Source organism: Chryseobacterium lactis, assembly GCF_003815875.1.
In the GTDB taxonomy this organism is placed as follows: domain Bacteria; phylum Bacteroidota; class Bacteroidia; order Flavobacteriales; family Weeksellaceae; genus Chryseobacterium; species Chryseobacterium lactis.
Genome location: NZ_CP033924.1, coordinates 5,305,543 through 5,420,885, shown reverse-complemented (window position 1 = coordinate 5,420,885; position 115,343 = coordinate 5,305,543). Strand labels below are relative to the sequence as shown.

98 protein-coding genes and 2 tRNA genes (2 of these 100 only partly in view) are annotated in these 115,343 nt (G+C 35.9%); 44 read left to right on the top strand and 56 right to left on the bottom strand.

Features of this window, described 5'->3' with window-relative positions:
• The 5 genes from hemL to EG342_RS24125 all read left to right on the top strand — a co-directional run.
• Nucleotides 1–321 carry the final stretch of a glutamate-1-semialdehyde 2,1-aminomutase gene (hemL, locus tag EG342_RS24145; RefSeq protein ID WP_103293210.1) on the top strand. The gene continues 969 nt to the left of window position 1, outside the view, so only the last 321 of its 1,290 coding nucleotides appear in the window; the start codon falls outside the window, past its left edge; it ends in the stop codon at nucleotides 319–321.
• A gap of 293 nt (nucleotides 322–614) precedes the next feature.
• Entirely contained in the window at nucleotides 615–1,949 is a 1,335-nt protein-coding gene (locus EG342_RS24140) for an amidohydrolase (protein WP_103293209.1), read from the top strand.
• Nucleotides 1,950–1,970: 21 nt separating this feature from the next.
• Nucleotides 1,971–2,639: an ankyrin repeat domain-containing protein gene (locus EG342_RS24135; protein WP_103293208.1), complete on the top strand. Its 669-nt coding sequence runs from the start codon at nucleotides 1,971–1,973 to the stop codon at nucleotides 2,637–2,639.
• A gap of 267 nt (nucleotides 2,640–2,906) precedes the next feature.
• A complete protein-coding gene (locus tag EG342_RS24130; RefSeq protein WP_103293207.1) occupies nucleotides 2,907–3,752 on the top strand; it encodes a helix-turn-helix domain-containing protein in 846 nt (281 codons plus the stop codon).
• An 80-nt stretch (nucleotides 3,753–3,832) separates the two neighbouring features.
• Complete coding sequence (locus tag EG342_RS24125) at nucleotides 3,833–5,071, top strand: amidohydrolase (protein ID WP_103293206.1); 1,239 nt, start codon at nucleotides 3,833–3,835, stop codon at nucleotides 5,069–5,071.
• A 419-nt stretch (nucleotides 5,072–5,490) separates the two neighbouring features.
• Here EG342_RS24125 and EG342_RS24120 read toward each other — a convergent pair whose 3' ends face one another.
• On the bottom strand, nucleotides 5,491–6,900 hold the full coding sequence (locus EG342_RS24120) for a hypothetical protein (protein WP_103293205.1): 1,410 nt from the start codon (nucleotides 6,898–6,900) through the stop codon (nucleotides 5,491–5,493).
• A 38-nt stretch (nucleotides 6,901–6,938) separates the two neighbouring features.
• A complete protein-coding gene (locus EG342_RS24115; protein WP_103293204.1) occupies nucleotides 6,939–9,728 on the bottom strand; it encodes a TonB-dependent receptor domain-containing protein in 2,790 nt (929 codons plus the stop codon).
• A 325-nt stretch (nucleotides 9,729–10,053) separates the two neighbouring features.
• On the opposite strand from EG342_RS24115, the gene EG342_RS24110 reads away from it, so the two are divergent.
• The 15 genes from EG342_RS24110 to EG342_RS24040 all read left to right on the top strand — a co-directional run bounded on the left by EG342_RS24110 (nucleotide 10,054) and on the right by EG342_RS24040 (nucleotide 31,726).
• On the top strand, nucleotides 10,054–10,728 hold the full coding sequence (locus EG342_RS24110; RefSeq protein ID WP_103293203.1) for a response regulator: 675 nt from the start codon (nucleotides 10,054–10,056) through the stop codon (nucleotides 10,726–10,728).
• A 48-nt stretch (nucleotides 10,729–10,776) separates the two neighbouring features.
• Nucleotides 10,777–11,808 (top strand): sensor histidine kinase, encoded by a 1,032-nt coding sequence (locus EG342_RS24105; protein ID WP_103293202.1) that lies wholly within the window; start codon nucleotides 10,777–10,779, stop codon nucleotides 11,806–11,808.
• A 134-nt stretch (nucleotides 11,809–11,942) separates the two neighbouring features.
• A complete protein-coding gene (locus EG342_RS24100) occupies nucleotides 11,943–12,539 on the top strand; it encodes an IS1096 element passenger TnpR family protein (RefSeq protein WP_103293201.1) in 597 nt (198 codons plus the stop codon).
• Nucleotides 12,540–12,633: 94 nt separating this feature from the next.
• Nucleotides 12,634–13,983 carry an alpha-amylase family glycosyl hydrolase gene (locus tag EG342_RS24095; protein ID WP_103293200.1) on the top strand — a complete coding sequence of 450 codons (1,350 nt, stop codon included), beginning with the start codon at nucleotides 12,634–12,636 and terminating at the stop codon, nucleotides 13,981–13,983.
• A 154-nt stretch (nucleotides 13,984–14,137) separates the two neighbouring features.
• Nucleotides 14,138–14,578 (top strand): hypothetical protein, encoded by a 441-nt coding sequence (locus EG342_RS24090; protein ID WP_103293199.1) that lies wholly within the window; start codon nucleotides 14,138–14,140, stop codon nucleotides 14,576–14,578.
• 18 nt (nucleotides 14,579–14,596) lie between these two features.
• Nucleotides 14,597–15,250 carry a hypothetical protein gene (locus EG342_RS24085; RefSeq protein ID WP_103293198.1) on the top strand — a complete coding sequence of 218 codons (654 nt, stop codon included), beginning with the start codon at nucleotides 14,597–14,599 and terminating at the stop codon, nucleotides 15,248–15,250.
• Nucleotides 15,251–15,400: 150 nt separating this feature from the next.
• Complete coding sequence (locus EG342_RS24080; RefSeq protein ID WP_103293197.1) at nucleotides 15,401–16,195, top strand: thymidylate synthase; 795 nt, start codon at nucleotides 15,401–15,403, stop codon at nucleotides 16,193–16,195.
• 94 nt (nucleotides 16,196–16,289) lie between these two features.
• Nucleotides 16,290–17,729 (top strand): hypothetical protein, encoded by a 1,440-nt coding sequence (locus tag EG342_RS24075; protein ID WP_103293196.1) that lies wholly within the window; start codon nucleotides 16,290–16,292, stop codon nucleotides 17,727–17,729.
• Between the two features lie 213 nt (nucleotides 17,730–17,942).
• Nucleotides 17,943–18,173, top strand: coding sequence for a hypothetical protein (locus EG342_RS24070; RefSeq protein WP_103293195.1), 231 nt, complete (start codon nucleotides 17,943–17,945; stop codon nucleotides 18,171–18,173).
• Between the two features lie 12 nt (nucleotides 18,174–18,185).
• A complete protein-coding gene (locus tag EG342_RS24065; RefSeq protein WP_103293194.1) occupies nucleotides 18,186–20,696 on the top strand; it encodes a M1 family metallopeptidase in 2,511 nt (836 codons plus the stop codon).
• Nucleotides 20,697–20,851: 155 nt separating this feature from the next.
• Nucleotides 20,852–22,180: a hydroxymethylglutaryl-CoA synthase family protein gene (locus tag EG342_RS24060; RefSeq protein ID WP_103293193.1), complete on the top strand. Its 1,329-nt coding sequence runs from the start codon at nucleotides 20,852–20,854 to the stop codon at nucleotides 22,178–22,180.
• 420 nt (nucleotides 22,181–22,600) lie between these two features.
• A complete protein-coding gene (locus tag EG342_RS24055; RefSeq protein ID WP_103293192.1) occupies nucleotides 22,601–25,444 on the top strand; it encodes a SusC/RagA family TonB-linked outer membrane protein in 2,844 nt (947 codons plus the stop codon).
• A gap of 25 nt (nucleotides 25,445–25,469) precedes the next feature.
• Nucleotides 25,470–27,017, top strand: coding sequence for a RagB/SusD family nutrient uptake outer membrane protein (locus EG342_RS24050; protein WP_103293191.1), 1,548 nt, complete (start codon nucleotides 25,470–25,472; stop codon nucleotides 27,015–27,017).
• Nucleotides 27,018–27,449: 432 nt separating this feature from the next.
• Complete coding sequence (locus tag EG342_RS24045) at nucleotides 27,450–30,245, top strand: SusC/RagA family TonB-linked outer membrane protein (protein ID WP_103293190.1); 2,796 nt, start codon at nucleotides 27,450–27,452, stop codon at nucleotides 30,243–30,245.
• A 14-nt stretch (nucleotides 30,246–30,259) separates the two neighbouring features.
• A complete protein-coding gene (locus EG342_RS24040) occupies nucleotides 30,260–31,726 on the top strand; it encodes a RagB/SusD family nutrient uptake outer membrane protein (protein WP_103293189.1) in 1,467 nt (488 codons plus the stop codon).
• Between the two features lie 128 nt (nucleotides 31,727–31,854).
• Here EG342_RS24040 and EG342_RS24035 read toward each other — a convergent pair whose 3' ends face one another.
• Nucleotides 31,855–32,781, bottom strand: coding sequence for an AraC family transcriptional regulator (locus tag EG342_RS24035; protein WP_103293188.1), 927 nt, complete (start codon nucleotides 32,779–32,781; stop codon nucleotides 31,855–31,857).
• Nucleotides 32,782–32,960: 179 nt separating this feature from the next.
• Between EG342_RS24035 and EG342_RS24030 the strand changes: the two genes are divergently transcribed.
• Nucleotides 32,961–34,490, top strand: coding sequence for an aldehyde dehydrogenase family protein (locus tag EG342_RS24030; RefSeq protein ID WP_103293187.1), 1,530 nt, complete (start codon nucleotides 32,961–32,963; stop codon nucleotides 34,488–34,490).
• Nucleotides 34,491–34,814: 324 nt separating this feature from the next.
• The gene (locus EG342_RS24025) at nucleotides 34,815–35,198 is read left to right on the top strand and encodes a DUF779 domain-containing protein (RefSeq protein ID WP_103293186.1); all 384 of its coding nucleotides are present in this window, start codon (nucleotides 34,815–34,817) and stop codon (nucleotides 35,196–35,198) included.
• Nucleotides 35,199–35,236: 38 nt separating this feature from the next.
• Here EG342_RS24025 and EG342_RS24020 read toward each other — a convergent pair whose 3' ends face one another.
• A complete protein-coding gene (locus EG342_RS24020) occupies nucleotides 35,237–36,439 on the bottom strand; it encodes a dicarboxylate/amino acid:cation symporter (RefSeq protein ID WP_103293185.1) in 1,203 nt (400 codons plus the stop codon).
• Between the two features lie 91 nt (nucleotides 36,440–36,530).
• Here EG342_RS24020 and EG342_RS24015 point away from each other — a divergent pair, with 91 nt between their 5' ends.
• The 3 genes from EG342_RS24015 to EG342_RS24005 are packed head-to-tail and all read left to right on the top strand — an operon-like array spanning nucleotide 36,531 to nucleotide 38,315.
• Nucleotides 36,531–37,442, top strand: a complete 912-nt coding sequence (locus EG342_RS24015; RefSeq protein ID WP_103293184.1) for a DnaJ C-terminal domain-containing protein — start codon at nucleotides 36,531–36,533, stop codon at nucleotides 37,440–37,442.
• 3 nt (nucleotides 37,443–37,445) lie between these two features.
• Nucleotides 37,446–37,748 (top strand): chaperone modulator CbpM, encoded by a 303-nt coding sequence (locus tag EG342_RS24010; protein WP_103293183.1) that lies wholly within the window; start codon nucleotides 37,446–37,448, stop codon nucleotides 37,746–37,748.
• A 36-nt stretch (nucleotides 37,749–37,784) separates the two neighbouring features.
• Complete coding sequence (locus tag EG342_RS24005) at nucleotides 37,785–38,315, top strand: YcxB family protein (RefSeq protein WP_103293182.1); 531 nt, start codon at nucleotides 37,785–37,787, stop codon at nucleotides 38,313–38,315.
• Nucleotides 38,316–38,390: 75 nt separating this feature from the next.
• Here EG342_RS24005 and EG342_RS24000 read toward each other — a convergent pair whose 3' ends face one another.
• The gene (locus EG342_RS24000) at nucleotides 38,391–39,374 is read right to left on the bottom strand and encodes a PLP-dependent cysteine synthase family protein (RefSeq protein ID WP_103293181.1); all 984 of its coding nucleotides are present in this window, start codon (nucleotides 39,372–39,374) and stop codon (nucleotides 38,391–38,393) included.
• 122 nt (nucleotides 39,375–39,496) lie between these two features.
• Nucleotides 39,497–40,726 (bottom strand): ABC transporter permease, encoded by a 1,230-nt coding sequence (locus EG342_RS23995; protein ID WP_103293180.1) that lies wholly within the window; start codon nucleotides 40,724–40,726, stop codon nucleotides 39,497–39,499.
• A gap of 4 nt (nucleotides 40,727–40,730) precedes the next feature.
• On the opposite strand from EG342_RS23995, the gene EG342_RS23990 reads away from it, so the two are divergent.
• Complete coding sequence (locus tag EG342_RS23990; RefSeq protein WP_103293279.1) at nucleotides 40,731–41,927, top strand: exo-beta-N-acetylmuramidase NamZ family protein; 1,197 nt, start codon at nucleotides 40,731–40,733, stop codon at nucleotides 41,925–41,927.
• Here the strand turns inward: EG342_RS23990 and EG342_RS23985 are convergent, their stop codons facing one another.
• The 3 genes from EG342_RS23985 to EG342_RS23975 are packed head-to-tail and all read right to left on the bottom strand — an operon-like array spanning nucleotide 41,928 to nucleotide 43,951.
• Nucleotides 41,928–42,134: a hypothetical protein gene (locus EG342_RS23985; RefSeq protein ID WP_103293179.1), complete on the bottom strand. Its 207-nt coding sequence runs from the start codon at nucleotides 42,132–42,134 to the stop codon at nucleotides 41,928–41,930.
• 4 nt (nucleotides 42,135–42,138) lie between these two features.
• Nucleotides 42,139–42,768 carry a DUF3575 domain-containing protein gene (locus EG342_RS23980; protein ID WP_103293178.1) on the bottom strand — a complete coding sequence of 210 codons (630 nt, stop codon included), beginning with the start codon at nucleotides 42,766–42,768 and terminating at the stop codon, nucleotides 42,139–42,141.
• Between the two features lie 7 nt (nucleotides 42,769–42,775).
• Nucleotides 42,776–43,951 carry a thioredoxin family protein gene (locus EG342_RS23975; protein WP_103293177.1) on the bottom strand — a complete coding sequence of 392 codons (1,176 nt, stop codon included), beginning with the start codon at nucleotides 43,949–43,951 and terminating at the stop codon, nucleotides 42,776–42,778.
• A 336-nt stretch (nucleotides 43,952–44,287) separates the two neighbouring features.
• Here EG342_RS23975 and EG342_RS23970 point away from each other — a divergent pair, with 336 nt between their 5' ends.
• The 5 genes from EG342_RS23970 to EG342_RS23950 all read left to right on the top strand — a co-directional run bounded on the left by EG342_RS23970 (nucleotide 44,288) and on the right by EG342_RS23950 (nucleotide 54,025).
• Complete coding sequence (locus tag EG342_RS23970; RefSeq protein WP_246008693.1) at nucleotides 44,288–45,817, top strand: histidine kinase; 1,530 nt, start codon at nucleotides 44,288–44,290, stop codon at nucleotides 45,815–45,817.
• A 112-nt stretch (nucleotides 45,818–45,929) separates the two neighbouring features.
• Nucleotides 45,930–48,515, top strand: coding sequence for a zinc-dependent metalloprotease (locus tag EG342_RS23965; protein WP_103293175.1), 2,586 nt, complete (start codon nucleotides 45,930–45,932; stop codon nucleotides 48,513–48,515).
• Between the two features lie 6 nt (nucleotides 48,516–48,521).
• Complete coding sequence (locus tag EG342_RS23960) at nucleotides 48,522–51,854, top strand: SusC/RagA family TonB-linked outer membrane protein (protein ID WP_103293174.1); 3,333 nt, start codon at nucleotides 48,522–48,524, stop codon at nucleotides 51,852–51,854.
• Nucleotides 51,855–51,866: 12 nt separating this feature from the next.
• The gene (locus EG342_RS23955) at nucleotides 51,867–53,186 is read left to right on the top strand and encodes a RagB/SusD family nutrient uptake outer membrane protein (protein WP_103293173.1); all 1,320 of its coding nucleotides are present in this window, start codon (nucleotides 51,867–51,869) and stop codon (nucleotides 53,184–53,186) included.
• 74 nt (nucleotides 53,187–53,260) lie between these two features.
• Entirely contained in the window at nucleotides 53,261–54,025 is a 765-nt protein-coding gene (locus EG342_RS23950) for a LytR/AlgR family response regulator transcription factor (protein ID WP_103293172.1), read from the top strand.
• A gap of 7 nt (nucleotides 54,026–54,032) precedes the next feature.
• On the opposite strand, the gene EG342_RS23945 is transcribed toward EG342_RS23950, so the two are convergent.
• Nucleotides 54,033–55,649 carry a helix-turn-helix domain-containing protein gene (locus EG342_RS23945; RefSeq protein ID WP_164465229.1) on the bottom strand — a complete coding sequence of 539 codons (1,617 nt, stop codon included), beginning with the start codon at nucleotides 55,647–55,649 and terminating at the stop codon, nucleotides 54,033–54,035.
• A gap of 345 nt (nucleotides 55,650–55,994) precedes the next feature.
• Here EG342_RS23945 and EG342_RS23940 point away from each other — a divergent pair, with 345 nt between their 5' ends.
• The 5 genes from EG342_RS23940 to EG342_RS23925 all read left to right on the top strand — a co-directional run bounded on the left by EG342_RS23940 (nucleotide 55,995) and on the right by EG342_RS23925 (nucleotide 61,151).
• Nucleotides 55,995–56,210, top strand: a complete 216-nt coding sequence (locus EG342_RS23940) for a hypothetical protein (RefSeq protein ID WP_123868172.1) — start codon at nucleotides 55,995–55,997, stop codon at nucleotides 56,208–56,210.
• Between the two features lie 228 nt (nucleotides 56,211–56,438).
• On the top strand, nucleotides 56,439–56,582 hold the full coding sequence (locus EG342_RS25310; protein WP_164465228.1) for a hypothetical protein: 144 nt from the start codon (nucleotides 56,439–56,441) through the stop codon (nucleotides 56,580–56,582).
• 89 nt (nucleotides 56,583–56,671) lie between these two features.
• Nucleotides 56,672–58,021: a radical SAM/SPASM domain-containing protein gene (locus EG342_RS23935; RefSeq protein ID WP_164465227.1), complete on the top strand. Its 1,350-nt coding sequence runs from the start codon at nucleotides 56,672–56,674 to the stop codon at nucleotides 58,019–58,021.
• Nucleotides 58,022–58,025: 4 nt separating this feature from the next.
• The gene (locus EG342_RS23930; RefSeq protein WP_103293168.1) at nucleotides 58,026–58,928 is read left to right on the top strand and encodes a hypothetical protein; all 903 of its coding nucleotides are present in this window, start codon (nucleotides 58,026–58,028) and stop codon (nucleotides 58,926–58,928) included.
• 21 nt (nucleotides 58,929–58,949) lie between these two features.
• Entirely contained in the window at nucleotides 58,950–61,151 is a 2,202-nt protein-coding gene (locus EG342_RS23925) for a peptidase domain-containing ABC transporter (protein ID WP_103293167.1), read from the top strand.
• 75 nt (nucleotides 61,152–61,226) lie between these two features.
• Here EG342_RS23925 and EG342_RS23920 read toward each other — a convergent pair.
• The 20 genes from EG342_RS23920 to EG342_RS23820 form a co-directional block, all read right to left on the bottom strand.
• Nucleotides 61,227–61,299 (bottom strand) — tRNA-Phe (locus EG342_RS23920).
• A 359-nt stretch (nucleotides 61,300–61,658) separates the two neighbouring features.
• The gene (locus tag EG342_RS23915; RefSeq protein WP_103293166.1) at nucleotides 61,659–62,000 is read right to left on the bottom strand and encodes a cell wall anchor protein; all 342 of its coding nucleotides are present in this window, start codon (nucleotides 61,998–62,000) and stop codon (nucleotides 61,659–61,661) included.
• A gap of 30 nt (nucleotides 62,001–62,030) precedes the next feature.
• On the bottom strand, nucleotides 62,031–64,289 hold the full coding sequence (locus EG342_RS23910) for a hypothetical protein (RefSeq protein ID WP_103293165.1): 2,259 nt from the start codon (nucleotides 64,287–64,289) through the stop codon (nucleotides 62,031–62,033).
• Between the two features lie 22 nt (nucleotides 64,290–64,311).
• Nucleotides 64,312–66,246, bottom strand: coding sequence for a hypothetical protein (locus EG342_RS23905; protein ID WP_103293164.1), 1,935 nt, complete (start codon nucleotides 66,244–66,246; stop codon nucleotides 64,312–64,314).
• A gap of 27 nt (nucleotides 66,247–66,273) precedes the next feature.
• Nucleotides 66,274–68,256 (bottom strand): hypothetical protein, encoded by a 1,983-nt coding sequence (locus tag EG342_RS23900; RefSeq protein WP_103293163.1) that lies wholly within the window; start codon nucleotides 68,254–68,256, stop codon nucleotides 66,274–66,276.
• 9 nt (nucleotides 68,257–68,265) lie between these two features.
• Nucleotides 68,266–69,102: a hypothetical protein gene (locus EG342_RS23895; protein ID WP_123868171.1), complete on the bottom strand. Its 837-nt coding sequence runs from the start codon at nucleotides 69,100–69,102 to the stop codon at nucleotides 68,266–68,268.
• A 1-nt stretch (nucleotide 69,103) separates the two neighbouring features.
• Nucleotides 69,104–69,652, bottom strand: coding sequence for a hypothetical protein (locus EG342_RS23890; protein WP_103293161.1), 549 nt, complete (start codon nucleotides 69,650–69,652; stop codon nucleotides 69,104–69,106).
• Between the two features lie 2 nt (nucleotides 69,653–69,654).
• On the bottom strand, nucleotides 69,655–70,572 hold the full coding sequence (locus EG342_RS23885) for a hypothetical protein (protein WP_103293160.1): 918 nt from the start codon (nucleotides 70,570–70,572) through the stop codon (nucleotides 69,655–69,657).
• Between the two features lies 1 nt (nucleotide 70,573).
• Entirely contained in the window at nucleotides 70,574–70,873 is a 300-nt protein-coding gene (locus EG342_RS23880) for a hypothetical protein (protein ID WP_103293159.1), read from the bottom strand.
• Nucleotides 70,863–71,156 (bottom strand): hypothetical protein, encoded by a 294-nt coding sequence (locus EG342_RS23875; RefSeq protein ID WP_123868170.1) that lies wholly within the window; start codon nucleotides 71,154–71,156, stop codon nucleotides 70,863–70,865. Before EG342_RS23875 ends, EG342_RS23880 begins: the two co-directional genes overlap by 11 nt.
• Nucleotide 71,157: 1 nt before the next feature.
• Entirely contained in the window at nucleotides 71,158–71,382 is a 225-nt protein-coding gene (locus EG342_RS23870) for a hypothetical protein (RefSeq protein WP_103293157.1), read from the bottom strand.
• Complete coding sequence (locus EG342_RS23865; RefSeq protein WP_103293156.1) at nucleotides 71,379–71,870, bottom strand: hypothetical protein; 492 nt, start codon at nucleotides 71,868–71,870, stop codon at nucleotides 71,379–71,381. Before EG342_RS23865 ends, EG342_RS23870 begins: the two co-directional genes overlap by 4 nt.
• Nucleotides 71,870–72,871, bottom strand: a complete 1,002-nt coding sequence (locus tag EG342_RS23860) for a hypothetical protein (protein WP_103293155.1) — start codon at nucleotides 72,869–72,871, stop codon at nucleotides 71,870–71,872. Before EG342_RS23860 ends, EG342_RS23865 begins: the two co-directional genes overlap by 1 nt.
• Complete coding sequence (locus tag EG342_RS23855; protein ID WP_103293154.1) at nucleotides 72,855–73,490, bottom strand: DUF6046 domain-containing protein; 636 nt, start codon at nucleotides 73,488–73,490, stop codon at nucleotides 72,855–72,857. The genes EG342_RS23860 and EG342_RS23855 overlap by 17 nt, the downstream gene beginning before the upstream one ends.
• Nucleotide 73,491: 1 nt before the next feature.
• A complete protein-coding gene (locus EG342_RS23850; protein ID WP_103293153.1) occupies nucleotides 73,492–75,135 on the bottom strand; it encodes a tape measure protein in 1,644 nt (547 codons plus the stop codon).
• A gap of 181 nt (nucleotides 75,136–75,316) precedes the next feature.
• On the bottom strand, nucleotides 75,317–75,724 hold the full coding sequence (locus EG342_RS23840) for a hypothetical protein (RefSeq protein WP_103293152.1): 408 nt from the start codon (nucleotides 75,722–75,724) through the stop codon (nucleotides 75,317–75,319).
• A 30-nt stretch (nucleotides 75,725–75,754) separates the two neighbouring features.
• The gene (locus EG342_RS23835; RefSeq protein WP_103293151.1) at nucleotides 75,755–76,192 is read right to left on the bottom strand and encodes a hypothetical protein; all 438 of its coding nucleotides are present in this window, start codon (nucleotides 76,190–76,192) and stop codon (nucleotides 75,755–75,757) included.
• 8 nt (nucleotides 76,193–76,200) lie between these two features.
• Nucleotides 76,201–77,361 carry a DUF2586 family protein gene (locus EG342_RS23830; RefSeq protein ID WP_103293150.1) on the bottom strand — a complete coding sequence of 387 codons (1,161 nt, stop codon included), beginning with the start codon at nucleotides 77,359–77,361 and terminating at the stop codon, nucleotides 76,201–76,203.
• Between the two features lie 84 nt (nucleotides 77,362–77,445).
• On the bottom strand, nucleotides 77,446–77,967 hold the full coding sequence (locus tag EG342_RS23825) for a hypothetical protein (RefSeq protein ID WP_103293149.1): 522 nt from the start codon (nucleotides 77,965–77,967) through the stop codon (nucleotides 77,446–77,448).
• A 1-nt stretch (nucleotide 77,968) separates the two neighbouring features.
• The gene (locus EG342_RS23820; RefSeq protein WP_103293148.1) at nucleotides 77,969–78,427 is read right to left on the bottom strand and encodes a CHAP domain-containing protein; all 459 of its coding nucleotides are present in this window, start codon (nucleotides 78,425–78,427) and stop codon (nucleotides 77,969–77,971) included.
• Between the two features lie 221 nt (nucleotides 78,428–78,648).
• Between EG342_RS23820 and EG342_RS23815 the strand changes: the two genes are divergently transcribed.
• Complete coding sequence (locus tag EG342_RS23815; protein WP_103293147.1) at nucleotides 78,649–79,194, top strand: hypothetical protein; 546 nt, start codon at nucleotides 78,649–78,651, stop codon at nucleotides 79,192–79,194.
• Here EG342_RS23815 and EG342_RS23810 read toward each other — a convergent pair.
• Nucleotides 79,191–79,415 (bottom strand): hypothetical protein, encoded by a 225-nt coding sequence (locus EG342_RS23810; RefSeq protein WP_123868169.1) that lies wholly within the window; start codon nucleotides 79,413–79,415, stop codon nucleotides 79,191–79,193. The two genes, EG342_RS23815 and EG342_RS23810, sit on opposite strands and share 4 nt — an antisense overlap.
• Nucleotides 79,416–79,569: 154 nt before the next feature.
• Between EG342_RS23810 and EG342_RS23805 the strand changes: the two genes are divergently transcribed.
• Nucleotides 79,570–79,776 carry a hypothetical protein gene (locus EG342_RS23805; RefSeq protein WP_123868168.1) on the top strand — a complete coding sequence of 69 codons (207 nt, stop codon included), beginning with the start codon at nucleotides 79,570–79,572 and terminating at the stop codon, nucleotides 79,774–79,776.
• A 35-nt stretch (nucleotides 79,777–79,811) separates the two neighbouring features.
• Here EG342_RS23805 and EG342_RS23800 read toward each other — a convergent pair whose 3' ends face one another.
• The 8 genes from EG342_RS23800 to EG342_RS25655 form a co-directional block, all read right to left on the bottom strand.
• On the bottom strand, nucleotides 79,812–80,030 hold the full coding sequence (locus EG342_RS23800) for a hypothetical protein (RefSeq protein ID WP_103293144.1): 219 nt from the start codon (nucleotides 80,028–80,030) through the stop codon (nucleotides 79,812–79,814).
• A 22-nt stretch (nucleotides 80,031–80,052) separates the two neighbouring features.
• Complete coding sequence (locus EG342_RS23795; RefSeq protein ID WP_103293143.1) at nucleotides 80,053–80,382, bottom strand: hypothetical protein; 330 nt, start codon at nucleotides 80,380–80,382, stop codon at nucleotides 80,053–80,055.
• 24 nt (nucleotides 80,383–80,406) lie between these two features.
• Nucleotides 80,407–81,036, bottom strand: coding sequence for a DUF3164 family protein (locus EG342_RS23790; RefSeq protein WP_103293142.1), 630 nt, complete (start codon nucleotides 81,034–81,036; stop codon nucleotides 80,407–80,409).
• A 62-nt stretch (nucleotides 81,037–81,098) separates the two neighbouring features.
• A complete protein-coding gene (locus tag EG342_RS23785; RefSeq protein WP_103293141.1) occupies nucleotides 81,099–81,308 on the bottom strand; it encodes a hypothetical protein in 210 nt (69 codons plus the stop codon).
• Nucleotides 81,309–81,310: 2 nt separating this feature from the next.
• Nucleotides 81,311–81,940 (bottom strand): ATP-binding protein, encoded by a 630-nt coding sequence (locus EG342_RS23780; RefSeq protein ID WP_103293140.1) that lies wholly within the window; start codon nucleotides 81,938–81,940, stop codon nucleotides 81,311–81,313.
• Nucleotides 81,937–82,863 carry an AAA family ATPase gene (locus tag EG342_RS23775; RefSeq protein WP_103293139.1) on the bottom strand — a complete coding sequence of 309 codons (927 nt, stop codon included), beginning with the start codon at nucleotides 82,861–82,863 and terminating at the stop codon, nucleotides 81,937–81,939. Before EG342_RS23775 ends, EG342_RS23780 begins: the two co-directional genes overlap by 4 nt.
• A 14-nt stretch (nucleotides 82,864–82,877) precedes the next feature.
• Nucleotides 82,878–84,932 carry a hypothetical protein gene (locus EG342_RS23770; protein ID WP_123868167.1) on the bottom strand — a complete coding sequence of 685 codons (2,055 nt, stop codon included), beginning with the start codon at nucleotides 84,930–84,932 and terminating at the stop codon, nucleotides 82,878–82,880.
• 37 nt (nucleotides 84,933–84,969) lie between these two features.
• Nucleotides 84,970–85,104 carry a hypothetical protein gene (locus EG342_RS25655; protein WP_260232375.1) on the bottom strand — a complete coding sequence of 45 codons (135 nt, stop codon included), beginning with the start codon at nucleotides 85,102–85,104 and terminating at the stop codon, nucleotides 84,970–84,972.
• Between the two features lie 319 nt (nucleotides 85,105–85,423).
• On the opposite strand from EG342_RS25655, the gene EG342_RS23765 reads away from it, so the two are divergent.
• A complete protein-coding gene (locus EG342_RS23765) occupies nucleotides 85,424–86,218 on the top strand; it encodes a S24 family peptidase (protein WP_103293136.1) in 795 nt (264 codons plus the stop codon).
• Nucleotides 86,219–86,703: 485 nt separating this feature from the next.
• Here the strand turns inward: EG342_RS23765 and EG342_RS23760 are convergent, their stop codons facing one another.
• The 4 genes from EG342_RS23760 to EG342_RS23745 all read right to left on the bottom strand — a co-directional run bounded on the left by EG342_RS23760 (nucleotide 86,704) and on the right by EG342_RS23745 (nucleotide 91,749).
• The gene (locus EG342_RS23760; protein ID WP_103293134.1) at nucleotides 86,704–88,050 is read right to left on the bottom strand and encodes a DUF3472 domain-containing protein; all 1,347 of its coding nucleotides are present in this window, start codon (nucleotides 88,048–88,050) and stop codon (nucleotides 86,704–86,706) included.
• Nucleotides 88,051–88,464: 414 nt separating this feature from the next.
• Nucleotides 88,465–88,537 (bottom strand) — tRNA-Phe (locus tag EG342_RS23755).
• Nucleotides 88,538–88,646: 109 nt separating this feature from the next.
• Nucleotides 88,647–90,488, bottom strand: a complete 1,842-nt coding sequence (locus tag EG342_RS23750; protein WP_103293133.1) for a lysophospholipid acyltransferase family protein — start codon at nucleotides 90,486–90,488, stop codon at nucleotides 88,647–88,649.
• A 22-nt stretch (nucleotides 90,489–90,510) separates the two neighbouring features.
• Entirely contained in the window at nucleotides 90,511–91,749 is a 1,239-nt protein-coding gene (locus tag EG342_RS23745; RefSeq protein ID WP_103293132.1) for an aspartate kinase, read from the bottom strand.
• Between the two features lie 324 nt (nucleotides 91,750–92,073).
• Between EG342_RS23745 and fbp the strand changes: the two genes are divergently transcribed.
• The gene (gene fbp / locus EG342_RS23740) at nucleotides 92,074–93,090 is read left to right on the top strand and encodes a class 1 fructose-bisphosphatase (RefSeq protein WP_103293131.1); all 1,017 of its coding nucleotides are present in this window, start codon (nucleotides 92,074–92,076) and stop codon (nucleotides 93,088–93,090) included.
• Entirely contained in the window at nucleotides 93,091–94,095 is a 1,005-nt protein-coding gene (menC, locus tag EG342_RS23735; RefSeq protein WP_103293130.1) for an o-succinylbenzoate synthase, read from the top strand.
• 12 nt (nucleotides 94,096–94,107) lie between these two features.
• Here the strand turns inward: menC and EG342_RS25305 are convergent, their stop codons facing one another.
• The 4 genes from EG342_RS25305 to EG342_RS23720 form a co-directional block, all read right to left on the bottom strand.
• Nucleotides 94,108–94,260 carry a bacteriocin-like protein gene (locus EG342_RS25305; protein WP_164465226.1) on the bottom strand — a complete coding sequence of 51 codons (153 nt, stop codon included), beginning with the start codon at nucleotides 94,258–94,260 and terminating at the stop codon, nucleotides 94,108–94,110.
• 232 nt (nucleotides 94,261–94,492) lie between these two features.
• Nucleotides 94,493–96,013 (bottom strand): phosphoethanolamine--lipid A transferase EptA, encoded by a 1,521-nt coding sequence (gene eptA, locus EG342_RS23730; RefSeq protein WP_103293129.1) that lies wholly within the window; start codon nucleotides 96,011–96,013, stop codon nucleotides 94,493–94,495.
• The gene (locus EG342_RS23725; RefSeq protein WP_103293128.1) at nucleotides 96,000–96,827 is read right to left on the bottom strand and encodes a phosphatase PAP2 family protein; all 828 of its coding nucleotides are present in this window, start codon (nucleotides 96,825–96,827) and stop codon (nucleotides 96,000–96,002) included. The genes eptA and EG342_RS23725 overlap by 14 nt, the downstream gene beginning before the upstream one ends.
• An 850-nt stretch (nucleotides 96,828–97,677) precedes the next feature.
• Nucleotides 97,678–98,808, bottom strand: coding sequence for an alpha/beta hydrolase (locus EG342_RS23720; RefSeq protein ID WP_103293127.1), 1,131 nt, complete (start codon nucleotides 98,806–98,808; stop codon nucleotides 97,678–97,680).
• 150 nt (nucleotides 98,809–98,958) lie between these two features.
• Here EG342_RS23720 and EG342_RS23715 point away from each other — a divergent pair, with 150 nt between their 5' ends.
• Nucleotides 98,959–100,632 (top strand): glutamine--tRNA ligase/YqeY domain fusion protein, encoded by a 1,674-nt coding sequence (locus EG342_RS23715; protein WP_103293126.1) that lies wholly within the window; start codon nucleotides 98,959–98,961, stop codon nucleotides 100,630–100,632.
• A 153-nt stretch (nucleotides 100,633–100,785) separates the two neighbouring features.
• Here EG342_RS23715 and EG342_RS23710 read toward each other — a convergent pair whose 3' ends face one another.
• Both EG342_RS23710 and EG342_RS23705 read right to left on the bottom strand, forming a co-directional pair.
• Nucleotides 100,786–102,726, bottom strand: coding sequence for an oleate hydratase (locus tag EG342_RS23710; protein WP_103293125.1), 1,941 nt, complete (start codon nucleotides 102,724–102,726; stop codon nucleotides 100,786–100,788).
• Nucleotides 102,727–102,815: 89 nt separating this feature from the next.
• Nucleotides 102,816–103,694, bottom strand: coding sequence for an AraC family transcriptional regulator (locus EG342_RS23705; RefSeq protein WP_103293124.1), 879 nt, complete (start codon nucleotides 103,692–103,694; stop codon nucleotides 102,816–102,818).
• A gap of 305 nt (nucleotides 103,695–103,999) precedes the next feature.
• Here EG342_RS23705 and EG342_RS23700 point away from each other — a divergent pair, with 305 nt between their 5' ends.
• On the top strand, nucleotides 104,000–105,169 hold the full coding sequence (locus tag EG342_RS23700) for an MFS transporter (RefSeq protein WP_103293123.1): 1,170 nt from the start codon (nucleotides 104,000–104,002) through the stop codon (nucleotides 105,167–105,169).
• A 91-nt stretch (nucleotides 105,170–105,260) separates the two neighbouring features.
• Here EG342_RS23700 and EG342_RS23695 read toward each other — a convergent pair whose 3' ends face one another.
• Together EG342_RS23695 and EG342_RS23690 are read right to left on the bottom strand one after the other, a co-directional pair.
• On the bottom strand, nucleotides 105,261–108,068 hold the full coding sequence (locus tag EG342_RS23695; RefSeq protein WP_103293122.1) for a reprolysin-like metallopeptidase: 2,808 nt from the start codon (nucleotides 108,066–108,068) through the stop codon (nucleotides 105,261–105,263).
• 276 nt (nucleotides 108,069–108,344) lie between these two features.
• Nucleotides 108,345–109,331 carry a YpdA family putative bacillithiol disulfide reductase gene (locus EG342_RS23690; protein ID WP_103293121.1) on the bottom strand — a complete coding sequence of 329 codons (987 nt, stop codon included), beginning with the start codon at nucleotides 109,329–109,331 and terminating at the stop codon, nucleotides 108,345–108,347.
• 312 nt (nucleotides 109,332–109,643) lie between these two features.
• Here EG342_RS23690 and EG342_RS23680 point away from each other — a divergent pair, with 312 nt between their 5' ends.
• A complete protein-coding gene (locus EG342_RS23680) occupies nucleotides 109,644–110,285 on the top strand; it encodes a hypothetical protein (RefSeq protein ID WP_103293119.1) in 642 nt (213 codons plus the stop codon).
• 77 nt (nucleotides 110,286–110,362) lie between these two features.
• Here EG342_RS23680 and EG342_RS23675 read toward each other — a convergent pair whose 3' ends face one another.
• The 5 genes from EG342_RS23675 to EG342_RS23655 form a co-directional block, all read right to left on the bottom strand.
• Entirely contained in the window at nucleotides 110,363–111,655 is a 1,293-nt protein-coding gene (locus EG342_RS23675) for a glycosyltransferase family 4 protein (RefSeq protein ID WP_103293278.1), read from the bottom strand.
• A gap of 48 nt (nucleotides 111,656–111,703) precedes the next feature.
• Nucleotides 111,704–112,012: a GIY-YIG nuclease family protein gene (locus EG342_RS23670; RefSeq protein ID WP_103293118.1), complete on the bottom strand. Its 309-nt coding sequence runs from the start codon at nucleotides 112,010–112,012 to the stop codon at nucleotides 111,704–111,706.
• Nucleotides 112,013–112,078: 66 nt separating this feature from the next.
• Nucleotides 112,079–114,619 (bottom strand): YfhO family protein, encoded by a 2,541-nt coding sequence (locus EG342_RS23665; RefSeq protein WP_103293117.1) that lies wholly within the window; start codon nucleotides 114,617–114,619, stop codon nucleotides 112,079–112,081.
• Nucleotides 114,620–114,648: 29 nt separating this feature from the next.
• Nucleotides 114,649–114,879: a hypothetical protein gene (locus tag EG342_RS23660; RefSeq protein ID WP_103293116.1), complete on the bottom strand. Its 231-nt coding sequence runs from the start codon at nucleotides 114,877–114,879 to the stop codon at nucleotides 114,649–114,651.
• Between the two features lie 77 nt (nucleotides 114,880–114,956).
• Nucleotides 114,957–115,343 carry the 3' portion of a DUF6263 family protein gene (locus tag EG342_RS23655; RefSeq protein ID WP_103293115.1) on the bottom strand. 663 nt of this gene lie beyond the right edge of the window, so only the last 387 of its 1,050 coding nucleotides appear in the window; its start codon lies off the right edge, out of view — the gene reads right to left on this strand; its stop codon occupies nucleotides 114,957–114,959.

Below are 115,343 nucleotides of genomic sequence, written 5' to 3'. Positions count from 1 at the left end.
TTCAACAGATTAGCCAAAACAACTGAAACTTTAGATTTTGGAATTGGAAAAATCTTAAACGAAAAAGGAATTGCCCACAGAATCAACAGAAAAGGTTCAATGATGTCTGTATTCTTTCACATCAACAGAGTGTCTAACTTTGATGAAGCACAGGAAGCCAATCATTCATTGTTCAACAACTTCTTTCACCAAATGTTACAAAACGGAGTTTATCTTCCACCAAGTGGCTATGAAACGTATTTCATCAGTGATGCAATCAAGGATAAAGAAATTGATATGACACTGGAAGCAGTAAGAAAATTTGAATATTCTAATAAATAATAAATGAGACCGGATTTTAGATCCAGTCTTTTTTTTGATGTTGCTTAGCTTGATAAATAACAATATCGGTGAAAGAATATTCAATAGAAATGGGCTTTAGCCCATTGGCAAAGAAATAAGGATTCCATTGGCTTTAGCCCAAACGTATAAAAATATTTGCCGGTAAAATAGTTGATCAAATAATAAATCATATAATTTAGACTATAAACAAGCATAAATCATACAGATTTTGTAATAAACCATACACTTTTGTCATAACACTTCTTTTTAATTTTGTCATAAATAGATTGGAAATGAAGACTTCAGACAATAATATATCCCGCAAAAGCTTTATAAGAAATTCAGCATTGGCAATGGCAGGATTAACTTTACTCCCTAATATCATGACAGCATCTCCATTTTTTGATGAAAAAAATATTTCGGCAAAAGGAAAATTAAGCCTTAAAAACGTTCGTCTTGAAACAGGATTTGAATACCAGGATGGGGAAGTTGCTTCAACGAAAACCGATCTCTTTTATATTGAAATTGAAAACGGAAAAATTACCAGGATAGCTCCTAATCAACCTAATTCCAAAGCTATAGATGCTAAAGGTCTGTTGATGCTTCCCGCATTTAAAGACATGCACATCCATTTAGACAAAACTTTTTATGGTGATAAATGGCAGGCGGTGAGAAAAAGAACGGGCGGCATTAAGGGAATGATTGAGCTGGAACAGAAAATGCTTCCTGAGATGCTCAAAAATTCAACTTTCAAGGCCGAGAAAATGATTGAATTATTGCAGTCAAAAGGAACCTCATTTGCCAGGAGTCATGTGAATATTGAACCTACTTCCAAGCTTCAGTCTTTAAAAAATCTTCAGAAAGCTTTAGACAATAAAAAGAAAGGATTTGGTGCTGAATTGGTTGCTTTTCCTCAGCATGGAGTATTTTACACAGATTCTGCACCTTATTTGAAAGAGGCAGCAGCAATGGATATTGATTTTATCGGTGGCGTTGATCCTTTCAACGTTGACGGTAATATTGAAAAAGTAGTAGATTTCACGGTTCAATTGGCATTGGATCACAAAAAAGGAATTGATATCCATTTGCATGAAACCGGTGATTCTGGATTGAAAACAGTAGAATATCTTATCAATAAAGTGAATGAAAATCCTTCCTTAAAAGGAAAAACATATTTAAGTCACTGTTTTATTTTAGCCAAATTAGAAGCAGCAAAACAGGAAGAAGTAGCTGAAAAGTTGGCTGAAGCACAGATAGGAATTGTTTCCACGATCCCATTCGGAAGACTGGTGATGCCGATTCCAACCCTATATAAGCATAATGTAACTGTGCTTACAGGAAATGACAGTATTGTCGACCACTGGAATACTTTCGGAACGGGAAGTGTACTTCAGAAAGCCAATCTAATGGCACAGTTGTACGGCTATTCAACAGAGTTTTTATTATCGAGAAGCTTAAAACTGGCAACTGTCAATGTTCTTCCGCTGGATGATAAAGGAACTCAACAATGGCCGAAGACAGGAGATCAGGCAGATTTTGTATTGTTAAACGCAAGCTGTTCTGCAGAAGCTGTATCAAGGATTTCGGAGGTAGAATCGTTGGTATACCAGGGAAATGTGGTTTTTTAAAATAACCAAATACGCTCAGCTATGAAAACCTTAATATTTCTATTGGTATTTGGCAGTTTGAGTGCCTGTGAAATGAAACATAATGACCATTCAAAAGAAAATGTTATGGCTCAGAAAAGTATTGTAGATTTTGTGAAAGCTAATGATATTACAGCCGTAAAATCGGCTTTAAATAATGGGGCAGATGTTAATACCACTGACAAAAGAGGACGTTCTCTATTGCTGCTGGCAACCATAGAAAAGCAGATGGAGATGGCAAAACTTCTGGTTTCCTATAAAGCAGATGTTAACCTTCAGGATAATCAATTAGACAGTCCGTTTTTGTATGCCGGAGCAACCGGGCAAACCGAATTGGTTGCATTGTTTCTCGAAAACGGAGCTCGTTTTGATGTGTTCAACAGATATAACGGCACAGCTTTGATTCCCGCCTGTGAGCGCGGGCATGTAGAAACAGTGAAAGTTTTGGTTAAAACAAAAGGTTTCCCAATCAACCATGTGAATCGATTGGGTTGGACGGCTTTAATGGAAGCGGTTATTCTGGGAAATGGAAGCGGGAAATATCAGGAGATTGTTCAGATTTTAAAAGATCATGGAGCAGATCTCAATATTCCGGATCATTCCGGGAAAACTCCTTTGCAACACGCAGAGTCGTTAGGATTTAAAGAAATTATAAGGATATTAAAGCCTTAGAATAAAGTATTGGTAAGCCAAAATATTCGTAGCCTTGTCAAGGTTTTAAACCTTGACAAGGCTGTGAAATCTACGAATCAAATATTTTTTATTGCTTTTTTAATCTCAAAAATAATTTTTAACAGATTATTCTCTGTTATTGATATACGCTTAGATATATAATTGAGTTGGTGCTTAACCACAAAAGATCCATCATTTGTTTCTTTTGTGGTTATTTTAATTTTTTCTCCCGGGAATTTTATTAATTTTAAAAGAAATTAAGGTAGCGTGAGTTATCATACAGATCATTTTCCCATTTTAGGAATTCAGGAGTTCAGTGAGAATCAGCTCAAGGGCTGTAATCTTCTGTTTAATGAACTCTACGGGGCACGTTCCATCGATGAGCCTCATAAACACGATTTTTTTATCATCAACCTTTTTGAACACGGTGTAGGATCCCACACGATTGATTTTACAGAATATCAGGTACAAGATTATCAGATTCATCTCGTTTTTCCGGATCAGGTGCATCAATGGGTGATTGAAAAAGAAACCATAGGTTATCAGCTGATGATCAGCAGAGATTGGTTTGAAAGCTTTTTGCCTTCGTTGAGATTTTCGGCTTCCTATTATCACAATCATCCCGTTATTAACCTTTCTAAAGAGGCTTTTGAAACATTCAGGTATGAATTTAAAGCCATTCAGAAAGTATTGAATGAAGAAAAAATCTTCTGGGAACTTATTCAGAAAAGAAGTGAATTGATTGGCCTGTTAGTGAGCAAGTGTATGGAAGGTGCTTTTAAAGACTTTGAAATGTACCATTCAAATCCGATTATTTCCAAATTTCTACACTTGATTGATGAGCATTTCAAAACGGAAAGATCAGTTTCTTTCTATGCAGATAAGCTTAATATTTCGGCAAACTATCTCAATATTGTTTGTAAAAAAAATCTTAATTCTTCAGCTTCATCGTTGATTCAGGATCGTATTTTATTAGAAGCCAAGCGTCTTTTAAAAGTCTCGGAAATGTCAGTGAAAGATATTGTTTATGATCTCGGATTTTATGATCACGCCAGTTTTTCCAAATTTTTTAAGGCACAAACCGGTATGACGCCTTCTCAGTTTAAAGAATAATTCATACAAAACAAGACATAATTGATACACCTGTTTTACCTTGAAACAGATGTAATTTTGTATTGTTAAAATTTTAAAACATGCAATTTCCATATCAGTTAAAAGCAAAAGGAAAATATTCTCTGAAAAATGTACGCCTGGAAACAGGTTTTGAATATGACAATGAAGAAGTAATCGGAACAAAAACTGCCCTTTTCAGCATTGATATTGAAGATGGAAAAATAAAATCAGTGCTGGCAAATAATCCTGCTTCTGATGCCATTGATGCTAAAGGTTATCTGATGCTTCCAGCCTTCAGGGATATGCACATTCACCTTGATAAAACATTGTATGGACTTCCCTGGCAAGCCCTTTCGCCAAAAAGGAAAACGGTGAAAGATATGATCACTTATGAGCAGAAGATTATTCCCGAGTTGCTGAAAACGTCGGTGGATAGGGCAGAACAGCTGATCAGTCTCCAACAACATTACGGAACTCATTTTGCAAGAACTCACTTTAATATTGACCCCACTTCCGGATTAAAATCTCTTGAACATCTTGAACAAGCTCTTGAAAACAAAAGAGATTCTTTTAAAGCCGAGTTGGTAGCTTTTCCGCAGCATGGAGTGTATTATACCGAGTCAGCGCCGTTGATGAAAGAGGCTGCACAATTGAAAAGTGTAGGCTTTATTGGTGGCCTTGATCCGTTCAGTATTGACGGAAGTATTGAAAAAGTAATGGATTTTACCGTACAACTTGCTTTGGATCATGGTAAAGGAATAGATATTCACTTACATGAAGTAGGAGATTCCGGAATGAAAACCATCAATTACCTCATCGATAAAACCATTGAAAATCCAACACTTCAAGGCAAAACATTTGTAAGTCATGCTTTTGCTTTAGGTCATCTTTCGTCAAAAGAAACAGAACAAATTGCTGAAAGACTAGCAGAAGGTAAAGTAGGAATTGCCTCTTCTGTTCCTTTCAAAGGAACCATAATGCCTATTCCGACATTGAAAAAATACGGAGTAGAGGTATTGATAGGAAATGATAATGTTCAGGATTACTGGAGTACATTCGGATCAGGAAATATGTTGCAGAAAGCTAATCTCATTGCTGAATTGTATGGATATGCTACAGAACTTGCTTTGTCAAGAGCACTGCAGTTTGCAACGCAAAGCATTCTTCCATTGGATGAAAAAGGAAAACAGCAGTGGCCGAAAGCCGGTGATGAAGCAGCAATCATCCTTACAGATGCTTCATGCTCTGCAGAAGCCGTTTCAAGAATCTCGAAAATAGAAGCCCTGATGAATGACGGGAACCTGTTTTGGAGAAGTTAAATAAAAGTATATATATTTTTTATACACTTGTTTTTTGTAATCGGCCATTGGAGTTTTCTGGTGGCCTTTTTTATGAGTAATGAGTAATGAATGATGAATGATGAATGATGAATGATGAATGATGAATGATGAATGATGAATGATATAGTGGTTAAGCATCAAAGTCTGCACTACAATATCAATAGGAGTGGGCTTTAGCCCGCTCAAATATAAAAAATCAGATACCATTGGATTTAGCCGAAACTTACAGAAAAAATAGCCTTTTTTGTTCTTAACATTGATCCGCGGGATTTCCCAATATTAACATCTCTTAACTTTATACTTCCCCGAAATCTGCAAGATGACATAAATGCATTAAAAAAGCCTCTGGAAAATATCTCCAAAGGCTTTCTATTTAAAATTAATCTAACTACTGTATTTTATAAATTATAGTTTGTCCAACCTGCATACCAAGTATCATTAGCATCAGCTACTGCACCTCTGTATGTTACCGGTTTGAACCAAGAAGTTAATTTAGCATTTGTAAATGTTCCTCCTGTTAATAATGGTGAGCCTGCTGCTGGAGCGAAGTTTGGAGTAGTTCCTGCCGGAGCCCAAGCACCTGCAAGTTTTACATCAGCTGTAGAAGCAAGAATCGTATTTCCTTTAGCATTAAACCATGTGGTAAGATCGGCTAATGTATAACTTGTTGGAGACGATGTAGAAGCTCCGAATTTTAAAGGAGTTGTGTTTCCAGCAAGGATATTGTTTTCAAAGAATAATTTATTACCAACAATATTATTGTCTGTTGGAGTTCCTTTAGTGGCATCAATGAATAAACCAACCGGGAATCCTGTGAATGCAGAGTTGAATACAGAGATTGAAGAATTTCTTCTGATCTGTAAAGCATTCTGGAATAGTGAGTTGATTGAACCCGGAGCAGAAGAATTGATTGGCCCGATGATCGTCATGTTAGAGAATGTTGCTGATGTCTGAGGCGTTAAAGAAGAACCGTTAGCATCATTATCAGATTCAAATGCGTTAGAACCGGAAACGTCAGCTACCTGAGAATCTCTTACCGCGATACCAAACTGGATATTTCCTGAGAAACCGTTGTCTGTATCGAAATCATCATCAAGACCTTTGTATGAAATAAGGTGAGAACAGTTTACCGTTCCTCCGAACCACTCAAAACTATCATCATTAGCGTAAGCAACTTCTACGTAATCTACCGTTGTACCGTTACCAACACCTCCGAACGTTAATCCGTTGATCTCTTTATCCGGTAAGAAAGCATATCCTGCGTATTCAATTCTTACATATTTTAGGATACCGCTGTTGTCAGCTGCATTAGTACCTCCGTAAAGACCAAGTCCCTCAGAGTTGTTGATACCTCCTTCAATTTCTCCAACTCCGTTTTGTCCACCAAAAGATGCGTTGGTAGGTGCATTACCTAAAATTACAACACCCGCCCAGTCTCCTCTTTTCGGACTTGGTTTTTCTGAAGTGAAGATAATTGGGTTCGCAGCAGTACCTTCTGCCATGATTTTACTTCCCTTGGTAATGATCAAAGCACCATTTTTATCAGCCTCACCTACAATTTTTGTACCTGGCTCTATCGTTAAGGTTGCTCCGTTTGTTACATATACTAGTCCTCTCAGCTTATATATTTTATTAGCTTTAAGGGTAAGATTAGATGTGATTTTTCCTGAAAGAATAAGGTTTTCAGTCTCTCCGTTTCCGTTACCTCCACCTTGAACGATGGTTGGCCCATCTTCCTCTATATTTCTACATGCGGTAGTGGATACTAGAGCGCCAAGCATTAAAGAATATAAAACGAACTTTTTCATGTTATAAAGAATTAAATTATTTTTATTAGATTATATTGTTAAAAATTGTATCCCAGTGTTAAACTGATATTGGTTCCTGTTACTCTTTCTATAGCAAGAGCATCTTTGTTGTCGTATTTACCGTTGTCATTAAGATCATGATAGAATTTTGCACGACGGTTCAGGATGTCAGAAATATTAAGTTTGATTTCTCCTTTTTTGTTCCAGATTTTTTTAGCTACCTGGAAATCTAAAAGAGGTCTTGGAGCTTCCCAGATTGGTGGAACCTGATCATTTCCTACATAAAGAATTCTTCTTCCAATCATGTTGAAAAGAACAGTAGAAGACCATCCTGATTTTTCAGCATCATACTGAAGACTTAGGTTGATCGTGTAAGGAGACTGCCCCTGCATCGGTCTGTCGATTTTGGTAGCCTCATCCGTTACTCTGTTCTTGATGTAAGCGAAGTTTCCACCCAATGTAAAGTTTCTAAGTGCACTTACAAAATCAAGTTTTTTTCTGAATTCAGCTTCAATTCCGTAAGCATCAGCCTTATCTACGTTAAGGTAGTTGAAGGTATTACTCGTTCCTACCCCTGATTGATTGAAATATAACTCGATTGGTTTTTTGAAGTTTTTATAGAAACCTGCTACGGAAATGATCTCTCCGTTTCTTGGATAAAATTCCCAACGAAGGTCAGCACTTGTAATTTTAGTTCTTTCAATAGACTTGTTACCGATGACAGTAGCTCCCAAATCAAAATCATAATATGCTAAAGGAGAAACCTCTCTGAACTCAGGTCTTACAACAGTTTGTGAACCGGCAAGACGAATATTCATTTTTGGATTTACCTTGAAAGTCAGGTTAAGTGCAGGTAAGAAGTCTGTGACACGGGTATTTACAAAACGGTCATCACTTCTTTTTGTGCTTCCTACCAACTGGTCAAAGTTCTCAACTCTTAATCCCCAGATGGCTCTTAACCAAGGTGTGAAGTTGTTGTCAAACTGTAAATATCCTGCATTAAGGATGGTGTTGGCAATATATCGGTATTGGTTTCCGGCAATTTCATCAAAAGTAAATCTACCATCAGTACCAAAATTCTCTGGATTGAAAATCGTTTCGAAAGGTTGAGAAAGTAATCCCTGGTTAGATCTTTCAAGTCGTACTGAGAATGGTCTTGAATTGTAAACCCTGTCTTTTACCTGGAATAAATATCCTCCTTTGATCGTCTGCTTTTGTCCGAATAAAGTAAATGTTTTAGAGATATCTCCACCTGCATTATAAAGATAATCGCTTAGTGTAGAATAGAAAACACTTCCTGACTTCTGAGAAAGTCCATTAGAGATCAACGCTAAATAAGGACTTCCCGGTTGGTCAGTATATTGATTGTACTGTAAACGCTGTAATAAAGGAATATACTGATCTAGGATTCCGAAACTTCCGTACCAGTTTACAGTAAATCCTCCAAGAGCGTCTATTTTATGAGTACCGGTAAGGGTAGAATTATAGAACGTGGTCTGCTTGAATCCTATTTCCCTTGCGATAATATTGGTTCCGTTAATCGGATCGAATTCAAAATCTTTTCCTGTTCTGAAAGACATATGGTTCACCGTATTGTTGGTGATGATGTTCTTCAGGGAAATTTTGTTGTTGCTGTTAAGCTTTAAAGAAAGGTTCAACATCCCTCCCAGAATAACATCATTGCTGTATTTTTCAGTAAAATAATCAAAGTTGGTATCGGCAAGTTGGTTGTTGATGGTAAAGAAACGGTTGGTAGATTCAGTTCTTCTTTTACTGTTGCTGTAATTTAAAACGGCAATCACTCCCAAATCTTTTCCGAAAACTTTGGTATTGAAACCTCCGTCCAGCTGTAAACTGATGTTCTCAGGATAACCAACACTATTATAACCAAGATTTTTTGTGTATCCTTTACCGATTTCTGTTTTCTGAGCCTCGGTCAAAATACTGAAAGCATTTTTTGCAGGCATATTGGTTGGTAGCTTTCTGGTTCCATCATCAATTCCTACAAAATCCCATTTTCCACCTTTTTGCATGAAGAATTCCTGGCCCATGGTTGCTGTATTTCCTCCTACACCAACTTGTACATTAAAGAAATCTTTATTAGGAATATCTTTCGTATTCACCTGGATTAATCCACCTGCCCATTCACCGGTATATTCAGGAATGAAGGTCTTGTTGATGACAAGCGTTTCGATAACGTTGGCTGGGAAAAGGTCGAAAGAGAAAGTCTTTCTGTCAGGCTCAGTACTTGATAACTGAATACCATTCAACATAGCCTGATTATAACGGTCTGACAGACCTCTCACTACAATATATTTTCCGTCAAATAAACTTACCCCTGAAACTCTTTTCAGAACTTCGCCTGTGTTTCTGTCCGGACTTCTTTTGATGGCTTCAACTCCGATAACCTGAGAAACTACTCCGGCATTTTTTTGTAATCCGATGGTAGAGGCTATGGTTTCTTTTCTGGCGTTTGATCTGATCACAACTCCCTCAATTTCCTTTTCTTTGGCAGATGGTTTGTCAAGAACGATATCAAGGTGAGTATTGCCATCGTTTTTTACAATAACCTCACTGATCTCTTTTCTGTTGTATCCGTTGGAGCTTACCGTTATGATATAGTTGGTACCGGGTGAAAGGTTGATAGAGTAGTATCCGGAAATGTCAGTCGTTACTTCCTGATCATTTACTTTTACTTTTACTCCTTCTATAGGGGTGTTATCTTTCTCGTCCAATACCCTACCTTCCAAAATCTGGCTCTGTGCAAAAGCATAGCCAGCAGAAAATAAGGCAAGTAGCACAATGCTCTTGTGGAGTTGTTTTTTCATTATTACTTCTTTTACTTCTTTTTCAAGGGCAAAATAAAGGCTAAGTTTTTAAGAAAACTTTAGGAGAATTTTAATTAATTGTGAAGTTTGTATTAATAGATAACTCCTATTTTTCGTTATCAAAAAATGTTTTTTATAATTATATTTTTTTTGTTTATTTCCAATATGGTTTCGTATATTTGATTTTTATGTAAATATTTCTTATTTTTATTGTTGATTTTTGAATTTGAAATAAGAAATTGGTTTTTTAATAATTAGTTAACATAACATAAATAAAGAAGACCGCCGAAAATAAGTACTTTTGTGGGAATTCTTAAACTAGAAGATGAGCAAAAAAATTCTTTTAATAGACGATGAACTGGACATTTTAGAGATTCTGTCTTACAATTTGGAAAAAGAAGGATATGATATCCATACCGCAACAAATGGTAATGAAGGTATAGAAAAAGCAAAGGAAATAATTCCGGACCTAATCCTACTAGATGTAATGATGCCTGAAAAAGATGGTATCGAGACCTGTCAGGAACTTCGTAAAGTGAAAGAACTTCAAAAAACACTTATTGTTTTCCTTTCCGCAAGAAGCGAAGAGTTTTCACAGTTGGCAGGCTTCCAGGCTGGTGCCAATGATTATATCGTAAAACTGATCAAACCGAAAATCCTTATCTCTAAAGTAAATGCATTATTACAGCTGACCTCTCAGGTTTCTGATAATGCTAAGCTGATTGAAATCGGTGATCTTGTCATTGATAAAGATAATTTCAGAGTTTCCAAAAGCGGACAGCAATTTCTCCTTCCTAAAAAAGAATTTGATCTGCTATACCTTTTGGCTTCCAATACTGAAAAAGTTTTCAAGAGAGAAGAGATTCTGGAAAAAGTTTGGGGGAACGATGTAATTGTAGGAGAGAGAACTATTGACGTTCACATCAGAAGGCTTAGAGAAAAACTAGGAATCAATACAATTCAGACATTAAAAGGGATTGGATATAAGCTGATCGTTTAATCATTTAAAAATCCTAACTTTACGTTCAATCATTAAAACTTTGTAAAATTGAAATTTTACAGACTTACCCTCGTTGCCGCTTGTTTATTAACAATGGTAATGCTTTTCTTAGTGGTCGTTTTCGATTCACTGAAAGATATCTATTACGAAACCCCTCTATTCAAGACGGGACTGTTAATATGTGTTTTGCTGATCTTTGCCATCAACTTTGTTGTATTGGAACTTCTTTTCAATTATTACGGAAGGAAGCAGGTGAAAGGCCTTTCCCAAATCCTTCCTCAGGAAATTGTTCAGGACAATGACGAAAATATTACCATCAAACAGCTTGGTGAAAGATTCTCTGATCTGAACCAGCAGCAGGTAACGGAAATCGACATGATGAAGGAAATGGAAAGCTACCGTAAAGAATATATTGGCAATGTTTCCCATGAACTGAAGACTCCTTTATTTTCGATTCAGGGATATGTAGAAACCCTAAGGGACGGTGGTGTAGATAACCTTACCATTCGTGATAAATACTTGGAAAGAATTGATCAGTCTGTTGAAAGGCTTATCGCCATTGTTACAGATCTTGATATGATCAATAGATTGGAAGCAGGAGAAATCAACCTTACTGTTTCAAAATTTGATGTGAATCTCCTCATTGAAGAAATTTTTGATCTGCTTGATCTTGAGGCTGAGAAACGAAATACTACCTTACAGATTCAAACCCTTCATCCACAGATTTTTGTAGAAGCAGATAAACAGAAGATTTCTCAGGTTTTCATCAACCTCATCTCCAACGCGATTCATTATGCCAACAGACAGGAAGCTAAAGTGATTGTAAAAACCAGTGTTTTAAAAAATAAAGTGCTGATTGAGGTCATAGACAACGGAATGGGAATCAAATCTGAATTGCTCCCAAGAATTTTTGAAAGATTCTACCGCGTAGAAACCAGCAGAAGCAGAAGAGAAGGCGGTTCCGGATTAGGATTGGCCATCGTAAAGCATATCCTTGAAGCTCATAACGAAAACATTACCGTTGAAAGCGTTTACCTTGAAGGGACGAAATTTAGTTTTATGCTTGAAAAAAGCAAATAATCCCGTCAAAATGTAAGAAAAAAAAATATTTTAAAAAATCCTGAAATATTTTTTTGTCACATGTCATTTATTATATATTTGCACCAGAGATTTATCATAATTATAAAGGCAAAAAAGTAATTTAAGAAACTGATATGGTTTACAAAATCCGCGTAATATTAGATGCGAAAGAGGATATTTTCCGTGATATTGAAGTTAAGGGAAAACAAACATTATGGAACTTACATTTAGGAATTAAAAGTGCATTCAGTCTGCAGGGAGACGAGCTATCTACTTTTAATCTGTTAGAAGATGACGGTACGATAGTAAAAAGTGTTCCATTGGAAGATATGAGTGATGATGGCGATGGGGAGATTATGTCAGACGTATACATTGATGAAGCTTTCGAAGCAGTAGGTAACAAAGCTCAGTTCCAATATGGACTTCTTGATCTTTGGGAATTCTTCTGTGAGCTTGTTGAAGTTATTGAAGAAACAAAAGGGGTCAATTACCCGATCACAGTATACAGATTTGGAAATGTTCCTTTGAAGGCTCCTAGCAAAAACGGTAGCTCAGGAGGATCTAAAAAGAAATCAGCAATGCCTCTGGCAGATGATGAGTTTGGCTTTGATGACGATTTTGGAGCAAGTGGAAACTTCTCCGATGAAGATGACAGCTTTGATGATGAGGAAGAAGAAGACTACAACGATGACGTTTTCGATGATGAGGATGACAACGATGAGGAAAGATAGGAGGTGATACAATATAGGCCCTGGATTTTGATCTGGGGCTTTTTTTATGGCCAAAACCAAAGAAACAATTCTTACTTTTGTTAAAAATTGATTCATGAAAAAATTAATTTTATTAGCCATTATTGGTCTGGGAATTGTTTCCTGTACCACTCAAAAAAATACCAGGAAGATGACACAATTGCCAAAAGATTGGAAACATACTACAAATATCTACGAAGTCAATATCAGACAATATACCCAGGAAGGAACTTTCAAAGCATTTGCAAAAGAAATGCCCCGCCTGAAATCAATGGGAATACAAACACTTTGGTTAATGCCCATTACCCCCATTGCCCAGCAAAATAAAAAAGGAAGTCTGGGAAGTCCATATGCAGCAGCAGATTATACCTCAATTAACCCTGAGTTTGGAACTTTGCAGGATTTTAAAGATCTGGTGAATGAAGCTCACAGATTAGGCTTTACGATTATTATCGACTGGGTGGCCAATCATACAGGTTGGGATCATGTATGGACGAAAACACATCCTGAATTCTATTTAAAAGATCCGGACGGGAAATTTCATATTGCCTCAGGAATGGATGATATCATAGAACTGGATTATAAAAATCAGGAAATGCGTCTGGCAATGATCGATGCCATGAAATTCTGGGTGCAGGAAACCAATATTGACGGTTTCAGATGTGATCTGGCTTCCTGGGTTGAAGTTGATTTCTGGCAGCAGGCACGTCCTGAAGTGGAAAAAGTGAAACCTCTTTTCTGGTTGGGAGAGTTTGATGAACTGGAAAGTCCGGAATATGGAAAAGTATTTGATGCCAGCTATTCCTGGAAATGGATGCATAAATCAGCAGATTATTACAAAAAAAATGAACCTCTTCAGGAATTAAAAGACCTGTTGGTACAATATTCCAATATCGGGGATGCCTCAATGAGAGCCTGGTTTACATCGAATCATGATGAAAATTCATGGAACGGAACAGAGTATGAAAAATATGCAGTGATTGCAAAACCTATGGCCGTATTTTCTGCAACATGGAACGGAATACCTCTTTTATATTCAGGACAGGAGCTTCCTAACATGAAAAGATTGGAGTTTTTTGAAAAAGATGTGATCAAATGGACCAATACCTATCAGGTAGCTGATTTTTATAAAACGTTATTAGAGTTAAAATCTTCCAATCCGGCCTTAAGAGGAGGAGATCCAAATGTTACAACCTACTTTTTGAATACAACAGCTAACGATAAAATTTTAGCTTACATAAGAAAAAATGGAAATGATGAGGTTTTAGTAGTCTTAAATATGTCAAAAGAACCTGTTAGTTTTAGTATTGAAGATCAACAGCTATCCGGAACTTTCAAAAATGTATTTGAAAAAAACAGACGAAATTTTGACGAAGGAAAAGATTTCAATTTCAAGGTGTCAGACTACGCGGTTTTTGAAAAATAAGACAAGAAGCCATTAAAGTTCTGGCAGCAGTTCTAAAACCTTTACCATAAGTTTTTAAAAGGTACTTATTCCCCTCCGCTGGAGGGGTGTCAAAATCTTTGATTTTGACGGGGTGGTTTCCCATACACACACATAAAAAAATCAATAATTTAAAATGAACAAACAAGCAATAATAAATATCATTAAAGCTAAGATCACCGATAAAATCCAAAATTTTGAAAATCTGATTGCGGAGACAAGAGCTTCCAACAACGATACAAAAAGCTCAATGGGAGATAAATATGAAACAGGACGTGAAATGCTTCAGCAGGAAATCAATAATCTTCAGCGACAACTTAATGAAACATTGAATCAACAGGCTGTTTTACAGAAAATAACTTCCGATCCTTCCGAAAAAGTTCAGAACGGAGCATTGGTGAAAACCGATAAAGGGTTATTTTATATTTCGGCTTCGATGGGAGAAATTTCTATTGATAAACAAAAGATTATGACTGTTTCTGCAGAATCACCGTTGGTGAAGGCTATGTTTGGCAAGAAAATGGGAGAGACATTTACCATTAATAATATACATCAGAATATTGAAAATATCTGGTAAATTAATTTAAATGGGATTATGAAGCTAAAAAATTTACTTCTGTTTGCGTTTTTATTAGGCAGTGTATGGATCAACGCTCAAATTCGGGCCGGTGTATCAGGTAAAACATTTGATCTTGCCTCGGTAAGCCTTACGGTAGAAGGATTTATTATTACAATGGATTCCCAGGGAGCTATTACTGATTTCTACTCTCCGAATCAGGACGGTAAAATTGATTATTATGATAATGATAGTTTTTTTGATCAATATAGATCCGGAAAAATTAAGAGTATAGGAAATGTCAAAATAGATTATTATGATGACATGGATAAAAACAGTGAAAAGTACGGTAAACTAAAAAGTATCGGAAATATCAGATTTGAATATTGGGATAATCCTGTTTTTAATAAAGAAAAATTTGGGAAAGTAAAGAGAATCGGAAGCTATGGCATCGATTATTGGCCAAGTGACATTATTGATAACAGCAGATATGGCAAGCTTAAATCTATCGGAGACATTTCCATTGATTATGGGGTAAAAGATATTATTGATGACAGTAAATATCAAAAGCTTATCAAATTCGGGCCTGTGAAGCTTGATTACTGGGATGATAAGTTTATTGAGAAAAATAAATATGGCCAACTGAAATCAATCAGTGGGAATAATGACAAGATTAATGTCGTTAGATTATAATAAAAAATTTTATTGACTTAATTTATCTGTAGATCTCAGATACACAACGGTTAATAGAAAACAGATATTTGTTTCATACAAAGCATTCATAAAACGGATGCTTTTTTTGATGCTTTTTTAGTAAATTTGAACCATAAAATTCCTTTCAAAATGCAAAATTACCTGGATCTTTTACAACATATTTTAGACAACGGAACCGATAAAACCGATAGAACCGGCACTGGTACCAGAAGTGTATTCGGTTATCAGCTAAGATATGATTTGTCAAAAGGCTTTCCTTTGGTAACGACTAAAAAAGTGCATTTGAAATCCATTATTTACGAATTACTTTGGTTCTTGAAAGGTGATACTAACATCAAATATCTTAATGATAATGGCGTAAGTATATGGGATGAATGGGCTAATGAAAATGGTGACCTGGGGCCTGTTTATGGTGCCCAGTGGAGAAGCTGGAATGGGGCAGACGGAAAAGTGGTGGATCAGATTACAGAAGTTATTGATCAGATTAAAAAAAATCCAGATTCCAGAAGATTAATTGTATCCGCATGGAACGTTGCGGAAATTCCAAATATGGCTTTGGCTCCTTGTCATGCTTTATTTCAGTTTTATGTAGCTGATGGAAAACTGTCGTTGCAGCTTTATCAGAGAAGTGCTGATGTGTTCCTTGGAGTTCCGTTTAATATTGCCAGTTATGCATTATTATTGATGATGGTAGCACAGGTTTGTGATCTTGAAGTAGGAGATTATGTTCATAGCTTTGGAGATGTTCATATTTACAATAATCACTTTGAGCAGGTGAACAAACAGCTTTCAAGAGATACAAGGCCACTTCCTGTCATGAAACTTAATCCGGAGATCAAGGATATTTTCGATTTTGATTTTGAAGACTTTACACTGGAAAACTATGACCCGCATCCGGGAATCAAGGCTCCTGTAGCGATTTAATATTATCCTGCATATCCTTTTTTAATTGCGATAATTCTATTATTTTTGACAAGGGCGAGAATTCAGGTTCCCGCACGAATTTTGAAAAAATAATATGAAGAAAAATGTTAGAAACAGTTATTTGATATTCCTGAATATTCTGATAATTGCCTATACCCTCTATATAAGTCTGTCTGTTTTTAGAGAAAAAGTAATCGTATCGGATGATTTAAGCAAGGTATATGAATCTAAATTTATTTCAGAATCCTATTTCAGCTACATTTATTCTTTTCTGGATTCTACGACCATGGCTGCAAGGCCGGTTTCAGGATTTGTGACAGGTACTTTAATTTTTCTTTCCAGGCATAATGAATCGGTATATCTGCTTGGGTTACTATTTTTTCCGCTTTCTTTGATTGTAATGTATTGGGTGATACAAAAGATCATTTCAACAGAAATGGCCAGCCTGATCACTCTGCTGTATTCATGTTCCGTAATCGGTACGAGTATTCAGTTTTCATCCATTATGCTCAATTCCAATCTGGCAACGATCTTCTTTTTACTGAGTATCTATTTCATTTACGTCCGCCAAAAAGTTGTTATAAGTTCGCTCTTTTTTATAGCATCAATATTAAGTTACGAAATTTTCCTTCCCTTAATCCTTCTCCCTTTATTTCTTATTAAAGGAAATAAAAAAAGGATTGCATTTGTAGTACTGACATTGGTGGCTGTTGTTATTTTCAGAAAAATCATTCAGCCAAGTCTGTTTGTTAACTCTTACCAAAGAGATGAAGTAGATAAAATTTTCGAACTTAATAGAGTAGCACAGATTACAGTTTATGCTGCAAAATTATTTTTCAAAGATATTTTCGTCGGGATCTTTAAAGGAATATCCAATAGTAAAAATTTAAATGTTTTAGAATGGATATTAGCCTTGAGTATTTCTGCAGGCGTCTTTAAAGTATTTTCCAATTATGATTTTAAAACTGAGCTGCAGGGTTTCAAAAGGATTAATATCATTTCTGTTATCGCTATTTTATTGGGACTAAGTATCTTTCTTTTTTCATCTTATATTCCTACTATTTTTGGATTTGATAACCGTAATCTCGGTGCGATAAGGTTTTTTTATACCTTATTTATTATTTCAGGAATTATTTATCTATCTGTTAAAATAGGACTTGGAAGCAAAATGATCAGTGCTTTCTTTGCAGTCATTGTCTTTCTTCTGATCGTGACCAATATCAGTGTGAAAAATTCCTGGATTTATACCGGTAAATTCAACCATGAGCTATTCAGCAAGCTAAAGACGGTCCTTCATGAAAATCATATCGAAAAAGGAGAGGTGTGTATAAGCTTTGATATGTTTAATGAGCTTAAAAACAATCCAAACTTTACCCTAAGAGAACCTGTTTTTTATAACAACTGGGAAAGCCCTATGTTATGTGAAATGAATGGTATTGATTCTAAAAAAATTCACGTGTATAACAAGGAAAGAAAAACCGATTGCAGTCTTATATTCCTATACAAAAACGGAAAAATAGTTAAGGCAAAATAATCATGTGAAAAACGTTCCTACATAATTTTGAGTTAGCAATTTCCTTGAGAGGCATCAAAATGTTGTATTTAAAGTCTGTTTCGAAGAAATATCTCCTTAAAAAAGCTAAGGAAGGTATTATCATTTCTAAAAATTAGTTTTAACTTTGAAAGAACTTGATTTTCACCCTTCATCAGAGAAGGAAACTATAATATACCTAATCACAAACAGATCATGAAATATTTAAAAATAAATGTGGAAAACAATGCAGATATTGAAGTTCTTAAAAATGTCATACTTCAATTAAAAGGTGTTGCATCAGCAGAAATCATCGACGATGAAAACCCCGAAAGTGAACTGAAAAAAGCTTTTGCCAAAACAAAAGAACAGTTGAAAACGGGAGACTATGAAACACTTGTCAATGATATTTTTGACATTCTGACTAAAAATAATCCTAAAAAATAATAAAGTAAAGAGATGAGAAAGGCCATTTTATCAATTGCTATCCTTGGAATTTTGTTTTCCGCCAACGTAGCAGCACAAACTGATACCTCAGGTAGAGAAAAAGTGTACAGAGCTACTCACACCAAACTAACGGAACTTAAACATACCAAGCTTAAAGTAAATTTTGATTATCAAAAGGAACAAATGAACGGAGAAGAGTGGCTTACTGCTTCACCGTATTTTTATGCTACCAATGAACTGATCCTTGATGCAAAAGCAATGCTGATTCATGAAGTGGGCCTTGATAATAATGGAAAACGATCTACTTTACCATATGAATACAAAAATGATATTCTGAAAATTAAGCTGGATAAAACCTACCAGAAAAATCAGGATTATACCATTTACATCAAATACACTTCCCGTCCCAATGAGGTAAAACAACAGGGAAGCGTGGCCATTAATGATGCAAAAGGTCTATATTTTATCAATGCTCAGGGAACGGAACCTGATATGCCTACACAAATCTGGACCCAGGGTGAAACAGAATCTTCTTCTGCATGGTTCCCCACAATTGATAAGCCCAATCAAAAAACGACTCAGGAAATCTACATGACGGTTCCTGATAAGTATGTTACCCTTTCAAATGGTATTTTAAAAGAATCTCAAAAAGAATCCAACGGGCTCAGAACAGATCATTGGGTGATGGATAAGAGGCATTCTACCTACCTTTTCTTTATGGGAGTAGGCGAATATGCCATTGTGAAAGATAAATGGAAAAATATTCCCGTTGATTATTATATCGAAAAGGAATATGAACCTTATGCAAAACAGATCTATGGGAATACCCCGGAAATGATTGATTTCTTCTCGAAGAAAATGAACTACGATTTCCCATGGGCAAAATATGCACAGATTTCCGGAAGAAACTATGTAAGCGGGGCGATGGAAAATACAACTGCAACCCTTCACGGAAGTGATATCCTTCAAAAACCCGGTCAGCTGATTGACGAAAATAAATGGGAGGATACCATTGCCCATGAATTATTCCACCACTGGTTTGGGGATTTGGTTACTGCGGAAAGCTGGAGCAACCTGACAGTCAATGAATCTTTTGCCAATTATTCGGAATATCTTTGGAATGAACATAAATACGGTAAAGATCAGGCAGATTACCATTTGATGAGTGATGTGAATCTTTACATCCATAATCCGACTGATTTTAAGAAAAACCTGGTAAGATTCAATTATGAGTCCCGTGAAGATGTCTTCGATCTTGTAACCTATCAAAAAGGGGGCGGAATTCTGAATATGTTAAGAAACTATTTAGGTGATGATGCATTTTTTGCAGGTATGAATGACTATCTGAAAACCAATGAATATCAGAACGCAGAAGCTCATCAGCTGAGACTTTCCTTCGAAAAGGTTTCTGGAAAAGACTTAAATTGGTTCTTTAACCAATGGTACTTCGGAAGTGGAAATCCAAAAATAAATTATTCATCCACTTTTGAGCCGGTGAAAAAACAAGTGGCGGTAACCATCAACCAGACCCAGGATCAACTATTTGAATTTCCTTTAGCTATTGATGTTTACGATAATGGGAAGCCAAAAAGATATAATGTTTGGGTGAATGCAGAAGCGAAAAATACATTCAATTTTGATGTCTCCAAGACTCCGGAATTAATAAATATCAATGCTGATGGAGTTTTATTGGCTGATATTACCGATACTAAAACACCGGAACAAAATCTGCTGCAGTTTACAAATTCTAAAGAATTCAAAAGCAGATATACTGCTTTAACCGGTATAAAAGATCAGACGGGGAAAAGTCCTGCGATAACAAAATTACTGGCTACTGCCTTGAAAGATCCATTTTTCAGGGTAAGAATCAAGGCATTGGAACTTATTGATCTTACGAATGCAGAGCAAATGAAAACGCTAGGATCTGAAGTTGAAAAAATAGCTTCCAATGATCCTAAAACATTGACGCAGGCTGCTGCGATAGCGGCTTTGGCAAAAACGAAGGATAAGAAATACATCCCGATCTTTGAAAAAGGAGTCAATGCTGTTTCTAATGCCGTTAAAGCAAATTCTTTAAGCGCCCTTATTACGACCGATCCTTCAAGAGCGAATACTCTGGTAGATAAAATCGATTTGAATGGAGCTTCAGACGAATTATTGGCACTCTTCCTACCGGTAGTTGTGAAAAATAAAGTAACTTCTCAGATGCAATATATTGCCCCTCTGGCAGCATTTTATCCATTTGTTAAATTCCAAAACCCGGAATTGGGAAAAACTGCAGAAGAAGGATATAACTGGATTATGAGTACAGATAATTTAAAGGCGGTTGAAAGCATTACGAAAATGCTGGGGTATGCAAAAAATCAGATGACAGACAATCCGCAGGCAAAGATGATGGTGATTCAGATGCTTAAAGAAGGCTTAAACAAAAAAATGGAATTACTGAAACAGAATCCACAAAATGCAGCAAGTATCAATAAGCAGATTGATGTTCTGAATAAAGCAATTGAAAATTTTAAATAAATCTGACGATTTTGACATAGAAAAAACGGCATTACAATTTGTGATGCTGTTTTTTTATTATTTAAAAGTAAATTATTAATAAATAGCTAAAATATGACAAGAGTCAAAGATTATTCAGACTACATTTTATAAATTCGTATAAAAATTTAAATAGAATGAGTTTTGGAATTGAAGCAGCGGACTATTATGTACCGGGTTTATATTTGGAGATTAAGGAGTTGGCAGAAAAAAGAGGAATTGAGCCGGCAAAATTGGAAAAAGGACTGGGACTACACAAAATGGCACTTCCGGACGTTCATGAAGATGCCGCAACCTTTGCAGCAGAAGCTCTTCTAAAGCTTATTAAAAATTATCATATCAATCCGAAAGAAATAGCAAGAGTATATCTTGGTACTGAAAGTGCAGTGGATGCCGCTAAGCCTACCGCTTCTTATGCTGTACAGATGGTAGAAAAAGTACTGGAAGGTGAGTTTGGGGAGAGAAGTTTCAAAAACTGTGATGTTGTAGATATGACCTTTGCATGTGTGGGCGGCGTAGATGCACTGCATAATGCATTGGACTTTGTACGGGTGAATCCGGATAAAAAAGCAGTAGTAATTGCCAGTGATTATGCTAAATATGAATTGGCTTCTTCCGGTGAATACACTCAGGGAGGGGGTGCGGTAGCATTACTCGTTTCTTCAAAGCCGGACCTGCTGGTGATTGAAAACAATTGGGGAGTAGCTTCTGAAAGTGTTTTTGATTTTTTTAAACCGAGAAGACAATATAAAAAAGAAGATCTTATATCTGCCCCCGAAAATTATCCTGACCACATCGAAGTTTTTACTGATGAGCCTGTTTTTGACGGACAATATTCCAACCAATGTTATCAGGACAGGATTAGAGAAGCGTATCACCATTATAAGGAAATTACAGGACAGCAAAAGCCTTATGAAAACTGGAAATATATTATTTTCCACCTTCCGTATGCTTTTCATGGTAAAAGAGTATTTACTGAAATCTACAGTCTTGAAAACGGACTTTCCTATGAGACACCGGAAGAACAGAAAACGGTGGCAAAATCTGAAAATTATCTTCAACTCATCAATGATAAAATAGAAAAAACTCAGCGAGCTTCTTCAGAAATAGGGAATATGTATACGGCTTCTGTTTTCATGGCATTTTTATCTGCACTACAAATTTCTTTTAATGAAAATGAAGAATTGTCAGGTACGGAAATAGGTTTCGTAGGATATGGCAGTGGATCAAAATCAAAAGTCTTCGCCGGAAAAGTTTCCGAGAATTGGAAAAAAGTAGTTGAAAAATGGAATTTGTTTGAAAACCTTAATAACAGAACACCGATCGACTTTGACACGTATGAAAAATTGCATAGAAAGCAATTAAAACAATCCGTAAATCCACAATATAAAGGCTTTGGTTTAGTTTCTATAGAGTCCGAAAATCCGTTTTTAAACGGAGCAAGATATTACAACTGCCAAAACTGATAAAAACATCCTTCATAAATGATAAAAAGCATTCCGAATTTTGGAATGCTTTATTTTTTTGCCATTTTTTGGAGTTTTTATTTGCTTATTTTATAGTATTTCAGTGCTTTTAGTAAAAATATGCCATCTTGTTTTTTAAATATTATTTACTATAAAGGCTATTTAAATTAATTTTTTTTATTTATTTTGATGATTTTATGTAATGTGAGTAAATTTTTAACGCTTGTTATAATTTTGTTAATATTAAGGTTTGTGTTTTTTTTTACTTTTTTTTTAACATATCACTGGTGAGTTCAATTTATATATTCAGTTTTAACGAAATAATTTCAGTTTAAACGCTTGTTTACTAGTGTTTTAAAAGTTGAGTCTGTTAATTTTTATTAACATATTTGTGACTGGATATATAAAAAATTGTTAAATATGAATGTTAAATTAAGTGTGCTTAGCGCTGCGGTTCTTTTTTTTATGGGACATGGAGTCGTGGCACAAAAGGTGAAAAAAGATACAACTTCCTCAAAACTAATTGACGAGGTTGTGGTTGTTGGTTATCGGAGTACTACCAAGAAAACTGCGGTTACTTCAATTGCTACAGTAGATAACAAAACAATTGAAAACAGACCTAATTCAAATGTTTTAAACATTATTCAAGGGCAGTTAGCAGGTGTTAATGTTACAGCTAGTACAGGACAGCCTGGGGCTAAACCTACAGTCATTATTAGAGGTGTAGGTACATATAACGGGAACACTGATCCATTATATGTTATTGATGGCTTCCCGTCTAATAGCGATAACTTTAGATCAATTAATCCTAATGATATTGAAACATTTTCTGTTTTAAAAGATGCTTCAGCTATTGCTGAATATGGTTCCAGAGGAGCTAATGGGGTAATTATGATTACCACTAAGAGAGGGAATTATAGTGAGAAAACTAGTGTTCGATATAGTACACAATTTGGTGTTTCTATGTTACAGGATCCGAAGTACAATTATGTCAATTCCAGAGAATTGTTAACAATGCAGAAAAGATTTGGGGCTGGCTGGGGGGCTAAAATGACCGATGAGGAAATTGCAAATTATAATATAAATACTAACTGGAGGAAAGTTTTCTTTAGGCCAGCAGTTACTCAAAGTCATGACTTTTCGATAGAATCTGGTGGGAAAAATATCAATTCATATACTTCTGTTGGATATTTGAATCAAGACGGAATACTTAAGACTACCGGACTGAAAAGATTTACTGTAAGAAATAATATTAATGGCAAAAGTTCAAATAATCGGCTTAAATACTCTTTGGTGACTGGTGTAGGTTTTTCCAAGAATAATGAGGCTATTTTGACCGCAGGTGCAATTAATAGGAACTATATATTAGGAGCTTATCAATCTGCTCCTTATGTATCGCCTGATTTATATCAAAATGGAAAGCAACTATTTGATTTATATCAGAAAGATGGTACGCTGTTGTATACACCGTTGATGTTAATGGATAAATTAGTAAACTATAATAATTCTACAGAAGAAATTAGATTAGATATAGCTTCTAATCTGTCTTACAAAATAACTAACGACTTGACAGCTCGAGTAAGAACCTCTGGGCAGTACCTGGATACTAAGTTTACTCAAGCAGAATATCCTCTTTCGTTTAATGCGTTTTTATTTAAAGGAGCACAAGAATTTTCGGGACTTGAAGATGTGAACAAAAGAAGAGAATTTTTATTCAATAATTTATGGCAATTAGAATATTCTAAAACTTTAGATAAACATACTTTCTCTTTTACTGGCAACCTTGAGTATAATTATTCACAAGTGGATGTATCAAATATGAGACAGAGAGGACTGGATCCAAAAACTTTTGTTCCTGGAACAGGATCAGGATATATTTCAGATACTCCTGATAATGACTATTATGTGCCGCAAATATCGGTCTCTAAGCTTAAACTCAATATGATTTCATATTTTGGATTATTTAGTTATGATTTTGATAAAAAATACGGAATTGAAGGGGTTATAAGGAGAGATGGTACCAGTAGGTTTGCAAATGGCAGACAATGGGGGAATTTTTGGTCAGTTGGAGGCCGATGGAATATAGATCAAGAAGCTTTTATGGATAATGTAAAATTTGTAGATACTTTTAAATTGAGAGCGTCCTATGGTACCCAAGGAAATCAAAGAATTGTTGATGGAACTATTTATGACGGATTAAATCCTCCCGGGTTTACTAATATCTATTCTGTAACTAATAATAGTTATAATGCAAATCAAGGCTACGCCATTAATTTTGGTGATGGTAAATTGAGATGGGAAACAACCAAACAATATAATATTGGAGCCGATTTTGAATTTTTCAAAAGAAGATTGAGAGGATCATTTGATTATTATAATAAAAAAACTGTTGATTTGTATATGCCTGATCCAACAGCTCCCGTATTGGGAACGTTAAGTATTGTAAGAAATACGGATGCTTCAATAGTTAATAAAGGCATTGAATTGAGTTTGGCTTATGATATTCTAAAGAATAAAGAAAAAGATATTTCATTAACTTTTAGAGTTAATGGTTCTATAAATACTCAGAAGGTAGATGGTATTAAAAGTGGAAATGGTAGAATACCTGAGAGTTCGGATCCTCAATATGTTACGGCTAATGGAGGATTGTTGAGAGAACCTTTTGTCTATAAATATTTAGGTGTAAACCCGAACAATGGAAATTTATTGTTTGAAGATATTAATGGTAATCCTACAGAAAATCCTACTGCTGCAGACAGAAGGCTATATGGAAAAAATAATTTGCCAAAATATCAGGGAGGTTTCGGAATGGATTTTAATTATAAAAATTTCTTTGCTTCTACTACATTTACTTTTGTTGCCAGAGTAGTGCGCTATGATTATGATATGTCTAGTTTATACAATCCTAATAATCTGAGAAATTTCACAGTAGATAAGGCAATGCTAAATGCATGGACGCCAACTAATACTAATACTGATATTCCTTCTCTAAAGGCTGCCAATCTAGGGCTTCAAAGTAATTCTGATCGATTTATAAAAGATGCATCCTATCTAAGACTGAGAAATGTGCAGGTTGGATATAGATTTCCTCAGCGATATTTGAAAGATACTTTTATAAATAGCCTCTCAGTTATTTTGCAAGCAGAGAACTTGCTTACTATTTCAAATTGGAAGGGATTTGATCCTGAAAGTCCAAGAATTAGTGACCAGCAAAAATATCCTACGCCTAGAATTATAACTTTAGGTTTTGACATTAAATTTTAATTGATAAATTTTTAAGATAATTGTAATGAAAAAAATATTAACATATATAACATTAGTTTCCGGATTATTATTTACTTCTTGTAGTAGTGATCTGTTGACTCCTTTTACTCCAGGCTCACTAACTGAAGAAAACGCAATTACTACATCTTCAGATTTACAAAAATTAATGAATTCAACTTATAATATTTTTTCGGATAGATCAGAAGTTGTATTTTCTTCTGTTTTTACAGATGAGGTTGGAATTGGATATGCAAATGGTGGGCAAGGGCTTTCAACAGAATATATTTTCTTATTGATTCCCTCTTCTCCAGGACCTGCTAATATTTGGGTAGGAACTTATTCTGCCTTAGCAAGAGCTAATAGAGTGATTCAGAATGCAGATAAAATAGTTCCCGCAAATGCTGCTGATGCAGCATTAATTTCTAGATTAAGAGCTGAAGCCTTGACAATGAGAGCTTACGGACATTTGAGAATATTAGCTTATTATTCACCTAGTCTTAAAGATGAAAATGCTCTGGCCGGGATACTAGCCAACAAAGTATTTACTTCTGAAGAAAAAGTAAATTCAAGAACAACAAATGGGGTCTTCTACATGCAGATTCATAAAGATTTAGATGATGCTTTAGCAATTTATAATGGACTTAGTGGATATACGGCTGATAATAAGATTGCTAATAGAAATTTTGCAAAAGGACTCAAAGCGAGAGCTTATGCTTATAAGGGAGATTATATAAATGCAGAGAAATGGGCAGATGAAGTTATAAATACTTCTCAAGTAACATTGGCTAATCAGGCTGATTACCGTAAAGTGTTTTTTACAGATGATGAATCTTCTAATAAAGAAGTAATTTTTAGACTAAAAAGAACACCTCAACAAAATACTCAAGCAACTAATTTGCATAATGGTTGGTGTTCTGTAGCACCAAATTTAGATGGATCCCCTTTCTACGAAGTGAGCAGATCTTTATTCAATATACTGGATCAAAGGCCAACAGATGTTAGAAGAAATGTAATTGTGGCTCCTTCATCCATTATTGATCCTAATTATACAACTTCAGCTGATTATTTAAATACTGATAAATTAATTATTCAAAAATATGGAGGAACAGAGACTGGGAAAACAACAGCGGCAGTAACAGCTACTAATGGCTTTAATAATGATTATAAAATAATGAGGATATCTGAAATGTATCTTATTAAAGCTGAAGCAAGAGCTAATGCCGGAGATTTAGCAGGAGTAGGATTGGTATTAAAATCTATATTAGATGCAAGACTTGGCACTGTACAAACTGCTCCTTTATACACAAATATACAAGCAGCCTGGGCGGGTATTTTAAAAGAACGAAGATTGGAATTGGCTTATGAAGGGCATCGTTATATAGATATTAAAAGATTGGGTACATTGGCTAATGTTACGATTGATAGGGATCCTGCTGATTATTCATCTAGTTCTTCAAATTTTCCAGCTGCAAATCCTGTAAATCTACCAAATAGTAGTTATAAATTTGCTTTACCAATTCCTCAGGATGAATTGAATGCAAATCCGGGTATTGTTCAGAATGTTGGGTATTAAACATAATTAACAAATTTTTAATTTACATAAGAAAGGCCGTCTGAAAAGATGGCCTTTCTGCTTTTTTATAGGTTCTTTTTTTAATAAATAATGCAAATTTTGCCTTCTTTTTTCACTGTTTTGAGCCAAATAACGAACGTTTTTATTTTATTTTTTTCGTTTATAATTTTGGTATTGGTTAATATTTTTTTCTGTTTTTGGTTAATTAATGAATTTTGATTTTTATTTTAATTTTTGTTAAAATTATACTAAAGCTTAGATTGCTTTTGTTTTCCTTAATATTTCAAATACAATTAAAATAATTCCCTATTGATTTAGTGAAATATGTGCGGATGTACCCTTTATGACAGGTTGTTTTCAGGGCTTAATAAATTGATGTTGTTAATTTTTATTAACATATTTGTGACCTTGAATATATTAAAATCTGTTAATATGAATGTGAAGTTGCATGTATTAAGTGCTGGAGCTTTGTTCTTTTTAGGACAAGCTGCCTTTGCGCAAAAAACTAAGAATGATTCTATTCTGAAGGAAAACAAAATCGAAGAGGTTATTGTTACCGGATATCAGAAGAAGAAAGCAGATGAAATCACCCAGGCTCAGGCCGTTGTTGGAGGAGACGAAATCAGAAGAAACTCTCCTACAACCTCTATCGGAAACTCTTTACAGGGTAGAGCTTCCGGAGTATTTGTACAAAGTACTACCGGACAGCCAGGTGCTGCTGCTACCATTCAGGTGAGAGGGGTTGCTGGTGTTGGTGGTTCTTCAGAGCCTACTTATGTGGTAAACGGGATGTACATGACTGCAAGACAGTTTAGTGCGATTAACCCTGCAGACGTAGAATCCATTTCAATCCTTAAAGATGCTGCGGCTACGGCGCAGTATGGTGCTAGAGGTGCAAATGGGGTAGTGGTAGTTACTACCAAAGCCGGGAAAGCCGGGAAAACTCACTATTCATTTGAAACTAAATTTGGTTTCAGTGAAAGGTTGAAAGACAATAACTACACCATGATGAACTCAAGAGAGTTAATGGGCTTCCAGAACCAATTGGGATATCTTGGGTTTAAGCCAAGAACTCAACAGGAAATGGATAGATTAGCTGCTTTTGATCACAATTGGCAAAAAGACCTGCTAAAACCTTCAAGCATCCAGTCTTATTTGTTTAGTGCACAAGGAGGTTCCAAAGAAAGTACTTTTTATTACTCATTAGGATATGATTCTGATAACGGTATTATCAGAGACATTGATGGTTTGAAAAGATATACAGGTAACTTCGGATTTACAAACAGATTAAGTGAAAAACTTAATGTAGGAATCAACCTTGGAGTTCAGTACCAGGTTACACAAAATTTCAGAGACAGAAACAATACTCAGAACCCGTTCGGTGCCATGTACAAATATGCGCCATATGAGCCGATCTATAACCCGGATGGAAGTTATAATCAGACTATGAGAGCAGGTTCTAACGTAGTAGAGCAGATTAGTACTTATAGATTGGATGATCAGAGATTGAGAATTCCTGTAACTTTATTTGCTGAATATAAAATCATTGATGGTCTGAAGTTTAAAACCAATTTCAATGGTCTTTACGACTGGTTCATGGGAACTCAATGGTTGAAGAAAGGTTCAAACTTGGACTTAACAGTTAATACCATTCCTACAGGTTCATTAAACAAAAATTCGTTCTATGGATTTAACTATACCTGGAATAACTCTATCAACTATAAAAAGTCATTCGGAAGCCACAACTTTGATTTCTTAGGATTTATCGAATATAACGATAATTTCAATGAAACAATGAATGGAGGAGCTTATGGGTTGAAATCTCCTGTAATCAGTGTTCCTTCAATTACTACGCCTTCAGACAGAAATACATTTACCGGAATTAAGACCAGAAATACTTTATTCAGTTTAGCAGGTTTATTAAACTATGACTATGCAGGTAAATATTTAGTAACAGGATCTTTAAGAAGAGATGCTTCATCAAGATTTGGGATGAATAACCAAAGTGGGGTATTCTGGTCCGCAAGTGCTGCATGGAATATTGCTAAGGAAGACTTCATGAAAGGAGGATTTATTAATGATTTAAAGCTTAGAGGGTCATATGGTACAACAGGTAACGATGGAACATTACCTGATTATTACAACGTAAGTAATGTAAGCTATGGTCTATATGGTTCTAACGGAACTTTATATCCTGGAACATACGCTCAAAGCAGTTATATTATAGGTAACACAAATCTTAAATGGGAGTCGAATGCGATTACCAACGTAGGAGTTGATTTCACAATGTGGAACAGAAGAGTTCGTGGATCTGTTGAGGTATACAAGAATAAGAGAAAAGATTTCGTGCAACTTGTTCCTCTAGATAAACAAGAAGGTGGATATTATCAATATATCAATGCTGGAGATATGTCTCAGAAAGGTCTAGAGGTAGAACTTAGCGTTGATGTTATCAAGAAAAGAGACTTCAATTGGAATTTACATGCAAACATCTCTTTCCAAAAGTCAATTCTTGATAAGCTTGCAGATGGACAAACGGAAAGAAACTTAGGAGATACTTATCTTAAAGTAGGTGAATCTCCATATTCATTCTACAATGTGAGATTTGCAGGAGTAGATCCGAATAACGGTGATGCTTTATATTATGATAAAGCTGGAAATATTACTAATGTTTACAGCGCATCCAATGCAGTTCCTCTTACTGACAAATCACCTTTCCCAAAAAGCTTCGGTGGATTCGGAACGACAGTTCAGTATAAAGGACTTGATTTTAGTGCAGATTTTGCATTTAAGATGGGTAGTTATACCTATAACAATATGTACTACGCTGCTGTTAATCCAACTTTGGCTGTTGCGGGTAGAAATATGGCGCAGCAGGCAGCTAATGTTTGGCAAAAACCTGGTGATACTAACGTATTCCAGAAAGTAGATAGTAATGGTATGCGTGATTCCGATCAATGGATTGAAAAATCAGATTATTTAAGATTGAGATCACTTACACTAGGATACTCTTTTGATAAAGCATTTCTTGGAGAAGATTCACCTATCAACAAACTTAGAGTATATGTACAAGGACAGAATTTATTCACGGTAACTAAATTCCACGGAGAACCTGAGGTTTCAGTAGGATCTGCTGACTCTACAGCATTATTCGTTCCGGGATCATACAATCTTTATACTTACCCTGCTGTAAGAACAATCCTGATGGGATTACAATTAGAATTTTAATACTGAATAGCTTTATGAAAAAGAACATAATAAAAATAAGTTTAGTTGCGTTAACGACATTTGTTTCGTTGACTTCTTGTGACAGAAATTTAGATCAAATCTCATCAATTAACGAGGATCAGGATCAGTCGATGACCAGAGCTGAATCATTCAGACAGGCTTTGGATGGTGCTTATACAGCATTTAAAGGAAGTGGATATTATAACGGAGATACAGGTAGCCAACTTATTATGGGAGATCTTACTACCGATAATTTAGTTCGTACAGCTTCAGGAAGAAATACCAATTTTGCAGCATCAAACTTCGAATTTTCTTCAGATAACTCACAAACAACAGGATTATACAGTGCTGCTTATTTAGCTATCAGTAGAGCAAACTTTGTATTGTCATATATCAATAACGGAGTGTTATCAGGTACAAAAAAAACAAATATAGAAGCTGAAGCAAGAGGGCTTAGGGCCATTGCTCATTTTGATATTGTAAGAGCTTATTCTCAAATCCCAACGCAATCTGCAGGAGCTAAAAATGCAATTGGAATTTATTATTCAGAAAAATATTCTCCTTTAAGTAATACAGCATCCAGAAACTTAACTGTTGATCAAGTGTATGATAAAATTATTGCAGATCTTTTATTTGCTGCAGATAATATTACACAAAATGATGCTGACAAAGGAAGATTGAGTAAAAGTGCTATCTATGGATTATTATCAAGAGTGAATCTTTACAAAGGAGACTTTGCTAATACCATCAAATATGGAGAATTGGCATTAGGATTATCACCTAGTATTACAACAATAGATAACTTTACCAGAATATGGAAGGAAAATGAAGGATTGTCCAGAATTACGGATGGTGTTTTATTCCAATTATCAAATGCTCCGGCTGAGTCTAACAATACTGTAGGAGCAGCGTACAACCAGTCTGTTCCTAGTCTAAGATCTGAATTTGTTGTAGATTATGATTTATATACAGCTTATACAGCAAATGATATCAGAAAATCAGCTTATTTTACTACTGGGGTATATAGTAAAGAAAAATATAATCACGTAACAAAATATGCTGGTAATGGTGGCCCTTCTAATGTTGTGCCTATTAAATATTTAAGATCAGCTGAGGTATTGTTAAACGTTGCTGAAGCATATTATAAAACGGGTAACCCTGCTCAGGCTCTTACTTTACTGGATAAATTAAGAAAAGAAAGATATTCTTCATTTACTCCTGGAACAGAAGCGGGTCAAGCTATTTTAGATGCGATCTTAAAAGAAAGAAGACTGGAACTTGCATTTGAAAATGACAGATGGTATACATTAAAAAGATTAAACCTTTCTGTTCAGAGATCAGGAAAAGGAGACCTTTTTGACGGTACAGGTTCACCGGCAGTTAAGCAAACTCTTGCTGCAGGAAGTTCTAAATGGCAATGGCCGATTCCTATCACGGCGATTCAGGCGAATCCAAACATTAAGCAAAACGACGATTATTAATAATCAACAATTGTTTACATAATATGAGCCCCATTTTCATGGGGCTCTTTTTTATTTGAATTTGATAAGGAAAATTAAATTGAGCAGTAAAGGAGAATACGAACCACGTATCCCGAATCTATTCAATTTTACTCCCGTACAATCATCCCGTTCTGGTAACTCTTCGGCGTGATTCCTTCCAGCTGCTTAAATACCCTTGTAAAATAATTAGTATCCGAAAATCCTGTCTGATAAGCTGTTTCCTTAATGCTGTTTTGCCCGGCTAATAATTCCTTCGCCTTACTGATTCTTTCCTGCAAAATAAAATCATTGGGAGAAGTTCCCAACTCATCCCTGAACATTTTAAAAAAGTTTGATTTGCTTACATAAGCCAGCTTGGCAATGCTGTCAATAGATAATTTCTGATGCAGATTTCTCTTGATATAATCCACGGCAAATCCTATCCTTGATTTATTTTTTACCATATTTTTCTCTACCATGCTTCTTGCCTGCGTTTGCATCAATCTGATCAGGAGCTCTTTTAAAGCGAAATCAGCCATAATATCCTTTTGAGAATTATCATCCATTGCAATTCTCATAATATTATTGGTAGCAGATGCCAGAGCTTTATTATTAAAAAGAAAATATTCATCCAGCTGAACATTCCATTCCGAAGCTTCATCCACTTTGGGAAGATGATAATTTAAATAATTAAGAGAATCCTCTATAAAATCCGGATTCAGACTTAAAGAAATACATTGAGTAGGAGTCTCATCAGATTCCGGAAAATCAATAACCATCGTTTCGCCAGGAGCAACCAGAATACTTTCTCCCGGGAAATAATCAAAATAATTGGTTTTATTATCCAGCTTCATATGTTTCTTACCTCTCAACATCGCTGTAAATGCAATATTGTCAAAATGAAGCCTTACATCATAAGCGGCCTTATGCGTTTCATAAATGCTGAATTCACAATTGTTCAGATTGAATTTTGTTTGATTTTCAACAAGGCTCAATAGCTGATTTTCATTGCGTAATTCAGGAGTATTTAATAAAATCTTACTATTGTTATTCATTTCTAAATATTTTGTGAAAGCGGGTTACTCAAATATAGAAAATTTGACCCAACGTTGCTGTTAATAAAATAATAAAATTGAAACCCTGTACTATTTTCCACTTTTTTTATACGATTGTGCTATAGGTTTTTGCCCTGGAAATGTAATTTGGCAGTAGCGAAAAATAAAATAATACGAATATGAGCACTCTTACAGAACCAAGATCAGCGACGCTTTTACAACGTCCTGAGTTCAAAAGTAAATACGATAACTATATTGACGGGAAATTTACTCCACCCGTTAAAGGACAATATTTTGATGTAGTTTCTCCAGTAGACGGCAAGAATTTTACCAAGGTGGCTCATTCATCCAAAGAAGATTTGGAATTGGCTGTCAATGCAGCGGATAAGGCATTTCAGACCTGGAAAAATACCTCATCAACAGAAAGAAGCATTATCCTCAATAAAATAGCAGACCGGATTGAGCAAAATCTAGAATACCTTGCTACCGTAGAGACCATCGATAACGGTAAAGCCGTGAGAGAGACATTAGCGGCAGATATGCCTCTGGCTATTGATCATTTCAGGTATTTTGCCTCTGTAATCCGGGCTGAAGAAGGATCCCATAACGAATTGGATAAAGATACCGTTTCCCTGATTGTACACGAACCTCTAGGAGTCATTGCACAGATCATTCCATGGAATTTTCCAATATTAATGGCAGTATGGAAGCTGGCTCCGGCATTGGCGGCAGGAAACTGTGTGGTATTAAAGCCCGCAGAAAGTACTCCCGTTTCCATTATGGTTTTAATGGAATTAATAGGAGACCTTTTACCGGCAGGCGTTGTCAATATCGTCAATGGTTTCGGAGCAGAACTGGGAAGAGCCTTAGTGACCAATCCTAAAGTATCAAAAGCAGCATTTACCGGTTCTACAGCAACAGGCCGCCTGGTAATGCAGTATGCAACAGAAAATATCATTCCTGTTACCTTAGAATTGGGAGGGAAATCTCCCAATGTTTTCTTCAATTCTGTAATGGATGAAGATGATGAGTTCTTGGATAAAGCAATTGAAGGAGCTGTTTTATTTGCCCTTAATCAGGGAGAGATCTGTACATGTCCGTCAAGATTACTGGTTCAGGAAGGTATTGCTGATGCCTTTATCGATAAAGTTATTGAAAGGGTAAAAGCGATTAAAGTAGGAAATCCGTTAGACAAAACAGTGATGATGGGGGCGCAGGCTTCACAGATTCAAAAAGATAAAATACTTTCCTACATCCAGTTAGGAAAAGAAGAAGGAGCGGAAGTACTGGTTGGAGGTGATATCAACAATCTTGGAGAAGAGCTGGAAGACGGATTCTATATTCAGCCTACCATTTTCAAAGGAAACAACAGAATGAGAATTTTCCAGGAAGAGATTTTTGGCCCCGTACTGGCATTTACAACCTTTAAAGACGAAGAAGAAGCTATAAAAATTGCCAACGACACAATCTATGGATTGGGTGCGGGAGTATGGACCAGAGATGCCCATCAGCTGTACAATGTTCCACGTCAGATTGAAGCGGGAAGAGTTTGGGTGAACCAATACCATTCTTATCCTGCAGGAGCCCCTTTTGGTGGGTACAAGCAATCTGGGATAGGAAGAGAAAATCACAAGATGATGCTCGACCATTACCGTCAGACCAAGAATATGTTGATTTCCTATAACAAAAATAAGTTAGGCTTCTTTTAATATTAATTTAGGACGTGCCCGATTGCCCTGGCTTTTCCCGGGGCAAACGGTCGGGCTATTCAGGGCTGCACTTCGTTTCGGTGCTCCATTGCATTGCGCACCGGCTCGTTCCTCGCCGCCCTTACTATCCCTCACGCAAAAGATAAAGATCTTCTCAGAATTTACTAAAATGGTAAATGGTGTAGATGAATAAAAGAATCATATTTGAATGTAATCTACTGCTCAAATTGAACGTGATGAGTGATCAGGTTCGGCAAATATAAGTTTGCCGGACTTTTTCATAAAAAAGTAGTATCAGAAGATTATTCAATCAAAAAATAAAAAATGGAAACAAAAATATCAAGACTCGCCGCAACGGAAAAAGCACTTAACGTCATCCGTCAGCTTGAAAATCAATACGGTCCCCTGATGTTCTATCAGGCAGGAGGATGTTGTGAAGGTACACAACCGCAATGTTTCGAAAAAGGAGGATTCTTTCCCAGAATGAATGATGCAATGATTGGAACCATCAACGGATATGAATTCTGGATAGACCGCGATTTGTTTGAGTACTGGCAATACTCCCATTTTACACTTGATGTAACCGATGGATTTGGTCCCGGTGGTTTTTCATTAGAAACTCCTTTAGGAAAAACATTTAAAGTACATTACAGACTTTTTTCTCCGGAAGAATATGAAAATCTGGAGCCCGTGAAGCGCAGTGAATAAATATTCCTTATTTTAAAATATCAAAAATTTATTTTAAATCAGGTGACTTTTACAAAACGATTGACAAACATAGCAGCGACAATATCTCCTACGGAGTTTAAAACAGTGGCCAGAGGATCTACCAAAGTTCCAATGATCATTACTGCCGGAATGGCTTCCTGTGGTAATTTGTAAACAGAAATCATCAGCATTTCACCAATATATCCGCCATTGGGAATTCCACCCGCTACAATACTTACAAAAACAGTAATTCCTAATGCTAAAAGTAAGTTTGCAGGATCAAAAAAGTCTTTTCCAATAATAAGAAAAGCCACATAGATCTTGATAATAGAAGACATGGAAGATCCGTTTTTATGCAGCGTTGTGCCAATCGGAATCACCAGATTCGCCACCGAATTAGGAATACCAATTTTAGATGCAGCCTGTAGATTAGCAGGCATGGTGGCAAAGCTGCTGCACGTACTTACAGCCGTAAGAGTAGGGTAGATCGCATTAGTCCAGAAACTTTTAACCCCATTCTGACCATTGGCCATAAACGCATAGATGGAAAAGAAGACCAGAAAATAAATGATTCCGGTAATATAATATAATCCTAATGGTTTAGCATAAAATCCGAAAAGTTGTGGCCCCAAAGTGGCTACCTGAAAAGCGAAATACGCACCCAGCCCAATCGGAGCCAGTTTCATAACCAATAAAAGCAACTCCTTCATAACTTCATATCCCGAAGCAATAAAAACCCTGAACGGTTCACCTTTTTCTCCGGTTTTTCTGGCTGCAAATCCTGTCATAAAAGCAAATACCAAAAGAGCCAGCATATTTCTCCGTGAAAAAAGTTCGGTAAATTCTCCAACCGTAAAAAAGCTTACAATTCTATTTCCCCAGGTGTCTTCAGTAGCCGTCTCAGCAATAATCTCAGAACTTCCCGATACTCCTGAAACAGGGAAAAGGTAGACTGCACAGATCGTAAAGATTGCAGCCGTAAGAATAAAAAATAAAAAGGTAAGAGTCATAATGAGAATGATCTTCCCAAATTTAGATTGGTGCTCCAGAGACGCAATAGAATTGGATACGGCAAAAAATACCAGAGGCACTACACTTACAAAAAGAAGATTAAGGAAAATATCTCCTATGGGTTTAATATATTCTACAAAATTGGGTGCTACGATTCCTATAATACTTCCAACAGTTATTCCCAACAGTAAAAATAGAATTCCGGAGTAGTTTTTTAATACCTCTTTCATGCGGTTTTTTATCAAAGATAGTTTTATTTTTAACATTCTGTTATACAATTTTCAGACCTAAATTTCATAAATTTGAGTAAATATCGTTTCTATGGCTTATATAGATTACTATAAAATTTTAGGCGTAGATAAAAGCGCTACCCAGGATGATATTAAGAAAGCCTACCGAAAACAGGCCAGAAAATTGCATCCTGATCTTAACCCAGATGATAAAGAAGCTGAAAAAAAGTTTAAAGAACTGAATGAAGCTAATGAAGTCCTTAGTAATGCTGAAAACCGGGCAAAGTACGACAAGTATGGTGAAAACTGGAAACATGGTGAGGAGTATGAAAAAGCTCAACAGCAGCAACAAAGGCAATATCAACAGCAAAACTATGGCGGTAGTTATTCCGGAGCTGATTTTGGAGAAGGGGAAGATTTTTCCGATTTCTTCCAAGATATGTTCGGTGGAGGCGGTGGTTTTGGAAAAAGTTCCAGAGGAAGAGCTTCCGGTAAGTTCAAAGGACAGGATGTAAAAGCTGAATTGAATCTGAATTTGAGAGATGCCGCCCAAACACACCCGCAAACCTTTGAAATAAATGGGAAAAAAGTAAGAATCACAATTCCGGCAGGGGTTTATGACGGTCAGCAGATCAAACTGAAAGGACATGGGAATCCGGGCGTAAACGGAGGCCCGAACGGAGATTTGTACATCACGTTCAATATTCCTGTGGATCCGGATTTTGAAAGAATTGGTGATGATCTGAAAACGAAAGTAATTATTGATCTCTATACAGCAGTTCTGGGAGGAGATGTAAAAGTGAATACTTTGAACGGAAGTGTAAATCTTAAGGTAAAACCGGAAACTCAAAATGGAGTTACTGTAAGGTTAAAAGGGAAAGGTTTTCCTGTCTATAAAAAAGATGGAGAACATGGTGATCTCTTTGTAACCTATGAAGTGAAACTGCCAACCAATCTTACTGAAAAGCAGAAAGAAATTTTTGAACAACTAAAAAATTCCTAAGCTATGAGTGAAAGAATATCACGGGAAGAACTCGTAAAAATATACAACATTGAAATTACTTTTTTTGATGAGCTTGTAGATTATGGTTTATTACAGATTCAGATAGAGAATAATATTCACTATTTGGGGTATGAAGATTTACCGGAACTTGAAAAATTTGCTAACTGGCATTATGATCTTGAAATCAACCTTCCTGGCTTGGAAGTTATCCATAATATGCTTAAAAAACTGGAAGCTTTAAACCAAAGAAATAGAGAGCTGATGAACAAACTTTCGGCGATAAGTGAGCAATATGAAGATATTTAGTTTAGCTTTGTAGCTTTTTAAAGCAAACTACTAATTATGAATGAGGAGAAGGTCATTATATTGAAACCTGACAGGAAGAGTTTTGAAGATATCTATTTTAATGGAAATCAGGGAAGTTTACTTTTTTCCCCGACAACAAGAAGTAAAACAATAACAACCATTGCTGCAGCTCTTATTTTACTGATTGTATTTCTTTTGAAAGATAGTTTTAGTAAAGAAAGCCATGGGATTTTATACTTTTTGAGTTTCATATTCCTGCTGTGTGCAGTTTTTCTGTCTGTAAGCGTTAATAAAGTTTCAAGATGGAAGAAGCAGGTAAATCATTATCTGAATGTGCTCGACCGCTGCAAGATTTACGAGATCAGATGGGATCAGAACTTTTTCACAGTGAATATTGACGGCGAAAAAGAAACCAGTGAATGGAAAGATTTTTCTTTTTTTGACAGCAATAATGAGTTTATCGCGCTGGAAGGAAAATACAGTTATATGTTTCCAAAGAAATCAATGAGTGAGAAGGAATATAATCTCCTCAAAACTATATTAAAAAATAATATTGATAAGCAATAAACAAAAATCAGAGCCAACGGCTCTGATTTTTGTTTTATAATGATTAAAAAGTAAATTTATTTCTTACTCTTTCGCTTATTCTAGCCACCCCATTTCTTTCATCCACTCGTCGTTGTAGATTTTTCCTACATATCTCGAACCATGGTCATGAAGTAATACAACGATGACATCATCTTTAGTAAACTGATCTTTCATCTGAATCAAAGAAGCAATGGCACTACCTGCAGAATATCCACAGAAAATCCCCTCTTCCTTAGCCAGCTTTCTTGCGTAGATCGCACCATCTTTATCTGTCACTTTTTCGAAATGATCAATAACTGCCATATCATAGTTTTCAGGAATGATGTCTTCTCCGATTCCTTCTGTAATATAAGTGTAGGCGTGGTCATAGTGCAATTCTCCGGTTTCATGGAATTCTTTAAGAATAGAACCGTAAGTATCAACTCCGATAACCTTAATATCCTTATTTTTTTCCTTGAAGAAAGTTCCACATCCTGTAATGGTACCTCCCGTTCCTGCTCCTACAACGAAGTGAGTCAGTTTCCCTTCTGTTTGTTCCCAGATTTCAGGAGCTGTAGACTCATAGTGAGCGGCTCTGTTGGATAAGTTGTCATATTGATTAACATACCAACCGTTTTCGGTCTCTTTAGCCAGTCTTTTGGATACTGAATAATAAGAACGAGGATCCGTAGGTTTTACATCGGTAGGGCAAACAATAACTTCTGCTCCTACAGCACGAAGAATATCGCATTTTTCTTTTGATTGTTTGGAATTGGTTACAAAAATACATTTGTAGCCTTTGATGATCGCAGCAAGTGCCAATCCCATTCCTGTATTTCCGGAAGTTCCTTCGATAATGGTTCCTCCAGGTTTTAATCTGCCGTCTTTTTCAGCGTCTTCTATCATTTTAAGAGCCATTCTGTCCTTTACAGAGTTTCCGGGATTGAAGGTCTCTACTTTTGCTAAAACTAATGCCGGGAAATCTTCACCTAATACTTTGTTAAGTTTTACCAACGGTGTATTTCCTATAGTTTCAAGAATATTTTTTGCGTATTTCATAAATGTTTTATAAGCGGTGCAAAGATAAGGCTTTTAAAATTATTCCGACTGTGGATAACATGTTGATAAGTTGTGAATAACACTGCTGCCAATAGAAAAAAATTACCTTTCAATGATCAATTCTAATTATACTTGATAGCCTTAACCGGAGAAATCTTACTAATCAGATAGCTTGGAATAATCAAAGCGAATCCGGATATAATCAGAATTCCTACAGAAATAGAAATAATGGCAACCGGATTAAGGTCTACCGGAACGGTACTCACATAATAATTTTCAGGATTAAGCTTTATGATTCCAAAGAATTTTTGAATTAAAATAAGTCCAAGTCCAATAGCATTTCCATATAAAAGTCCCGGAATCATAATGATCAGGGTATAATTGATGAAAGTAGCTCTTATCTGTGCATTACTAGCTCCTAAAGTCTTCAGCAAACCAATAGAATTTGTTCTCTCAATAATAAGAATCAACAGAACCATAATGATGTTGATAACGACTACAATTAGCATGATGATGATAATCAATGCAATATTGGTGTCAAAAATACTGATCCAGTCTGTAATTTGTGGGAACTTTTCAGTAGCTTTTTCTGCATAATTTTTATAACCGATCAGTTTTTCAATTTCAGGAAAATCCTTGTCAATATCATTTACATTTTTCAGGAAAATATCAACTCCACCTATTTCATCAGGTTTCATATCCTGAATTTTTCTTGCATGATTAATTCCCCCGATTACAAATTGTTCATCGATCAGTTTAATATCCGTCTTATAGATTCCGACAATTCTGAACTTACGATAAAGAGGTTTCTGATCAGCTTTTAAGAAAACGGTGACAATGCTGTCATTTAATTTAAGGTGAAGGTCATTGGCTATTTTTTGCGAAATCGTCACATCATTATTAAAGCCTATTTCAGTCACTTTTGGTGTGGTCCCGGCAATAAGAAATTTCTTAAATCTCAAACTGTCAAAATCTTTCCCTATTCCCTTGAAGATAATGCCGGCAAAATTGTGCTCATTACGCATGATTCCGGTGACGGTAACGTATTTTTGCACGCTTTCTACATCCGGAAGTTCTTTTATTTTAGAAATATTGAGTCCCTGATTGTCAAGTATGGATGTGTTGTAAGAGGAATTGGAACGGGTAGATCTCACCGTAACATGTCCGCTGAAATCTGCCAGTCTTTCTTTAATAGCTTTTTTGGAGCCGAAACCGGTTGCTACTGTAATTAAGGATACAATAATTCCCAACGCTACAGAAAGCCTGCCAATGAAGATGATAACCCTTGAAAGGTTATTTTTGTTATCTTTGGAAAACGCTATTTTTCTAGAGAAATATAAAGGAAACTTCAAGCTTATGAATTTAGATTTCAAAATTAAAAATTTACTTCTGATTTGCCTAATTTTTTTAGGAGTATTCAATCAATATTATTCTCAAACTCAAGTTCAACCGGATTTCAAAACCGGCGCGGATCAACCTGAAGTGTATCTGCCGTTGTTAAAAAATAAAACAATCGGAATTGTAACCAATCAAACAGGATTGATGAATGACAGAACCCATTTGGTAGACTTTTTAGTAAAAAATAATATAAAGATCAAAGCTATTTTTGCTCCGGAGCATGGTTTCAGAGGAGATGCAGATGCAGGCGCAAAAGTGAAAAATGGAGTAGATGTTAAAACCGGAATCCCCATTGTTTCTTTATATGGAAATAATAAAAAACCAAAACCGGAACAGTTAAAAGATATTGATATCGTTGTTTTTGATATTCAGGATGTTGGAGTGCGATTCTATACTTATATTTCTACTTTAACCTACCTTATGGAAGCTGGTGCTGAAAATAATGTTGAGGTAATGGTGCTGGATCGCCCGAATCCACATGATGGATATACCGACGGACCGGTTTTAAAAAAGAAATGGGCAAGTTTTGTGGGAATGCATGAAGTTCCTGTGGTTTATGGGCTGACAATTGGTGAATACGGAAAAATGGTAAATGGTGAAAAGTGGCTTAAAAATGGCGTTCAGGCAAAATATACGGTGGTTCCTATGAAGAATTATCATAAAAAACAACGCTATCAGATTTTAGATAAACCTTCTCCAAATTTACCTAATGATAAAGCAATTAACTTATATCCGAGCTTATGTTTTTTTGAAGGGACTCAGGTTTCTGTAGGAAGAGGTACAGAGTTGCCTTTTCAGATTTACGGTTCTCCCTGGACGGAAAAATTACCTTACCAGTTTACTCCAAAGCCTAGCTATGGAGCAAAAGATCCTTTCCTGAATGGCAAATTGTGCTACGGTGAAAATCTTTCCGATTATCCGAAAGATTTAAGGGAATTGAATCTGGAATGGGTGATCAAAGCCTATAAAAATTATAAAAATCCTCAATTGGATTTCTTTTTGAAAAACTTATGGTTTGATACTCTTTCCGGAACTGATGAATTCAGAAAGCAAATTATTGCAGGAAAATCAATTCCGGAGATTAAAGCTTCATGGAAAAAAGATCTGGAAGGTTTTGAAAAAATCAGAACCAGGTATGTAATGTACAAAGATTAGTTAATCAAAATTCTGGGGCGGGTTTTTATCATTCTTGCCCCTGTTCAATATAAAAAGACCCAGCGTTAAACCGACAACTCCTGCAAAAGCTGTTAGCAATGCCCTTTGTAGTTTATCAGGCAGATCATTCCCGATATAATTCATTAAAAAAAGGATCACAAAAGTGATCACTGAAATGATAATATGATTTTTTCCGAATGGTTTCATTATATTATTTTAATTTGTAAGAGATCATGATACCGCCTCTGTAAGGGATGATTTCCCCGCTTTTATTAAGTTTGTCTGCTCCATCATAACGAAGTCCTGTTGTACGGTCATAACCTTTATAAAAGCCTTGTGATGTTCCAATTGTGGCATACACATCAAGATTCAAACGATCGGACAGTTGAAATTGGTATCCTCCTGTAGCACCAAGCATTACTGAATATCCCTTTTGATATAGATTGGAACTTAAGAGAATATCTCCATTGTCCGTCACAGTAAGATTGTTATTATTCCAATAATTCCATTTTTGTGCATTGTAAGCAGCAAATGCAATATTAGCCCCAACGTACCAGTGCTTGAAAGCCTCTTTGAAATAATACCTTCCTTCAATGGATGCAGAATAAAATTGCATTTCGTGTCCTGCAAAAGATTTCCATGGGGAAATAAAAACATCTCCCTGGATCGTATATTTGGGACTGATTTGTTTTTCTACTCCTGCATTTAAAATCCCGATCGGAATAAACAGAGCATTACCTTTTATATATAAGCTTTTATCCTGTCCCTGTCCATTTTCCTGAGCATTGATAGTTCCAACTGATAAGAAGGCTAAAACTGCTGTTACTAATTTAAAATTCATCAATGTATTATTTTATTTGCTTTAATAATTCTTCTGCCAGTTTAGAATCGCTGTTGGCTTGTACAGCCATATTTTTCGACATTTCTGCATAGCTCTTAGCCATTTCTTTATTGCCAGTCAGGTAATAAAGCTTTGCAAGAATATAGGTATTTTCGGAGGTTTCTCCTCTCATGACAGATTTTTCTGCCCATTCTGTAGCTTTCTTTAAAGAGGAGACTGTCTTTACATGATCAGCGAATACCCATGCAGCTCTTAAAAGTTCATTAGGCTCAAAACTATCCGAATTTTTATAGTAGTCTAATGCAGCTTTTTCGTATTCCGGAAAATTAGCATTTTGCTCGTAGAAGGCAAGTTTTGTCTGGTTGAGCTTCGTCATAGCGGCTTGTTTTCCTACCAAAGGTTCAGCGGCCTTCATAAAGGAGTCTTCGTTGATTCTTTTGTTTTTATCATCAATAGACTGTTCTACTATTTTTGATAATTTAATCTGAGCATCAAATTCGTTGTAAGTTTCTTCCGGGAGGAATTTAATAATTTCGGCTTTCCTGGAAGTAAAGGTAGAATAATTGCCATCTTCAGTTGATTTTAAGAAGTACAACAGGAAACCAACTTCCTCTTTTGAAAGTTCCTCTGTTTTCTTTTTATTTTCAAAATATCTTTCAGAAGCTTTTTTCGCAAAGTTATAATCCGTTTCTGAATTCAACTTCATTACATTGATCAGGAATTCAGGATTCTTTTCTCCATTGGCAAATCGTTCCTTCAGGGATCCTTTTTTATTACCCGGAGCGTTGATGTCCTGGGCCATTGCCACAAAAAGACTTTCCTCCATATAACCGGTGTTTCTTGACACAAGCTCGCCTTCACCATTCAGGAAAAGATAGGTAGGGTAGGAGCGAACTCCAAATTTGGAAGCGATTTCTCTCCCTTCTCCCTTTTCCATATCAAATCTTGCATTGATAAAGTTGGTATTGAAATACTCTCCGACGGATTTTTGAGTGAACACATTTTTTTCCATCATTTTGCAGGGGCCACACCATGAAGCATAAGCATCAATAAAAACCAACTTTTTTTCCTTTTTGGCTTTTGCAATAATGTCTTTGTATGGTAGTTCCTGAAACTGAATTGCTTCCTGAGCAGAAATAATGACAGCACAAAAAATAGATATCCCGGAGATGATCTTCTTCATTTCAAATACGATTTGTAGGCGAAGATAATTAATTTTCAAAATATAAAAAGCTGATTATGCTGTTAAAGCATGTATATTAACTAATTTTAAGACTTACTGCTTCCTTTATTATTCCTTCAAAATCAAAAAAAATCATTGTTATTTTAATTCACTTTATGGTCCTGGAATCTTTGTTATATCTTTGCAAACGAATAATTTATCTGTAGAAGAAAGAATATTAAAAGAAGCTCTTTTGTAAGTGTTGCTGAATTTTTCTTTAAGGAAAATAAGAATGTAGAAGAATTGAATATTAATTTTAAACACGCCTTATCCCAAAAATCTGTTTACATAACCGCTTTGTCTGCCTGCTTCATTGCTGTGGCAGCATTTGCCGTTTTAAGTCTGTTAATTGCCGAAGACAGTCGTAAAAATACCGATGATTTTGCCAAGAAAACTTTCTTTCGCAAATATGAATCGGTAGAGCATGAATTTCGGAATATTGAAGAATATCAGTATTTGCTTCGGGCACTGATCCAAAAAGACGGCCTTAAGAATTATAAGGAATATTCTTCTGTTTTAAATGACTTAAATAAAAAACGAAATCTGTTACCTTACAGCTGGTACCAATACGAAAACAGTAGTTCCGGAAAGACTGAAAGTAATAATCCATTATCGGATATTTTTGAAAATAAGAAAAATCCGGAACAGTCAATTGTTATCAAAAATAATGGTCCCGGACATTTCAAAGATCTTTTAGTTACCAGAAAAGACAGTATGTATTGGGTGAGTTACGATTCTCTCGTACTTCCCGATAAAAACCGATTGTATTATGGGTCTACCGTAAGTCTTGACGATCTGCATCAATACTTTATCAATGTAGATAAAAGTTCAAATACCTACGCTTACGTTTTTACAAAAGAAGGAATTTGTATCACCCATCCTGAAAAAAAATATATTGGGAAGAATATTTATGATTTTACAGATATACAGCCAAAGGATACGTTATGTAGGACTGCTGAATCCGGATATACTAAAAGTACAGCCATCTCAGAATATCTGGGAGTTGAGGTAACCCGCTTTATAAAACCTTTAAAGACCGATAATTTTGATGGATATACAGTGGTAAACCATGTTAATTTCATTATTGATGAAAATATCAACAAGATAAAGACCTATACCATTTACATTTTCCTGGCAGCCCTGTTTCTTATTGTAACCGTTTTTATTTTATTTCAGAGAGCAACTGCTATTGCTTACAAAGAGAAAGAAAAAGTACAGTCGGAAAAGAATATGCTTCTGATTGAGAATGAAAAGATGCATAAAGCAGAAGTGATCAATCAGTTACAGCAGCTTAAAAACAACATCAATCCTCACTTTCTTTTTAACTCTCTGAACTCTCTTTATATGCTGATCGGAATTAATAAAGAGAATGCTCAGAAGTTTACCATGAATCTTTCCAAGATTTATCGGTATCTCATCGTGCCTCCTAAAGAGAATATTGTTCCCGTTTCTCAGGAAATTAAGTTTATAAAGCAGTATATGGATCTTTTGAAAAGCAGATTTGATGAAGAAATGACATTTAATCTCATCATTAAGGATGAAAAAAGTCTGGAAAAGAGAATTCCTTACCTATCACTTCAGGTAGTCACGGAAAATGCTATAAAGCATAATATTGCCACAATAGATCAACCTTTGGAGATTATTATTACCGTTGAGGAGCATGGGATTACGGTAAAAAATACATGGCAACCTAAAACGGAAGCCGTACAGGGAGAGAAATTCGGAATTGATTATTTGAATCAAATTTATGAATATTTTAGGATTAATTCTCTTAATATTTCTGTTGATGGTGAATATTTCATATGTTTTTTACCATTAATGGAGTAAAATTAAAAATCCATTCACTCCCGAAAATGAGCCTCTCACTCCCTAATGCACCCCATATAATTCACTATACCTATAGCTTTGCTAGCTGAAACTAAGATATTTACTATTTGGAATGAATCGGACTATTTTAATGAAGAATTACAGACTGGCACTGTATTTAGGACTTGCTATGGCTTCACCAATGGCACTGGCACAGAAGAAAGATACAGTAAAGGTCAATAAAGACAAAACTGATAAAACAGAAACTTCATCATCAAAGAAGGCAAAAAAAATAGAAGACCTGATCAAGAAAGGGACTTATAAAAAAGGGCTTTTTAATACTATTCAGGTAAAAACGGATGTTTACTTTGAAATTCCGGACAGTTTAATGGGACGCCAGTTTTTGGTGGTTAATAAGCTGTCTCAGGTTCCTATGCAGGTTAACGAGGCAGGCCTGAACAAAGGAATGAATTATGAAAATAAGATCATCACTTTTCACCGTGATAATGTAGCCAGAAAAGTTTGGGTAAAAACTTCGGACGTAAAAGTATCCTCACCTAAGAATGATGCCATTACAAAATCTGTAAAAGATAACTTTTCGGAATCTGTCATTGAAGTTTTTGATATTGAAGCACAAAACAGTGATTCCACTTCTGTGGCTATTAAAGTCAATAAAGTCTTTGATGGAAATCAGAAAAGTTTTAATGATGTACTGGCTAATGTTGGATTGGGTGGGTCGGTAAAATCGAGTCTTTCTTATATTGAAGGAGTAAAGACATTTCCTAAAAACCTTGTCGTGAAATCTCAGCTGACAACCTCTGTAAATGAAGGAGGAGTTGATCTGCCGGTAACTTTAGGAGTTACTACCAATCTTGTACTGCTTTCCAGGAACCCTATGAAACCAAGAATCTCCGATTCAAGAGTAGGATTTTTCACAGAAAAGCATTGGGCTTTCAACGACCGCCAGCAGAAGATGGATGAAAAATTCTTCATCACCCGTTGGAACCTTGAACCTAAAGACGAAGATAGAGAAAAGTACCTGAGGGGAGAATTAGTAGAACCGAAAAAACAGATCGTTTATTATATTGATCCTTCAACACCTAAACAATGGCGTGAAAAGATCATTGCCGGAGTTTACGACTGGCAGGCTGCTTTTGAACAGGCAGGTTTTAAAAATGCAGTAATTGCAAAAATGCCTGATGAAAAAGATGAAGATTTTGATATCGATGATGTAAGATATTCAGTGATTACCTATGCAGCTTCACCTAAAGCAAATGCGATGGGGCCTTCAGTAGTGGATCCGCGAAGTGGTGAAATTATCGAATCTGATATCATCTGGTGGCACAATGTTATGACTTCACTTCAGGAATGGATGAGAATTCAAACCGGACCCATAGATCCGAAATCCAGAGGTAATAAATTTAGTGATGAACATATGGGTGAGGCTATTCGTTTTGTGTCGTCTCATGAAGTAGGGCATACGTTCGGATTGAAACATAATATGGGAGCTTCTTTTGCATTTCCTGTAGAGTCGCTTCGTTCCAAAGAATTTACCGATAAAATGGGCGGTACTGCCCCTTCTATTATGGATTATGCCCGTTACAATTACGTGGCTCAGCCGGAAGACGGAGTAACGGCTATTACTCCGAAAATAGGAGTGTATGATAAATATGCTATTGAATGGGGCTATCGTTGGTATCCGGATGAAATGTCTGAGAAAAAAGCATTGAGAAATTTAATAGAAAAACATCAGGACGACCCCATGTATTTCTACGGAGAACAACAAAGCTACTTAGAAACAATCGATCCGCGTTCACAATCTGAAGACCTTGGAGATGATGCGATGAGGGCCAGTGAATACGGGTTGAAAAACTTAAAAACTGTTGTCAACAATCTGTTAAGCTGGACCTATGAAGATGGTAAAGATTATACCAATGCCGGAAAATTATATATGGGTGTTATCGGACAATGGGATTTGTATACCGGTCACGTAATGGCGAATGTGGGAGGAATTTACCTGAACAATACTGTTTTTGGCAGCAAGAAAAAAGCGTATGAAGCAGTACCGGCAGAGACTCAGAAAAGAGCAGTTGATTATCTTATTAAAAATGCAATCAGCCTTCCGGAATGGTTATTCTTTAATCCGATAACAGAAAAAACATACCCGGTTAAAAACTCGCCGATGGGGCCGTTTGAACAAACTCCATATACACTGGCAAGGGGAATGCAGTATGCCAATATTTACTCCCTGTTGATGGATGACCGATTATTGAGGCTGCTTGAAAATGAATTAAAACATCAGGTTTCAGGGTCTAAAGAAGAGATCTACACCGTTGAGAATCTATTTGATCAGGTAAGAGGATCTGTTTTCAATAAAAAAGGAAATCTTAATATTCTTGAAAAGATGGCTCAAAAGAATTATGTGGATGCATTGATTGTTTCAGTGAATAAACTATTCGAAAAAACAGCTGTTAAAGCCTTAAAGATCGACAATACCCTAAAGGTTCCAACGATTTGTAATTTCCATGAAGACGAACAGGGCCTGAGAAATATTAATTATTCATCCATGAAAAGAGTATCTGAAGTAACGACTTACAAAAGAGCGGAATTACAGAAGGTACTGGACTTACTATATAAAAGAGAATATAAAGGAGATGATGCCTCCAGGGCTCACTATGCAGACTTAATCATCCGTATTAAAGAGGCTTTAAATAAATAATCCGCTATGAAAAAAACTCTAATACTTTTACCTCTTTTGGCGGCGCAGGTTGCACTGGCCCAGGAAAAGAAAACCATTACCGGAAAAATTGAAGACGGAAACACTTCCGGTGTAATCACCGGAGCATCTATAAAAATAGAAACTCAGTCGGTTTCTACCAAAACAGAACTGGAAGGGATTATTGAAAGTGTATCTGTAGGTACCGTAACCGATAAAAACGGAAAATTTATCCTGGAAATTCCAGCAGACACCAAGTCTGTACTGGTAAGCTATCCCGGCTATGAATCCAGGGTTATTCAACTTAATGAAGGTCAGACCAATTATACCATAAGATTGGTTGCTGAGGTTTCAGATAAAAATAAAATACAGGAAGTTATCATTACCGGTTATCAGAAGATTGAGAAGCGTAAGCAGACTTCTGCTGTTGCAACCGTAAAGATGGATAATATCAATCAGGCTGGTGTTGCCAGTGTAGATCAGATGTTATCAGGGCAGATTGCAGGGGTAGCAGTTACTCCGGAAACAGGAGCTCCTGGAAGTCCGGCAAAAATCAGAATCAGAGGAACAGCTTCGCTTTCCGGTCCACAAGATCCGCTTTGGGTAATTGACGGATTACCATTGGAAGGGAATGATGTACCCAACTTTACTGATAAAGATAATATTGACCAGCTTCAGAACTTCTCCATTGCAGGATTAAACCCTAACGATATTGAAGATATTACCATCCTTAAAGATGCCGCAGCAACAGCAATCTACGGAGCAAGAGCTGCAAACGGGGTCATTTCCATTACAACTAAAAAAGGAAAAAAAGGAAGCCTGAAATTAAATTTCTCTGCTGATACCTTTGTGACAACCCGTCCTGATTTTGATAAACTTAATCTGATGAACGCTTCTGAAAAGGTTGATCTTGAATTGATGCTTGCCAAGCGTGCAGATTTGACGTATCGTGCTGATAAAGGGGAAATAATGAGAATTTTAACGCAAAACGGCCAGTTGGATGCTTTCAGAAGTGGAGGGTTGGATGCCTTGAATTCCATGACTCGTCAGCAGATTAACGGTCTGAGAAATAATAATACAGACTGGGGAAAATTATTGTATAGAAACGCCATCAACAAACAATACGGACTGAGTATTTCGGGAGGTAGTGACCGTTCGGATTATTACTTCTCGTTAGGATACTATGATGAGGAAGGAACCACAATCGGTACCGGTTTTAAGCGTTATAACCTGACTTTAAAAAACAATTATAAATTAAGCGATAAGTTAAATGCAGGAATCTCTATTTTCGGTACACAAAGCGAGCGCGAATCGTTTGTGACAGATGCTGATGCATCAATCAATCCCATGAATTATTCAAGAAATGTGAATCCTTATCTGACTCCTTTCAATCCGGACGGAAGTTACAGGTATGATAGAGATATGGATGGTTTTGATGATCGTTATATTCCTTTTAACTTCCTGGAAGAAAGAGAAAATACAAGCTATACTCTGAAGAACAATTCACTGAAAGCAATATTTGATTTAGAATATAAGGTTTCAAAAAGTTTGAGGTTTACGTCTCAATTAGGCATTCAGTATGATGCTAATAAAACAGAGAAATATGCCGCTGAAAATACATACTTCACCAGAAAGATGAGAGAAAATACCCGTTATTATAAGGATGGCGGATACCACTACTTCCTTCCTGCGGGTGCAGTAAAGCAAAACTGGAATAATGATTTCTTTCAATACAACTGGAAATTGCAAGGAATGTACAGTACAAAGATCAATTCAGTACATGAAATTGATTTGATGGCAGGAACTGAGATGCGTAAAACAGAAGATAATACTACAGTGACCAGAGCATTCGGGTATGATCCTACCACAAGAAGAGGTACCGCAATTGTCTTTCCGAATTCAACTTTTGGATCGGATAAAAGATATGAAACCTATCGTGAGATGCCTCCGATTGAGAATGCCTATGCTTCCATGTTTGCTACTGCTTCTTATACCTATGATCAGAAATATACTTTCTTTGGAAGTGTGAGGTATGACGGTACAAATTTATTCGGGGTTAATAAAAAATATAAATACCTGCCGATATGGGCCGTTTCAGGTTCATGGTTGGTGACGAAGGAGAATTTTATGAAAAATATTTCTGCTGTTTCTAACCTTAGATTAAGAGCATCTTATGGTCTTCAGGGAAATATCGACCGTAATACATCACCGTTCTTTATTGGAGAATATAGTGATACAACGATTCTTCCGGGATCAAAGGAAAATATTATCAATGTTATCAGTCCTCCGAATGATAAGCTGCGTTGGGAAAAAACAACCAATGTTAACTTTGGACTTGATCTGGGCTTGTTCCAAAATCGTATCAACCTTACCGCAGATGTTTACAGCAGAAAAGGGACTGATATGATCAGTATGAAAGAAACTCCGCTTGAAACCGGATTTGAATATACGATGATGAACTGGGGAAGCTTAACGAACAAAGGTTTTGAATTGGCTCTTTCTACCAGAAATATCAATAAAGATAATTTCAAATGGACAACCACAATTAATTTCGCTCATAACAAGAGTAGAGTATTGAGCGAGCAAGCTCGTGACAATTCCATATTCCCTTCCAGAGAAGGTCTTCCGGTGAATGCTGTTTTTGCTTTAAAAACTGCCGGAATGGATGAGCAGGGTAATCCTATGTTTTGGAAAGGAAATGAAAAGATATCAGCAGTAGAGTTCTTTAAGTTGTATGATGTATATGCAGATTTTCTTCCGGGACAGCTTGTAGATACAAAACTTTCAAATGCTGAACTGAGAAATATGTTTACTTATATCGGAGACAGAGATCCGAAGTTTACAGGAGGGATCATCAATACTTTTAAAGTACACAATTTTGACTTGACGATTTCTGCAACTGTCAATCTTAAGCAGACGGTAATGAGAACCCCTTCATACCGCGGAATGGAGCTTGATAGAGGAAGAAACTACACAAGAGAGATCTATGAAGCAGGATCTTCGCTTCCCGGGATTACGAGTCCTGATATGGATGCCAATCCTGACGGTTGGATGGCCAATAAATGGTTTGCCGGAAACCGCTCCAATGTATACAGCTTGCTGGATGTATGGGCAAAAGAGATCAGCTATGTGAGGATCAGCAGTATCCGTTTAGGATATACACTTCCTAAAGAACTTACAAGCCCCATGGGAATCAGCAGCTTGAGACTAAGCATCGAAGGACGTAACCTTTTCGTATTCAGTAATGGCTATAAAGGATATTTTGATCCGGAAACTTATGGTAATATTTATGTACAGCCCATAGCCAAGTCGATAACTGTAGGATTTAATGTTTCCTTTTAAAACTTGAAAACAATGAGAAAAATTACAACATTTATAGCAATTGCAGCAATAAGCTTTATCAGTGTAGGATGTGACAGGTTTTTAGATATTCAGCCTGAAGGGAAAATTATCCCTACGACTGCTGAGGATTATCGTAAAGTACTTACATCTGCCTATTCAAAATATCCCGTTCACAAGTCTTTAACAGCCCTTCGTACAGATGAGGTGAATATTGATGAAAACGGAATGGATTTTATTTCCTATCGTGAAATTGCCATGTGGAAGGATTCCAATAACGATCCGTCATCTACAGAATTTCCATGGGTAGGTTTTTATTCCGTGAACTTTTATCTGAATCAAATCATTAATGAGGGGAGTAAGACGATGAAGGATTCTTCGGAAAAAAATCAGATTCTTGCGGAAGCCTACGCGCTTCGTGCCTATCTGTATTTTGATATGGTAAATCTGTATGGGATTCCCTACAATAGTGCAACAGCTTCTACAGACAAAGGAGTTCCCATCAGTCTGGAAATTGATATTGAACAAGTATTGAAGCCATCTTCGGTACAGGAAGTGTATAACCAGGTGCATGCTGATATCCGGAAAGCAGAAGAGCTTATGGTAGAGCAAAAGCAGGTGGCAGGTGTCAATTATAGATTCTCAAAAACTGCATTAATGGCTTTTCAGGCTAGAACGGCTCTTTATGAAGGAGACTGGAATAAAGCGGTAAGCTATGCTGATCAGGTGCTGGCTGTAAAAAGTGATTTGGTTAATTTAAATACTACGAATACGGTACCTAATCATTTTGCATCACCGGAATCTATCATGGCTTTGGATAATACATGGGATAATTCTATAAAAAACCTTTGTTTTGTATCTTCGGACTTGTTGGCAGCCTATAATACTACTGCAGACAAAAGATTTGGAATTTATTTTGAAAAGAACGGTAGCAAATATAAAGTTATTAAGGGCGGAAGTTCAGATTTCAGAGTGTCTTTCCGAACAGCAGAACAATATTTTATAAAATCTGAAGCATTATTAAAGTTGAATAAGCTTGATGAGGCTAAAGAAACGCTTTTAAAGGTATTAAAAAACAGGTATACTCCGGATGGATATGCTTCTGTACAGAATACCATTTCCTCCATGGATGCAGGAGCATTCCTGAATTTCATAATGGATGAGAGATACAGAGAATTTGCGTTGGAAGGACAGCGTTGGTTCGATTTAAGGAGAGCAAACCAGAAAAAAATAAGCCATTTAATTAGTGGTAAGGAATATATTCTTCAACAAAATGATGTACGATATACGATTGAATATCCGATGAGTGCAAAGAGAAATAATCCTAATTTATAACACTTCATATTAACAACCCCTGAAACCGCTTGAACTTAATCGTTCTGGCGGTTTTTTTGTACTTTTGTAATGTTATGAAAATTGCCATTATAGAAGATGAATTGCTGGCTGTTAATTATCTGAAAAATCTTTTGGATAAACAACATATCATTCCTGTTACCGAAACAGTTATTCTTCGATCAAAAAAACAGGCAATAGACTTCTTCGAAAACAATTCTGCAGATCTCATTTTTATGGATATTCATTTAGGTGATGGGATGAGCCTCGAAATTTTTGAACATGTGGAAGTTTTTACTCCCATTATCTTTATCACGGCATTTGATGAATATGCGATGAGGGTGTTCAGGCATTTTACGATAGATTATCTTCTCAAGCCTTTTGAAGAAGAGGATTTGCATAAAGCATTACAGAAATTCATTTCAATACGCAATAATTTTGATCCCGAACCCTTATTGAAATCTATGTCAACCTTACAACAGGGAAATAACCATGAAGTGATGAAGCGTTTTATGGTAAGAGAGGGAAATAAGCTGAAGTCAATAGACGAAAATAATACGGCTTATTTTTTTGCATCCGGTAAATATCTTTTTCTAACGACTTTGGATCATCAGACCTATATTTATGATGATACCATTAAGGATATTATTCAAAAGTTAAACCCGGAGGTTTTCTTCAAAGTAAACCGGAAATTTATCATTAATAAAGAAGCAATTACTGAAATTATCAAACATTCCAGCCAGAAAGTAGAGCTCAAGCTTTCTCCGGATCCGGAAGTGAATACTGAAGTATTTATCAGCAAGACACAGATTTCAGAATGCCTGATTTGGTTGAATAAATAATTTTAATCTAGCTTTCTTTATTGAGTTGATTGAGAAAATAGGTAGGTGGAATATTATATTTTTCCTGAAAATTTTTTGTAAAAGTTTGAGTAGTATTATAACCTGCATTTTCTGCTGTTTTTTGTATACTGATGTATCTTGTTTTAGGTTTGTTTTTCCATTGAGAAACGATGTGATCCAGCCTTAATTCATTAAGATATTCATTGAAACTTTTTTTCTTATAGAAATTGATAATTCTGGATAGATAAACTGTATTCGTTCCACAAAGTTTAGACATACTGGCAAGGGAGATGTTTTTTTTGAGATACTGTTTATCTTTTTCAAAAGAAGATAATGTTTTAAGCACATTTTCAACAATTAAAGGATTTATTCCTAATTGGTCATCAATTATTGCATCATCATTAGTCTGTTCGAACATTTCATTTTGAACTGGAATGTCTTCATCCTGTATTTCAAAATATCTTTCATTCAATATTTTAGAATATTTTCTTCTGTTATAATATTTGGTAAGCAAAAATGTTAAAAATAAAATCACTAGAAATCCGAAGCCAATAAGTGTAAAATAAAAAAACCTTTCCCACTTAATTTTATTTTCAAGTATTTCTTTTTCCTCGTGTAACTTTTTTGTATCATATTCTTTGTTTAACGTAGAATTCAGATACTTATAATCTTTTTCATACGCTTTATCCAGTATAAGAAGTGTATTGATGTACTCGAGCTGCTTTTCACTGTCATTATTTTCTGAATAATGTCGAATGAGAATTTCAAAGGCCGGCCGGAATTTAGGATCTAATTTTCCAGTTTCTTTATATTCCTGATCGAATAATAAAAAATAGGGGAGTGCTTCTTCCTTTTTTCCCAATTTCCAAAGTGACATTCCCAGATAAAACTTGTCAGTAAGATGTTTCCATGAATCATTATATAATTGAATGGCTTTGTGAATTTTTACTACAGCTTGATCATATTTATGCTGATAATAAAGATCAGTTCCCTGTGAAGAAATAAAATAAGCATAATATTCTTTGAAATCCGGATTCTTTTTTATAAAGTCGATGCCTTCCTGTATAAGGCTTGTATTAGCATTAAAATTTGATAAATGACTATTTGTTTCTATCAGAGCAATTAAAGAATAAAGATAATAATAGGCATAATGGGTATCTTCAATTTTTTCATGATGTAATCTGAAAAAGGAAACACAGTCCGTTAATAATTCATGTGCATCCTGATATAATCCCAGATACGATTTGGTTTGAGCTATTTGATATTCAGCATTATGAATTAAATAAGGATTTTTATTTTTTTTAATATAATCGTATCCTTTAATAAAAGCATCCAATGCTTTAGGGTAATTTTCATTATTAGTATAAGACATTCCCAGAGACAAATAGCTGTCACCGATTATATTATTATCGTTGATTTTCTTTGCAATAATTAATATGCTGTCTCCATATAATATCTGTTCCTTGCCTCTCTTATTAAAACTTGCCAGAACATAACCTCTTCTCGTCTTTTCAGGGTTGGTTTCTTTTTTAGCCTTTCGGATGAAATTATTGATGTATTTCCACTGTTCATCAGGTTTATTTTCTAAATTTTGAATAGTCAGTTCCAGTTCGGAATAACTCATAGTACCGACTTGCTTTTGATTATATCGTGAAGAAAATAGAGAAAAAAATCCTCCAAAAAGAAATAAAATAAGAAAAATATACTTTAAATTATTCATTTTTAGCTATAAAACAATATAAAAATAAATAAATTTTTCTTCTATTGGTGAAAAAAACTTAAATAATTTAAAAACAGGATATTATATGTTTATGATTTATGAAAAGAAAGATCTTTTTTATTAAAATATAATTCTTATTTGTATATATATAATTCTTTTTTCACAAGATAGTGATGAAACTGATTTTAGATTTTGTCAGTTTCATTTTACCTCTATACATTTCCAAACAGAAAACAAAAACTGATTTTTATGAAAACGCTCAATTTTTATTTTGTGCTCGTTTTGCTTTTGATTGTAATGAATTCAAACAGAAATGATAGTGAGTTTGATACGGTTGATTCGATTGCCAGTAATTCCGAAAAAGTACAAATAAAGAAAATAGGAAGCAGCAGCCTTCAAGCATTTACAAGTACTGAAAGTGACATTATCACTGAGGACCCTAAGAACATTCCCCCCAGAAAATAAATCAGTCATCATCCTATTCTTAGGAATGAGGTGTAATAATTAACCTTTGCCGGTCATCAGTTAGCTAAAAAATAAATAATAGATTTTATCAAATAAAGTAGTTTGTAGAGTACTATGCAAATGAAACATTTTGTAAATATCCCTTGCAAGGAAAGTGTGAAAAAGTCGAAAGAATTATACACTTCAAAAACTATGATTCTAAACATCTTATTACTAAAATTAATTAAAATGAAAAATTCAAAATTACAAAACCTGCTGACTAAAATTTCAGCGGATGTGACCACGTTAAAAGAAGGAGAATTATCTTCAATCAAAGGAGGAACAGCACCACTGAATCTGGTATGTAATTCCGGATGTCTGGCAAAAGCATAACATCGGAAGTGGAATAACTTCTAACAGACCGACTGTGTTTAATGTCTTTAAACTATGAACACTTATCTTTTAATTATAAACGTGCACCAATGAACTATAAACTATCTCATTATACTATTTCTACACAGGTTTCGGAGGATAAATATGTTATCTTTTCTACCAGAAGTTGTAAAGTACTTCTCCTGGAGAAAGAGAATTATAATTTCCTGATCAACGGACACTTTGATAAAGTCGATTCCGATATAAAAAACCAGCTTATTACAGCTGTTATTTTAGTTCCTTCTTTTGAAGATGAATTAATGGAAATTATAGAAGAAAATAAAATGATGATTTCAGGTAATGATGTATTGTATCAGGTCATTCAGCCTTCATCAAATTGTCAGCTGGGTTGCGGGTATTGCGGGCAGCAACATACCAAAAATGATCTGCAGGCCAAGGATTACGAAAAATTAATTGAGCGGATAAAATATAAACTTTCTTTAAAAGAGTATAAGGCCTTGTCTATTGGCTGGTTTGGAGGAGAGCCCCTGATGAGCTTACACACATTGCGAAAAGTAACGGAAAAATTAAAAGAACTTACCTCAGACTTAGGAATTGGGTACAATGCTAAAATTACCACCAATGGTCTTGCATTGAAAAAAAATATATTTCTGGAGTTGGTTAATAAGCATCATATAAAAACAATAGAAATAACATTGGATGGTACCGCAGAATTTCATGATAAAAGACGATTTGTGAAATCAGGCGAGAAATCATTTGATCTTATTTTTAAAAATTTAGTTGATATTTTTAGTATTGAAAATTACAAAGATCTCGGAGCTCATATTTCCATAAGATGTAATGTTGACAGTACCAATTACCAGTCAGTAGTTCCATTATTACAGTTATTGTATCAGCATGGTTTTCAGGATAAAATTTCCCATTTTTACGTAGCACCTATTCACTCGTGGGGTAATGAAGCACATTTGGTATCCCTGGAAAAAGAAACATTTGCTGAGAAAGAGATAGAATGGATTCTAGAACAATATAAATATGGATTCTCACCCTTGATTCTTCCCGTAAGAAATCACGAACTCTGTATGATTACTAATCAGGATGCAGAATTAATAGATGCATTCGGCAATATATACAACTGCACCGAAGTATCCTATGTTCCTGTTTATGATAATTCACAGTATAAACTTGGAAATATAAAAGATATTGATATTGACCAAAAGTTTAATTCACCTCATTTACAAAACTGGAACGATATTGTTCTTGCTGATGAAAAAGGATATCCATGCCATACCTGCAAAATGTTTCCGGTTTGTGGAGGAGGATGTCCTAAATCCTGGGAAGAGGGAATTATTGCCTGCCCTTCCAATAAATTCAATATTCAGGATAAGCTTGCCATCAATTATATTATACAGGAAAAAGGAGCAGAATATTTAATGAGTTGATAAAATGGAGAATAACATCTACACCATCGAGCTATTACAAAAACATAAAAAGCTTATATCTGCGAATATTATTCATTATAAGGATGATTTCATTTTTCAACAGGAAATGGATAAATTCATCAATATGGTATGCAAAGATAAGGAAGCTTTTAATTTCTACAGTCTCAATAATCATGAAGCACTCAAAGAGGCAAGAATGGGGAATGTACAAAAAGCAGAAATGCTGATGATGCGTGCTAAAAAGTGTATTGATTTTGATGTATTGTCAATTGTAGAAAAGGATGTATATACTTTGATAAGTCTCCCAATTCAGGCATTTTTAAGCTATAAAAAAACAAACTATATGATAGCAAAACAACAGACGTACGAAACGATGTTGTTCGATGAAAAACTTGAAGGATACAATCCTTCTATATCGTATCATAAGATCCAGCAGTTGCATAATATGTCAAGAATTGAAATGAAAGAAAAGAATATTGACAATACGGTTATTATTTTTAATTTATTATACAGAAATTTATTGCTTTCTGAAGAAGTAAATTATCAGGAGATTACTTTTTTCTATGAAGATAGCACTGAAGCTTTAAAAAAATTAAGAAAACTGATGTTAGGACAAATTACCAATGAATACATTCTTTTTTTGGATAAACTCGAAAACAAAGTTGAAATTTTGGACCGCACCTTTCATGAAGTATTTGAAAATGAAGCAGCTGTGAATAATGATTTAAAAAGCTATTTATATTGGATAATACTAAAGAAAAGTGCTGTGGATCATCAGCAACTGGATGCTGATGTTATTAAAAATTTCATCAATAAATCAGTTGATTATACTTCGACAGTACCAATTGATTCCTTATTAAATGAAATCAAAACACCAGCCAGAATTGACGAGGCATTAAAATATTAATCCTAAAATAACTTATTTTTCATGATTTTTGTTCCTCAACACGATCAGATGGATTGCGGCCCGGCATGTCTCGCTATGATCTCCTCTCATTATGGAGTAAATTTCAGATTACAATATTTAAGGGACAAAAGCTTCATTACCAGAGAAGGAGTTTCGCTATTAGGAATCACTGAAGCTTCAGCAAAAATAGGGTTTGATACAGTTGCTACTAAGTTGCAAATGAATAACTTAGATAGTAGTCTTCTACCATGTATACTACATTGGAACCAGAATCACTTTGTTGTTCTATACAAAATTTCAAAAAATATCTTAACAGGAAAACTGATATTTAAAATAGCAGATCCTGCACATGGATATATAGCACTAACGGAAGAAAAATTTAAAAATAACTGGATCTCTGAAGGTGAAAAAGGAGTAGCTCTTTTTTTAGAGCCAACGGAAGAGTTCTATAAACAAACCTCAGAACAAGAAACCAAAATATCAGTAAAATTTTTATTAAACTATCTGAAACCGTACAAAAAGCAAATGCTTCAGATGCTTGTATTTCTCCTTTTGGGAACCATCACTACTGTCGTACTTCCTGTTCTAACACAGAAATTAATAGATGAAGGGGTGAGTAAAAAGGATCTTTCAGTTATTTCATATATACTTATTGCTCAATTAGCATTTTTCGTGGGTAATATTATATTCAATGTTTTTCGCAACTGGATAATGCTGATTGTAGGAACTAATGTTAATATCCGTATTATTTCTGATTTCCTGAAAAAACTCTTACAGTTACCTATTAAGTTTTTTGATACGAAACTGTTGGGCGATTTCAGCCAACGAATACAGGATCATGAACGTATAGAGAGTTTTTTGACCTCCCAGAGCCTTATTACATTATTTTCAGCACTCACTTTCATTGTCTTCTTTGGTGTCCTTTGGTACTATGATATTACGATTTTATCCGTATATCTGATTTTGACTTCAATATCCATAACATGGTCTTTGTTTTGGATGAAGAAAAGGAAAATTTTAGATTATTTCCGTTTCCAGCAAAGAAGTGAGAACCAGGAATCCATTTATGAGATCATCAATGGAGTCTCAGAAATGAAGCTTAATCAATTTGAGGAGTATAACCGCCATAAATGGAAAGAAATACAGAAGAAGCTGTTGAAGACCAATGTAAGAATACTCAAGTTGGATCAGATACAACTTTCAGGATTTGAATTTATTAATCAGTTAAAAAATATCATTGTCACTTTTTTGGCAGCTTCATTTGTGGTAAAAGGAAATATGACCTTAGGAGAGTTATTAAGTGTTTCTTATATTATTGGACAAATGAATTCTCCGGTGAATGAGCTTATTCAATTCTTTCGATCTTTGCAGGACGCCAAACTGAGTTTATCAAGATTAAACGAAGTACAGGATCATCCCAATGAAGAACACGAAAACCAGGTTCCGTTACTCAGTAAAAAATATACTGAACAGAATGGAATAGAGAGGGGAATTTATTTTAAGGATGTCTCTTATCAATATGAAGGTCCCCGATCTCCTTATGTTTTAAAAAATATCAATCTTTTTATTCCTGAAGGAAAAATAACGGCAATAGTGGGAGCGAGCGGAAGCGGAAAAAGTACCCTCATGAAAATTTTCCTGAAGTTTTATGAACCGATAGAAGGTGAAATTTTTTTCAATCATTTAAATAGTAGAGATATTTCACCAAAAGACCTTAGAAAAAACTGTGGAACTGTAATGCAGGATGGTTTTATATTTTCTGATACCATAGAACGAAATATTGTTGCAGGGGATGAAGATATTGATTATATAAAGCTTGAGAAAGCTTTATATACTGCTAATATTAAATCTTTTGTTGAAGAACTTCCATTGGGACTGAAAACCAAGATTGGAGCTGCGGGTAATGGGATTTCCGGAGGACAGAAACAAAGAATATTGATTGCAAGGGCTGTGTATAAGAACCCGCAGTTTATCTTTTTTGACGAAGCTACCTCTGCTCTTGATGCTGATAATGAAAAAATAATTCATGACAATTTGCAATCTTTTTTTAATGGTAAAACTGCTGTCATTGTAGCACATAGACTTTCAACGGTGAAAAATGCTGACCAGATTGTCGTATTAAAACATGGCGAAATTGTAGAGCAGGGCAGCCATCAGGAACTGGTTTCCAGAAGATCCGATTATTATAATCTTGTAAAGAATCAACTGGAGCTTGGAAATTAATTCTTAGAATCCTTCTTACATTATTCAACAACTTTATAAAACAAAAAAACCTCCGAATAATCAGAGGTTTTAAAGTGGTTTCTCCAGGAATCGAACCAGGGACACATGGATTTTCAATCCATTGCTCTACCAACTGAGCTAAGAAACCATTATATTTTTGTTTGACTTACTTCGTTGTTTTAAAGTGATGCAAAAGTATAATAATTTATAATACCGTGCAAGCTTTTAGAAGAGTTTTTTTGAAAAAATAGATTAGTGAGGATGGTTTTTAGGGGTAATTGTCTGTTCATCAAAGAATTATTTTTTTAAATAATTCAAAATTTTTATTAAATGAAAAGGTAAGTTTCAATCCTTGTCAAGATTTTAAACCTTGACAAGGATTTTCACCGTAATACAGACACCAATTTCAAATGCCGTAATTCTTTTTCCAAACGTCCACGTTTAAAAATTTTTACCCTATAAATACAAAAAAAGCATCTGTTGTAGATGCTTTTGTAAATTATAAGTTTAATTCTCTTTTAATTTTGCTTTAAGAACAGCATTTTCTGCTCTCAGTTGCTCATTGATGCGTTTCTGAATATTGATTTCTTCTTCCAGCAATTTAATCTTTCGCTCTGAAATTTCTGAAAATTCTTTGAACTTTGATTCATAACGATTTCCAAGGTCATCCAAAGCTTCTTTATAAAGATTAACGAGTTTCTCGTCGTTCTCCAGCTTTTTACCTTCATTATCCGCATCCATTCCTTCTACCTCTGCATTCAGCTTTCTTCTTCCGAAAAACCATCCTGCAGAGCCCGAAACTACTAAGCTGAGAAAAGTACCTATATGTTCTTTGAATAACTCAATCATGTTTTTTATATTTAATTCATCTCTGAAAATTTAATCGTATACGTAGATTTCAATCACTCCAAATTGGCCTACAATATCGGTGGGGCTGCTGACATCGTCACAGTTAAGAAGATGAAGGTATAATGCATCATCCGATATGATATCTGTAAGACAGTCGTACGCATATTTCTTTCCTGACCGGGCATTTACCTTACTATTGATCCATGTTCTGTCAGTAGGGAATGCCCCTTGTAATGTTGCCATATATCTTCCTGTATCTTCACGTTTCCATACAATGTCTCCCAATGTATTTTCCAGAACTGTGAATTTAGGCTCCAGGTAACGGTCTACATACATCAAAGCTTTATAAATTTTAAAGCCCGGTCTAATTGTTTTTAATTTTTCATCTACCCATTTCTTTTGAACGAAAGAGTTGTCTGTATAATTTGCTCCGTAATAATTTGACCCTACAATACCCGGACCCAGTGCTGGTGAACCTATATCAATTCTATCCATATCTTTAGACAGGTTGATATATTTTCTGTTTTCACCTCCGTTTTGAGATAAAAAGACCTGTGTTGGGCTTACGCTTAATCGAGAAACCTGACCGGTAGCTATGTCTGTTGAAGTAATAAATGTAAACCCGTCTTCCATAGCAATTGATGCTACGCCACTTTTCATTTCTCCGCCTCCTTCTTTTGCAAATTCTATGGTACCCTTTACAGGTTTACCGGCAGATGTTCCTGCTAATGGAATATAATCCTGGGAGATCGTTTGTTTTTCTTCCACTCCAAAAGTTCCGTCGGGTTTTGCTACAACATTTTTAGTAAATGTGGCATCTGCGACGGGTAGCCTTAACACCTGTAAGCTGGTGTCAAATCTTAACCAACGATCAGCAAAATTTCCTTCGATGAAATGGGTTTTGTAATAATTATTATCCTTTCTGAGGAAGTTGTTGATAATGAATTTATTATTTTGTGCCCCGATCAGTTCAATATTAGACCCGAGAATAAGGTTGTTTTCGCCCCAGATTCCATTACCATGGCCCGAAGTTCCTCCTCCGATGACGACATTGGATGACCATAAACCGGTACCTCCCTTACCCCAGTATTGTCCTGCCTGATAACCCAAAAAGGTATTGTTGGCGCCGGCAATAAAGCAGCCTGTCCACTTTCCAAGCATGGTATTTCCGGTACCTTCTTTCAATCCATATCCGGACGATGTTCCTATCAGTGTATTGTCTGTACCTGTTACAAGTCCTGTTCCAGCCTCTACTCCCATGATAACATTGGCTGTGCCGGTAGTTACATCCTTACCTGCAAAATGTCCGACTACCGTATTGGATTGCCCGGAAGTTACTGCTGGTAATGTATTGTATCCCCAGGCGATATTGTAAGTTCCTGTATGATTAGCATTAATATTACCAAAAGAGAAAGAATACGTAGACCTGTTGATTCCCAAAACAGCCACTGTTCCCGGATTACCGCTTCCTGTTTTGTCTTCAGTAAAAGCGATGCCTTTAGGACAATAGTTGTTTCTGTTGACAACGGTAGCAAGTGTTTCATCCGGTAAGACTTCGGTTGTAGTAACACCAGCATCTCTTTTGATATAAAACTTACCGTCTGTAGCGGGTTTATTTACTTTCTCATTTAAAGCGGCTTGAAGACCTTCTACCATTCCTATAGTTACATTGGATATTCCTGTCGGTAGATAATTTTTCACCTCTGTTTTTTCACCTCCTTTAAACATATACAGGCTAAAGTTTCCGGCACTATCAGGGATGGCAATGAAATCATTATCCTCAAACTGATAAGAAGCTGAGTTTCCTGCAAAAGCTGGAAGATTAGTTTCTTTGGCTTCGATAAGGGTTGTTAAACCTAAAGCTTCTATTTTTTCAGCAAGAATTTTTCTGTCATCATTCACATAGTCATTGAATGTTAAAAATCTGTCATTGCTTTGATCTTTTGAATACACGTTCCCATATGTATTGCCATCATCCACGGTAGCTATATTTGTGGGAAGGTTGCCAACACCTAAGGCTGTTTTCCAGGCTTGGATATTAGTGTTGTCAAGATTTGAAGCATCTTTTTTTGCTAAATAGCTGGCATGAGAATCCGGGTTTGAAATATGGCTTTCGAAGATGCTTTTATCGGCTTTGTTCTGTAACTGGCTCTCTAAGCCTGTAACCTTACTGGTTGGGATAGATTCATCTTTGTGCCAGAATGATGACCATGAAGCCTGGAATTGTTCCTGAGTAGGGAAGTCTCCGGTTTCAAAATAGCTGTATATGGTGTTTAATGGTATTGACATATTTTCTGTTTATAAGGGTGAACTATTGATTTAAAGAGTAAATTTGTTGGATGGTTAAAGTTTCTGTTCCTACAATACCAAGTAATCCTAATGTAACGGGAACTGCCGGAGTGGTAATATTAAAATAATGAACCTTTCCATCTCCTTTTACCACCATGACACTATAAAGTGTTCCTTGCCTTGTTATATATATTGTATCTGTAAAGTTTGTACTTCCGGTTCCTGCCAGGTTTCCATTGAGTAGCACATTTCCGGAACCTCCCCATGAAGCATAATCCTGGTATTTCCATTCAATGCTGAAATTATTAACTGTTGAAAGCGGAATTAAACCACTTACAATTCCGACATAATTAACCTGATTGGAGATCGGTAATTGTGAGTTAATTTTAAAAGACAAACTGAAATCTTCATTTTCTTTAAATAAGACTGATGACCTTAAGGCTGTCCAGACTCCTCCGGGAGTAATCGTGCCATATCCGTTATTGCCATAGCTTCCTGATGTTGTGCTACCATCAGCTTTTAAAGGAGTCCATACAATACTTGTCATATCAAATTCAACTAATTTTGATAACGATTTTAAAGTCATTGGTGTTGTATAGTAGGCTACTCCATTCCATAATCTGATTTTATAATTTCCTTCCGGAATTGTATTGAAGTTAAACCAAAAAACAAGGTCTAATCCTGTCGTAAATAACTGGATCTGGCTGCCAGGAATAGTTGTATAAATATTGGTGTCAATATTGAGTAATTCAACAGAAAAAGTAGTTGGATTTAAATTTAAATTAGCACCTTTCAATGTTATCCAGGAAGGTTGATTTTTTGTTTGATCAACAATTGGAGGACTAATCAATGCAGCACTCATCGTACCGGTACTCCAGCCCCCGTTCATAATGGTCTTTAAATTGGTCTTTTGTGTATCGGTAAGATTGCTCCATAATTCAACTTCGCCTTCATAATCGGAGAACATGAAAGGACGTTTGATATTTGATACGTTTGTCCCGTAGAATTTTGTTCCATCATAGGTTAACTGATTATTTCTGGTTTCTGTATTCATGCTGAGAACAACAGCGTCTGTCTGTACTCTTCCTATGACGTGCAGTTGCTCACTGGGACTGCCTATACCAATACCAACTTTTCCTTGCTGATAGGCAACATTAGCTGCCATAAATTCAATACCGTTCCAATACACCATGTAATTGGGAGACATCAATATAGGACTCCAGGTCACCACGCCATTTTTTACAGAAGCAACATAGCTGAAATTGCCGGTGGCAGAAGGTTTATCCATTTTTGAATTCAAAGCGGTCTGTAAGCCTTCTACCATTCCTATGGTTACATTGGACAGTCCTGTTGCCAGATAATTTTTAACCTCTGTTTTCTCATTACCTTTAAACATATACAGGCTAAAGTTTCCGGAACTATCAGGAATGGCAATAAAGTCGTTGTCCTCAAATTGATATGAACCTGCATTGGCAGCGAATCCAGAAATGGTAGTTTCCTTAGCTTCGATAAGCGTTGTTAAGCCTAAAGCTTCTATTTTATCGGCACGGATCTTTCGGTCATCATTGACGTAGTCGTTGAATGTCAGAAACCTTTCGTTGCTCTGGTCTTTCGAATAGACATTTCCAAATTGACCTCCATTATCAACTGTAGCAAGGTTTTCCGGAAGCTCACCAACTCCTAAAGCTGTTTTCCAGGCCTGGACATTTGTGTTATCTAAGTTGGAAGCATCTTTTTTGGCTAAATAACCGGTATGAGAGTCGGGGTTTGAAATATGGGTTTCAAGTATATTTTTATCCGCTTTATTTTGCAGCTGGCTGTCTAATCCTGCAACTTTGTTGGTAGGGATAGATTCATCTTTGTGCCAGAATGACGCCCATGAAGCCTGAAACTGTTCCTGGGTAGGAAAGTCTCCTGTTTCAAAGTAGCTGTATATGGTATTTAATGGGATTGACATGATTTTTAAATTAAAATAAAAGGATGTTTAAAATATATAGCAAGATTGTATATTAAAGCCCGCGTCGGCACCTATTCCGTCGTTATTCAGAGTGTTGTTGATATAGGAAACCAAACATAACGCATCTTCAATTCCTACTTTAGTTCCTACAGCAATCTTTCCTCCCTGTTCAATGATAACAGTGAATAAATTTCCGTTCCTGGCCATGGTAAATCCTGCGATTACTTCGGTTTCATTTCCGGTAACGATTGCCGTTAAATTATCTCCCTTGACAGTTTTTGAGTAATTGGCAAGGTTGTTATTATTAATACTTGTCTGAAAATTGGCATTATTGTTTAAGCTGAGGTTGTTGTCTTTACTTATTAAACCTAATACAATATTCATTGCTGAATTGGATGCATCCCTTAACCTGAAAGTTCCTGAAATACTGAAATTTTGTCCGGCAGGAATAAGTTCACTGCTTTTCATTGCTGCTACAATAACAGCCTCCCGGGCAAAAGGTTTATTTTGGTAAGAAGCCACATAGCTCATTGCACCTCCGGCGATATTCACAACTCCGGGAGTGCCTGGTGTATATAGTTTGGTCTCCCATATAAGATTATTCAGGTTGATAAGCTGAAGTTTGTCAACAACATTTACAGTCATTGATGTTAGATAATTGGCAACGCCATTCCATAATCTTAATTTATAACTTCCCCTGGGAATATTCTTAAAGTTGAAATAGAAAGATAAATCCAAACCATTGGTATAGAGCTGAACCTGAGAATTTGGGATAATCGCTATAGGAGTCACTCCATCATTTGCCATAATTTCCAGACTGTAGCTGGTAGGGTTAAGATTTAAATTAGCTCCTTTTAAGCTGATCCAATAGTTTTTGTCCGAAATATCTACTACAGGCGGTGTGATGAGTGCAACACTCATGGTTCCTGTACTCCAGCCACCATTCATAATTGTTTTAAGATCAGTTTTCTGTGCATCTGTCAGGCTGCTCCACAATTCTACTTCTGCGGCGTAATCAGCAAACATAAAAGGTCGTCTTACAGAAGCATTATTTGCTCCCCAGAATTTCGACCCATCATAGGTAATCTGATCTCTTTTTGCTTCATTATTGGTATCAAAAGCATATGCGGAAGATCTTACATTTCCTAATAAGTGAAGCTGCGCTTCCGGAGTTTTGGTTCCGATACCAAATCTTCCGTCTTTATAATACATGGTAGACTCTTTGAAATCACTTCCATCCCACGACAGCAAATAATTGGAAGCGGGTGATATGGGAGCGTAAATTGGTCCCGGGCCAAGTCCTCTGATAAAGAAATTACCATTATAAGAAGGTTTACGCATTTTTTCATTCAAAGCGTCTTGTAGCCCCTCTACCATTGCCATGGTGATATTGGAAAGTCCTGTTGCCAGATAGTTTTTAACCTCTGTTTTATTGCCTCCTTTAAACATATGCAGGCCAAAATTTCCATTGTTGTCAGGAATGGCTATAAAGTCATTATCTTCAAATGTATATGAACCTGAATGTGCCGCAAATTCTGAAATAGATGTTTCCGTAGCTTCAATAAGGGTTGTTAAGCCTAAAGCTTCAATTTTATCAGCCCGGATTTTTCTATCGTCATTAACGTAGTCATTGAATGTTAAAAACCTTTCATTGCTTTGGTCTTTTGAATAGACATTTCCAAACTTATTTTCATTGTCAACCGTGGCGATATTTTCCGGCAGTTCACCTACACCTAGAGCATTTTTCCAGGCCTGAACATTCGTATTATCTAAGTTAGACGCATCTTTTTTGGCTAAATAAGCTGTATGGGAATCCGGGTTTGAAGTGTGTGCTTCAAATATATTTTTATCAGCTTTATTCTGCAGCTGGCTGTCTAATCCTGCAACCTTATTGGTAGGAATTGTTTCATCCTTGTGCCAGAAAGATTCCCATGAAGCCTGAAACTGCTCCTGAGTAGGAAAGTCTCCGGTCTCAAAATAGCTGAGTATGGTATTTAATGGTGTTGACATTTTTGTTTTTTATTGGAAATTAGGTTCAATAAAGTTGACTATTCTATAAGGGTTAAGAACATCGAAAGGCTGAGAAGTTCCCCCCGGATTGAAGGTTCCTGTACTGTAATGCCATCTGTTATTACCCCCATCAAATCCACCTCCACCGATGTTTCCTTCATATGGATTAAGTAATGAAAGCGAAGTCGTTAAATCAGGTAAATTCTGCTTGGTAATTATTTTGGTTTTAGAACCGCTTTCAGCTCCAAGTGTTGAAAAAGAATTATCATTAGGATTCCATCCCATTACCGTTTTTCCTCTAAAGTCCTGGCATTCTTTCCAGCCTGCAGGAATTTCTGATACCGGTTTTTTCCAGACAAAGACCACTCCTCCGTTGACAATAGGTGACGTTTTAAGCTCAAGCGCAGCAACTCTTTGTGCTAAAGCGTTAACATCAGGTTGCGACGCCATATTATTTAATTTTACCTGGATTTCTTTTAAAGTAGACAGCTTAACGAATTCCGACCATAGATAGTTATTGGAGCCGGTACCTGTACCGAATTTAACGGTTCTTTTTTCAATTAAAACCTTTGATTCCTGGCTTTCAAATACTTTTTCAATGGGTTCAGTGTGGATGTATAGGTTGGAGCTTACACTTCCTCCTTCGAAGTAATAAAGCTTTCCATCAATGGCTACAATTCCCGGATTCACAAAGGATCCTACAACTTCACCTCCTGATAAAATGGTTTTATTTCCTGCCAGATCTCCAAGAACCTCAAAAATTTCATAAGCTTCTTCAATAAGTGCCATGAGGTCATTCGTTAGAGGAACACCGCCTGTTTGTAAAAATTTGAAATTATATTTCATATTAATATGCTTTTGTTTGTATTTGGTACCTTTTGGAAGGTAATTTGTAAAAATCTATATCAGCTTTCAGCTGGTCTATGTTCAATAATGGTTCATCAGGATTATCACTATTCACAGGTATCTGTACAATAAAGTCGTATTCGCTGTAGAGTTCTGCTTCCATTCTCAGATAAAGAGGATTGGTATCTCCGTAGAGCCATTTGGTTTTCGGATTATAAATTCCTCCTCCCGGAGTAGGCGTGCTGCCCTGATTGTCCTCGGCTTCAGTGTATATGTAAACACCTTCATACTGGACGGCTTTAATAATTTTAATTCTCTTGGCAACCCGATCATGCTTACGATTGAGGACTTTTTCAAGTGAAAACTTCTGGTAGTTGTAATTCATCTTTTCCAGATTTCCTTTTCTTTCTTCCATGACACTTTTATAAAGGTCCTCAATGCAGAAAATAAGAACAGACACCAGGTTTAATACTGATTTTGTTCGCCAGAACGTAAACAGCCACCAGCTTGCCAGTCTTTTAAAATTGATGGTAAATAATTTATCATTCATGATTACTGTGCCTGATAATTAATGTAGGTAATGCCACTCCAGTCTTCTTCATAATCCGGGTCTGACGGATCTGCAGACTGTCTTAATGTAAAGCTTCCCGAACTTGGGATTCTGCTGATTTCAATAGGCTGGAAAGGTCCATAACCAGGCGAACCTGCTTCAATCCATTTACTGGAAACTTCTATATTTAATAAATCGGTAACTCCTTCTACAGCCAGGATGGCAGCTTCTAATTTCTGCACACTTAATTCTCCGTTAAAAGGAAGATTTTTCAAAAACCTTTTTATCGCATCCTGAACAGGATATCTGGAAGTTCTGATGCTCATCCCTGTTTTTAAAATAATAGCAGGGTTGTAGCAGATTTTAAATTTTAGCCTTAAAATATCAGGTCTGTAATTGACAATGGTGATATTGTCGCCCGCAGCCTGAATTTGCTCTATATAAGATTTAAAAGCTAATCCGATATCGTCATTTACAGGTACAATTTCGCCGTCGCTCTGTTCAGTAGCAATTTTCATTGAAATTTTTGAACTGCTTACCGCTTTGGTAACAGCTACATATTTGATGACCTTTGAGTCTTCAATTTCCTGAAGGGTAGCATCTACAAGTTCTCCTTCACTATTTTCATATTGAGGGGAAAACTGATCGCTTTCCGGAAGCAGACTGAACCCATACTGGAATCTGAGAGCTTCGTTTCTGTACCATCTTAAGGTAGGAACCTTCTGCTCTTGAATTAAAGTTTCAATTTCCTTTAAATGAAGTTTACAAGCTTCCTGGAAGTTCCAGATCACAAAACCTATCGTTTCAAATATCTTTCTCCAGAAAGAGGTTTTGGAATTGGTGTTGAGAGCTTGCAAATCCGGGTTGTCGTTTTTAAGCTTTAGGATCTCATTGATTATTTCTTGAAGCGTTTTATTCATGTTAACTTACTTTAAAAGTATTTCCGATTTGCATATATCCAATTCCTTTCAATGTCGGTAATTGGTTTTCCTGTTCTAATGTTGTCCCTGTAGCGGGTTTTATCAATCTTGATGTATAATAGTTGATGACATCAGGATTTTTTTCTATTTCATCCGGAATTATCAGTTGGGTTCCGGATGCTAAAAGATCTGAAACCGACATTCCGTTGGCAATGGCGATGTCAAAACATTTCTGCACATCTCCTGTATATTGTATGGAGATATCTAAAATCGATTGCCTGTTGAGTACTTTAATCTCCATAATCTGCGTTTATGTTTATATCAAGGGTATCGCTAATTTCTATCTCATGCACGTTCATTCCATCGGCAAAAAACTCCTGTCTGATTTCTCTCGCCAGTTCTTCAGGTGCTTCATGTTCAAGATATCTGCGTGTTCCTACACCGTTTTTTGGGAAAAGTTTTATTTCTCCTTTATCTGCAAGTAGCAAACTTCTCTGATGTTCATAGGTGCTTTCACCAAAAACAAAATCTCCTTCTGCAAATTGCAGTTCAAAATTTTCATTTAAAAGAATATCTGTAGGCATATTATATCATATTTCCGATTCCTGTACCTGTCTGAGCCGTTGCCGTCCCTGTGGTAGCTACTGTTACTTTTACCTGACCGGCTTTTACAAAATCTTTAATTGCACCGGCCATTTTTTCGGCAATTCTTGCTCTGGATGATTCTGCGCTGTTCTCTTCGTTGGCCTCGTCTTTCATTATCTGAAGTAATGCATTGACGAGTATTGGTTCTGCTGTGTCTAAACTCATTTTAAAAGCGATTTAAATTCATTTCTAAGTTTTTCAAAATCCTGAAGATTGATCAGGTTGATGGTAGGTCCGTAATTGGTCGTAAACTTCATATCCCGGATGGCATCAAAAAGCGTATCTACAAGCTTGGCAAAGTTTTTTCCGTTGGCTTCCATGTGGATTTTATCACTCAGCTCAAGATTTGCACTTTCTGTTTTCCAGTAAAATTTTTCTACCACATCACAGGCAATGATCATCCAGTCGTCATCATCTTCCACCCGTACAGCCAGTACATAACTTCCCACTTTAGGAATCTGAATGAAACTCTTGTTACCTGTAAGAACAGGGCGAAGTCGCACATCCAGATATTCCTGGCCATCTTCATCAATCAATATGCAGGTCGCTTTTTCTTCATTCACAGATTTCACCTGTGCGATGTTACTTACAGCGGGTGCGTGTGAGCTTGCAATTTGTTTTAATCCTTCTCGTATGTATTCTGGTGTTGCCATTATTTCTGCATTAAAAATCCTAAGGTTACGGTTTGTCTTCCTCCTGATGAGCCAAACTCACCACTTACACTTTCTATAAAATATTCTCCGGTTTTATCCGGGTACATGCCGCCATCAAGTTCCAAAACCATCCCTTTTACAGCATATGGCTCGAGAAATAGGGTGATATTTCCCTCATAACCTTTGTAGTTTTCTTTGGTTTGTAAGCGATTGGCGATTTGCTTTAAAAACTGAGCAGGAATTCCTGCCTTTACTTTTAAGCTTTTTTCACCTGAAGATTCCCGTTGGTCAGACTTTGTTTTGTTGACTTCTCCTTTATCGTTCTTTTCAGTGATGACAATTTTGGTGGTTTTATCCACTGCTTTTTGTCGGAATTCATCGTCTTTTACCGTATTCCAGCCTATTCTTGCTTTGATCCTGTTCTCGGTTTTTCCATAAAGAGTCCCGACAAAGATTTCATTCATGTTAAAATAAACGGCAAGTTTACATTCGTCTTTCAACCATTCTAGAACCTTGATGCCGGTTACATTTTTGAATCTTACATTTTTTAGTGGGATATCAGGAATTTCTTTGGAAACAATAATACAGGTTCCTATTGTAAGTTCTTCCAGAAGCTTTCTCACGGTTACAGAATCGTATGTTTTATTAAAGATCTTATCATACAGCTGGTATCCGTATCCTTCGCATTCTATCTTGACGGGAACTCCCATATTGACTCTTTTTACAAAACCTTCGAAACGCTTTTGGTTGACTTTATTGTATCCTAAAGAGATGCAGACTTTGTCGCCTTCTTTAAAAGCGTATCCCATCCGCTTACTGCTTTCCTGCTCCTGATTAAGGTCCACAGTCTGCTGTAGCTGGGTATTTTTAAGATAGCTGATTCTCGGAAGTTCAATAGTACATGAATCAATAAAAGATCCTACCTCGCTTTTCCAGGTTACTTTGCTTGCTTTTATGTCTTTTACCTCTCCGATAGAGATATCACTAGTTAGTATTAGCATTCTTTTTGGGTACTTCTAAATCTTTTACATCTGCAATAAAATCACTCTCACAGGTAAGACTAAATGGTCTTATCCAATGCACTTTTCCTTGTACTTCCTGAAATTCCAGAGATGTAACGGCAACCCGGGTGCTTTCTTTCAGAAATATTTCCGGATATCCTCCGTGCATTGTTACCGGTTGATCTGTTTCGAAAATCATTTTGAGCTTATCGATATCAGCTTCCGGTACTTTTCTGTTTTTATCAATTAAAAAACCTCTGATGGTAAACTTATAATCATCAATACTGAACATTTCCTTAACGGTTCCTTTTCTCTCGCTTACTGCTGTTCTGATAACCGTTTTGCTGAGGTTGACAGCAATAGTACAGGCATCTATCGTCAGAGAATCGCTTCCGTTGATTCTGAACTCCACAGGAAACCAAATATCCTGACCATAAGCTCCTGTTTTATTGAAGTCGATTCCTTTTGTGCTGGTAAAGATCTCGCCTCTGTTTTTATTTTTAGAAGGACTGAGATTTTTAAAATCCTGCATGACCTCGGTTCCTGAAGTTGGAATATTAATCGGATTTCTCGAGAAATAGCTTTTATATAAATTTTGTAAATCAAAAACTGTCTGCATATTACATTACTTTTGCGCCGTTATATAGAACACGTCCAAGGCATTCCATTACTATACTTTCTAACTGGTCTGATGTTTCTCCTGAGTTCAGTGTATTAAACTGGATGGTATCGAAGAATTTGCCTAGCGTGATGTTGATGGTTTTCTGGCCACCACCGGAAACGGTATCTCCCGTATCTTTGGATTTTGCAACATTGCTTCTTCTGAGAGTATCTCCCTGATTGATGGCAGTAGGCTTAGTTCTTGACGTCAGATCTGTACCCGTAGGTTTGAAATTGAATCCCAATTCCTGTGCTTTGAAATCTTTGGCTAAATCTTTAGGAGGAGTAATTTTAACTTTGGGTTCAATAGCAACTTCTTCTCCGGCGACGATCTTTCTGATCCATCGGTAAGCGGTTTCTATTTTGTCAAGAATAGGTCTTAATACATTATCCCAAACTCCTTTTACTCCGTCTGCCAGCCAGCCGACTACCGTTAAAACTGCACCCAGTATTTTATAAACACCAGTGAAGATATCACTGATTAACATACTTTTTGAAGCCCAATCGATGATCCCACTAACAATACTCCATACAGCACTGAAAACACTTCCCAAAGTACTCCAGACAATAGAGAAATATTCCTGAATAGTGGTCACAAATCCTCCCCAAACATTAGTTTCTCCTCCCAGATTTAAAATGAAATCCAAAGCAGATCCTAAGCTTCCTACAATCTCGTCCAGGTAAGGCTTAACGAGTGTCATAAGAGGTTCAAAGCCTTTCATTAATTGAACGCCAACGTCCAATGCACTTGATATAATTGGTAGAAATGCTGTTCCTAATTCTGTGAGTGTACTATCAAAAGTCTTTTTAATTCTATCCCATTTAGCCTCAACAGTATTACTCTGGGCTTCCAGACCGCCTTCAAATATTCCTCCTTTCCCTCTGGAATCTGCAAGGGATTTTGCCAGCATATCATACGTGATATTCATGCTTTTCAGTTGCTCAATGCTTTTCCCTGTGGATGATGATAATGCAGCGTAAATATCAATACCTGAATCACCGAACTGCTTAAGCTGGTCACCAGATGCCACACCTTCACTTTTTATTTCTTTAAGTTGTTCAGAAAGTTTCGAAAGCTCATCGTTTCCTCCACCGGCAAAACTCACTGCATTCGCCAGGTTCATAATTTCTTCTCTGGCTTTTTTGGCATCACCGTCTACAGAAATAAGGCCTTTATTTGCATCCAGCAAAGTTGATTTGTCATAGCTGGTCGCATTCGAATCAGCATCAATATTTTTGTAAGCTTCAGTGGCTCCCTTCTTGCCTAAAAATCCTGAAAGATTAACGATGTCTTTTTCTTTTTGAATAGCTCCTGTAATGGCAGAAGACAGTGCTTTTTTCGTGAGATCAAGAAGAAAAGTTCCCGCTGCTCCTGCTGCTCCTACAAGTGTAGATCCTATACCTGAAAGTATTGTACCTAGTTTACTGTTTTTAAACGCTGCAAAATCTTGTTTCAGAAGGTCATAGCCTTGTTTTACTGTTGCTGAAAGATCCTGCATTTTTTTGTACGTATCCTGTGAAACAGTATCGAATGCTTGAGAAAAACTCTGTGTCCATTGTTGTGCGTCTCTTACGAAGTCCGTTATACTACTATTGTTGTTCATAATTTAAAATTTTCTTTCGCCTTGTTTTTTCCAAATTTCTAAGGCAATTCCGGTGCGATAGAAAAACTTTTCATCACCCCAATTCTTTAAAGCATCGGCTCCAAACTGCATACTTCCAAAAACAATCAGAAACTCTATACCTTCGGTCTTTTGATCAGAGAAGGATCTCCGGCCGTTTTCACTATGCGCGAAAAAAGTCTGCCTTCTTGCTTTCTAAGATGTTATTCATCTGCAGGAATACTGCGATAAAGCAGTCTTCATCTTCGATCAGCTGATAATCTCCTTCAATCCAAAGTTGCTCTACAATCATGGCTACGGCTTTACTCATTCCGTTGGAGCCGATGGCTGTAAGATAATCTCCCAAATCGTCTGCTTTGGGTGGACGGAGCACGGCAAGGAAGTCATCTACCTTTAAATAAATAAGGTCTCTGTTGCCGTACTCTTTTTTCCACTCATCCAGTTTTTTTGCAGTATATCTGGCCTCAAATGGGGTAAGATCTTTTACTACATCTTTTTTGGATTCTTTGGTTTTCTTTTCTTCTTTAGACTTTCTACTGTTGAAGATCTCTTGTAATTTGTCGTTTGCCATTTTATTTTTTGTTTATTTGTTGTTTTGTGATTAGATCATTCTTCTGCTCATAGCGATGTACGGAAGGGTAACTTCTCTGTTTTTAGCTCCCTGTTCCATTTCGAAACCATCTTCTGTGAACTGAACTCCTGAGGTAACGATTGTGGTTACTTTATCAGTTGCTTTTTTCTTGTAAGAAATTGTGATGACGATAAGCTCATGAGGAACTTCAGTGATGTCATCATAACCTGCAATCTGTGCGGCTCTGTTCAATGCATCAGCTTCAAAGCCTAAAAGTTTTACATTACCTTCATACTTTGTATTTCCTTTCATAATATCAATGGGCTCAGCTCCTGATCCGTAGATATGTTCAGATTCTACAGTTTTCTTGGTAGAGAAACCTCTCAATCCTTTGATTACTTTTGATAATAACTTCACTTCAAAATGAGACCATGCACATTCTGATGATGTAATATTAATATTAGCCATGTTTTAAATTAAATTGTTTTTGTTAATCCCATGTTTAATACAATCCACGTCATATAGCCTAACGGCTGGATTTGAATTCTTTTTTCCAGGGTGTTTGTGTTGATTAAATCCTGATCGGTAGAGATGCTTACCTGCGCTCCACTGATTTGTCCTGCCATATTGGCTAAAAGTTGTGCTTTTGTAACTTCTTCAAGATAGATCGCATCTGACTCATTAAGTCTTCCATCAGCATCCATTCTTACAGAAGATTCCAGGAACGGGGTATCTGTAGCGGTAGAAATTCTTTGTGCTTTGTCGATCAATCTTCCGTGAACTAATGTTCTGAAGTCATCGATACCAGCCATTTTATCTACGCTGAAGTAATAACCTGCTGCTCCTTCTCTGGTATGGAAAGTGATGAAACCTGCATCTGTGAAATTGTCCAGTTTTTCAATTGGCATTTCATCTACTTTGTCTTTTCCGATGTAAGCTTCCGTGATGCTTAATGCTCCGTTCTGCCCGTCTCCGATTTTTACATGAGCCGGATATTTACATGCTCTTGCTAAAACCAATGCAACAGATGCTGAACCGTCATTTCTTGATCCTCCAAGAACTACTCCTGCAAATGTATTTTCAGCAGACTTTGGTTCAAATGAAGGAGCTACAGAGGCATCATTTACTCTACCTTCGATAAAGATTCTTACCGGCTTGTTGATAGACTGCTGATACTCACCTAATGTTTTTGAAGCGATAACTGCATCCTGAACATCTTTGTCTAAAAATCCTGCAGGAGAAACGTAAGTCGCATCCGGTTTTCTGCAAACCGCTACTAAGTTTACCCTACCGCCGGAATTCGTAAGAAGTTTTTTTACGCCATCTGCATTGGTACTGGTAACGGCAGCTTTCATTGTTGTTTTGTCTTCTGTTCCCAAAATCCATAACTCCTGGCTGCCTCCAAGCTCCTGATAAAATTCGTTAATTGCCTGAAACAAAAACGGCTCGTCTTGTTCAGTGTACCCTTTTGCTTTAGCGTCTTCTGGCGAGTAAACTCTCTCTACTTTACCAATGTTGGTAGGTTTGTAAGCTGTTCCCACGATTCCTGCAACGCCGTCGATTACCTGAATCTGACGAAGTAAGTTGCCTGAAGCCACATTCGCTTTTACTTTTGGTGTTCCATTTCCTTGTGACATTTTTTAATTATTTTTTAAAAAGTTGTTGTACATATTTTTGAATCAGAAATCTTTTTTCTGTTCTGTTTTATAGTTTAATAGGATTTAAATAATTCTTTTCCATCTGATGATTAATACAAGAGCGAACAGGGCGAGTAGTGCGAGAAAGATTCTTCCGAGCCATAGTTGTGTTTCCTGAAACCACGACAAAGGCTGTGCTTTGTATATAGGTTTTTCAATGTAAATTGGTGTTTTCTCGTGTTCTTTGATGTACGTTTCCCGCCATGTTTTTAATAACTCCTGAGCTTGCTGATGGCATTCTACCGATAACTTTCCGTCGACAAACGAAACTTTCGGAGCCATCAAACCGCTTTTAGACAGATCAGCCTTTTGACTGAGTTTTTCATTCATTTCAGAAGCTTTTAAGACAGGTTTTCCGTTGATACAATCTATAAAAGCATTGTAGTAGGTGCTGTCTGCTTCAGTTCTGAAAATCGTGTCTTTAACAATTGTGAGAACTTCTTTCGTGTTTTCGATGATCACCGGTTCGGAAGGCTTCCTGTGAAAACAAGAAACCTGAACCAGCGAAACAAAAAATAGCGATATGAAGAAAATAAATTGTTTCATTTTAATATTGTATATAACCCTTAATTGATGATAAAGCTCTTTTCCTCCTGCATACCTTTATTCCCTCACGGCTTCCGTTGTCATTGGTGTTTCCTTCTACAGTGTAGATATATTGGCTGTCAAATTTTTCAACAAAGCCTGTGTGGCCGAGACCCTTTCCGAAATCCATAATGAATACGGAACCAACAGAGGGTTTTAAAGATTTTTTTTCTTTCGGAGCATTATTCCATGCATATAAAACTCCACCCGTTTTGATCGCTGTGTTGGTTGTTTTATTCTGCTTTGAAGCTTCATTAAAACACCAGTACACAAAAGCCATACACCAGCTTGCAGGGAAATTGATTCCTACTGATGCCAGGTAGTTTTTAACCGGGATTCCCCAATTTGAACCCTGAGGTTTTTCCTCTTGTCCTATTTGAGTAATTGCGACTTTTAATGCGGTTGCAGATAATGAATCCATAGTAATAATTAAGTGTTGTGCTTGTTTTGTGAGTACAAATTTCTAACATAGCGCAACGTTTTGAAAATAAGAGCGCAAGGATTGCACACCTTTTTTAAAATGACCTGTTTAAAGCTCAATTTTGTAATGTGAAATAGTGTAGGCGGGGAATAAAATGAAGTCCCTGTTGCATTAAGCTATTAAAAAACAGAAAGTAATTTGAGAAACTATATTTAATACTTATGGAAGAATATTTTTATGTACAACTATTATTAGACCTTCAGGAAAGAATTGCACAGGAGGTTCCTGAAATACAATACATCGATCAGCAGTTGGGACAATTGGAAGGAGTTTCCGGAAATCAGACTCCGGTAATTTATCCGGCATTATTTATCGACTTTCCGGAGGCGGTATATGATGTCGATTTCCCGGAAGCTTCTTATTCTGAAATGTCAGCAAACGGACAACTGGCCAATGTGCCGGTATCATTTCAGCTAGTGGCTAACGATACGCATCAGACATGGCATCAGGCTCCCATTGAAGAAAGAAAACAGGGACTGGATTTTTTAAGAATCGAGCAGAAGTTATATAAAGCACTTCAGGGCTGGAATAAAGATTATTTCTCACCTTTCTCAAGAACCTTGACAAAAAGTACGAGTAAAAATCATAAAGGATTTAAGGTAAGAGAGGTTGTTTTTACGACTCAATATGAAGATTTGTCTGCGAGCCCTGAAGAAAACCGAGCTCAGATTTTTCGCTATAGTTTTAATTCAATAGGTCAGGATTAGAATAAAGTAAGCTGGGTTTCTTCCTTGGGAATTACCATTCCTTTGATGTTCATCCATTGTCTGTACGAAAGATGAATATTGTATTTGGGGAAAGTATGTCTTACTATTTTTGTATCAGGAACATCAGCATGCTTGTGTGCATTATAAATACTTATAATGTACCGGGCACGCTTGATGTAATTTTTATTGTTGTAAGACATTAATGCAAAAATAAAACGCATTCTTTTACGAGTCAAGGCGATTTTGATTCGTGAAAAAATGCGTTGTTGGGGGTGATGATTTTTATATCAATAGAAATGGGCTTTAGCTCATTTAATCAATTGAATAAAGCGCATCTAAAAGTTGAGATTTTAGAGATATAAAAAAAATACGTTATTGGAAATAATGATTTTTGTATCAATAGAAATAGGCTTTAGCCCATTTAATCAATTGAATAAAACACATTTAAAAGTTGAGATTTTAGAGATGTTGAAAAATACGTTATTGGAAATAATGATTTTTGTATCAATAGAAATGGGCTTTAGCCCATTTAATCAATATGAAACATGCCTTTTGGCTTTAGCCGAAACTTATATATCATAACAAAAAAACGACTGCCTTTACGACAGTCGTTTTACTCATATGAGAAGTGGTTTCTTTTGAAACTCTCTTAGGGCTACACTTTTTAGAAGATTCAGAGTGCCGGGCTCTTCTTCGGTTTTAAGTGCATAGGTTTCATATAGTGGATAATCTCTGGGATCTGTGCTTACTTCAAGAGTGACAATCGTGTATCCCTTTTTCTCCAAAGCTTCTTTTATTTCTTCATTGCTGTACCAATGACAATTTATTTTAATCATTTAAATTCTATTTAATCGCTGTTTAAAGCAGTTGTTTGTGGAGTTCGTTTTTCATTATAAGAATGGCGTTAGTCTCATAGCTTCCAAAATCATCCGGAAAGTAAATTTCAAACTCCTTCAGGAATTGCCAGAGTGCATCAGCTTTGTAGTAGGGTAGTTTTAAGATGAAAGTTTTGTCTTTCTGCCTTACTTTTATTGCTTTTTGCAGGAGTTGGGTCCGGAGTTCCAGGCAAATTGAGATGCTGCTTTTCAGAGACCTTGGCTGGGTGTGCAGATTAAGCATATCCAGAATCTGCATACTGTTGTTGAGAACTATTAATTTACTGTTGTCGAGTGGTAAAAGAATCTTCATTTTGTTAGATTAATTCTTTGCATTCTAATAGGAGAAATTTAAGTTGATTCCGATCCATTCATTATTTTCATCTTTTTTGAAAAAGGAGATATAATCTTTGCTCAAGGAAAATTTGTAGCTTTCCTTTAATAAACGGATTCCGTCTTTCCAGTTCTCGTCGTCAAAGCGATCTTCCATGCTGTATAACTTTTGAACCAGCAGAATGTCAAGTGCTCCGTTTTTACGCTCCAGAAGAGACATGATTAAATCTTTGGTATCAAGATCACCTTCGTATTTTGAAGTTAAAAAGTCGATGATATGCCTTTCTGCCTGATGAGAACGTTCGTCGAAAGTGCCTTTTCCCTGTCTTTTAAATTGAATTTTAAAATTCTCATCTTCTACCTTAAAATTTCCTTTTCCATCCTGATGCCTTTTGCTGTAATCTTTTAAAAGGTCGAACAGGGAACCGATTTCTGAAAAAGCTTTTGTCTTAAAAGTTTGAATATCCGATGATAGTTTATCGGCAACAGGTGCCAGATCGTTGATCACTGACTTCTTTAAACTTTCATATTGGTTGCGTTTTTCCTCACGTTTCTGAGCTTCCTGTTGTTTTCTGTTGTTTAATTCTGCTTCAAGTTCTTCAAGCGATATAATTTTTAATGTTTCTGTAATCATAGTATTTTGTTTTTGGTGTTATGTTGAATTGTTTTTTTATAAGGGCTTCCCGCTTCTCAATTTTAATAGGGTGACTCCCATTGAAGCTGGTTAATGATTCTCATCTTTACCTGGATTTTGCTTTCCACTTCTTCAGGAATTACATAGCTTGTTTCATTCCAGATGGAGCTTAATTCTTTGTGGATAAACATTCTGTCAAAATCTGTCAGATATTTCTCTCCGTAGCTGTCGTATTGTAACGCGATGGTTAATATGTTTTCTCGTGTATTCATTATTATTGTTGATTTTCTGTTGTTGTTCCCCAATAGAGGTTTGCTTTTTCTTCGTTAATATTTAATGTTCCGCCGGGACATCTTCCCGAGATGATTGCTCTCAGGCCTTCCGCCTGGATGATGATTTTTGATAATTTTCTCCACACTGTTCCCAGGGCACTATCCGGAAGACTTTTTTCTTCATGGCTTACGAAAATGATCAGTTTGTTTTTGTGCTTTTCTTTAAGTTCCAATACCATTTTTCGGGTGATTTCATCACGGTAAACGGTCGTGTTGTCGATAAATATAATTTTAGGACATTTTCTGGATTCAAATTTTTGAAGCAGCTCTTCCCAGGGCATATAATCCAGCAGCTTGAAATTCTTATCCGTATCTGAAAGTCCTGCAAAGACCATTGCTGAAATAATATCTTTCGAAAATCCTTCTTCTGCAGAGATATATAGAACTTTTCCAAAGCCGGCAAGGTATTTTGCCAGCATCATGGCGAAAGTGGTTTTCCCATGTTTTTCGGCACCTCCCAGATACCAAAATCCTGTTGTTTCCGGTTTTCCGAAGGTTTTTAACCAGAGATCACTGAATTCAAACTGCTTAAAAACAATAGATAATGCCTGCTTTACTGATATTGATTTCATGATTTATTGATGCTTACTAGAGTTTTTAAATATCTTAATGATTTGATTTTTCCATCTTCCTGGCCTTTTCTGGTCTTATATGGAGAATCTATTTTTACCATACAGCTTCTGATGACCTCATTGATGGAAGATTTGTCATCAAGATTTACATAAGCGACATCTCCGATCAGTTTTGTGTAAAATTTCTTGCGATCTTCCGGACCTCTTGGTACAAGGGTGACAAAGTCATCTGAAAAACGGCTGAAGATTTCTGCAAATCCTACTTTGTGATTATTAATTCCCTTGGTAATTTTTGCTCTTAAGCCATCGGCTCCAATCATAAACCAGGCGCAATTGTCGACGGTATCGTTCATAATTCCTTTCAATTCCAGGTATGCGCTGTATTCCAGATCTCCAGCTTCATCAATGCAGATGAAAGGGTTTTCAAGAATGTTTAAAGCGTATTTTACATTTTCAAGCACTTCATGGTATTTTCCTTTGGTCTCACATCCCAATACCAGAGCTATCTGCTTGATGAATCTTACTTTCGTATGAGTTTGCGAAGCATCGACGTAGAAGGCATTTTTCATCTGAGAAATAATCGCCTTGGCGCATTCTGTTTTTCCTATTCCACAGTCATCGACAAGGATCATTGAGCTTTTTGTCTTTTGGCAGAACAGAAAGCTCTCATGCATTTGTTCGTATACTTCGGTTTTTGCGAATTTCCAGTCGTTTTTGTTGATATTGACCTGAAATTTTCGTCCTATATTCAACCATTCGCCGGTTGATAAAACTTTCTCTGTTTCTCCTTTTTTTATGCGGCTATAAATTGAGCTGCTTATACTTAAAGATTTTGCAAATGCTGCATCTGTACCCCCGAAGTTTTTTCGGTTTTGCAGCATGGTATTGCGGATTTGTTGTCTTAATTCTTTATTGATCTCCATATTTTTATTTTGTGTTATCTGAAATTTGATTTCCAGCTTCTTGCGGTTCCTTCTGTTTTTTCATAGTGATATCCAGTGTTTTCTTCTAAAAGAAGTTCCTGAGGAATAGATTCTGTTTGCGTATATTTTTTTCTGCCCGGAATCTGAAATTTATTGTTCAAAGTTTTGCTCCGATGATCGATGATCGTGATTTGCTCTATTTCTCTTTTTTGCTGAGCCATAAAGGAATTGACTGTATTTTCATAGGCTGACATCAGCTTTCTGTTGAGGTCTCCCTGCTCAGTTCTTTCATGTTTTGATTTTGAATATTCCGGATGAGGTACAACTTCGCAAAGCATCATATCATCATAATAAATCATCGCCTTCAGAGTGCTGCCGTCATTTCCGTCAAGCCAGAAAATGCTGAACTCTTTTCCTTCCACATACTTCATAAGCCTTATTAAATCTTCGCCCAGGGTTATTTCCCCATCCATTCCCAACACATAAGTGGTATTTCTGAAATTGATAATTCCTGCATTACAACTTGAAATAGTTTCCTTGCCGAGATAGGGGAGTAGTGCCCTCCAGTTCGTTGGCTGGGTGTTTTTGTTTTGCATCTCGCAAAATACTTCCCATCGTGTTTTTTCTGTATGAACAGAGTGAGGAGCATTATTCCATATTTCAATGTCATGTAAAGAATGATCTATAATATCCTCGTAAGGAATAAAAACCTCTTCATCGCCGCTTTTTTGGTTTTCTTCTTTCCTGGCGTGTGGTCTGGCCATCCAACCCAATCTGCTTTTTTCATGTCTGTACCTGAGTTCTTCAAATTTTCTTTCTATGGCTTTGGATCTTGCTCGGTTTGCATAAATATTAACATTGTCGAACATCGCTCCATTCCTTAAAAAAGTGTCTTTAAAACTGCTGTTTAAAGAACTTTCACATTCTAATCCAAGAGGAAGATTAAATCCCCATTCTATATAATTCCTAATCATTTGACGATAAAACTCGATGATAATTCCTTCCTTGGTCTTTCCGTGAACCCAGCAGGTCCATGTTTCAGATCCCAAGTCGATTCCCATATAAAACCAAACCCGGTTCCTGTTTTTATCATACATAAAAGGAGGCTGTCTGTCATCGATTGAGATAAGAGTTCCAGCTTCTTTAATTTTAGTAAGCTTGTGCCAGGGAATAAATGACTGCATCAGCTTTTGGCGATCTCCGGAGCGTTTTGCAAAAGTTCCTATTTTAAATTCCCATTTACCTAACCAGGCGATGATGGAACTGTCTGAAATTTCTTTGAACTTTGCGTTGTTGCTATGGTCGTAGACTTCTCCGGTTTCGTTGGAGATAATTTCAAGATCTCCGCTTAAAAAAGCCTTGTACTGATTGGCTACCTGTGTTCTCGATGGCTTATATTCCTGACCTGCGAACATGTCATTTAATAATGCGATCATTTCATCTGTCATCAGTTTTCTGTTCTGATTTTTAAGCTTTCCTGATATGAGACTTCCGTAGTGATATCCTTCTTCAAATGTGTTAAAAAATGGTTTCCATATTCTGTCAAAAGCTCTGTAGGAAGATGGTATCGTATGCTGTACTCCAAAAAGCTTGGGTAAATATTCATTGAATGTTATAAGGTCAGTACAGAGTGAAGGAAGAAGCCCCCGGCCTGAATTTTTTTTCAATTTTTTCCATTCTTCCAGGCGGGCTGTTTTTAATCTTTCTGCCGCTAAAAGAACACTGGCGTTGGTTATATATTCTTGTTTAAAATTTTCTTTTAACGGGCTTCCGTCTTCAAATCTGAAATCCGTAAAATATCGTACTGCTGAAGGGTCAAACTGGAAGAAAGGAATCATGGGATGCTGCATTTTTCGTGGATCTCCTATGCTGTCCTGAATTTCTTTGGGCAATGAATCAAAATCAATAAGCATCTGTCGGCCATTTCCCCCTTTTCGTACCTGCTTTATTCCAAATGGCAAATCTCTGTATCGCTGGATTTTTTTTTGTAAAGAATCAAGCGTGTTAAAGTACATCGGAACAAGCTCATCTTTTGTTACTGTTAATATATTGCCCCATTGAAATGGCATAATTTTTTTCGCTATTTTGTTGTTTGGTGTCGGATAATTATCCGGGTTTGTATCTGATTTTAAAAAATATACCCAGAATGATCTGGTAAGTGGCAATTTCTTTTCTTCCTGTTTTGGCATCTATCACATCGATCTCTTTGTGACAGAATAAGGTTTGTAATAATTTTTTCATGGGAATTTGCTATTAAGTGATTCTGCTTCGTTATAAATTGCTTGTTCGGTTTTGCTTAAAAAAATTCTATATTCTTTTCTAAGCATATCAGGTTTTTCACCAACTCGGTCTCCACGTAAAGATTTACGAATGAAGTCGAGTGAACAACCGTGACGTTCCTTTAGAATATTCAGAATGTCTGTATTGTAATATGTTCTTTTTTTAGTAGTTTTGTCCATTATCGTGTTTGTCTTTTGTACGAGACAAATATCGTAAAGTTTTACGAATAACCAAATGAAAATTCGAAAAAATTCTCGAATCAAGATTTAAATATTTGATTATGAATGGAATAAATTTTCGTATAAAACAACTTGTTGATTATTTTGCGAATGGAAATAACTCCGTGTTTGGCAATATGATAGGAGTAAATGAATCCAATATAAGAAGCTATATCAATGGGACGGAGCCTAAATTTAATGTAATCGAAAAAATTTGCTCCGCACTCGCAATAAATTCCGAATGGCTGGTTCTTGGAGTTGGGGAAATGCTCGCCGGCGATAAAAAAGAATCAATAGGTTTGCCATCAGATTTTACACAACAGGTTCCACAAGTAATTACTGTGGATGCGCACAACCGTGATAATATCGCTCTTGTTGCTAATAAATTAAGAGCAGGGTACCTGCAGGGATATAATGATCCTAACTTTATTAAAACCCTTCCTACCTTCAGGCTTCCGAACCTTAATAACGGGGTCTTCAGGATGTTTGAGATAGAAGGAAATTCTATGTTTCCAACGTTGCCGGACAGAACGCATGTGATTGCTCAGTTTGTGGATGACTGGATCCATGGAATAAAAGATAATAAACTCTATGCGATTATTTCTAATGAAGTTGAAGATGGCTTAATTAAAAGATGTCTGAACAGAATTAAGAAATATGATAACCTGATCTGTAAATCTGATAACCGAAGAAATTATCCGACACAAAATATTCATCCAAGCACTATAAAAGAGGTGTGGGAGGTGAAGCTGCATTTAAACTTTAATTTACCGGATCCGGCAGAGTTTTACGACCGATTGAATGATCTTGAAGCAGAAATGCAGATGTTGAAACTGAAAAAGAATATAACTGATTGATAATCATTCGTTTTTATTGATGAATGAATGTCCCTATATATATCTTAATAATCAAAACAACTTCATTTAAATCTAAAATTTGGACTTATGCTTGTGATAAAAAGGGTGAAGGATTCTTTTTCTATCCATGCAAATGTCCATGCAAGTGTCCATCCAGAAGAATTTTGAAAGAAATGATCTCATATGATCAAGTAGAAAAAATAAAGAAAACACCTGTAAAAACGGGTGTTTTTTGATTTGTAGTAATAAAGGCTGAAATTGAAAATGAAAGACTATAGACGTTTGGAAAGATGCTCTATAAAAAGGCTAGACGGGGTGGTTTTCCTTTGTTATAGGGTTTTGCAGAGTTAGGGTAGCTTTTAAGTATTTGGCCAGTTCAATTGAGTGAGTGTATATGATTATCATGAAACGGAAATCTGAACTAGATATAATAAAAAAGCCAGTTCTTATTGTAAAGTAACTGGCTGATAATTTTAGGTTATATTTTAAGGGAGAGTTGAAAAATTGATGTTCGGAGCTTGCGTAGGTGCGCTAATAGAAAACTGCGAACCGGGAGCGACGGTTGTATTAAAGAATCCTCCGTTTTGCAAAAAGAAAGCATTGCCACTTGTTCCTCCCATTGCATCTATTCTTTGTTGTGCATTATAAGTGTTATCCACGCTGAACTTTGCTCCGGAAATGGCGCTCCAGTTGCCGGTTGAAGTTCTTACCCATTGATTTTTGAATTCTGCTTTTCTGCCCTGATATCCGTTTTCTGGATTAAAATTTTCAACGAAGCTGTAGAAGCTTTTAAGATAAGTGCTGGTTTGAGGTCTCTTCCAGCTGGCTATCAGCTTCCATGTTGTAGTATCCGGGGATAAGAACCAGGCTGTAAAATCTGTTTTTCCGGTACCGTCCGGTTCTCCTTTTAATAGAAATTTATAGGTTTGTCCTGCGCTCCAGTTATATTTAAAATAACTCTGTCCACCGGAACCTTCATTGCCGAACTCTCCCACTGTAACTCCTGTCCCTGATCTGTTGAGAATGATTTTGTGATCAGGAGGAATATTATTGGGATCATCCGTATCAAACGGACTCCATACAGAGAATAGAATTCTTCTTTCTGTAGCAGAATTAACCTGCATTCCAAAATAGCCTGCACTGAAGCCGTTGGCCATAAAATAAGAGCCAATCTTATCTTCTCCTGCAGGAACTGTTACTTCGTTGTAATAATAGCTGACATTGTCGGTGGTTGGGATTGTGTAGTTCAGATGACATGAAGGCCCTCTGCGTGCCCAATAATAGTAAGAAGGATCATTACTGTAAATATTGGTTCCGGTAGAAGCTGTTCCATTAAAAGTAATATCCGTAACATCTGCAAAGTACCCACCGGTTTTAGAGATACCCTGAAGATCAACCTTTACATAGCCAGGAGTAGATATCGTAAAATCTCCAGCGGTAAAATCTTTATTTGCAGATCCTGTTAAAGTAACATTTTTGGATATGTTACCAACAGTCACTTTTACAACACTTGTACCCGAAGGAACAGAAGCTTTTAATCCGATATTTAATGTTCCTGTATTGCTCACTCTGAAATAAGTGCTGATAACAGTATTCGGGTTAGTCCAGTTGCCTAATTTAGTTGATGTGATGACCTCGCTGGCTCCTGAAGGTTTTACGGTTAAAAAAGAGTTTCCGGCAACCGGAACACTGATGGATGATGTCTTCTTTAAAGCTGATGCATTTTCTTGTGCAGAAACAGTGTCCTCTGTTGCAGTAGCGGCTTCTGCGCATGATTGAAAAACAAGCAGAGCGATGCCAAGAAAAGGACCGGCTAATAATTTTATTCTCATAATTGTACTTGTAATTTGGTTTACAGTACTAAATTAAGTTTTACCTGTCAAATAAAAAATTAATTCCCATATTTTTGATTAATTTTTTTATTTCATTTTAAAATAAAGGTGATTGTATGCAATTTTAAACTAATCCTGATATCTTAGTTATTATGACTTTGTCATTCTGAATGCTACGAAGTAAAATGAAGAATCTAGCCATATTTGACATTCTTCCTTCGTCGGAAATCGAAGATTTGGCATAGCCAATGATAATAGCGTAAAATTGTATATAGCCACCAAAACAAATATGTTATGTAGGAATTTATTACACTTTAATATTGGTTTTGTTATCTTTCGGGAAGGAGCTAAGTGTGAGAAAAAGAATTGTATATAAAAAACAAAAAAACCTCTGAATAATCAGAGGTTTTAAAGTGGTTTCTCCAGGAATCGAACCAGGGACACATGGATTTTCAATCCATTGCTCTACCAACTGAGCTAAGAAACCATTATATTTTTGTTTGACTTACTTCGTTGTTTTAAAGTGATGCAAAAGTAGTAAGTTTTAGTATACAAAGCAAGTATTCATCGTACTTTTTTTGATTAAAACTAAAAACTTACTGATTCTCAGCCGGATTATTTTCCTGTTCCTTTCTGATTTGTTCACTCATTTCTTCTAACACCGGTTTAATCGTGTTTTCCGGAAGGTCACTAATTCTGATATACATCAATCCATCGATGGCATCATTGAAATTAGGGTCAACGTTAAAAGCAATTACTTTTGCGTTTTGTTTGATGTATTTTTTAATCAAAACAGGTAATCTCAACTCGGGTTCCAGGTCGTCAATGATCTTATCCAATTTGTTAAGATCAGACTCCATTTCTTCAAAGAAGATATTTTTATCCCTGTCGCGAAGTTTTACTTTATATTCATTTCTTGGAGTGATATATTGAGCTACTGCGGAATCAAAATAATTGGAACGCATAAATTCAATCATCAGGGATTTTGAAAACTCCGAGAATTTGTTGGAAATGCTCACACCTCCCATCAGGAATTTGTGGTCAGGGTTTCTCAGGCATACGTGTACAATTCCTCTCCATAAAAGAAAAAGTGGAAGTGGTTTCTGCTGATATTCCTGACAGATATAAGCACGACCCATTTCAATCACCTTTTTAAAGAAAGGATGGATGTCCTGCTCAAACTCAAATAATGAACTTGTATAGAAGCCTTTGATGCCGTATTTCTTCATTACTTCTCTACCCAATGCCATTCTGTAAGCTCCGGCCAGTTTCTTTTCTCCGTTATCCCATAAGAAAAGATGGTGGTAATGTTTGTCGTATTCATCAAGGTCAAACGGAAGATTGCTTCCTTCGCCCACCGCACGGAAAGTCAATTCTCTCTGACGGCCGATTTCCCTCATAATCGAAGGGATTTCTTCATAAGTGGTAAAGTAGATCTCGTAATTTCCGTTGCTGAATAGCATTTTATCGGTTCCCCTTAGCTTATCGACATCTTTAATAATGTCTTCCACCGGAGTTTCGTCAATGATATTCTGAACAATATTTTCCTCCTTCAATAAAGGAAATTTTACGGACAGATTCTGAAGATTGATGCTTTGAGCCAGAGATTTTCTTTTTTCATAGTAAGATTTCATCATATAAACCTTACGTTTCAGAAATTCTCCCAATTCTTCAATGGTTTCCATGTCATCCATTGCCTTTACCGTAATGGGTCTTCCGATTCTGATTCTGATAGGTTTTTCCCTGTCATTCATCATTTCTGCCGGCAGCATAAGGGTTTGTAAACTTGGATGAAGTTTAGCGATCTGATAGAATAAGCGGCTGTTTTTGGCATGGAAATACATAGGAACTACCGGCACTTTAGCCATTCTAATCAGCTTAAGTGCCGTTTTTTCCCATTCTTTATCTAAAATTTCTCCGTAAGGATTGTTTTTATTAGAAACTTCTCCTGCCGGAAAAATACCTACACAACCTCCGTTTTGTAAATGCTTGAGGGTTTCACGCATTCCCGAAGAGCTGCTGTAAGCGTCTTTTCTGTTTTCAAAAGGATTTACAGAAATTACGAATGGCTCCATAGGTTTGATCTTTTCCAAAAGGAAATTACCCATTACCTTGAAATCCGGACGAACTTCTGTCAGAACCTTACACATCAGGATTCCGTCTATCGCACCCAGCGGGTGGTTGGAAACCAGAACAAAAGGTCCTGTTTTAGGAATCTTTGCTAAATCTTCTTCAAAAGCGACATAGCTAAGATTTCTTTCTCTTACAAATGAGTCGAAAAAGTCTTTGCCTTCCTTATCTTTTAGTTTATCGTATAATTTATTTACTTCATTTATCTTAGCAATGCTCATCACAGCAGATGCTACTGGATTCTTTAGGAACCCAATTTTACTTAAGCCGGAAGCTTTGATCAGATCGTTTTTCGAAATTAAACTCATGTGTGTTTAGTCGCAATTAAAATTATTGTGTTACCATTTGAAGTGTATTTTTTGAAATTTGCTCCAATAATACATTTTTTTCGTGGTAAAATCTCTCAATGTGATCCATCTTCGCATTTCTTACTGTGAATAAAGATACATTTTTAATCGCTTCGGTTTTAAAAATTTTTTGAAGCTCTTCGTTGAGTTCTTCAATATGATTAAATTTATCCTCCAGGCATAAAGCCAGTGAAATAGCAGAATTCTGCATCAGAGAAACTTTGATTTTATACTTGGATAAATATCCGAAAATCAAGCTCATATGATCTTCCGCAATAAACGAGAAGTCTCTTGTTGAGATTTTTAAAAGAGCCTGGTTTTCTTTTAAAATATAAGTTTCTTCCTGTTGGTTTTTATCGGAAGCACCTACTTTGGTTCCTTCTTTGGTAGGATCTACGAAAGATTTTACATAAAAAGGAATGTTTTTTTGCTGTAATGGCTGTAATGTTTTCGGGTGAATAACACTGGCACCATAATAAGCCATTTCAATAGCTTCTTCATAAGAGATATTGGAAAGAAGAGAAACATCATTAAACTTTCTCGGATCTCCCGTCATTACTCCCGGTACATCTTTCCAGATGGTCATGGCATCAGCGTTTAGGCAATAGGCAAAAATAGCTGCAGAATAGTCAGAACCTTCTCTTCCCAATGTTACCGTAAAATTATTGTCGTCTGATCCAATAAAACCTTGAGTCACATAGCAGATCTCAGGATGTAAATTGGAAATGAACTCCTCAGTTTTTGCCCAATCTACTGAACCTTCTCTGTATGAATTGTCAGTTTTGATATAATCTCTGGCATCCAGCCATTGGTTGGTAAACTGAATTTCATTCAGGTACTCACTTACGATTTTAGTAGAAATCATTTCTCCACAGCTTACTACCTGATCATACACAAAGTTGTAATTCGGAGATTTGTTTCTTCTTAAAAAAGAATCGAGATCATCGAAAAAGAGATTGATTTCAGCAAAAACAGCATGGTTTTCAGGAAACAGACCTTCCGCAATCTCAATGTGTTTTCGTTTTATCTTTTCAATCTCAGTTTGATAGTTATCCTTTTTGAAATAAAGTTCTACAACTTTTTCCAACTCATTTGTCGTCTTGCCCATTGCTGAAATAACCAGCAAACATTTGGCAAATCCCTGGCTTTGTAGTACCATGGACACGTTTTTCACACTTTCGGCGTCCTTTACAGACGCTCCACCAAACTTGAAAATTTTCATTAAATTGTTAAAAATAAAATTGTTAGATAAAAAATTACATGAGTTTTTTACGGACGTCAAAATTATAAATTTACAACGAGATATGAAATAGCCTTGTCAAATGATAGAATTAAGATTTCCTTAAAATGAAGAATTTCCGGAATAATCTGAATTTTTCCTCAGTCCGGGATAACAATTTCGGGCACCTGATTCTTGGAAACTATTTAATATTATGTTGAATTATACTTGTATTCTATTGAAATACAGCAGGTAGAGTCTTTTGTAATTAAATTTTCTTAATGCGATAAATTTTCCGAAATTTGGGGAAAACGTAAAAAGAAAAATATGTCAAATCAACCATTACAGACTTTAGGAGAATTTCTTATTGATAAACAGGACGATTTTCAGTATTCTACAGGTGAATTCTCTCGTCTTCTGAGTGCAATAAGATTGGCTTCGAAAGTGGTAAACAGAGAAGTAAATAAAGCCGGAATTGTAGATATTACAGGAGCTGCCGGCAACCAAAATGTTCAGGGTGAAGAGCAGCAGAAGCTTGATGTGATCGCTAATGAAATTTTTATTACGGCTTTGTCTCAGAGAGAGGTTGTTTGTGGTATTGCTTCTGAGGAAAATGATGATTTTATTGATATTAAATGTGGTGAAAATGGGCATTTAAGTAAATATGTTGTACTGATCGATCCTTTGGACGGATCTTCTAATATTGACGTCAATGTTTCTGTAGGAACCATTTTCTCTATTTACAGAAGGGTTTCTGAACCGGGAACTCCTGTTCAGTTGGAAGACTTTTTACAGAAAGGGGTTAACCAGATTGCAGCAGGATACGTTATTTACGGTTCTTCTACAATGATCGTTTATACTACCGGAAACGGGGTAAACGGATTTACTTTGGATCCATCTTTAGGAACATATTACCTTTCTCACCCTAATATGACTTTCCCAAGAACGGGTAAAATCTATTCGATCAACGAAGGAAACTATATCAAATTTCCTCAGGGAGTAAAAAATTATCTTAAATATTGCCAGATGGAAGAAGGCGACCGTCCTTATACTTCAAGATATATCGGTTCTTTGGTGGCGGACTTCCATAGAAATATGCTGAAAGGAGGAATTTATATTTATCCTTCTTATTCTCAGGCTCCGAATGGTAAGCTAAGATTATTATACGAATGTAATCCGATGGCATTCCTTGCTGAACAGGCGGGTGGAAAAGCAACGGATGGATTCAGAAGAATTTTGGAGATTGAACCTACCGAACTTCACCAGAGAATTCCATTTTTCTGCGGAAGTATTGACATGGTAGAAAAAGCTGAGGAATTTATGCGTATTGACAGTGTAAAATAGATGAAAGCATCCTATTATAGATACTTATTAGAATTTAAACGCCCGAGTGGAACATCTCGCGGCGTTTTGCTTGAAAAAGAAACCTTTATCCTGGAGATTTCAGAAAACGGAAAAAAAGGAGTAGGAGAATGTGCTGTTTTCAGAGGGTTAAGTTTTGATGACAGATCGGATTATGAGGAAAAACTGAAATGGCTTTGTGACAATATTGAGAAAGATTCTTCTTATGTAAAAGATGAATTAAAAAACTTTCCATCCATATGGTTTGGTTACGAACAGGCGATTTTAAATCTCAAGCATGGCGAAAGCTTATATTTTCCGAGTGAATTTACCGAAGGAAAAGCTGCCATTACCATCAATGGATTGATCTGGATGGGAGATATAGGATACATGGAAGAACAAATTCAGGATAAGCTGGAAAAGGGGTTTCATTGTATTAAATTGAAAATCGGAATTAACTGGCAGGAAGAACATATTATTCTTCAGAAATTAAGAGAAAAATTTTCTAAAGATCAGTTGGAGTTGCGTGTTGATGCCAATGGCGGGTTCAGTAAAGAAGAAGCCGTACTTGTTTTGAAACAACTGGCAGATTTACATATTCATTCTATCGAACAGCCTATAAAAGCCGGAAGCTGGGAAGATATGGCGGAATTATGTGCAACTACACCTACACCTATTGCCCTGGATGAAGAACTGATCGGTATTGTTGATTCTGAGGAAAAGAAAAAATTGCTGGAAAAGATAAACCCACAGTATATTATTCTGAAACCAGCTTTAGTAGGTGGTTTTTCAGGCTCTGATGAATGGATTTCCCTTGCTGAAAATCATCATATTGATTGGTGGATTACTTCTGCTCTGGAAAGTAATATCGGTTTGAATGCAATTGCTCAATATACATTTACCAAAAAAAATCCGATGCCTCAAGGATTGGGCACCGGAGCATTATTTGTCAATAATTTTGAATCCAGCTTAGATCTTCGAAATGAGCTGCTATGGTTCAAAATGTAATTAAAATTAAGGTTATACACTTGGGCAAACAGGATTTTCCCAATGGTCAGTATCCCATTCTCTGCAACATCTTTTTCTTGGATCCCAATTGTTGCAGCCAATAGGAATAATGCCTCCTTTAATTGTTTTTAATTCTCTTGAGGTTAACTTTTTTAGATTTTTCATAGTTGATATTTTGTTGATTAGTAAGTAAATATCAATAAAAAAAATCAGTTACACAAAATTTTTATTAATGAATAATATGTAAATGTGTAATTTTTATGAAAATAATTCTGAGATAATTCCAGTATATAAATAAAATTTCCGGTACCCAATGAGGGCCGGAAATTTTATTTATAAATGGTCGCCATCCAACTTTTAATTTGGAGGCAAAAAAGGTTTGGAGAAACGATGAAAACTATTTAAAAATATTCATATCTTCCTTGTACACCGGGCTTTTTATTCCTAAAAAGTGTAAAGCACTGTGAAATACGTGATTTTGGGATAGCGTAGTGTTAGGCTTGAGTTGTTGTGAACTGTCAGATACCCATACTATAAAAGGAATTTCATACTGCTCTTTAGGAGCAATACTTAAAGGCATTCCGTGCATATAAAGATTTTTTTCACCTAAAGACTCTCCGTGGTCCGAAACAAAAAGCATGGTACTTTTATAGTCTTTTAATTGTTTTAAATCCTCAATCACCCGATATAGAAGATAATCGGTATACACAATCGTATTGTCATAGGCATTGATGAGCTCCTGTTGAGAACAATTTCCCAATTCTACACTGTTGCAAACGGGTTTGAAAGTTTCAAACCGGGACGGATATTTTTTACTGTAGGTGGGGCCATGACTCGTACTGGTGTGCAAAACTATGAGTATCTTATTTTTTGTACTGGCCTGTATCTGCTCTTTTAATCCGCTTAAAAGAACTTCATCATAATTGCAGTCTTTGCCTTTGCAGCCCGACATTAAACTTTCTTTATTCTGGTAATTCTTTATATGTACCGGAGGTTCTCCCCAATTGGTGGTTCTCCAGATTACCTCTACATTATTCCGATATAGATAGTTGGGCAGAATTTCATATAAATCATCAGTATTGGTATGTTCTAAAATACATTTTACACCTGCTGTGGTATAGGTAGCACATGAAGTTGCTTTAAAACTATGTATATTTTGTTCCTTGGAAAGGAGAGGATTGGTATTCTTCCCATATCCATATAAAGAGAAATTCTGACTTCTTGCTGATTCTCCTATTACCAGTACTACAACTGATTTCTCATTATTTTGTATAGTGGCATTTGGTAATAAAATTTCCTTTTCATTTTTTTTGTATTCATGAATATAAAAAAGCGAAGTATTTACGGAATAAGACCAAGGCATGGCCAGTCCACCCAACGTTTTTGAATTTTTATCAATCCATAACCAATTGCTCGCGTTAGCAAATACCACGATCAGCATGAATAGTAAAGTAAGTGAGGAGGTAATTAAAAACTTTTTAAGAGGATCAGTACTGATTTTAACTTTAATAATATAAATACCCGGAAGTATCCCCAGGAAAAGAACATAGAATATCAATTTTATAGAAAAGAAATTACTGGATTCTTCGTAATTGGTATTGAGTATATTACCGATCATACTTTCGTCTATGATGACGCTGTAGGTATTGATAAAATAAACTGCAATTGAACTTATAATAAAAGTAAGTACCAGTAAAAATTTGCCGACAACACGCGAAAGAAAAAAAATAAGATAGAAAACGAAGGCATTGGCAACAAGCATCAGGATTATTAAACTTATAATAATGGCGACGCCGTTTAAACTTTTATAATCAACCTTACTAAAGACAAAGGAAAAAAATGGGATATGAAAGAATATGAAATTAAGAAAGCTCATTAACAGAGCGAAACTTGATAATTTCAAACTATTTTTTAACATAAACGTAAGTGATTATATACAATGATATTATTAAACTAATTAGTGAAAGATAGAATATGATCAGGTTTTCGTTAATGATTTTGTTGATCAAAATAATGATACAAATACTAAATGCCAATATAAAAACAGGATAATATTTTTTATTGCCAACCCAGCCCCATATTTTATATTTCTGATTGATAAAAATACCTAAAAGTCCTGAAATATACCCAATAATACTACCAATAATCACATCAAGCGGATAATGGGCTCCTACTGCAACTCTTGTAAATGCAATAATTAGTCCTATGATCATGATAGCGGTACACCAAATGATTCTATATTTCTGCTTTTGGGGCATGAAAGTAAACATCAGAATAGTAAATGTTGTAAAAACAGTAATAGCATGCCCGGATGGTAAACTGGTATGTCCCGACAGTGTTTTTCCTATGATAACAAAGCTTTCATTGTCAAATACCGCAGCCGGTCGCGGTACTGCAAATAGTTTTTTTAAAAGATTACAAAATACAGCAGAAACAAGTGAGGCTGACAATAAAGATCGCCATATTTTTGGAACATATACAACGAAAATAGAAAAAAAAGGCAAAAGGACAAGAGCATCGCCCAATTGGGTAAGGTTGTATTGTAGATTAGGATATTGAGATAGTTTAGAATTCAGAAAAAAGAACCATTTTTCCTGAATACCTATATAGGCAACAAAACTCAAAGCATCCAGTTTGTATAGATAAAACAAAATTAAGGTTAGCAAAAGAAGGGGGACATACAGTAATAATAAACCCGGCTGAATATAATTACTAATCACAGTTTTATTCATAATATTTGCTTTACATTTTACCGGATCATTGTTGCTTTAATCCCTACCTGTATGTTTTTTCTTAGTATTGTGCCCAGGATTAAACATTTTTATTTTAATTTTTAAAAAAAAATATAAGATGATCATCTTAGATTTTTCACTGCCAAAAATAAACTTAATAAACAAACTTTTGCTTTGTTTTATATTGCGTATTTGTTGTGTATTCTTTAATTAAATGTTTCGTTAGTACATAATTTACATACTAAAGTTTATTTTTGAATAAAAAAATCTTCTGTTTCTTGGTTAAATATTCTCTATAATTTGAATATTGTAGACCATAATATAGATATACATTTTTTTAAGAATCTATTTGTATAACTTAATAATGATGAGTTTATTGTTGAAGATTGTATATTTTTTTGTAAATCGTTAGGGTTGTGGATTTGATGATAATCAATGTTTTAAATAATAATATTGAAATTATAAATCACTTAAAAGAATATTGCGAATGAGAAGGGTTTAGTTTTGATAAAATGATTTAAATTATTCATTTTGCCAACCCATGAAAATAAATCCCTGCAATAGATCTGTAGGAATTTTAAAATAATAAATCTGTTTTTTAATGGGTAAAGTAATTTTGGGATCGGATAAACTCGCGTTTTTTTAAGGGTTATTTTTTCTGTTAAATCACATCTTTTACGAAAATTGTTTTCTTTATATAATCTAATATAAAATAAAACTGTTTTTTTATTTGTTTCATGATAAAAAATTGTAATTCCCTATCGTATGAATTGGCAATCTCTATGCCATCCTCTTTTTTTGTCGTAACTTTAACATTGAGTTAATTTTATAGCATTTTTTTAATTAATCATTAAGAAATAATTGTGAAAATATTTTCGTTATCTTTTATTCTATTCGTGATAAGATTCCGATCGATTCCATATAAATTTTGAAAAATATCATTCTGAACCTGTGAGCTGGAAAGGTATCCCCAATGATTTCCTATTTCATATTTAAGACTTTTCAACACATCATCTTTTACAAAAGTGCAGTCTATGATAGAAACGATGTCTTTATACGGGGTGATATCGCTTGGCCCGTTTTTACCAAGTCTCGGAGTAAGGATATTTTTGGTAAACTGTGATACGCCCAGAATCAGATCCTGTCTGTTTAGATAAATAGAAATACGATTGGCAAGGAGAGGAAGCTTATTAAAAGAATCCTCAGCATCCTCAAACACTTTATAACTCACGTCTGCATTCAGAAGAATCACCTGATCGATAACTCTCAGTATATTTTCTCTTTTGAGACTATACAACATACTCTGGAGTACTCTGTTTCCCAGAGAATGCGCCATAATGTGAATTCTTTGATTGCACGGAGCCAGATCACGGTTGGAAAAAATATCCTTTAAAAACTGAGTATAGAAGTAAAACAGTCTCAATAATGATGTCCCTGAATTAATGCTTGACGCCTTATCATCAAAGTAAGTCATTGGAACAAGACTACTCGAAGCCGGCCAGCTTACAAATAAAATATGTTCTACGGGAGAAGCAGGATTATCAATAAATAACTTTTTAAGGTCAATCATTGCCTTAAGCTCATCATCAAAAGTATATGCATACCCGTGAATAAAGATCAAAACGTCACTCCTGTCTTTTGTAGCAGACATATTCTTATACAATTCATAGAACATTCTCTGCGTTCCACCCAGATTATCAGCGGTCAGAGGAGATTTTTTTATGCCTTTTTCACTAAGAAGTACATCCAGCACTTCTCCATAGCCTTGTTTTTCAGGTTCAGAGAATAATTTGTAATCTAAAATGTTCCTATTAGTGTAATCTTTTTTCTTTCGAGCCTGTGCAGTGGGTTCTTTATAGTCGTCAAAATTGCATTTGGCAATCCTGAAATTGGGGATTGAATATTCATCATTGGAAAAAGAATCTACTTTTTCGCCCTTATGACGAACGATTTTTCGGTTGCTTAGAATATAAACGGCCATGATGATACTTGATAAATGGTTTTAGCTTTTCCTAAATTAATAAAAAATACTGAATTAGCATCACTTATGCTTTTAAATTATCACTTTCACAAACGCTTATTTTTCCGTAACTTTGTGCAACTTTTTTTGCTATAAATAAAAGCTAATTTAATGGAAGAAGAAAAAAAATCACTCAATTTTATTGAGCAAATTATTGAAGATGATCTGGCAAACGGTTTGAATAAAGATCAGATCCGTTTCCGTTTTCCCCCTGAACCTAATGGTTATCTGCATGTAGGGCATACTAAAGCCATCTGCATTAACTTTGGGCTGGGCGAAAAATACAACGCTCCCGTAAACCTTCGTTTTGACGATACGAACCCTGAAAAAGAAGAGCAGGAATTCGTAGATTCTATTAAAAAAGACGTTGAATGGCTAGGATTCAAATGGGATAAAGAATTGTATGCATCAGATTACTTCCAGCAGCTTTATGAATGGGCAGTACAATTAATTAAAGAAGGAAAAGCTTACGTAGATGAGCAACCATCTGAAGTTATTACCGAGCAGAGAAAAAATCCTGCAGAACCAGGCGTAGAATCACCATATAGAAACCGTCCGGTTGAAGAATCTGTGGGTTTGTTCGAAAGAATGAAAAACGGAGAGTTCGAGGAGGGAACAATGTCTCTTCGTGCTAAAATCGACATGATTTCTCCCAATATGAATATGCGTGACCCTGTGATGTACAGAATTCTGAAAAGACCTCACCACAGAACAGGTACTGCATGGAAAATTTATCCGATGTACGACTGGGCACACGGTGAATCTGATTACCTGGAACAAGTTTCTCACTCACTATGTTCATTAGAGTTTGAAAACCACAGACCTTTATATAACTGGTATCTTGAGCAGGTATATGATGAATCTAAAGTAGCTCCCAAGCAAAGAGAATTTGCAAGGATGAATGTTTCCTATATGATTACTTCCAAAAGAAAGTTACAAAGACTTGTAGCCGAAGGGGCGGTAACAGGATGGGATGATCCGAGGATGCCTACCATTTCAGGAATGAGAAGAAAAGGATTTACTCCGGCTTCCATCAGAAACTTTATTGAAAAAGTAGGTGTTGCCAAAAGAGAAAACCTTATTGAAATTCAGTTGCTTGATTTCTGCGTACGTGAAGACCTTAATAAAGTGGCAAAACGTGTAATGGCAGTTGTAGATCCTGTAAAATTAGTGATTGAAAACTATCCTGAAGATAAAGAAGAATGGTTGGACACTGAAAATAATCCTGAACAGGAAAATGCAGGAACAAGAGAAGTACCATTCTCCAGAGAATTATACATAGAACGTGAAGACTTCAAAGAAGAAGCCAACAATAAATTCTTCAGACTGAAATTAGGTGGAGAAGTTCGTTTGAAATCTGCTTATATCATTAAAGCTGAAAGAGTAGAGAAGGATGAAAATGGTGAGATCACCACCATCTATGCTACTTATGATGAAAAAAGTAAATCTGGAAGCGGAACAGAAGAAAGTTTAAGAAAAGTAAAAGGAACTTTACACTGGGTATCTGCAAAACATGCGATCCCTGTAGAAATAAGAGTTTACGATAAGCTATTTACTGTAGAGCAACCGGATGCTGAAAAAGATGTTGATTTCTTAAACTTCATCAATCCTGAATCTGTAACGATGATTCAAGGTTTTGCTGAACCAGGTTTAAAAGATGTAGCAGTAGGGGAGCCACTTCAGTTCCAAAGAATCGGATACTTTACAAAAGATCAGGATTCTACGGATTCTAATCTGGTATTCAACCGTACGGTAACTTTAAAAGATGGTTATAAACCGGAATAATTTTCGGAATATAAATATAAAAAAGCAGGACTTAGAAATAAGTCCTGCTTTTTTATTGATTGGTAACGTTATTGCGAACCGAAGGTGAAGCAATCTCAAATTAAGCTCATCCAGTTTTTGTTTTAAAAACCTTTTCTCAACATAAAAAGAATATTAACCCTTTACTCCTTTTATCCAATCCTGAAATTTACCTACCTGTTCCATGAAGAAAGATTCATGTTCTTCTTTTTCTTCAGGACGGTTAACCAGGATATGTTCAAAGTAAGTGTCTTTTAATATTTTTCTTAAAATTCCTTCTCCCAGAAACGGCTTATAATCATTCAGAGCCTGGGTTGCTTTCAGTAAATGGCGGATGTCATATTGTAACGGATTAATATCCGGAACCTGCTTGTTGAGGTTAAGAAGATTGTATACTGCAATTCTTGCTGTTCTTACAGAACTTTCCATGGTGAAGACTACATCATTATTTGTTTCCACGAACTGCCCTACAAGACCTAGATTCGTACAACCTTCAGGAACAACTCTCGGACGGTCTCCATAGGCTCTTGGCATAAACATGGAGGTGATATAAGGCATAAATGCTGTACGAACGATTGTATTCTCTATAACATTATCCAGTTGATCCGTCATTCCAAGGTGGTGACAAAGCTCTGCAAGAATCTCGTTCCCGGTACATTGCGGCATTGTTTTTTTGATATAATTACCTTCTTTATCCATCAATAGAGCATATACCCAAACCACAAGAATATCATCCGGTTGAGTCGGGAAGTGAGGCTGTCTGTTGCAGGTAAAGCTCATCACCCAATTAGAGTCCGTGATTGTAATGATACCTCCGGTAGCTGTTTTCCCGGAATAAGGATCATTCACACATAGCTCTTTTAATTTTTCTGTGAATGCAGACGGACGACAGGTTAATGTTGCAGATTCCCATGAAGATTTTTCGATATGACTACAGAATTTTTCAGGTTTCCCGAATACTTCAGATTTTGCAGCAAGATTTTTCCAGAGTTTCCATCCCGGGCTTTGGCCCATGCTGGTATTATCTATTGTCACTTCAGGAACGGTATTGTTATCTCCATAAAACGTACTTTCTGTCATAGAACCGGTAGTTACAATTACATAATCGTCTTTTCCTACCGGTATTTTTACCTCTTCACCATTTTGTTCAGTAATAATTCCTTCTACGGTTTTTCCTTCAGTATTGATATGAATATCCAAATCTTTCACCAGGGTGTTAAACTGGATCTGTACTCCTTTTTCAACAAGAAAATCTTTTAACGGAGTGACAAATGTGTCATATTGATTGTATTTTGGAAATACAAGACATGAGAAGTCTTTCATCCCATCGATTGCGTGCAGGAATCTGTGCATATACAGTTTCAGTTCCAATAAACTGTGCCAGTTTTCAAAGGCAAACATGGAACGCCAGAAAAACCAGAAATTACTGTTGAGGAACGATTCTGAGAAATAGTCTTCAATACTTAGATCATCAAGCTCTTCTTTTTTCTTTAATAAAAGTTTGACAATGGCCAATTGGTCTTTTTTCTCCAATCCGAATTTACTGAAATCCTGAATCTGCCCCTGGTTATGGATCAATCTTGCTTTTGAATAATTGGGATCATTGTCATTAATAAGACGGTATTCATCCAAGACACTATAAGGGGCAGGTAGTTCCAGTGCAGGGATATCCTGGAAAATATCCCAAAGATTTTCGTAGGTCATATCCATTTCCCTTCCACCACGAATGATATAGCCGTCTTTTGCATTACCGGCACCATCGAGGGATCCTCCTTCAATATTCAGCTGATCAAGGAAAATGATATTTTTGCCCGGAACACGCCCGTCACGAATGAAGTAATATGCTGCAGACATTCCTGCAATTCCGCTTCCTACAATGTAAATTTTACTGTTTTCATATGATTGTAAAGGAATACCTTTATTACGCTGATAGTTTCCGATCTGGTCCGAGAAAGGCATTGTCTTTTCAGGAGTGTTAATTTGAACTTCTTTACTCGAATCCGGTTCATGGTTCACTTTTCCGAATTGGTCAGAAGTATTTAAAATTGTGTCGAATTTTGAATTGATCATACTCATTTTGTAATGTTTTTAATTAACATTATAAAGGTACCCCTATTCACAAAGCACTGCATATCCCCAATGTCGGAATTGCTGTCCCCAAATTCTTACGACTGGATATTTTCTTTAATTCTGTACTCAGAAGGGGAGATGGAAGTATGTTTTTTGAAAAAACGTCCAAAAGCAGAGGCGGAATTAAACTGAAGTTCAAAAGCAATCTCCAATATGGTGACCTCAGGATTTCCAAGCATGACGTAAGCTTCCTTTAGTAAGGTTTCGTCAATCACTTCATGAGGTGTTTTTCCGCTTGTTTTTTTAATGATTTCTATCAGATATTTGTTGGAAATACAAAGTTGATCAGCATAAAACTGGACGGCTCTCTGCTTTCTGATGTTTTCTCGGATGAGCTTAGTGAATTTCAGGTAAAGATCTTTTTTTCCTTCCTCCTTTTCATTTCCAGTGAGATTTTCCTTTTCAATAATCTCTGCGGTTTCCAGCAATAGATTGAAGATGATGGTGCGGATAATTTCTTCTGTAAATTTTCCCTGTTTTCTGGATTTCTTTTTAAGGTAATCCAACAGATTTTGAAGTTGTGAAGAGTTTTTTGCAGTAGTCTTTACAATGCTGTAAGAGCCTTCAGGGAAAAGGTTCATTTTTTCAATGATGAAAGGATTAGAAATATTTTTAATAAGAAAGTTCTTATCGAAGAACAGTAGCTTCATCATAAAATCTTCACTGGTTTCCAGAAATTTTACAATGGTTGAGGGTGCCGCTACAAGAAAACTATGTGCATCTACTTTATAATTCTGATTATCAATTTCAATGCTTATTTCTCCTGCGGTACAGATACATAAGGCATAGTAATCCATTCTGAAAGGTTCCCCGGGAAATTTAAAAATAGGATTTCCTGACGAGACATAATAAGACTTACGGCAGTCAATACTGTAAAAAGATAAAGTATCATGTAAGTTTTCATAGGTTACCATTCTTGTATTGATTAAATTCTTATTGTATTTTTAAGCTTTTATAGATTGTAAAACCTTACTGTCACTGCAATTTACGAAAATTATAAAGGCTTTTAAAGCTTTACACACCAAAAAAGACTTCCAGTTTTTGAAAACCATTGATAGTCTGTTTTTATTATGGTTATTTATAAAAAATACTTTAAATAAAGGCGGTTCAGGCTATTTTTGCCTAAATTTGTACTTTCAAATTTTTCCCCCCAAATAGTATTGTGAGATTAATTAACTTATACACGAGTTCTTTTAAAGGACTCTCGCAGGAGAGTTGGATGCTGGCGTTGGTAATGCTCATCAACAGGGCCGGTTCTATGGTGCTTCCTTTTTTGGGAGTTTATATGACGGATCATTTACATTTCAGTATTGAAAATTCAGGAATTGTATTGAGTTTCTTCGGTATTGGATCTGTAATCGGTTCATGGTTGGGTGGAATGATCACGGATAAAATCGGTGAATATAGAGTGCAAAGCTTAAGTTTACTGTTGAGTGTTCCTTTATTCTGTTTAATTCCCTTATTTAAAACTGAAGTCGGATTGGCAGCTATTATTTTGGCTCAGAGTATCATAAGCGAAACGTTTCGTCCGGCCAATTCGGTTGCGATTACAAAATATGCAAGACCTGAAAATATTACCAGAGCCTTTTCATTAAACAGGATGGCCGTTAATTTAGGTTTCTCTATTGGGCCTGCATTAGGAGGGATTTTGTCAGCTATATCGTATGAATTTTTATTTTTCAGTAATGCTTTAGCCGCTTTTCTGGCCGGATTGATGTACATCTGGTTTTTCCAAAAACGAACAAAAGTAGCAAGACAAAATGCAAAAAAGGTTAAAGAAACTATCATTATAAAAAAAGAAAGCTCTCCATATCGTGACCGCAAATTCCTGGTGTATAGTTTGTTTTGTATGTTGTTTGCTATTTGTTTCTTTCAGCTATTCAGTACGTTGACTATCTTTTATAAAGACACAGCACATATAAGCCAGCAAAATATTGGGTTTATTCTGGGATATAGCGGATTTTTGATTGTGCTGCTGGAAATGGGATTTGTTCAGCTTGCGGAGAAATATTTTACCTTAGCATTTACCATGTTTTTAGGAACTTTATTATGTGGTCTGTCCTATGCTATGCTGGCTTTTGATTATACTATGGTTGCATTACTGGTTTCTATGACACTCCTTTGTATCGGCGAAATATGGACATTGCCTTTTATGTCAACAATTACAGCATTACGCTCAGGAAAAAATAATAAGGGAGCCTACATGGGACTGAACGGAATGTCAATTTCTATAGCCTTTATTATTACTCCCTATATAGGAACAATGATTGCCGATAAGTTAGGTTTTAATTTTTTGTGGATAGGAACAGGAGTATTGGCAATAGGTATAGCATTTGGTCTTTATTTTATTATTCCATGGATGCTTAAGGATAAAAATAAAAGTGGATAATGAGTTGATTTGATTTACAGAATTATAAAATATAATAAAACCCGGCTGAAATTTTTTCAACCGGGTTCTTTAATAATTCTAAAATCTGAATTTATTTAATAATAACCTTTTTAGCTATTTTTTTTGTACCTGTATTGAATACCATGATATAGTTTCCTTTGGCAAAACCGGTAAGGTCTATTTTGGTGTCATTAGTGATATCCTTTTGACTATGTACCAATCTTCCTGCAATATCAAAAATCTGAACTTCTATAGAGGTGTTTTTCTTCATCAATACATTGAATCTTCCATTAGAAGGATTAGGATAGATCTGGAATTCATCTTTTCCTAAAGCGATCTCTTTTACATTCAGAGTAGAAACGGCTTGTCTGGTGCAGAGCTCAATGGCGGCAGAATTTACTTTTCCTGAAGCTGTAGAATTAGTTACGGGGTCAATCGCTCTAATGATCCAGTTTCCACTCGGGTTTTGACCATAGTATTTACTTAAATCAAGTCTGATAGGTTCTATTCTAACGGGAGGATTGGTATTAAGATTATTACAATTTATTGCTGAAGACTCTCCTTCCTGATCAAATCTTGCCTTAAGAGTGTTTTTTCCAGGGCAATTCGAGTACCAGAATAACTGATTTTGAGCGTCGCTTGGGGATTTGAGTGTTAAAGCAAGATTTTTTAGATCGGTATAAGAAATATCCATTGCAATATTAATATCTTCAATGGTCGTTGTGACTGGGATATTAATATTCATGATAGCAGGAGCACTAGGAGCGATGGCAAATGTTCCGCTGACAGGATATTGGGTACAGTTCATGGTTACATTATAACCAATAGCAAAAGCCGGACTTGCTGCATAATAAATATTTCCTACAGATTCCACTATAATATAAGCTTTTTGTGAAGGTGTAGATGGAATTGTAATTGTTTCTTCCCCATCGTTGGGTGTATTGGAGACAAGCTGATTAAATGTAGTTCCTCCATCTATTGATATTAAGATATTCACAGATTGTGTATCGATAGGAGCTGTATTGGTTCCGGCTATATCCCATTTTAGAAGGTGAGAAGATCCTGACGGGTAATTTTGATTTAATGAAACTGAGGTAATTTTAAAAGGTCCTGTACTTTCATTGATGCTGACTACTGCTTCATCACTTGCTGTTTGGCCTCCTTCTGTAGCATTATCTCTCACTAAACTTATGAATTTCATATTGCGGGCAACATTTGAAGCCATATTCCACGTATTGTACAAACTTCCATCAAGAACTTCATTAAGTGGAGGAAAATACCGTATGGGGTTTGTAGTTGGGGAATATACTCTGAAATTTGGAGTTACAGCAGACATACGATCGGGAAATGAATAGTTCTTCATATTTTGAAGCAACTGATTCCTCACATCATCTTGATTTACAGGAATAGTAACATTAATGTTAAAAGGTGTATTAGGTGCAGAGAGATCAGCTTCTTCCCAGGAATATGTTAAGCTGTTATTATCCGGATCTGTCGCTGTCGCTGTTAGTTTAAAAGCAGTTCCTTTAGGAATAGTATAATCTGGTCCGGCATTTACAACCGGTGGATTGTTAGACATATCTACTACGGTTGCACAACTGGTGGTTTTGATATAACTATTGATTTGGCTAATACTATAGTGCAAAAATTGATCACTGTGTTTATCCACTACATCGTAAGTTCCTGTTACACCTGGATACCCCATAATAGTAGTTCCACTTCCCGGTTCTCTGTTGGCACCTGTTTCTGGTTGTGTAATGGTTTCGAGAGGAAATATTCCTAAATACATTAAGGTTATATTCATATTTTCCGGTTTGGAAAATGTATGATTTGCTCCAAACAGATGCCCCATTTCATGAGCAACAATCATTGCAAATATAAATCCGCTTGGGGTAGAGGTAAGCCCGACTGCACCTGCATAAGCTGCACCTCCGTTACATACCCCACCAATGTCTGAAGCTTTGCCACCTCCTGTATTTTGATTGGAAAATAGCATTCCCAGGTCATAATTGCCACTGCCAATGGTATTATTGAGAGTGGTTTTAATTTCTTTATCTAATGTTGTTTGGGATGCTGAAAGGTTGCTGGTGTTAAATGTTGAATACGGATCTGTATTTTTATCCAAGAAAATAATCTGATCATTATTAGCTACCAGATTCATATGAATGGAAAGATCTCTTTCATAGACAGGATTGATATAGCTCATCAGATTATTAATAGCTGCCACTGAATTAGCAAGAGTGCCACCATGGTATTCACTAAATTCCCCATCAGTGGTTGCAGCAAGTTTATAGGTTCTGAATTTCTTGTCATTGGTATTATCACTAGGGAATACCTTGGCTGTATTACCAGATTTTTTTTCGTCAATATGGCATTCAAAATTACTAATTTTGGAAAGTACTTCCGGAGCAGCAGGGCTTACAAGATAGACGGAAGCATCTTTGGTGGCAGGTTCAATAACTGTTGGTTTCTGGCTAGGATTAAATATAATTATGTTTATTCCTTTCTGTGACAGTCCAAAGCTGACTCTTTTGCCTGGATTTTTTACAGATAGCCCTCTGTAAGATTTAATTTCCGGAAACTTTGCAGCCAGTTCTGGAGCCATGTTGGAGGTCTCATAAACGGCATATTTTTCAAATTTTCCGTCCAGGCCGGGAATATCTATCATTACAGTAGATTTTGTAGCCATCCCTGTTTTAGATACAGGAGCCATTTGTAATACTGATTTCAATTGATTGATATCCAATGTGTAAGTGTTAGAATAATCAGCTCCAATGTACCTCTTGGACTCGATTAAATTTCTTTCGTTGATTTTGGTTTTTTTCCAGAAATTCTGCGCACACAGACTCTGGCTTCCTATGGTGGCAATTGCCAGAAATAAGTAGATTTTTTTTTTCATGTTTTTTTATTTTTTTTTGCTTTTTTTACGTTATTAAAATGATAATAACTTTGCTAAATTTATAATTTTATCTTATATGTTTAGAATATTTTATTTTATGTTAAATTGTTGTTTTTCAGTATTTTATATATTAAATATGAATTTGTATTTAGTATTTAAAAAATTAATATTTATGATTTTTATTGTAAAAAATGTTTTGGAAAATTATAGTATAACAAAAAAATAAGCAGCTCTAAAAAGGGCTGCTCGATCGGCTTTTATAATTGATGATAAAAATTATTTTGTAATATTTTCCGGAAATGGGTTGGAAAGTATATTGTTGATAATCATCTCAGCATGAATTCTCGAATTTTCAATGAACCACAGATGCGTATCTTTTCCGCCACACACGACTCCAGCCAGATATAAATTAGGAATATTGGTTTCCATTGTTTCCATGTTGTAAAAAGGATTGAGACAATCACCATTCAATTCAATCCCGGAATTTTTCAGAAAATCAAAATCCGGAAGATAACCGGTCATCGCAAGAACAAAGTCGTTTTCAATTTCGAAAGTTTGGTTGGTTTCATTTTTAAAAATAACAGAATTCTCTTTAATCTCAATAATTTCAGCGTTAAAATGAGCTGCAATACTTCCTTCTGCAATCCTGTTTTCAATGTCCGGTTTAACCCAGTATTTCACGCTTTTTGAAATTTCGGAATGACGGACGATCATCGTAACGTCGGCTCCTTTTCTGTACGTTTCAAGCGCTGCATCCACAGCAGAATTACTTGATCCAACCACCACCACTTTTTGCCTGGCATAAGGATAAGGCTCAGTATAGTAATGCTTGACTTTAGGAAGGTTTTCACCTGGAATATTCATAAGATTGGGAATGTCATAAAAACCGGTTGCGATAACCACATGCTTTGCGATGTATTTTCCCTTGGTCGTTTCTACTTCAAAAAGACGGTCATCTTTTGAAACGTTCAATACTTTTTCATACAGCCGGATATTCATTTCTTTTTGTCTGGCAATTCCCTGATAGTATTCAAGGGCTTCCTGCCTTCCCGGTTTCGGAGCTGTGGAAATAAAAGGAATTCCGTCAATTTCCAGTTTCTCAGCAGTGGAAAAAAATCGCATATATAAAGGGTAATTGTATAAGGAATTCACAATAGTTCCTTTTTCGATAATCATGTACTTCAGATTGTTTTTCCGGGCTTCAAGGGCACAGTTTAAACCGATAGGGCCGGCTCCTATAATGAGAATATCCAAAATTTCCATAAAACAAAGGTACAATGTAATTGTGAAAATGAGTTATCAATTATCAATTATCAATTATCAATTATCAATTATCAATTATCAATTATCAATTATCAATTATCAATTATCAATTATCAATTATCAATTATCAATTATCAATTATATTAAGGTAAACATCCTATTAATAGGAGTGAGCCTTAGCTTACTTACATATCATCTGTCTTTATCTAAAATTATCTTGATAATCAAAATTCTATGCTCATATGTCATGTGCCTGACATCTTATTGTGGCATCAGATTTGGTGCTTTTTTATCTATCGCAAAATTAGAAATATGAAAAAACTACTTGTTTCAATCTGTATTATAGGGCTGGTTGTTGCCTGTAAAAAAAATGATAGTAAACCTTCTATTCAGACAACCGACTCTACAGCACAGGTAAAAAAAGATAGCCTTGGTATTACCCAGACGATACCGAATAAGGAAGAAGCTTTGAAAAAAACGAATGATGAGGTTTTACAGGCTTTGAAGAATAAAGATTATCAAGCTTTTGCTGCCCTGATTCACCCTCAAAAAGGAATTCGTTTTTCAATGTATGCTTTTGTTGATAAAAAAGAGGATAAACATTTTTCCAAAGCTGATTTCGAAAAATTTCAACCTACGAAGACCTTATTTACCTGGGGAGCGCATGATGGTTCTGGGGATCCCTACAAAGCGACAATCAATGATTATATCTTAAAATGGGTATTCTCAAAAGATTTTACAAAAGGACAATATTCACTGAATACCTTTATAGGTGGTGGAAACTCACTGAACAATTTAAAAGAAATGTATCCCGGGGATAATTTTACCGAAAACTTTCTTAAAGGTACCGAAAAGTATGGCGAAATGGATTGGAAAACCATTCGTTTAGTATTTGAGGAATTCGAGGGGAAATATTATGTGATTGCCGTTGTAAATGATCAGTGGACAATTTAAAGATTTAAAATCGGAGAACAAAGGATAAGAAATAAAAAGCGGGAGAACAGTAATTTTTGTATGTTCTCCCGCTTCTTTTATGATAGTATTTTTGTTAATTGTTGAGTCAGGTTCCTTCTTGAAAATTGTTCAATATTTTGAGTGTTTTCATGAAGATTTCCATTTTTCCAAAAATCAAATTTTTCTAAAATAAATCTTTTTACCGTTTCAGAGTCCGTATAATTAAAATGCTTACCGGCCAGTGTTTCTTCTAAAATTTTTGAAACATCAGCTCCGGCAGGCCCAAAAGATAAAATCTGTTTTCCTGAAGCCAAATATTCAAAGATTTTTCCCGGAATGATACCTTTTGAAGAATCATTTGGGAAGTTGGTTATAAGCAGCATATCGGAAGTTTTCATTTCTTCAACCGCCTTACCATGTGAAAGATAACCGAGGTTCAGAATGTGATTTTTTAAAGCTGAATTTTCAATGGATTGCAGAATTTTATCGTCAATCCTTCCAACAAATTTTAAACTGAAATGTTTTGCAAATTCTGAATTTTCTTTCACGAGTTCATCCAGAACTTTCCAAAGGTTTTCAGGATTCCTCAGCTGTTCCAATACCCCAATATAACTTAAAGTGAAGGCGTTGCTTTGCTTTGGTGAATTAGTAAATTGGTTCCCGTCGCTTTCGTCAAATCCATTCGTAATGCAGACTGCATTTGCACCTGCTTTTCTGAAGTTTTCTGCATCGGTATAGCTGGTTGCTAAGGTGATATCTGCATTTTTGAAGACTGCAGCCTCAAGTTGTCTGTGCTTCTTATCTGAGCTTTTTGTTAATTTTAAATGCTTGTAATAGGAAATTTCCGTCCATGGATCACGGAAATCTGCAATCCATTTCAGATGTGGGAGCTTCTTTTTCAGACCTAATCCAATCAGATGTAATGAATGAGGGGGTCCCGAAGTAACAACGGCATCTATTTTATTTTCCTTTAAATAATGTTCCAAAAATCTGATGGAAGGTTTTACCCAAAAAACTCTGGCATCAGGAATGAAAAAGTTTCCTCTCACCCAGATGGATAGTTTGGATTTCCAGCTTTGATTTTTACCCACATCAAATTGCCCGGCTTTAAATTTTTTATTGCTTTTATTAAGCTTTTCAGCCAATTGATAGGGCTCCCAGATTTTTGTTCTGACGATTTCAATATTCTCAGGAACATCCTTCATCAGACTATCATCTAGTAAAGGATAGCTTGGGTTTTCCGGAGTATAGATAATTGGTTTCCAGCCAAACTCCGGAAGATATTTTGCAAATTTGAGCCACCTTTGAACACCAGGGCCTCCCGCAGGAGGCCAGTAATAGGTGATGATCAATATTTTCTTTTGTTCCATTTGTATGTTATTTGTCATTCTGAACGAAGCTTAGCGAAGTGAAGAATCTCATTCAACTTCTTCGTTAAGAAATTTCCAATCTGGATTGAATTCTGTAATTAGGTTTTCTTTCTTTTCCCTGGTCCAACCTTTTATTTGTTTTTCCCGGGCTATTGCTATTTCAATGCTATCAAAATGTTCAAAATAAATTAAGTAAAAACATTTATATTTTGAAGTGAAGCTTTTTCCAACAGCTTCAGGATTTTGATGCCAAAATAATCTATTTTTCAAATCATTAGTAACTCCGGTATATAGTACTGTCTTTACCTTGTTAGTCAGCATATAAACATAATAATTATGGGTTCCTAATGTTTTCATTTTATTTAGAGATTCTTCATTCCGCTATGCTTCATTCAGAATGACACGCCATATCACTTTCATATATTAAGCTTTTTGTTCAGTTAACGTTTCTTTTTTCTTATTCTTATTTATCCAGAAAAGCCCAAAAGCAGCCAGTGCGATAAATAATCCAAAAGATAAAAGTGAGATCCATTTTCCTTTTTCAATCACTTCAGGTTCAAAAACCATTCTGATATGGTGACTTCCTGCAGGCACATGTACTGCGCGAAGAAGATAGTCTGCTTTAATATAAGGAACTTCTTTTTCATCAATTAAAACCTTCCAGCCATGAGGATAGTAAACTTCAGAGAATACAGCCAGCTGAGGCGTTTTCGACTGAGATTTAAATTCCAGCTCATTCGGCTGATATTTCGTAAGATTGATAAATGCTGTAGAATCTGCCTGAACAGGTTTATTGCTGAAATATGATTTATCAGAAGAAGCAATAACAGCCGTTTTCTTATTATCGATAACCCCGATGGATTTTATTTCTTCATTAGGAGTATCTACAAATTTCAGATCACTTACAAACCATGCATTTCCGTTTGCTTTCGGATTCGGAACGACTTGTGGTTGATCCGGTCCTCCGAAAACCATGTATTTGGTGTTCAGTAAATTTAATATTTTCGGCGTTTTTACACTGTCAATTGTTGAAATGTATTCATTAAGAAGGTCATCATATCTTCTTAATTTTACAGCATGATACCCTCCAATGGAAGACTTGAAGTAAGACGTATTGGTTTCACTGGTTACTCCCAAAGTCTGGTTGTAAATTCTATAGTGGGCTTTGTCTTTTTCTGCAATAGTTTCCAGTGTTTTGTTGATGTTTATACTGGATAAGATTGAGGCCAGATTTGGGTTTGCCTGAACTTTTTCAGCCAGCAAGTCTGAGCTTTCAGTCTGAAAAGGATTTTCAGCGAAGATTTTGTCTACGTAGTTTTCGTCATTTAAATAACGTTTGTTAACCGTCCACAAATCAAATAAACTTACTACTCCAATCACGACCAATGCAATATTCTGGTTTAATTTTTTCTTTAAACTTAAAAACAAAACAGCAGCAGCAATCGCTACATAAATAAATGCCTTTATAGCATCTATTCTGAAAAGCTTATACCTTTCATCTACAAGATAATCGAGTAGGAAAGGAGGGAAATATGTTTTTTCACCTTCAGTCGCAAAACCTAGCAATGATTTTCCAAATACTAAAAGAATAAGTAATAATCCTAATGTTCCACCACTTACGTACGTCAGGATTTTTTGCTTGTATTCTTCTGTCAGCTTTTCATCAGTAAAGAATCTGTACAACCCTAACATGGCAATTAAAGGGAATAACAATTCTACAACCACTAAGATTGAAGAAGGAGCCCTGAATTTATTATAGAATGGCACATAGTCGATAAAGAAGTCTGATAATAGCATGAAATTGCTTCCCCAAGCCAATAAAACAGTAAGGATTGATGCTCCCAGAACCCAATAACGGTACTTTTTCCAGGCAAAGAAAAATCCTAATACAGCAAGAAAACATACGATTGCTCCCTGATAAGCCGGACCTGAAGTTCCCGGTTGGTCACCCCAATAGGTCATTCCGCTGAATCCTTTGGAGATTCTATCCATTTCAGCCTGTGAGCCTACATTTTCCTGAACAAGTTCCTGAACTTTGTTCATCATTTCTTTTCCTTCCGGTTCCTGGCTACCACCACCCATTAATCTTGGAATAAACAGGTTTAATGTTTCCAGTTTTCCGTAGCTCCACATCAGCATGCTTTCCTTGTCCATTCCTGATTTTCCGGAAGTATGGCTGTCGTTTGTCAGAATCTGTTTTCCACGCACTGTTTCCTTTACATACTCAGAATTGGCCATAATCCTTTGTGAATTCATACCAACACCAATAAGGCAGGATGCTGCAATGATTCCTGATGAAATAAGGAAATGTTTCATCGGAGTTTTTTTCTGTATTGCTCTGATCAATTCCGAGAGGAATAAAAATCCTAGTGCTATAAACAGATAATAGGTCATCTGCGGGTGGTTCGCTGCAATTTGAAGTCCCATGAAAAGGGTCGTGACAATGAATCCCCAGATGTATTGTTTCCGGATATAAACTAATAGAATTCCGGCTAAAAGCGGTGCGAAATATTCAATAGTGTTTACTTTACCATTGTGTCCCGCCGCGATAATAATATAAAAATAAGTGGATAGTCCAAAGAAAGTGGCTCCTAACAGAGCATATTTCCAGTTTCTCACCACTACCATTCCCAAAAGGAAAAAACCTGCGAAAAGCAGGAACAGATAATTAACCGGTCTCGGTAAAAAATTCAGATTGCTGTCGATTTTCTTGATGATATCGCCTTTAAACTGGCTTCCCATCTGATAAGTCGGCATTCCTCCAAACATGGAATCACTCCAATAGGTTTCATTTCCGGTATTGGCTCTATAGTCGAGCAGTTCTTTTGCGCCTCCTCTGTATTGTACAATATCATGCTGGAAAAGCTGTTTCCCTGTAAATACAGGAGTGGAATATAAAAATGCTAAAACTATAAATACTACTAATGAAATCGCAATATAAATTAAGTTTTTGTTTTTTGCCATGCTGGTTATTATCTTATTTCTTGGAATTTTTACCTTTTGTCTTTAGTCTCTTTCACCTCTTCATAGTCTACGGTTTCCGCATCCCATTTAAGGTTTTGATTATTCTTATTCGAGTTGTGTATATCCTGCTCTTTCTTATTCGCGTTATCATTATTATTGAACCAATAACTATAAAATGTCTTGAAGAATATCCTTTTCAGAATATTCCAGACAAAGAAAATAATGATGGCAGATAGTACTAACTCAAGAATGTACTTCATAACTTTTTAAATTTAAAGTTCAAGGCTGAGAATATAAAGCTTCCCTTGAGTTCCCAACCTCAAACGTTTTTATTGAATTATTTAGCAGAAGGGTTTACCATTACAGAAGATTTTGAAACACTTTTCATAGACTGAGATTGTTTTCCGTCTGAAATGCTTTCTATCTGTGTAGTAACTACATTGATGTTCTGGTTGGTAATCCATCCTGTGCTTTCGTCAAACTTGATCGTTCCGTTCTGAACTAGCTCACTGCTCAGACTGTGCGTAATAGGTCCCTGAGCTTTCTTCTCTGTTTTCTTAGGAATACCTCCTGTTACAGCAATTTCTGCAGTTCCGTTACCAAGACTTTTCAAAACATAGTTTGAAGTAACTTTAACGCTTCCGGTTGCATCTGCGTTTTCAGAAGTTGTCCATTTTTCACCTACTTTTACTCCTTTTTTAGGAATAATCGTTAGATTTTTATT

Bases quoted from the DNA above. Each gene is read 5' to 3' on its own strand.
- EG342_RS23885 (WP_103293160.1), bottom strand. From the start codon at position 70,572: ATGAATAAAACGCTTCAAGAAATAATCAATGAGATCCTAAAGCTTAAA.
- EG342_RS23915 (WP_103293166.1), bottom strand. From the start codon at position 62,000: ATGATTGAGTTATTCAAAGAACATATAGGTACTTTTCTCAGCTTAGTA.
- EG342_RS24140 (WP_103293209.1), top strand. From the start codon at position 615: ATGAAGACTTCAGACAATAATATATCCCGCAAAAGCTTTATAAGAAAT.
- EG342_RS24095 (WP_103293200.1), top strand. From the start codon at position 12,634: ATGAAAAAATTAATTTTATTAGCCATTATTGGTCTGGGAATTGTTTCC.
- EG342_RS23960 (WP_103293174.1), top strand. From the start codon at position 48,522: ATGAAAAAAACTCTAATACTTTTACCTCTTTTGGCGGCGCAGGTTGCA.
- EG342_RS23760 (WP_103293134.1), bottom strand. From the start codon at position 88,050: ATGAGAATAAAATTATTAGCCGGTCCTTTTCTTGGCATCGCTCTGCTT.
- EG342_RS24135 (WP_103293208.1), top strand. From the start codon at position 1,971: ATGAAAACCTTAATATTTCTATTGGTATTTGGCAGTTTGAGTGCCTGT.
- EG342_RS23865 (WP_103293156.1), bottom strand. From the start codon at position 71,870: ATGGCAACACCAGAATACATACGAGAAGGATTAAAACAAATTGCAAGC.
- EG342_RS23840 (WP_103293152.1), bottom strand. From the start codon at position 75,724: ATGGCAAACGACAAATTACAAGAGATCTTCAACAGTAGAAAGTCTAAA.
- EG342_RS23780 (WP_103293140.1), bottom strand. From the start codon at position 81,940: ATGAAATCAATATCAGTAAAGCAGGCATTATCTATTGTTTTTAAGCAG.
- EG342_RS23675 (WP_103293278.1), bottom strand. From the start codon at position 111,655: ATGGAACAAAAGAAAATATTGATCATCACCTATTACTGGCCTCCTGCG.
- EG342_RS23725 (WP_103293128.1), bottom strand. From the start codon at position 96,827: ATGAATAAAACTGTGATTAGTAATTATATTCAGCCGGGTTTATTATTA.
- EG342_RS23795 (WP_103293143.1), bottom strand. From the start codon at position 80,382: ATGAAGATTCTTTTACCACTCGACAACAGTAAATTAATAGTTCTCAAC.
- EG342_RS23925 (WP_103293167.1), top strand. From the start codon at position 58,950: ATGATTTTTGTTCCTCAACACGATCAGATGGATTGCGGCCCGGCATGT.
- EG342_RS23785 (WP_103293141.1), bottom strand. From the start codon at position 81,308: ATGAATACACGAGAAAACATATTAACCATCGCGTTACAATACGACAGC.
- EG342_RS24070 (WP_103293195.1), top strand. From the start codon at position 17,943: ATGAAATATTTAAAAATAAATGTGGAAAACAATGCAGATATTGAAGTT.
- EG342_RS23770 (WP_123868167.1), bottom strand. From the start codon at position 84,932: ATGCCATTTCAATGGGGCAATATATTAACAGTAACAAAAGATGAGCTT.
- EG342_RS23700 (WP_103293123.1), top strand. From the start codon at position 104,000: ATGCTGGCGTTGGTAATGCTCATCAACAGGGCCGGTTCTATGGTGCTT.
- EG342_RS24115 (WP_103293204.1), bottom strand. From the start codon at position 9,728: ATGAAAAAACAACTCCACAAGAGCATTGTGCTACTTGCCTTATTTTCT.
- EG342_RS23980 (WP_103293178.1), bottom strand. From the start codon at position 42,768: ATGAATTTTAAATTAGTAACAGCAGTTTTAGCCTTCTTATCAGTTGGA.
- EG342_RS23820 (WP_103293148.1), bottom strand. From the start codon at position 78,427: ATGGATTCATTATCTGCAACCGCATTAAAAGTCGCAATTACTCAAATA.
- EG342_RS23975 (WP_103293177.1), bottom strand. From the start codon at position 43,951: ATGAAGAAGATCATCTCCGGGATATCTATTTTTTGTGCTGTCATTATT.
- EG342_RS23705 (WP_103293124.1), bottom strand. From the start codon at position 103,694: ATGGTAACCTATGAAAACTTACATGATACTTTATCTTTTTACAGTATT.
- EG342_RS23990 (WP_103293279.1), top strand. From the start codon at position 40,731: ATGAATTTAGATTTCAAAATTAAAAATTTACTTCTGATTTGCCTAATT.
- EG342_RS24090 (WP_103293199.1), top strand. From the start codon at position 14,138: ATGAACAAACAAGCAATAATAAATATCATTAAAGCTAAGATCACCGAT.
- EG342_RS24045 (WP_103293190.1), top strand. From the start codon at position 27,450: ATGAATGTGAAGTTGCATGTATTAAGTGCTGGAGCTTTGTTCTTTTTA.
- EG342_RS23750 (WP_103293133.1), bottom strand. From the start codon at position 90,488: ATGAGTTTAATTTCGAAAAACGATCTGATCAAAGCTTCCGGCTTAAGT.
- EG342_RS23965 (WP_103293175.1), top strand. From the start codon at position 45,930: ATGAATCGGACTATTTTAATGAAGAATTACAGACTGGCACTGTATTTA.
- EG342_RS23890 (WP_103293161.1), bottom strand. From the start codon at position 69,652: ATGAATGATAAATTATTTACCATCAATTTTAAAAGACTGGCAAGCTGG.
- EG342_RS24030 (WP_103293187.1), top strand. From the start codon at position 32,961: ATGAGCACTCTTACAGAACCAAGATCAGCGACGCTTTTACAACGTCCT.
- EG342_RS23720 (WP_103293127.1), bottom strand. From the start codon at position 98,808: ATGGCCGTTTATATTCTAAGCAACCGAAAAATCGTTCGTCATAAGGGC.
- EG342_RS23935 (WP_164465227.1), top strand. From the start codon at position 56,672: ATGAACTATAAACTATCTCATTATACTATTTCTACACAGGTTTCGGAG.
- EG342_RS23940 (WP_123868172.1), top strand. From the start codon at position 55,995: ATGAAAACGCTCAATTTTTATTTTGTGCTCGTTTTGCTTTTGATTGTA.
- EG342_RS23900 (WP_103293163.1), bottom strand. From the start codon at position 68,256: ATGTCAACACCATTAAATACCATACTCAGCTATTTTGAGACCGGAGAC.
- EG342_RS23665 (WP_103293117.1), bottom strand. From the start codon at position 114,619: ATGGCAAAAAACAAAAACTTAATTTATATTGCGATTTCATTAGTAGTA.
- EG342_RS23715 (WP_103293126.1), top strand. From the start codon at position 98,959: ATGGAAGAAGAAAAAAAATCACTCAATTTTATTGAGCAAATTATTGAA.
- EG342_RS23790 (WP_103293142.1), bottom strand. From the start codon at position 81,036: ATGATTACAGAAACATTAAAAATTATATCGCTTGAAGAACTTGAAGCA.
- EG342_RS24120 (WP_103293205.1), bottom strand. From the start codon at position 6,900: ATGAAAAAGTTCGTTTTATATTCTTTAATGCTTGGCGCTCTAGTATCC.
- EG342_RS23850 (WP_103293153.1), bottom strand. From the start codon at position 75,135: ATGAACAACAATAGTAGTATAACGGACTTCGTAAGAGACGCACAACAA.
- EG342_RS23895 (WP_123868171.1), bottom strand. From the start codon at position 69,102: ATGAAATATAATTTCAAATTTTTACAAACAGGCGGTGTTCCTCTAACG.
- EG342_RS23835 (WP_103293151.1), bottom strand. From the start codon at position 76,192: ATGGCTAATATTAATATTACATCATCAGAATGTGCATGGTCTCATTTT.
- EG342_RS24020 (WP_103293185.1), bottom strand. From the start codon at position 36,439: ATGAAAGAGGTATTAAAAAACTACTCCGGAATTCTATTTTTACTGTTG.
- EG342_RS23985 (WP_103293179.1), bottom strand. From the start codon at position 42,134: ATGAAACCATTCGGAAAAAATCATATTATCATTTCAGTGATCACTTTT.
- EG342_RS23910 (WP_103293165.1), bottom strand. From the start codon at position 64,289: ATGTCAATACCATTAAACACCATATACAGCTATTTTGAAACCGGAGAC.
- EG342_RS24035 (WP_103293188.1), bottom strand. From the start codon at position 32,781: ATGAATAACAATAGTAAGATTTTATTAAATACTCCTGAATTACGCAAT.
- EG342_RS23950 (WP_103293172.1), top strand. From the start codon at position 53,261: ATGAAAATTGCCATTATAGAAGATGAATTGCTGGCTGTTAATTATCTG.
- EG342_RS24040 (WP_103293189.1), top strand. From the start codon at position 30,260: ATGAAAAAGAACATAATAAAAATAAGTTTAGTTGCGTTAACGACATTT.
- EG342_RS24055 (WP_103293192.1), top strand. From the start codon at position 22,601: ATGAATGTTAAATTAAGTGTGCTTAGCGCTGCGGTTCTTTTTTTTATG.
- EG342_RS25305 (WP_164465226.1), bottom strand. From the start codon at position 94,260: ATGAAAAATCTAAAAAAGTTAACCTCAAGAGAATTAAAAACAATTAAA.
- EG342_RS24085 (WP_103293198.1), top strand. From the start codon at position 14,597: ATGAAGCTAAAAAATTTACTTCTGTTTGCGTTTTTATTAGGCAGTGTA.
- EG342_RS23670 (WP_103293118.1), bottom strand. From the start codon at position 112,012: ATGAAAACATTAGGAACCCATAATTATTATGTTTATATGCTGACTAAC.
- menC (WP_103293130.1), top strand. From the start codon at position 93,091: ATGAAAGCATCCTATTATAGATACTTATTAGAATTTAAACGCCCGAGT.
- EG342_RS24010 (WP_103293183.1), top strand. From the start codon at position 37,446: ATGAGTGAAAGAATATCACGGGAAGAACTCGTAAAAATATACAACATT.
- EG342_RS24075 (WP_103293196.1), top strand. From the start codon at position 16,290: ATGAAGAAAAATGTTAGAAACAGTTATTTGATATTCCTGAATATTCTG.
- EG342_RS23815 (WP_103293147.1), top strand. From the start codon at position 78,649: ATGGAAGAATATTTTTATGTACAACTATTATTAGACCTTCAGGAAAGA.
- EG342_RS23880 (WP_103293159.1), bottom strand. From the start codon at position 70,873: ATGGAGATTAAAGTACTCAACAGGCAATCGATTTTAGATATCTCCATA.
- EG342_RS23810 (WP_123868169.1), bottom strand. From the start codon at position 79,415: ATGCGTTTTATTTTTGCATTAATGTCTTACAACAATAAAAATTACATC.
- EG342_RS23870 (WP_103293157.1), bottom strand. From the start codon at position 71,382: ATGAGTTTAGACACAGCAGAACCAATACTCGTCAATGCATTACTTCAG.
- EG342_RS23765 (WP_103293136.1), top strand. From the start codon at position 85,424: ATGAATGGAATAAATTTTCGTATAAAACAACTTGTTGATTATTTTGCG.
- fbp (WP_103293131.1), top strand. From the start codon at position 92,074: ATGTCAAATCAACCATTACAGACTTTAGGAGAATTTCTTATTGATAAA.
- EG342_RS25310 (WP_164465228.1), top strand. From the start codon at position 56,439: ATGAAAAATTCAAAATTACAAAACCTGCTGACTAAAATTTCAGCGGAT.
- EG342_RS24000 (WP_103293181.1), bottom strand. From the start codon at position 39,374: ATGAAATACGCAAAAAATATTCTTGAAACTATAGGAAATACACCGTTG.
- EG342_RS23775 (WP_103293139.1), bottom strand. From the start codon at position 82,863: ATGGAGATCAATAAAGAATTAAGACAACAAATCCGCAATACCATGCTG.
- EG342_RS23660 (WP_103293116.1), bottom strand. From the start codon at position 114,879: ATGAAGTACATTCTTGAGTTAGTACTATCTGCCATCATTATTTTCTTT.
- EG342_RS23680 (WP_103293119.1), top strand. From the start codon at position 109,644: ATGAAAAAACTACTTGTTTCAATCTGTATTATAGGGCTGGTTGTTGCC.
- eptA (WP_103293129.1), bottom strand. From the start codon at position 96,013: ATGTTAAAAAATAGTTTGAAATTATCAAGTTTCGCTCTGTTAATGAGC.
- EG342_RS24080 (WP_103293197.1), top strand. From the start codon at position 15,401: ATGCAAAATTACCTGGATCTTTTACAACATATTTTAGACAACGGAACC.
- EG342_RS23860 (WP_103293155.1), bottom strand. From the start codon at position 72,871: ATGCTAATACTAACTAGTGATATCTCTATCGGAGAGGTAAAAGACATA.
- EG342_RS23745 (WP_103293132.1), bottom strand. From the start codon at position 91,749: ATGAAAATTTTCAAGTTTGGTGGAGCGTCTGTAAAGGACGCCGAAAGT.
- EG342_RS23695 (WP_103293122.1), bottom strand. From the start codon at position 108,068: ATGAAAAAAAAAATCTACTTATTTCTGGCAATTGCCACCATAGGAAGC.
- EG342_RS24125 (WP_103293206.1), top strand. From the start codon at position 3,833: ATGCAATTTCCATATCAGTTAAAAGCAAAAGGAAAATATTCTCTGAAA.
- EG342_RS24100 (WP_103293201.1), top strand. From the start codon at position 11,943: ATGGTTTACAAAATCCGCGTAATATTAGATGCGAAAGAGGATATTTTC.
- EG342_RS23830 (WP_103293150.1), bottom strand. From the start codon at position 77,361: ATGTCACAAGGAAATGGAACACCAAAAGTAAAAGCGAATGTGGCTTCA.
- EG342_RS23855 (WP_103293154.1), bottom strand. From the start codon at position 73,490: ATGCAGACAGTTTTTGATTTACAAAATTTATATAAAAGCTATTTCTCG.
- EG342_RS23930 (WP_103293168.1), top strand. From the start codon at position 58,026: ATGGAGAATAACATCTACACCATCGAGCTATTACAAAAACATAAAAAG.
- EG342_RS23690 (WP_103293121.1), bottom strand. From the start codon at position 109,331: ATGGAAATTTTGGATATTCTCATTATAGGAGCCGGCCCTATCGGTTTA.
- EG342_RS23800 (WP_103293144.1), bottom strand. From the start codon at position 80,030: ATGATTAAAATAAATTGTCATTGGTACAGCAATGAAGAAATAAAAGAA.
- EG342_RS24065 (WP_103293194.1), top strand. From the start codon at position 18,186: ATGAGAAAGGCCATTTTATCAATTGCTATCCTTGGAATTTTGTTTTCC.
- EG342_RS24110 (WP_103293203.1), top strand. From the start codon at position 10,054: ATGAGCAAAAAAATTCTTTTAATAGACGATGAACTGGACATTTTAGAG.
- EG342_RS23955 (WP_103293173.1), top strand. From the start codon at position 51,867: ATGAGAAAAATTACAACATTTATAGCAATTGCAGCAATAAGCTTTATC.
- EG342_RS24025 (WP_103293186.1), top strand. From the start codon at position 34,815: ATGGAAACAAAAATATCAAGACTCGCCGCAACGGAAAAAGCACTTAAC.
- EG342_RS24015 (WP_103293184.1), top strand. From the start codon at position 36,531: ATGGCTTATATAGATTACTATAAAATTTTAGGCGTAGATAAAAGCGCT.
- EG342_RS23875 (WP_123868170.1), bottom strand. From the start codon at position 71,156: ATGCCTACAGATATTCTTTTAAATGAAAATTTTGAACTGCAATTTGCA.
- EG342_RS23945 (WP_164465229.1), bottom strand. From the start codon at position 55,649: ATGAGTTATTCCGAACTGGAACTGACTATTCAAAATTTAGAAAATAAA.
- EG342_RS23710 (WP_103293125.1), bottom strand. From the start codon at position 102,726: ATGAGTATGATCAATTCAAAATTCGACACAATTTTAAATACTTCTGAC.
- EG342_RS23905 (WP_103293164.1), bottom strand. From the start codon at position 66,246: ATGTCAATCCCATTAAATACCATATACAGCTACTTTGAAACAGGAGAC.
- EG342_RS23825 (WP_103293149.1), bottom strand. From the start codon at position 77,967: ATGAAACAATTTATTTTCTTCATATCGCTATTTTTTGTTTCGCTGGTT.
- EG342_RS24050 (WP_103293191.1), top strand. From the start codon at position 25,470: ATGAAAAAAATATTAACATATATAACATTAGTTTCCGGATTATTATTT.
- EG342_RS25655 (WP_260232375.1), bottom strand. From the start codon at position 85,104: ATGAAAAAATTATTACAAACCTTATTCTGTCACAAAGAGATCGATGTG.
- EG342_RS24060 (WP_103293193.1), top strand. From the start codon at position 20,852: ATGAGTTTTGGAATTGAAGCAGCGGACTATTATGTACCGGGTTTATAT.
- EG342_RS24005 (WP_103293182.1), top strand. From the start codon at position 37,785: ATGAATGAGGAGAAGGTCATTATATTGAAACCTGACAGGAAGAGTTTT.